Origin of the sequence: Curtobacterium sp. VKM Ac-2889 (assembly GCF_015350855.1) — a bacterium.
Lineage (GTDB): Bacteria > Actinomycetota > Actinomycetes > Actinomycetales > Microbacteriaceae > Curtobacterium > Curtobacterium poinsettiae.
The window spans coordinates 225670-338293 of record NZ_JADKSC010000001.1 but is presented as its reverse complement, the minus strand read 5'-3'; the positions used below and the strand labels follow the sequence as shown (position 1 = coordinate 338293).

General features: G+C 71.1%; 109 protein-coding genes, 5 tRNA genes, 1 other RNA gene and 1 riboswitch (2 of these 116 running past the window's edge). Of the genes, 81 read left to right on the top strand and 34 right to left on the bottom strand.

Going from position 1 to position 112624, the window contains the following annotated elements; all coding sequences use genetic code 11:
• From ITJ50_RS01690 to ribH, 4 genes are all read left to right on the top strand, one after another.
• Positions 1-429, top strand: partial view of a hypothetical protein gene (locus ITJ50_RS01690; RefSeq protein ID WP_194589787.1) — the final stretch only. 1110 nt of this gene lie to the left of the window's left edge; only the last 429 of its 1539 coding nucleotides appear in the window; its start codon lies beyond the left edge, outside the window; the stop codon is at positions 427-429.
• 253 nt (positions 430-682) lie between these two features.
• Positions 683-817: riboswitch (FMN riboswitch) on the top strand.
• A 94-nt stretch (positions 818-911) separates the two neighbouring features.
• Positions 912-1586 (top strand): riboflavin synthase, encoded by a 675-nt coding sequence (locus ITJ50_RS01685; RefSeq protein WP_042538091.1) that lies wholly within the window; start codon positions 912-914, stop codon positions 1584-1586.
• The gene (gene ribB / locus ITJ50_RS01680; protein WP_017888557.1) at positions 1586-2275 is read left to right on the top strand and encodes a 3,4-dihydroxy-2-butanone-4-phosphate synthase; all 690 of its coding nucleotides are present in this window, start codon (positions 1586-1588) and stop codon (positions 2273-2275) included. Before ITJ50_RS01685 ends, ribB begins: the two co-directional genes overlap by 1 nt.
• On the top strand, positions 2272-2751 hold the full coding sequence (gene ribH / locus ITJ50_RS01675) for a 6,7-dimethyl-8-ribityllumazine synthase (RefSeq protein WP_071252031.1): 480 nt from the start codon (positions 2272-2274) through the stop codon (positions 2749-2751). Before ribB ends, ribH begins: the two co-directional genes overlap by 4 nt.
• A gap of 91 nt (positions 2752-2842) precedes the next feature.
• On the opposite strand, the gene ITJ50_RS01670 is transcribed toward ribH, so the two are convergent.
• Both ITJ50_RS01670 and ITJ50_RS01665 read right to left on the bottom strand, forming a co-directional pair.
• Positions 2843-3013: a hypothetical protein gene (locus tag ITJ50_RS01670; protein ID WP_017888559.1), complete on the bottom strand. Its 171-nt coding sequence runs from the start codon at positions 3011-3013 to the stop codon at positions 2843-2845.
• A 66-nt stretch (positions 3014-3079) separates the two neighbouring features.
• Positions 3080-3628, bottom strand: coding sequence for a TetR/AcrR family transcriptional regulator (locus tag ITJ50_RS01665; RefSeq protein ID WP_017888560.1), 549 nt, complete (start codon positions 3626-3628; stop codon positions 3080-3082).
• A 155-nt stretch (positions 3629-3783) separates the two neighbouring features.
• On the opposite strand from ITJ50_RS01665, the gene ITJ50_RS01660 reads away from it, so the two are divergent.
• From ITJ50_RS01660 to ITJ50_RS01640, 5 genes are all read left to right on the top strand, one after another.
• A complete protein-coding gene (locus ITJ50_RS01660) occupies positions 3784-5820 on the top strand; it encodes an aldo/keto reductase (RefSeq protein ID WP_017888561.1) in 2037 nt (678 codons plus the stop codon).
• Positions 5799-6806: a LacI family DNA-binding transcriptional regulator gene (locus tag ITJ50_RS01655; RefSeq protein ID WP_042538087.1), complete on the top strand. Its 1008-nt coding sequence runs from the start codon at positions 5799-5801 to the stop codon at positions 6804-6806. Before ITJ50_RS01660 ends, ITJ50_RS01655 begins: the two co-directional genes overlap by 22 nt.
• Before the next feature lie 213 nt (positions 6807-7019).
• On the top strand, positions 7020-8543 hold the full coding sequence (locus tag ITJ50_RS01650; protein ID WP_017888563.1) for an MFS transporter: 1524 nt from the start codon (positions 7020-7022) through the stop codon (positions 8541-8543).
• A 141-nt stretch (positions 8544-8684) separates the two neighbouring features.
• Complete coding sequence (locus ITJ50_RS01645) at positions 8685-9194, top strand: flavin reductase family protein (RefSeq protein WP_042538085.1); 510 nt, start codon at positions 8685-8687, stop codon at positions 9192-9194.
• A gap of 44 nt (positions 9195-9238) precedes the next feature.
• Positions 9239-9853, top strand: a complete 615-nt coding sequence (locus ITJ50_RS01640) for a superoxide dismutase (RefSeq protein ID WP_017888565.1) — start codon at positions 9239-9241, stop codon at positions 9851-9853.
• A gap of 155 nt (positions 9854-10008) precedes the next feature.
• On the opposite strand, the gene ITJ50_RS01635 is transcribed toward ITJ50_RS01640, so the two are convergent.
• Positions 10009-10590: a TetR/AcrR family transcriptional regulator gene (locus ITJ50_RS01635; protein WP_056070615.1), complete on the bottom strand. Its 582-nt coding sequence runs from the start codon at positions 10588-10590 to the stop codon at positions 10009-10011.
• 159 nt (positions 10591-10749) lie between these two features.
• Here ITJ50_RS01635 and ITJ50_RS01630 point away from each other — a divergent pair, with 159 nt between their 5' ends.
• Positions 10750-11721, top strand: a complete 972-nt coding sequence (locus ITJ50_RS01630) for a carbohydrate kinase family protein (protein ID WP_194589786.1) — start codon at positions 10750-10752, stop codon at positions 11719-11721.
• Positions 11722-11789: 68 nt separating this feature from the next.
• On the opposite strand, the gene ITJ50_RS01625 is transcribed toward ITJ50_RS01630, so the two are convergent.
• From ITJ50_RS01625 to upp, 5 genes are all read right to left on the bottom strand, one after another.
• The gene (locus ITJ50_RS01625) at positions 11790-13259 is read right to left on the bottom strand and encodes a serine hydrolase domain-containing protein (RefSeq protein WP_194589785.1); all 1470 of its coding nucleotides are present in this window, start codon (positions 13257-13259) and stop codon (positions 11790-11792) included.
• A complete protein-coding gene (locus ITJ50_RS01620; protein ID WP_017888569.1) occupies positions 13256-14605 on the bottom strand; it encodes a cryptochrome/photolyase family protein in 1350 nt (449 codons plus the stop codon). The genes ITJ50_RS01625 and ITJ50_RS01620 overlap by 4 nt, the downstream gene beginning before the upstream one ends.
• Entirely contained in the window at positions 14602-15114 is a 513-nt protein-coding gene (locus ITJ50_RS01615; protein ID WP_235045702.1) for a MarR family winged helix-turn-helix transcriptional regulator, read from the bottom strand. The genes ITJ50_RS01620 and ITJ50_RS01615 overlap by 4 nt, the downstream gene beginning before the upstream one ends.
• 257 nt (positions 15115-15371) lie before the next feature.
• Positions 15372-16139 (bottom strand): winged helix-turn-helix domain-containing protein, encoded by a 768-nt coding sequence (locus ITJ50_RS01610; protein WP_017888571.1) that lies wholly within the window; start codon positions 16137-16139, stop codon positions 15372-15374.
• 491 nt (positions 16140-16630) lie between these two features.
• Positions 16631-17266 carry a uracil phosphoribosyltransferase gene (upp, locus tag ITJ50_RS01605; protein WP_017888572.1) on the bottom strand — a complete coding sequence of 212 codons (636 nt, stop codon included), beginning with the start codon at positions 17264-17266 and terminating at the stop codon, positions 16631-16633.
• A gap of 76 nt (positions 17267-17342) precedes the next feature.
• Here upp and ITJ50_RS01600 point away from each other — a divergent pair, with 76 nt between their 5' ends.
• Positions 17343-17777, top strand: coding sequence for a nucleoside deaminase (locus tag ITJ50_RS01600; RefSeq protein WP_042538238.1), 435 nt, complete (start codon positions 17343-17345; stop codon positions 17775-17777).
• On the opposite strand, the gene ITJ50_RS01595 is transcribed toward ITJ50_RS01600, so the two are convergent.
• Complete coding sequence (locus ITJ50_RS01595; RefSeq protein ID WP_017888574.1) at positions 17758-18714, bottom strand: cation diffusion facilitator family transporter; 957 nt, start codon at positions 18712-18714, stop codon at positions 17758-17760. The genes ITJ50_RS01600 and ITJ50_RS01595 overlap by 20 nt on opposite strands.
• Before the next feature lie 64 nt (positions 18715-18778).
• Here ITJ50_RS01595 and proC point away from each other — a divergent pair, with 64 nt between their 5' ends.
• Positions 18779-19609 carry a pyrroline-5-carboxylate reductase gene (gene proC / locus ITJ50_RS01590; RefSeq protein WP_194589784.1) on the top strand — a complete coding sequence of 277 codons (831 nt, stop codon included), beginning with the start codon at positions 18779-18781 and terminating at the stop codon, positions 19607-19609.
• Between the two features lie 97 nt (positions 19610-19706).
• Here the strand turns inward: proC and ITJ50_RS01585 are convergent, their stop codons facing one another.
• Positions 19707-20402: a potassium channel family protein gene (locus ITJ50_RS01585; RefSeq protein ID WP_017888576.1), complete on the bottom strand. Its 696-nt coding sequence runs from the start codon at positions 20400-20402 to the stop codon at positions 19707-19709.
• Positions 20395-21828 (bottom strand): TrkH family potassium uptake protein, encoded by a 1434-nt coding sequence (locus ITJ50_RS01580; RefSeq protein WP_017888577.1) that lies wholly within the window; start codon positions 21826-21828, stop codon positions 20395-20397. Before ITJ50_RS01580 ends, ITJ50_RS01585 begins: the two co-directional genes overlap by 8 nt.
• Before the next feature lie 75 nt (positions 21829-21903).
• Between ITJ50_RS01580 and ITJ50_RS01575 the strand changes: the two genes are divergently transcribed.
• From ITJ50_RS01575 to ITJ50_RS01555, 5 genes are all read left to right on the top strand, one after another.
• Positions 21904-22419 (top strand): ArsR/SmtB family transcription factor, encoded by a 516-nt coding sequence (locus ITJ50_RS01575; protein WP_017888578.1) that lies wholly within the window; start codon positions 21904-21906, stop codon positions 22417-22419.
• 156 nt (positions 22420-22575) lie between these two features.
• The gene (locus ITJ50_RS01570) at positions 22576-22770 is read left to right on the top strand and encodes a helix-turn-helix domain-containing protein (RefSeq protein WP_017888579.1); all 195 of its coding nucleotides are present in this window, start codon (positions 22576-22578) and stop codon (positions 22768-22770) included.
• Between the two features lie 109 nt (positions 22771-22879).
• A complete protein-coding gene (locus ITJ50_RS01565; protein ID WP_003792170.1) occupies positions 22880-22978 on the top strand; it encodes a 30S ribosomal protein bS22 in 99 nt (32 codons plus the stop codon).
• 88 nt (positions 22979-23066) lie between these two features.
• Complete coding sequence (locus ITJ50_RS01560) at positions 23067-23321, top strand: glutaredoxin family protein (RefSeq protein ID WP_042538082.1); 255 nt, start codon at positions 23067-23069, stop codon at positions 23319-23321.
• Positions 23318-23611, top strand: coding sequence for a Dabb family protein (locus tag ITJ50_RS01555; protein ID WP_017888581.1), 294 nt, complete (start codon positions 23318-23320; stop codon positions 23609-23611). The genes ITJ50_RS01560 and ITJ50_RS01555 overlap by 4 nt, the downstream gene beginning before the upstream one ends.
• Before the next feature lie 109 nt (positions 23612-23720).
• On the opposite strand, the gene aspS is transcribed toward ITJ50_RS01555, so the two are convergent.
• A complete protein-coding gene (aspS, locus tag ITJ50_RS01550; protein ID WP_017888582.1) occupies positions 23721-25061 on the bottom strand; it encodes an aspartate--tRNA(Asn) ligase in 1341 nt (446 codons plus the stop codon).
• A 171-nt stretch (positions 25062-25232) separates the two neighbouring features.
• Here aspS and ITJ50_RS01545 point away from each other — a divergent pair, with 171 nt between their 5' ends.
• Positions 25233-25571, top strand: a complete 339-nt coding sequence (locus ITJ50_RS01545) for a hypothetical protein (protein ID WP_017888583.1) — start codon at positions 25233-25235, stop codon at positions 25569-25571.
• Positions 25571-25816, top strand: coding sequence for a hypothetical protein (locus ITJ50_RS01540; RefSeq protein WP_152427343.1), 246 nt, complete (start codon positions 25571-25573; stop codon positions 25814-25816). The genes ITJ50_RS01545 and ITJ50_RS01540 overlap by 1 nt, the downstream gene beginning before the upstream one ends.
• Here the strand turns inward: ITJ50_RS01540 and ITJ50_RS01535 are convergent.
• A complete protein-coding gene (locus tag ITJ50_RS01535) occupies positions 25793-26194 on the bottom strand; it encodes a MerR family transcriptional regulator (protein WP_371830321.1) in 402 nt (133 codons plus the stop codon). The genes ITJ50_RS01540 and ITJ50_RS01535 overlap by 24 nt on opposite strands.
• Before the next feature lie 42 nt (positions 26195-26236).
• Here ITJ50_RS01535 and ITJ50_RS01530 point away from each other — a divergent pair, with 42 nt between their 5' ends.
• The 6 genes from ITJ50_RS01530 to ccsB all read left to right on the top strand — a co-directional run bounded on the left by ITJ50_RS01530 (position 26237) and on the right by ccsB (position 32554).
• On the top strand, positions 26237-27730 hold the full coding sequence (locus ITJ50_RS01530) for a SulP family inorganic anion transporter (protein ID WP_017888586.1): 1494 nt from the start codon (positions 26237-26239) through the stop codon (positions 27728-27730).
• Positions 27731-27797: 67 nt separating this feature from the next.
• Positions 27798-28454 (top strand): histidine phosphatase family protein, encoded by a 657-nt coding sequence (locus ITJ50_RS01525; RefSeq protein ID WP_194589783.1) that lies wholly within the window; start codon positions 27798-27800, stop codon positions 28452-28454.
• Positions 28451-29077, top strand: a complete 627-nt coding sequence (locus ITJ50_RS01520) for a TlpA family protein disulfide reductase (RefSeq protein WP_017888588.1) — start codon at positions 28451-28453, stop codon at positions 29075-29077. Before ITJ50_RS01525 ends, ITJ50_RS01520 begins: the two co-directional genes overlap by 4 nt.
• Before the next feature lie 45 nt (positions 29078-29122).
• The gene (locus tag ITJ50_RS01515; protein WP_042538234.1) at positions 29123-29821 is read left to right on the top strand and encodes a cytochrome c biogenesis CcdA family protein; all 699 of its coding nucleotides are present in this window, start codon (positions 29123-29125) and stop codon (positions 29819-29821) included.
• A complete protein-coding gene (resB, locus tag ITJ50_RS01510) occupies positions 29805-31529 on the top strand; it encodes a cytochrome c biogenesis protein ResB (protein WP_228499941.1) in 1725 nt (574 codons plus the stop codon). The genes ITJ50_RS01515 and resB overlap by 17 nt, the downstream gene beginning before the upstream one ends.
• Positions 31530-31534: 5 nt before the next feature.
• On the top strand, positions 31535-32554 hold the full coding sequence (ccsB, locus tag ITJ50_RS01505; protein ID WP_042538230.1) for a c-type cytochrome biogenesis protein CcsB: 1020 nt from the start codon (positions 31535-31537) through the stop codon (positions 32552-32554).
• Positions 32555-32854: 300 nt separating this feature from the next.
• Here ccsB and ITJ50_RS01500 read toward each other — a convergent pair whose 3' ends face one another.
• Complete coding sequence (locus ITJ50_RS01500; RefSeq protein ID WP_140449000.1) at positions 32855-33853, bottom strand: o-succinylbenzoate synthase; 999 nt, start codon at positions 33851-33853, stop codon at positions 32855-32857.
• Between the two features lie 119 nt (positions 33854-33972).
• Between ITJ50_RS01500 and ITJ50_RS01495 the strand changes: the two genes are divergently transcribed.
• From ITJ50_RS01495 to ITJ50_RS01480, 4 genes are read left to right on the top strand one after another with little or no spacing between them, the layout of a single operon-like run.
• Entirely contained in the window at positions 33973-34512 is a 540-nt protein-coding gene (locus ITJ50_RS01495; protein ID WP_140448999.1) for a hypothetical protein, read from the top strand.
• Between the two features lie 31 nt (positions 34513-34543).
• Entirely contained in the window at positions 34544-35473 is a 930-nt protein-coding gene (locus tag ITJ50_RS01490; protein ID WP_017888615.1) for a 1,4-dihydroxy-2-naphthoyl-CoA synthase, read from the top strand.
• Positions 35473-36612, top strand: coding sequence for an AMP-binding protein (locus ITJ50_RS01485; protein ID WP_194589782.1), 1140 nt, complete (start codon positions 35473-35475; stop codon positions 36610-36612). Before ITJ50_RS01490 ends, ITJ50_RS01485 begins: the two co-directional genes overlap by 1 nt.
• A gap of 37 nt (positions 36613-36649) precedes the next feature.
• Complete coding sequence (locus tag ITJ50_RS01480; RefSeq protein ID WP_194589781.1) at positions 36650-37651, top strand: 1,4-dihydroxy-2-naphthoate polyprenyltransferase; 1002 nt, start codon at positions 36650-36652, stop codon at positions 37649-37651.
• Positions 37652-37688: 37 nt separating this feature from the next.
• Here the strand turns inward: ITJ50_RS01480 and ITJ50_RS01475 are convergent, their stop codons facing one another.
• Positions 37689-38024, bottom strand: a complete 336-nt coding sequence (locus tag ITJ50_RS01475; RefSeq protein ID WP_017888618.1) for a DUF4229 domain-containing protein — start codon at positions 38022-38024, stop codon at positions 37689-37691.
• A 65-nt stretch (positions 38025-38089) separates the two neighbouring features.
• Between ITJ50_RS01475 and ITJ50_RS01470 the strand changes: the two genes are divergently transcribed.
• Positions 38090-38449 (top strand): PLDc N-terminal domain-containing protein, encoded by a 360-nt coding sequence (locus ITJ50_RS01470; RefSeq protein ID WP_017888619.1) that lies wholly within the window; start codon positions 38090-38092, stop codon positions 38447-38449.
• Entirely contained in the window at positions 38442-40190 is a 1749-nt protein-coding gene (gene menD / locus ITJ50_RS01465) for a 2-succinyl-5-enolpyruvyl-6-hydroxy-3-cyclohexene-1-carboxylic-acid synthase (RefSeq protein WP_194590081.1), read from the top strand. The genes ITJ50_RS01470 and menD overlap by 8 nt, the downstream gene beginning before the upstream one ends.
• 58 nt (positions 40191-40248) lie before the next feature.
• On the opposite strand, the gene ITJ50_RS01460 is transcribed toward menD, so the two are convergent.
• The gene (locus tag ITJ50_RS01460; RefSeq protein ID WP_194589780.1) at positions 40249-41508 is read right to left on the bottom strand and encodes an isochorismate synthase; all 1260 of its coding nucleotides are present in this window, start codon (positions 41506-41508) and stop codon (positions 40249-40251) included.
• Positions 41509-41594: 86 nt separating this feature from the next.
• Between ITJ50_RS01460 and ITJ50_RS01455 the strand changes: the two genes are divergently transcribed.
• The 4 genes from ITJ50_RS01455 to ITJ50_RS01440 all read left to right on the top strand — a co-directional run bounded on the left by ITJ50_RS01455 (position 41595) and on the right by ITJ50_RS01440 (position 46075).
• Positions 41595-42386 (top strand): demethylmenaquinone methyltransferase, encoded by a 792-nt coding sequence (locus ITJ50_RS01455; RefSeq protein ID WP_017888622.1) that lies wholly within the window; start codon positions 41595-41597, stop codon positions 42384-42386.
• Between the two features lie 31 nt (positions 42387-42417).
• Positions 42418-43494 carry a polyprenyl synthetase family protein gene (locus ITJ50_RS01450; protein WP_017888623.1) on the top strand — a complete coding sequence of 359 codons (1077 nt, stop codon included), beginning with the start codon at positions 42418-42420 and terminating at the stop codon, positions 43492-43494.
• 86 nt (positions 43495-43580) lie between these two features.
• Entirely contained in the window at positions 43581-44954 is a 1374-nt protein-coding gene (locus ITJ50_RS01445) for an FAD-dependent oxidoreductase (protein WP_159556751.1), read from the top strand.
• Positions 44955-44959: 5 nt separating this feature from the next.
• Positions 44960-46075 carry a heparan-alpha-glucosaminide N-acetyltransferase domain-containing protein gene (locus tag ITJ50_RS01440; RefSeq protein ID WP_194589779.1) on the top strand — a complete coding sequence of 372 codons (1116 nt, stop codon included), beginning with the start codon at positions 44960-44962 and terminating at the stop codon, positions 46073-46075.
• A 399-nt stretch (positions 46076-46474) separates the two neighbouring features.
• Here the strand turns inward: ITJ50_RS01440 and cls are convergent, their stop codons facing one another.
• Positions 46475-47935 (bottom strand): cardiolipin synthase, encoded by a 1461-nt coding sequence (gene cls, locus ITJ50_RS01435; RefSeq protein ID WP_017888626.1) that lies wholly within the window; start codon positions 47933-47935, stop codon positions 46475-46477.
• A 39-nt stretch (positions 47936-47974) separates the two neighbouring features.
• Complete coding sequence (locus tag ITJ50_RS01430; protein ID WP_017888627.1) at positions 47975-48463, bottom strand: YajQ family cyclic di-GMP-binding protein; 489 nt, start codon at positions 48461-48463, stop codon at positions 47975-47977.
• Between the two features lie 137 nt (positions 48464-48600).
• Between ITJ50_RS01430 and ITJ50_RS01425 the strand changes: the two genes are divergently transcribed.
• The 5 genes from ITJ50_RS01425 to ITJ50_RS01405 all read left to right on the top strand — a co-directional run bounded on the left by ITJ50_RS01425 (position 48601) and on the right by ITJ50_RS01405 (position 51154).
• Positions 48601-48685 (top strand) — tRNA-Tyr (locus ITJ50_RS01425).
• Between the two features lie 58 nt (positions 48686-48743).
• Positions 48744-49574: an inositol monophosphatase family protein gene (locus ITJ50_RS01420; protein WP_194589778.1), complete on the top strand. Its 831-nt coding sequence runs from the start codon at positions 48744-48746 to the stop codon at positions 49572-49574.
• A 148-nt stretch (positions 49575-49722) separates the two neighbouring features.
• Positions 49723-50883, top strand: coding sequence for a M23 family metallopeptidase (locus ITJ50_RS01415; protein ID WP_194589777.1), 1161 nt, complete (start codon positions 49723-49725; stop codon positions 50881-50883).
• Between the two features lie 93 nt (positions 50884-50976).
• Positions 50977-51048: transfer RNA gene (locus ITJ50_RS01410), tRNA-Thr, on the top strand.
• 32 nt (positions 51049-51080) lie between these two features.
• Positions 51081-51154, top strand: a tRNA-Met gene (locus ITJ50_RS01405).
• A gap of 101 nt (positions 51155-51255) precedes the next feature.
• On the opposite strand, the gene ITJ50_RS01400 is transcribed toward ITJ50_RS01405, so the two are convergent.
• A complete protein-coding gene (locus ITJ50_RS01400; RefSeq protein ID WP_194589776.1) occupies positions 51256-53154 on the bottom strand; it encodes an ABC transporter ATP-binding protein in 1899 nt (632 codons plus the stop codon).
• A 102-nt stretch (positions 53155-53256) separates the two neighbouring features.
• Entirely contained in the window at positions 53257-53655 is a 399-nt protein-coding gene (locus tag ITJ50_RS01395) for a hypothetical protein (protein WP_017888631.1), read from the bottom strand.
• Between the two features lie 169 nt (positions 53656-53824).
• Between ITJ50_RS01395 and ITJ50_RS01390 the strand changes: the two genes are divergently transcribed.
• The 3 genes from ITJ50_RS01390 to ITJ50_RS01380 are packed head-to-tail and all read left to right on the top strand — an operon-like array spanning position 53825 to position 55727.
• Positions 53825-54274 carry an FAS1-like dehydratase domain-containing protein gene (locus ITJ50_RS01390; RefSeq protein ID WP_082047026.1) on the top strand — a complete coding sequence of 150 codons (450 nt, stop codon included), beginning with the start codon at positions 53825-53827 and terminating at the stop codon, positions 54272-54274.
• Positions 54271-54696, top strand: coding sequence for a MaoC/PaaZ C-terminal domain-containing protein (locus tag ITJ50_RS01385; protein ID WP_042541105.1), 426 nt, complete (start codon positions 54271-54273; stop codon positions 54694-54696). The genes ITJ50_RS01390 and ITJ50_RS01385 overlap by 4 nt, the downstream gene beginning before the upstream one ends.
• Before the next feature lie 2 nt (positions 54697-54698).
• On the top strand, positions 54699-55727 hold the full coding sequence (locus tag ITJ50_RS01380) for a UDP-N-acetylmuramate dehydrogenase (RefSeq protein ID WP_194589775.1): 1029 nt from the start codon (positions 54699-54701) through the stop codon (positions 55725-55727).
• A 103-nt stretch (positions 55728-55830) separates the two neighbouring features.
• On the opposite strand, the gene ITJ50_RS01375 is transcribed toward ITJ50_RS01380, so the two are convergent.
• Positions 55831-57057, bottom strand: a complete 1227-nt coding sequence (locus tag ITJ50_RS01375; RefSeq protein ID WP_056070653.1) for a pyridoxal phosphate-dependent aminotransferase — start codon at positions 57055-57057, stop codon at positions 55831-55833.
• 152 nt (positions 57058-57209) lie between these two features.
• Here ITJ50_RS01375 and ITJ50_RS01370 point away from each other — a divergent pair.
• From ITJ50_RS01370 to ITJ50_RS01345, 6 genes are all read left to right on the top strand, one after another.
• Positions 57210-57282, top strand: a tRNA-Trp gene (locus ITJ50_RS01370).
• A gap of 35 nt (positions 57283-57317) precedes the next feature.
• Positions 57318-57581, top strand: coding sequence for a preprotein translocase subunit SecE (secE, locus tag ITJ50_RS01365; RefSeq protein ID WP_017888636.1), 264 nt, complete (start codon positions 57318-57320; stop codon positions 57579-57581).
• A gap of 134 nt (positions 57582-57715) precedes the next feature.
• A complete protein-coding gene (nusG, locus tag ITJ50_RS01360; protein WP_017888637.1) occupies positions 57716-58768 on the top strand; it encodes a transcription termination/antitermination protein NusG in 1053 nt (350 codons plus the stop codon).
• A 157-nt stretch (positions 58769-58925) separates the two neighbouring features.
• On the top strand, positions 58926-59357 hold the full coding sequence (gene rplK, locus ITJ50_RS01355; RefSeq protein WP_017888638.1) for a 50S ribosomal protein L11: 432 nt from the start codon (positions 58926-58928) through the stop codon (positions 59355-59357).
• A gap of 90 nt (positions 59358-59447) precedes the next feature.
• The gene (gene rplA, locus ITJ50_RS01350) at positions 59448-60137 is read left to right on the top strand and encodes a 50S ribosomal protein L1 (protein ID WP_017888639.1); all 690 of its coding nucleotides are present in this window, start codon (positions 59448-59450) and stop codon (positions 60135-60137) included.
• Positions 60138-60222: 85 nt separating this feature from the next.
• Positions 60223-60831: a Pr6Pr family membrane protein gene (locus tag ITJ50_RS01345; protein WP_194589774.1), complete on the top strand. Its 609-nt coding sequence runs from the start codon at positions 60223-60225 to the stop codon at positions 60829-60831.
• A gap of 35 nt (positions 60832-60866) precedes the next feature.
• Here the strand turns inward: ITJ50_RS01345 and ITJ50_RS01340 are convergent, their stop codons facing one another.
• Both ITJ50_RS01340 and ITJ50_RS01335 read right to left on the bottom strand, forming a co-directional pair.
• On the bottom strand, positions 60867-61550 hold the full coding sequence (locus ITJ50_RS01340; protein ID WP_017888641.1) for a YqaJ viral recombinase family protein: 684 nt from the start codon (positions 61548-61550) through the stop codon (positions 60867-60869).
• Between the two features lie 68 nt (positions 61551-61618).
• On the bottom strand, positions 61619-62830 hold the full coding sequence (locus ITJ50_RS01335) for an ROK family transcriptional regulator (RefSeq protein ID WP_017888642.1): 1212 nt from the start codon (positions 62828-62830) through the stop codon (positions 61619-61621).
• A gap of 143 nt (positions 62831-62973) precedes the next feature.
• Between ITJ50_RS01335 and ITJ50_RS01330 the strand changes: the two genes are divergently transcribed.
• From ITJ50_RS01330 to ITJ50_RS01305, 6 genes are all read left to right on the top strand, one after another.
• Complete coding sequence (locus tag ITJ50_RS01330; protein ID WP_194589773.1) at positions 62974-63720, top strand: sugar phosphate isomerase/epimerase family protein; 747 nt, start codon at positions 62974-62976, stop codon at positions 63718-63720.
• Positions 63717-64868, top strand: coding sequence for a Gfo/Idh/MocA family protein (locus ITJ50_RS01325; protein ID WP_194589772.1), 1152 nt, complete (start codon positions 63717-63719; stop codon positions 64866-64868). The genes ITJ50_RS01330 and ITJ50_RS01325 overlap by 4 nt, the downstream gene beginning before the upstream one ends.
• A 113-nt stretch (positions 64869-64981) precedes the next feature.
• The gene (locus ITJ50_RS01320; protein ID WP_194589771.1) at positions 64982-66283 is read left to right on the top strand and encodes an extracellular solute-binding protein; all 1302 of its coding nucleotides are present in this window, start codon (positions 64982-64984) and stop codon (positions 66281-66283) included.
• A gap of 178 nt (positions 66284-66461) precedes the next feature.
• Positions 66462-67457 carry a carbohydrate ABC transporter permease gene (locus ITJ50_RS01315; protein ID WP_017888646.1) on the top strand — a complete coding sequence of 332 codons (996 nt, stop codon included), beginning with the start codon at positions 66462-66464 and terminating at the stop codon, positions 67455-67457.
• The gene (locus ITJ50_RS01310; RefSeq protein ID WP_017888647.1) at positions 67450-68289 is read left to right on the top strand and encodes a carbohydrate ABC transporter permease; all 840 of its coding nucleotides are present in this window, start codon (positions 67450-67452) and stop codon (positions 68287-68289) included. The genes ITJ50_RS01315 and ITJ50_RS01310 overlap by 8 nt, the downstream gene beginning before the upstream one ends.
• 131 nt (positions 68290-68420) lie before the next feature.
• The gene (locus tag ITJ50_RS01305) at positions 68421-69365 is read left to right on the top strand and encodes a TolB family protein (protein ID WP_056070664.1); all 945 of its coding nucleotides are present in this window, start codon (positions 68421-68423) and stop codon (positions 69363-69365) included.
• A 133-nt stretch (positions 69366-69498) separates the two neighbouring features.
• Here the strand turns inward: ITJ50_RS01305 and ITJ50_RS01300 are convergent, their stop codons facing one another.
• Together ITJ50_RS01300 and ITJ50_RS01295 are read right to left on the bottom strand one after the other, a co-directional pair.
• Positions 69499-70176: an ABC transporter ATP-binding protein gene (locus ITJ50_RS01300; protein WP_031260507.1), complete on the bottom strand. Its 678-nt coding sequence runs from the start codon at positions 70174-70176 to the stop codon at positions 69499-69501.
• A 101-nt stretch (positions 70177-70277) separates the two neighbouring features.
• The gene (locus tag ITJ50_RS01295) at positions 70278-71813 is read right to left on the bottom strand and encodes an ABC transporter permease (RefSeq protein ID WP_194589770.1); all 1536 of its coding nucleotides are present in this window, start codon (positions 71811-71813) and stop codon (positions 70278-70280) included.
• A 162-nt stretch (positions 71814-71975) separates the two neighbouring features.
• On the opposite strand from ITJ50_RS01295, the gene ITJ50_RS17720 reads away from it, so the two are divergent.
• The 6 genes from ITJ50_RS17720 to ITJ50_RS01265 are packed head-to-tail and all read left to right on the top strand — an operon-like array spanning position 71976 to position 77312.
• Positions 71976-73430: an oligosaccharide flippase family protein gene (locus tag ITJ50_RS17720; RefSeq protein WP_056070671.1), complete on the top strand. Its 1455-nt coding sequence runs from the start codon at positions 71976-71978 to the stop codon at positions 73428-73430.
• 22 nt (positions 73431-73452) lie between these two features.
• Positions 73453-74199, top strand: coding sequence for a sugar phosphate nucleotidyltransferase (locus ITJ50_RS01285; RefSeq protein ID WP_194589769.1), 747 nt, complete (start codon positions 73453-73455; stop codon positions 74197-74199).
• A gap of 54 nt (positions 74200-74253) precedes the next feature.
• Positions 74254-74889 (top strand): D-sedoheptulose-7-phosphate isomerase, encoded by a 636-nt coding sequence (locus ITJ50_RS01280; protein ID WP_017888653.1) that lies wholly within the window; start codon positions 74254-74256, stop codon positions 74887-74889.
• Positions 74886-75860, top strand: a complete 975-nt coding sequence (locus ITJ50_RS01275) for a hypothetical protein (RefSeq protein WP_017888654.1) — start codon at positions 74886-74888, stop codon at positions 75858-75860. Before ITJ50_RS01280 ends, ITJ50_RS01275 begins: the two co-directional genes overlap by 4 nt.
• A complete protein-coding gene (locus ITJ50_RS01270) occupies positions 75844-76437 on the top strand; it encodes a D-glycero-alpha-D-manno-heptose-1,7-bisphosphate 7-phosphatase (protein WP_194589768.1) in 594 nt (197 codons plus the stop codon). Before ITJ50_RS01275 ends, ITJ50_RS01270 begins: the two co-directional genes overlap by 17 nt.
• Positions 76434-77312 (top strand): glycosyltransferase family 2 protein, encoded by an 879-nt coding sequence (locus ITJ50_RS01265; protein ID WP_194589767.1) that lies wholly within the window; start codon positions 76434-76436, stop codon positions 77310-77312. Before ITJ50_RS01270 ends, ITJ50_RS01265 begins: the two co-directional genes overlap by 4 nt.
• Positions 77313-77317: 5 nt before the next feature.
• Here the strand turns inward: ITJ50_RS01265 and ITJ50_RS01260 are convergent, their stop codons facing one another.
• Genes ITJ50_RS01260 through ITJ50_RS01250 form a run of 3 tightly spaced genes read right to left on the bottom strand, consistent with a single transcriptional unit; the run spans position 77318 to position 80411 of the window.
• Complete coding sequence (locus ITJ50_RS01260; protein WP_194589766.1) at positions 77318-78028, bottom strand: glycosyltransferase; 711 nt, start codon at positions 78026-78028, stop codon at positions 77318-77320.
• Positions 78025-79383, bottom strand: a complete 1359-nt coding sequence (locus ITJ50_RS01255) for a PIG-L family deacetylase (protein WP_194589765.1) — start codon at positions 79381-79383, stop codon at positions 78025-78027. The genes ITJ50_RS01260 and ITJ50_RS01255 overlap by 4 nt, the downstream gene beginning before the upstream one ends.
• Entirely contained in the window at positions 79377-80411 is a 1035-nt protein-coding gene (locus tag ITJ50_RS01250) for an acyl-CoA dehydrogenase family protein (RefSeq protein ID WP_056070689.1), read from the bottom strand. The genes ITJ50_RS01255 and ITJ50_RS01250 overlap by 7 nt, the downstream gene beginning before the upstream one ends.
• A gap of 104 nt (positions 80412-80515) precedes the next feature.
• Between ITJ50_RS01250 and ITJ50_RS01245 the strand changes: the two genes are divergently transcribed.
• From ITJ50_RS01245 to rplL, 4 genes are all read left to right on the top strand, one after another.
• Entirely contained in the window at positions 80516-81256 is a 741-nt protein-coding gene (locus ITJ50_RS01245) for a response regulator transcription factor (protein ID WP_017888661.1), read from the top strand.
• The gene (locus ITJ50_RS01240; protein ID WP_194589764.1) at positions 81253-82779 is read left to right on the top strand and encodes a sensor histidine kinase; all 1527 of its coding nucleotides are present in this window, start codon (positions 81253-81255) and stop codon (positions 82777-82779) included. The genes ITJ50_RS01245 and ITJ50_RS01240 overlap by 4 nt, the downstream gene beginning before the upstream one ends.
• 279 nt (positions 82780-83058) lie before the next feature.
• Entirely contained in the window at positions 83059-83574 is a 516-nt protein-coding gene (rplJ, locus tag ITJ50_RS01235; protein ID WP_017888663.1) for a 50S ribosomal protein L10, read from the top strand.
• 51 nt (positions 83575-83625) lie between these two features.
• Positions 83626-84006 (top strand): 50S ribosomal protein L7/L12, encoded by a 381-nt coding sequence (rplL, locus tag ITJ50_RS01230; RefSeq protein ID WP_194589763.1) that lies wholly within the window; start codon positions 83626-83628, stop codon positions 84004-84006.
• Positions 84007-84180: 174 nt separating this feature from the next.
• On the opposite strand, the gene ITJ50_RS01225 is transcribed toward rplL, so the two are convergent.
• Positions 84181-84939, bottom strand: a complete 759-nt coding sequence (locus ITJ50_RS01225; RefSeq protein ID WP_194589762.1) for a hypothetical protein — start codon at positions 84937-84939, stop codon at positions 84181-84183.
• A gap of 379 nt (positions 84940-85318) precedes the next feature.
• Positions 85319-86743 (bottom strand): amino acid permease, encoded by a 1425-nt coding sequence (locus ITJ50_RS01220; protein ID WP_056070694.1) that lies wholly within the window; start codon positions 86741-86743, stop codon positions 85319-85321.
• Positions 86744-86869: 126 nt separating this feature from the next.
• On the opposite strand from ITJ50_RS01220, the gene ITJ50_RS01215 reads away from it, so the two are divergent.
• From ITJ50_RS01215 to ITJ50_RS01195, 5 genes are all read left to right on the top strand, one after another.
• A complete protein-coding gene (locus tag ITJ50_RS01215) occupies positions 86870-88744 on the top strand; it encodes an ABC transporter ATP-binding protein (protein WP_056070697.1) in 1875 nt (624 codons plus the stop codon).
• A gap of 173 nt (positions 88745-88917) precedes the next feature.
• On the top strand, positions 88918-90282 hold the full coding sequence (locus ITJ50_RS01210; protein WP_194589761.1) for a cystathionine beta-synthase: 1365 nt from the start codon (positions 88918-88920) through the stop codon (positions 90280-90282).
• Between the two features lie 13 nt (positions 90283-90295).
• Positions 90296-91441, top strand: a complete 1146-nt coding sequence (locus ITJ50_RS01205; protein ID WP_017888669.1) for a cystathionine gamma-synthase — start codon at positions 90296-90298, stop codon at positions 91439-91441.
• Between the two features lie 141 nt (positions 91442-91582).
• Positions 91583-93013, top strand: a complete 1431-nt coding sequence (locus ITJ50_RS01200; protein ID WP_194589760.1) for an MFS transporter — start codon at positions 91583-91585, stop codon at positions 93011-93013.
• Between the two features lie 30 nt (positions 93014-93043).
• A complete protein-coding gene (locus ITJ50_RS01195; RefSeq protein WP_194589759.1) occupies positions 93044-93616 on the top strand; it encodes a substrate-binding domain-containing protein in 573 nt (190 codons plus the stop codon).
• An 11-nt stretch (positions 93617-93627) separates the two neighbouring features.
• Here ITJ50_RS01195 and ITJ50_RS01190 read toward each other — a convergent pair whose 3' ends face one another.
• Complete coding sequence (locus ITJ50_RS01190) at positions 93628-94209, bottom strand: TetR/AcrR family transcriptional regulator (RefSeq protein WP_152427349.1); 582 nt, start codon at positions 94207-94209, stop codon at positions 93628-93630.
• A gap of 227 nt (positions 94210-94436) precedes the next feature.
• Between ITJ50_RS01190 and ITJ50_RS01185 the strand changes: the two genes are divergently transcribed.
• Together ITJ50_RS01185 and ITJ50_RS01180 are read left to right on the top strand one after the other, a co-directional pair.
• Positions 94437-95693, top strand: coding sequence for a multidrug effflux MFS transporter (locus tag ITJ50_RS01185; RefSeq protein ID WP_194589758.1), 1257 nt, complete (start codon positions 94437-94439; stop codon positions 95691-95693).
• A gap of 39 nt (positions 95694-95732) precedes the next feature.
• The gene (locus ITJ50_RS01180) at positions 95733-97718 is read left to right on the top strand and encodes a helicase HerA-like domain-containing protein (protein ID WP_194589757.1); all 1986 of its coding nucleotides are present in this window, start codon (positions 95733-95735) and stop codon (positions 97716-97718) included.
• A gap of 19 nt (positions 97719-97737) precedes the next feature.
• Here ITJ50_RS01180 and ITJ50_RS01175 read toward each other — a convergent pair whose 3' ends face one another.
• Both ITJ50_RS01175 and ITJ50_RS01170 read right to left on the bottom strand, forming a co-directional pair.
• Positions 97738-98382, bottom strand: coding sequence for a hypothetical protein (locus ITJ50_RS01175; protein ID WP_194589756.1), 645 nt, complete (start codon positions 98380-98382; stop codon positions 97738-97740).
• A gap of 299 nt (positions 98383-98681) precedes the next feature.
• Positions 98682-98766: transfer RNA gene (locus ITJ50_RS01170), tRNA-Ser, on the bottom strand.
• Positions 98767-98887: 121 nt separating this feature from the next.
• On the opposite strand from ITJ50_RS01170, the gene pta reads away from it, so the two are divergent.
• Both pta and ITJ50_RS01160 read left to right on the top strand, forming a co-directional pair.
• A complete protein-coding gene (gene pta / locus ITJ50_RS01165; protein WP_042541121.1) occupies positions 98888-100996 on the top strand; it encodes a phosphate acetyltransferase in 2109 nt (702 codons plus the stop codon).
• Between the two features lie 49 nt (positions 100997-101045).
• Positions 101046-102242 (top strand): acetate/propionate family kinase, encoded by a 1197-nt coding sequence (locus ITJ50_RS01160; RefSeq protein ID WP_017888677.1) that lies wholly within the window; start codon positions 101046-101048, stop codon positions 102240-102242.
• A gap of 761 nt (positions 102243-103003) precedes the next feature.
• On the opposite strand, the gene ITJ50_RS01155 is transcribed toward ITJ50_RS01160, so the two are convergent.
• Positions 103004-103678 (bottom strand): SDR family oxidoreductase, encoded by a 675-nt coding sequence (locus tag ITJ50_RS01155; protein WP_159556719.1) that lies wholly within the window; start codon positions 103676-103678, stop codon positions 103004-103006.
• 37 nt (positions 103679-103715) lie between these two features.
• Here ITJ50_RS01155 and ffs point away from each other — a divergent pair.
• The 7 genes from ffs to ITJ50_RS01120 all read left to right on the top strand — a co-directional run.
• Positions 103716-103812: signal recognition particle sRNA small type (ffs, locus tag ITJ50_RS01150), an RNA gene on the top strand.
• Between the two features lie 185 nt (positions 103813-103997).
• Positions 103998-106835 (top strand): DNA polymerase III subunit gamma and tau, encoded by a 2838-nt coding sequence (locus tag ITJ50_RS01145; RefSeq protein ID WP_194589755.1) that lies wholly within the window; start codon positions 103998-104000, stop codon positions 106833-106835.
• Positions 106835-107434 (top strand): recombination mediator RecR, encoded by a 600-nt coding sequence (recR, locus tag ITJ50_RS01140; RefSeq protein ID WP_194589754.1) that lies wholly within the window; start codon positions 106835-106837, stop codon positions 107432-107434. Before ITJ50_RS01145 ends, recR begins: the two co-directional genes overlap by 1 nt.
• Before the next feature lie 116 nt (positions 107435-107550).
• Positions 107551-108816 (top strand): aspartate kinase, encoded by a 1266-nt coding sequence (locus ITJ50_RS01135; protein WP_017888681.1) that lies wholly within the window; start codon positions 107551-107553, stop codon positions 108814-108816.
• Positions 108817-108859: 43 nt separating this feature from the next.
• The gene (locus tag ITJ50_RS01130; protein WP_017888682.1) at positions 108860-109912 is read left to right on the top strand and encodes an aspartate-semialdehyde dehydrogenase; all 1053 of its coding nucleotides are present in this window, start codon (positions 108860-108862) and stop codon (positions 109910-109912) included.
• Between the two features lie 98 nt (positions 109913-110010).
• A complete protein-coding gene (locus ITJ50_RS01125) occupies positions 110011-111498 on the top strand; it encodes a malate:quinone oxidoreductase (RefSeq protein WP_017888683.1) in 1488 nt (495 codons plus the stop codon).
• 58 nt (positions 111499-111556) lie between these two features.
• On the top strand, positions 111557-112624 hold the 5' portion of the coding sequence (locus ITJ50_RS01120; protein WP_194589753.1) for an Rv2578c family radical SAM protein. The gene runs 63 nt beyond the window's last position; 1068 of the gene's 1131 nt are visible here — the first part of the coding sequence; it begins with the start codon at positions 111557-111559; its stop codon lies beyond the right edge, outside the window.

Below are 112624 nucleotides of genomic sequence, written 5' to 3'. Positions count from 1 at the left end.
CCGGGCACCGGCACCGGCACGGACCCCGGCACCGACCCGGGTACTGACCCCGGGACCGACCCGGGCACGGACCCCGGGACCGACCCCGGCACGGATCCCGGCATCGACCCCGGGACCGACCCGGGAACCGTCCCCACCGGGACGGACCCCGGAACCGGCACCGAGCCCGGCACCGTGACCACCCCCGTGGGTGTGGTCGACGTCGTCGAGCCGACCCGGGCCTCCACAGCGGGCGTGGCGACCACCACGACCGCCGCCACCAGCGGGGTCCGGACCAGCGCCGGGACCGTCGCGGCAGCCGCCGCGGCCGGTGACGGCCAGCCGGAGCTCGCGTACACGGGAGCCGGCTCGCCGGTCCTGCCGGCAGGGTTCGCGCTCCTGCTGCTCCTCGCCGGAGCCGGCACGCTCGTGCTCCGTCGCCGGCACTGACCGCCGGGTGATCGAGGGGCGTCACACCGTGGCGCCCCTCGTCACCCTGCCCGGGGAGACCTCCGGTCACGTCGGCGCATCGGATGCGTGTGCATGTTCCGACGGACCGCTCGTCGATCGACTCGTGGATCGTCGCGGTCTGGACGACGGACACCGCGGACGCCGGACCCGTCCGGGGGGGAGACGCCCGGTTACGACGGCGCTCACGAGCAGAGCGCGGCCGTCAGCGGCCTGGGGTATCGTTCCGACTACGCAAGCGCTCCGGGGTCGGTGGAAATCCGAGCCGGTGGTGACAGTCCACGAACTGACGACGGGTGCGAACCCGCCAGATGTTGACCCGGTGGAAATCCGGGACCGACGGTGAAAGTCCGGATGGGAGGCGCGCTGGGCGGACAGGACGACTCCACGACCCGTGGGGTGCGACCCGTCCGTCGATGCCGACGATCGTCGAACGCCCCCGGAGTCCCGTTGAGAGGACACCAGTGTTCACCGGCATCATCGAGGAACTCGGCACCGTCACCGCCGTCGAGCAGCAGGGCGACTCCGTCGCGCTCACCGTGCACGGCCCCGTCGTCGTGCAGGACGCCCGGCACGGCGACTCGATCGCCACGAGCGGTGTCTGCCTGACCGTCGTCGAGCAGACCCCCGAGACCTTCACCGCCTTCGTCATGAAGCAGACCCTCGACATGAGCGCCCACGGCACACTCCGGGTGGGGGACCGCCTGAACCTCGAGCGCGCTGCGTCGGTCGGCGACCGCCTGGGCGGACACATCGTGCAGGGCCACATCGACGGCACCGCCACGGTGCTCGAGACCTCCGACGGCGACGGCTGGCGGCGTGTGCGGTTCTCGCTCGCGCCGGCGCTCAGCCCGCTCGTGGTCGACAAGGGCTCCGTCGCGCTCGACGGGGTCTCGCTCACGGTCAGCGCCGTCTCCCCGGAGGACACCCACCCCGACGCCGCCTGGTTCGAGGTGAGCCTGATCCCCGAGACGCTCGAGGCCACGACGCTCGGGCTCCGTGTGCCGGGTGACCGGGTGAACGTCGAGACCGACGTGCTGGCCCGGCACGTCCGCCGCATGCTGCGGCTCGACGCCGCGGCGCAGTCCCTCGAGACCGCCGCGCAGCCGCTCGAGACCGCCGGATCGGAGGCCCGGTGATGGTCGCCGAGGCCGGCACCGTCCCGCAGGCGCTCGGCTCGTCGAGCATCGAGACCGCGATCGCGTCGATCGCGGCGGGCCGCCCCGTCATCGTCGTCGACGACGAGGACCGTGAGAACGAGGGCGACGTCATCCTGTCCGCCGAGCTCGCGTCGCCGGAGTGGATCGCCTGGACGGTCGCGCACTCGTCCGGGTTCATCTGCGCGCCGGTCAGCACCGAGATCGCCGATGCGCTCGACCTGCCGCCGATGGTGGCGCACAACGAGGACGTCCGCGGTACGGCCTACACGGTCACCGTCGATGCGGCCGTCGGTGTGACCACGGGCATCAGCGCCCACGACCGCGCCCGCACCCTGCGGGTCCTCGCCGACCCGGACTCGGTGCGCGACGACCTGCACCGACCCGGCCACGTGGTGCCCCTGCGCGCCCGACCGGGTGGGGTCCGCGAGCGCGCCGGGCACACCGAAGCAGCGATCGAGCTCGTCACCGCGGCCGGACTCCGTCCCGCTGCGGCGATCTGCGAGATCGTCGACGAGGACGGCAGCATGATGCGACTGCCGGCGCTCGTCGCACTCGGGGCGCGCGAAGGCGTGCCCGTCATCACCATCGCTGCGCTCGCCGAGTGGCTGGACGCGGCAGACCGGGCGGCGGCAGCGACTGCCGCGCCCACGGAAGGAACGAAACGATGAGCGGAGCAGGCGCGGCGGACCGCGACCAGGTCGACGGCACCGGGATCCGGGTGGCCATCATCGCCGGACAGTGGCACGACACGATCGCTGCGGGACTGCTGGCCGGGGCGCAGCGCGAGGTCGAGCGGCTCGGGGCGACGGCCGACGTCATCCCCGTCCCCGGCAGCTTCGAGCTGCCCGTGGTCGCGAAGACCGCGCTCGGCGCCGGTTTCGACGCCGCGGTCGCGCTCGGCGTCATCATCCGCGGTGGCACCCCGCACTTCGAGTACGTCTCGGGCGCCGCGACGACCGGGCTGACGCAGGTCGCGATCGACACCGGCAAGCCCGTCGGGTTCGGTGTGCTCACCCTGGACGACGAGCAGCAGGGCCTCGACCGTGCGGGGCTGCCCGGCTCCAAGGAGGACAAGGGTGCCGAGGCCGCACACGCCGCTATCAGCACCGCGGTGACGTTGCGGTCGCTGCGCGTCCTGGTCTGAGCCGCTCTCGGCCTGACGCTCCATGCAGAACGGCCCCGCACCGGTGAGGTGCGGGGCCGTTCTGTCTGCGCTCGTCGAGCGGCTGCGCCCGCTAGCGCTTGCCGAACACGTGGATCGGCAGGAAGAAGGAGAGGCTCATCAGGAGCACACCCGCCATGAAGACGAAGGCCTGGCCCGACTCGACCTGGAAGGCGAACCCGAACAGGTACATCGACACCAGCAGCAGCAGGATCGAGAAAACAGCGGCGATGACGCGGCCCACGGGATACCTCCGGGTGTCGACGAGTGGATCGTTCCCCAGTCTATCCCCAGCAGGGGGTGTGCCGGTTCACGCGCCGGGTCGGGTCGCGATCAGACGGTCGACGACGGCGAGCAGGGTCTCCATGTCGACGCTGCCGCGCTTCGGTCGGACCTCGCTCGCGGCCCCGAGTGAGGCCTGGTGGTACAGCCCGTCGCCGAGGAGCTTGACGGCCTGCGCGGTCGGCTCGTCACCCAGGGCGTCGACGAGTGTCGTGAGCCAGGCGTTCTCGGTGTCGTCGAGGGTGCGACCCGCCTCTTCGTAGCCGGCCTGCTGCAGGCGGCTCGCGGCGAGCAGGGCGAGGTCGAGCTCGCTGCCGACGAACAGGCAGTTGCGGACGAAGTAGCGCGCGGCGCCGTCCTCGGCGTCCTGCATGCGCTCGACGTCGATCGCGGACAGGTCCGACAGCCGTTCGCAGAGCCCCTCGACCAGGGCGGCCTTCGAGCCGAAGTGGTAGAGCAGCCCACCCTTCGAGACACCGGCGCGCGCGGCGACGGCGTCGAGGGTGGCGGGGCGCTCGCCCTCTTCGCACACGATGGCGACGAAGCTGTCGAGGACACGGTCGCGGGCACTGGCCATGCCGAGAGTCTAGGAGCAGTTCCCGGGGGCGCGGACGCCAGCACGGCCGCAGTCGCCGTGAACGCTCACGAAGTGCCGTGTGCCCGTTGCTGATCGCGCCCGCAGGGGCTACGGTCAGAGCGACCGTGAAGGTTCACGAGACGACAAGGATCCGCATGTCAGCGCAGACGGCGAACACCGCCACCACTCCGACCCCGACCACCACGGACCGCCCCGGGTGGGCCGTCCTCGGCCCCGGCGGCATCGCCCGACGCTTCCTCTCGCAGCTGCCCGCCAGCGGGGGCGTCCTGGTGGCGGCCGGCAGTTCCTCGACCGAACGCGCACAGGTCTTCGCCGACGAGGCTGCCGGGTACGGGTTCGCCGACGTGACCGCCGGCACCTACGACGAGGTCCTCGCCGACCCGCGCGTCGACGCCGTCTACGTGTCGACCGTGCACACCGGGCACGCCCGGCTCGTGCTCGCCGCACTCCAGGCCGGCAAGGCCGTGCTGTGCGAGAAGCCCCTCGCCGTGAACCACGGCACCGCGATGGCGCTGACCGATGCCGCTCGCCAGGCCGGCCTGCCGCTCGTCGAGGCGTTCATGTACCGCTTCCACCCGCAGACCGCGGCGCTGGTCGACCTGGTCCGCGACGGCGTGATCGGCGACGTGACCCACATCGACGCCTCGTTCGCGTTCCGGACGGGGGAGCGCACGGGGCGGCTGTTCGACGTCGACACCGCCGGCGGCGGGATCCTCGACGTCGGCGGCTACCCGGTGACGATGGCCGCGGCGATCGTGCAGGCCGCCACCGGGGTCGCGGTCGCCGAGCCCGTGGACCTCACCGCCACCGGCACGCTCGGACCGACCGGCGTCGACGAGTGGACGGTGGCGCAGCTCACCTACAAGGGCGGGGTCACGGCCTCGGTCCGCACCGGCGTCTCCGTGCAGGACGACAACGCGGTGTCGGTGTACGGCACGCGCGGCCGCATCGTCCTCACCGACCCCTGGACGCTCGGCGACGACCCCACGATCGAGATCCGCACGGTCGACGAACCCCCTCGTTCGCTTTCTTTCGCGGGAGAGCACCCCTACGCCCGAGAGGCCGACGCCACCACCGACGCCCTGCGTGCCGGTGCGGTCGAGGCAGCGCAGATGACCATCGACGAGACCCTCGCCACCGCGCGCACGCTCGACCGGTGGCGCGCGGCGATCGGCCTGCGCTACCCGTTCGAGGCCGAGTCCGCCGACATCCCGACGGTGTCCGGCCGACCGCTCGCCGTGCAGGACGGCAACCCGATGCGGTACGGCGAGGTGCCGGGGGTCGGCAAGCGGATGTCCCGCCTGGTGATGGGCGTCGACAACCAGCCCGACCTGGCCCACGCCAGCGCGATCTTCGACCTGTTCGTCGAGCAGGGCGGCAACGTCTTCGACACCGGGTACATCTACGGCGGCGGGGTGCTCGAGGGTCGGCTCGGGAAGTGGATCCAGAACCGGGGGATCCGCGAGGACGTGGTCGTCATCACGAAGGGGGCCCACACCCCGCACTGCGACCCGGAGTCGATCACCCGGCAGCTGCTCGAGAGCCTGGACCGACAGGGCACCGACTACGCGGACATCTACATGATGCACCGGGACAACCCGGACATCCCGGTGGGGGAGTTCGTCGACGTGCTCGACGAGCACCGTCGTGCCGGCCGCATCCGCGTCTACGGCGGCTCGAACTGGACCCCCGCACGCTTCGACGAGGCGAACGCCTACGCCCGGGCCAACGGGAAGCACGGGTTCGAGGTCCTGAGCAACCACTTCGGTCTCGCCGAGGCGTACGACGTGCCGTGGGACGGCTGCGAGCACGCGACCGACGCCGCGTCGAAGGCCTGGCTCGAGGAGCGCCAGGTCCCGCTGCTGCCGTGGTCGTCGCAGGCCCGCGGCTTCTTCACCGGCCGCGCGACGCCCGAGGACACCAGTGACGCCGAGCTCGTCCGCTGCTACTACTCGGACGACAACTTCGAGCGGCTCCGGCGTGCACGCGAACTCGGGGAGCAGTTCGGCGTCCCGGCGACGGCGATCGCCCTGGCGTACGTGCTCCACCAGCCGTTCCCGACGTTCCCGCTCTTCGGACCCCGTACGATCGCGGAGGCCCGGTCGTCCATGACCGGCCTCTCCGTCGACCTCACCCCGGAACAGGTGGCATGGCTGGACCTCCGCGCCTGACCCCGGGCGGCCGCGCGACGATCATCGACGTCGCCGCGGCCGCCGGGGTGTCCCGGCAGACCGTCACCCGCGCGATGAACGGCATGTCCGGCATCAGCGCGGCGACCAAGGACCGCGTGCTCCAGGCCGCGGCGGCGCTCGACTACCGGCCGTCGCGGTTCGGCCGCGGGCTCGTCACCGGCGGCGACCACCAGCTCGGACTCGTCGTCAACGACCTGCGGAACCCCTACGCCCCCGCGCTCGCGTCGGCGGTGCTCGGCCTGGCCGCCGCTCGCGGGTGGAACGTCATGCTCGCGGACGTCGGGCTCGCGAGCGACTCGGACCGGATGGTGGAGTCCCTCGGCGCGCAGACCGACGTCGTGATCGGCTACCTCGGGTCCCGGGCGCCGGAGTGGATCGAACGGCTCGGCTCGGTCCCCGTCGTCGAGCTCGACCCCTCGGGCCCGGTGACCCGCGCCGCGGTCCGGATCGACCCGACCGCCGCGATCGAGGACCTCGCCGACCACCTCGTCGACACCGGGGTGAAGCACCCCGTCGTGCTCGACGCCGCCGCCGACGGTGTGCCGAGCCAGCGGGGGGAGCGCATGGTCGCGGCGCTGCGGCACCGCGGGTACCTGCCCGACCTCGTCATCGCGTCCGTGCCCACCGCCGAGGCCGGTGCCGAGCAGACCGAGCGGATCCTCGCCGAGCACCGCCGTGTGGACGCGGTCCTGGCGTTCAACGACGTGCTGGCCCTCGGCGTGCTGTCGGCGTGCCGTCGTGCCGGCGTCGACGTCCCCGGTGACGTCCGTGTGGTCGGTGTCGACGGCCTGCCGCTCGGGACGCTCGTCGCGCCGACACTCACCACGCTGGCCGTCGACCTGGACGAGGTCGCCGGCCAGGCCCTCGACCTCGCGCTCGGCATGCTCGCGGGCGAGCTGCCGCGCTCCGGCGCAGCCGTGGAGCGCACGGTGCGACACCGGTTGCTGCTCCGCGAATCGGCGTAGGTCCGAGAACGCGACCAGAGGACGGCCCGACGGCAGACGGCACGACCGCCACGGGCCTCCCGGCCGTCGTCAGTTGCACTTGCAACCAAAACCGTCCGGACGGTACACTAACGGAGTCCTGACGGGGCGCGTGTCCATCCCGCGTCCCGTCTCGTCTGCCCCACGTACCACCCGCCGTCGACCTGGTCCGGCTCGAAGTCCCAGGAGTCCGCCGTGTCCGCACTGCTCACCAGCCCCGTCGCCACCCGCGTCACCGGGAGCCGCGCCCGACGGTTCCTGGCGCTCGCCGTGCTCATGCTGCCGGTGCTGCTCATCTCGGTGGACAACACCATCCTGAGCTTCGCGCTGCCGTCGATCAGCCGCGCGCTGAACCCGGACGCCACCACGCAGCTCTGGATCGTGGACGCGTACCCGCTCGTGCTCGCCGGACTGCTCGTCGTCATGGGCAGCATCGGCGACCGGATCGGCCGCAGACGGATCCTGGTGATCGGCGCGACCGGCTTCGCCCTGTTCTCGGTGGCCGCGGCCTTCGCGACCGACGCCTGGATGCTCGTCGCGGCACGGATCGCGATGGGGGTCTTCGGCGCGATGCTCATGCCCGCCACGCTGTCGATCATCCGCAACGTGTTCGTCGACGCGGGGGAGCGGCGGATGGCGCTCGCCGTCTGGTCGACGATGTTCGCCGCCGGCAACGCGCTCGGCCCGCTCGTCGGTGGCGCCCTGCTCGCGCACTTCCACTGGGGCAGCGTGTTCCTGGTCGCGGTGCCGATCCTCGTGCTCATGCTCGTCGGTGTGCCGTTCTGCGTGCCGGAGTCCCGCGACCCGCTGCCCGGACCGGTCGACCTGCCGAGCATGTTCCTGTCCCTCGGAGCCCTCGCACCGATCGCCTGGGCCATCAAGTCCGTCGTGCACCCCGAGGAGCGGGGGCTCGCGATCGCCATGCTCGCCGTCGGTGTCGTCTGCGGCATCGCGTTCGTCCGCCGGCAGCTGCGGTCCCGCACGCCGATGCTCGACCTGCGGCTGTTCCGCAGCACGGCCTTCACCGGCAGCGTGCTGATGAACCTGGCGGCGATGTTCTCGCTCACCGGGTTCCTGTTCTTCATCGCCCAGCACCTGCAGCTCGTGGCCGGGCTCGATCCGTTCGCGTCCGGCGTCGTGCTCATCCCGGGGTCGGTGCTGACCATCGTCGCCGGGCTCGCGGTCGTGCCGGTCGTCGCCCGGGTCGCACCGCGGTGGGTCGTGTCGGTGGCGCTGCTGTTCTCGGCGGCGGCGTACGCCCTCGTCGCGGTCCTCGGACACCACGCGTCCATCGCGGCCCTGGCGTTCGCGTTCGTGCTGCTCGGCATCGGCATCGGGGCGTCCGAGACGGTGACGAACGACCTCATCATCTCGACGGCCCCGGCGGACAAGGCCGGTGCGGCATCGGCGATGTCCGAGACGGCGTACGAGATCGGCGCCGTGCTCGGCACCGCGGTCCTCGGCACGATCCTGGCGACGACCTACCGGGCGCACGTCGTGGTGCCCGACGGGTTGTCCTCGTCGGCACACGTCGCGGCACAGGAGACCCTCGGTGGCGCGGTCGCCGCGGCCGGTCAGCTCGGTGGTGGCGCCGGGCAGGCACTGCTCGAGTCGGCACGGGCGGCGTTCGACTCCGGCGTGACGATCACCGCGGGCGTCGCGGCGGTGCTCATGGTCGTGGCGGCAGCGGGTGCGCTCGTCATGCTCAAGCGCCGCTGAGCGGGCGCGGAGTCGTCGCCACGGCGCGCCCGGCCGTCCCCGAACCTGTGAATCGTTGACCTCAACCAGGGTTCAGGTCATACGTTGGGTGACAGCCGCCGAGTGACGGCAGCCCCTCCCGAAGGAACGACCACGATCACCATGCCCGACGAAGCACCGGCCACCATCGCCGACGCGTACAAGTCCGCGTTCCGCGGGCACCCTGCCGGCGTCGCCGTCATCACGGCCGAAGGCCCGGACGGACCGACCGGCCTCACCGCCTCGAGCGTCGCGAGCGTCGCCGTCGACCCACCCGTCCTCGTCTTCTCGCTCTCCACCAACTCCGGCTCGGCCGGGGTCGTGCTCGGTGCGCCGATCTTCGTCGTGCACCTGGTCGACTCCCTCGGGGTCGCACTGGCCAAGCGCTTCGCCTCGACGGGCAGCCCGGCGGCCGACGACCCGATCTGGGGCACCCTGCCGTCCGGCGACCGCTACCTGCCGAGTGCGGCGAGTGCCCTCCGCTGCCGACCGCTGTCGACGACCCCGATCGGCAGCTCGACCGTCGTCGTCGCCGAGGTGCTCGACATCATCGTCGGCGCCGACCGTGGCGAGCCGCTGGTCTACCACAACCGGGAATTCCACTCTCTCACCGATCGTTCCCGGCTCTCGTGAGCCGCGGAGCCGCGTCCACAACCCACTGATCGAAAGGACCTCACATGGCTGAGTACACCCTGCCGGAACTGCCGTACGACTACGCCGCGCTCGAGCCGCACATCAGCGGCAAGATCATGCAGCTGCACCACGACAAGCACCACCAGGCCTACGTCACCGGTGCCAACACCGCGCTGCAGCAGCTCGGTGAAGCCCGTGAGTCGGGCAACTTCGGTGCGATCAACAAGCTCGAGAAGGACCTCGCGTTCCACCTCGGTGGTCACGTGAACCACTCGATCTTCTGGACCAACCTCGGTCCGGACACGAAGGTCCCCGAGGGCGAGCTCGCCGCGGCGATCGACGAGTTCTTCGGTTCGTTCGAGCAGTTCCAGGCGCAGTTCGCCGCCGTCGCGAACGGCATCCAGGGCTCCGGCTGGTCCGTGCTGGCCTGGGACACCGTGGGCCAGAAGCTCACCACGTTCCAGCTCTTCGACCAGCAGGGCAACATCCCGTTCGGTCTCGTCCCGATCTTCATGCTCGACATGTGGGAGCACGCCTTCTACCTCGACTACCTCAACGTCAAGGCGGACTACGTCAAGGCCGTCTGGAACATCGTCGACTGGGAGAACGTCGCCGCTCGTTTCGAGAACGCGAAGTCGCAGCGGTTCGTCACGCTCTGATCCGCGTCGGCGGGTCACCACGGTGACGACCTGACGAACGGGAGGCACGGTGCCAGCTGGCAGCGTGCCTCCCGTTCGTGGTCCCGGGGCGCTCCGGGCCGGGCGCGACTGCCGGGGACGCGATCGGTTGGTCGTGGGGACGCCGCCACGCGGGCTCAGCGCACGGCGTCGCGGCCGGGCGCACTGGTGGCGAGGTCGTGGGCGATGCGACGCAGTGCGGCGTCGACGTCGGTCTGTGCACGGTCGACCAGCGCGCTCCACTGGGCTCCGCGTGCGGCCATCACCGTGCGTTGGGCAGCTCGTTCGGCGAGGACGGGGTCGGCACCGTGTTCGCGGCACCACGCCCGGATGGCCGCGACGTGGCAGCGGTGCGCACGGCGCTGTCGGTCGCGCCCGTCGAGGGACTCGACCGATCCGAGTTCGAAGGTGAGTCGTGCGGCCAACGCGCGGTGCGGGTCGTCGAGTCCGCCGAAGGTCGCGACCAGGTGATCGGCGAGGGCATCCACATCGGATGCCGGATCGAGCGCCGTCGCCGGGCGGTTGGCCGCGAGGTGCTCGACGACGGAGTCGATCAGGGCGTCCCGCGAGCCGAAGTGGTACACGACGGGGTAGGCGCTCGTCCCGAGCACACGGCCGAGGCCCCGGACCGTGACGTCCTCGATCTTGGTCTCGACGAAGTGGTCGACTACCTTCTCGAGGATCGCGGGTTTGCGGGTCGGGTCGGGCTTCCTGGGCATGGCATCTCCGTCGTCGTGGCGGTGGTCGCGCGACCGTTCACATACTAGCATCGGTATATCAGTTTCGGGAGCGGACCTGACAGGGGCATATCCTTGATGCACCCTCCGTTTCCACCGATAGAAACGGAGAAATACTCGTTTCCAAGTACACTGTTGCGGATGTCCATGCCGTTCGAGCGCGCTCTGCCGCCGTCACAGCCCGAGGGGACCCCCGCTGGACGGGTGGTCGCGGGCCGTCGCCGTGGCGCCGGAAAACGCTTCCTGGTCGTCGGCGACGTCCTGGACGGCGTCCTCGTGCACACCACCGCGCACCGGATCGGGGTGCACGACCCGGCAGCGCAGATCCGCCACCGTCCGACCGGAGCCGGCGGCAACACGGCCACCTGGCTCGGCTGGCTCGGGGCCGAGGTCGACGTCGTCGCCCGGGTCGGGGTCGACGACGTCTACCGGCACGAGCGTGCGCTCGAGGACGCCGGGGTCCGAGCCCACCTGCGCTACGACGCGATGACGTCCACCGGCGTCGTCGTCTCCGTCCGCAACGACCACGGCCGCACCGCGATGTCCGATCCGGCGGCGAGCGGGAAGATCAGCGCGGCCGACGTCCCGCCCTCGTTGGTCGCACGTGCTGACATCGTGCACCTGACGGGTGCCGCCATGCTCGGCGGCGGGGTCGACCGGCTCGCCGCACTCGTCGCGTGTGCCCGGACAGGGCCGGCGCGCGTCGCGGTGGACCCCTCGTCGGTCGCGGTGATCGAGACCGTCGGCGCGGACCGGTTCCTCCAGGCGCTGCGGGGCGTCGACGTGCTCTTCCCCGACCAGCAGGAGGCGCTCGCCCTCGGCGGAGGGGACGACCTCGACGCCGCGGTGCGCCGGCTGACCGAGCACGTCCCGCTGGTCGTCGTCACGGCGGGGGCGGACGGCGCACTGATCGGGCGCCGGGGGCGGAGCGTCCAACGGGTCCCTGCGACGCCCGCGACCGTCGTCGACACCATCGGCGCCGGGGACGCCTTCGTCGCCGGGTTCGTCCGCGCCTGGGCGACCGACCCGGTGCGGGTCGGTGCGGCGGCACGCGAGGGCACCCGGGTCGCCGCTCGGGCACTCGGTTTCGTGGGCGGTCGGCCGCCGGTCTGAGCGACCTGAGCGACCTGGGTGATCTGCGTGATCTGCGTGATCTGACCGGCGGTGCTGCTGCCTGCGGGTCAGCGCTCCGACGGCTCGGCGACCACGTTCAGGGTCTGGACGAGTCCGGCACCCACTGGTGCGAGCCGGATCTCGACGCGCAGCCGCCCGCACGCGCCGGGCATCCACCAGCGCAGGTGCGACGGTGCGGAAGAGGACTCGGCCACCGGTGTCGCAGCGAGGTCGGCGCCGACCTCGGACACGGCCTGGGCGACCGCGCGCCGTCGACGGTCGTAGGGCACGTCCATCGCCACGTTGGGCGTGCAGATCGCGTCCGCCAGGTCGTCGCGCCAGTCGGCCAGGAGGCGCATCACCGCGGCCTGCGCGGCTCGCGTCGCGCGGCTGGTCACCCCCACCCCGGTGCTCGGTCCGGTCGCCGCGGGTGCGTCCGTCGTCAGCGCCGCCTCGAGCACGAGATCGTGCGCCTGCTGCGCGGCGGCGGAGACCTTGGCCTGGGTGGCGTTCTCGAACGCGACGACCCCGAGGCCGTCGCGCACGGACCACCGCATGTGGGCGGAGAAGCCCGGGTAGCCGCCGGAGTGGGACACGAGTTCGCCGAAGCGGTCGTCCTGCTCGACGAACAGCCCGAAGCCGTACGCGGTTGCGCGGGGCGAACCCGGGACGACCGACGGGGGGACGACCCGCATCGCCTGCTGCATGAGCCGGCGGTCGGCGGGGGAGACCGGACCGGGTTCGGGCGCGCCGGAGAAGCCAGAGCCGAGGTGGGTCGCCCAGCGAGCCAGGTCGCGCACGGTCGAGAACAGTCCACCGATCGACGAGAACGCGCCGGGCCCGGTCATCGGCAGGGGTTCCCAGTCGCCCTCGTGCCCGCGGACACCGGTGACCACGAACCCGCTGGACTCGTCGGCGCGGAACACCGTGTCGGCCAGTCCGAGGGGACGCAACACGATCTCGCTGGCGGCCTGGGTGAAGGGCTGCCTCGTCACGACGGCGACGACCCGGCCGAGCAGTGCGTACCCCAGGTTCGAGTACGCGAAGCGGGTGCCGGGCAGGGAGTCGAACAGCAGGCCAGCACGCAGGACCTGGTCGAGCTCGGCGTCCGAGATGGACTCCTGGCGGTCGGCCCAGGGATCGTCGGTGGGGAACCCGGCCGACATCGTCAGCAGCATCCGCACCGTGGGGACGGGAGAGTCCGGGGCCGGCAGGGCGACGGCGTCGAAGGCCGGCACGAAGTCGGTGATCGGGGCGTCGAGGTCGAGCAAGCCCCGGGCGACGAGCGTCAGCAGGGTCGCGGCCGTGACGCTCTTGGTGCACGAGGCGATGCGGTACACGGTGTCCGCGTCCGGCCGCTGACCGTCACCGCGGTCGCCGTGCCCGCCGGAGGCGACGAGCCCGGAACGGTCGAACACGCCCCACACACTGCTCGGCGCGATGCCCTGTTCGACACGAGCGCGGAACAGCTCGTCGACCTGGTCGACGACCGCAGCCACCGCGGGGTGCGCATCGTTCGCGAGCGGCGCATCCTTCACGAGCGGCGCATCCGCTCGTAGGCGTCCAACGCCCGCTGGCGTGACGCCTTCAGGTCGACCATCGGCTCGGGGCGCAGCTCGTCGGCGGGGACCCAGCGGTGGACGTACTCGCGGTGCGGGTCGAACCGCTCGAGCTGCCGATCGGGGTTGAAGACACGGAAGTACGGTGCGGCGTCGAAGCCGGAACCCGCGACCCACTGCCAGTTCGCCGCGTTGTTCGCGGGGTCGGCGTCGACCAGCGTGTCCCAGAACCACTGCTCCCCGACGCGCCAGTCGACGAGCAGGTTCTTCACCAGGAAGCTCCCGGCGGCCAGCCGCACCCGGTTGTGCATCGCACCGCTGTGCCAGAGCTCGCGCATGCCGGCGTCGACCAGGTCGAAGCCGGTCAGGCCCTGTCGCCAGCGCTCGAGCTCGGCTTCCTCGGGGTCACGCCAGGGGAACGCGTCGAAGTTCCGACGGACGTTGACGGTGGCGATGTCGTCGCAGTGGAAGTACTCGTTCCAGTTGAACTCACGCCATGCCAGCTGCCGGAGGAACGCCGAGGCGTTCTGGCGCTGCGCGGGCTCGAGCCGCTCGTGCAGGCGGTGCCACACCTGGTACGGGCTGATCTCGCCCCACCGCAGGAACGGGGAGAGGCTGCTCGTGGCCTCCATCGCGGGCTCGTCCCGCTGGTCGTAGTCCTCGAGCGCGTGCTCGACGAAGTGCTCGAGCTGCTGCCGGGCGCCGTGCTCGCCCGGGGTCCAGGCGTCGCGGAGCCCACCGGCCCAGTCGGGCTCCGTCGGCAGCAGCGCCCAGTCGGACAGTGCGTCACCGGTGACGTCGGCCGCAGCGGGCAGGTCGTCCGGATCCGGCAGGGGGTGCCGTGGCTCGGGCAGTGCCTGGACGGCGTTCCAGAACGGCGTGAATACCTTGTACGGCTCGCCCTGGCCGGTGAGCACCGTCCACGGTTCCCAGAGCAGGTTCGCGGCGAAGCTGTGCGCCTCGATGCCGCGATCGTGCAGTGCGCCCTTGATCCCGGCGTCGATGTCGCGCTCGACGGCGCCGTACCGACGGTTCCAGTACACGGCGTCCGCGCCCGTCTCGGCGACGAGCTGGTCGATAGTCTGCGCCGCGGCACCGCGTCGCAGGACCAGCCGGGAACCCCGCTCGCACAGGTCGGCGTCGAGCGCGGTCAGGGAGTGGTGCAGCCACCAGCGGCTCGCCGCACCGATCGGACGGAGTCCGGGGGACTGCTCGTCGAGGACGACCACCACGGTGACGTCGCCGCCGTGGTCGATCGCCGCACGGAGCGCCGGGTTGTCGGACAGCCGCAGGTCGTCACGGAGCCAGACGATCGCGCCGGTCACACCGTCGCCGAATCCAGCGTGGTGACCGCTCGGGGCGTCGACCGCCGGCCCGGTGCCGTGCCGACTGCCAGCCGGAGCTTGGTGCAGAGTTCGGTGAGGGTGCGGAGCTCGGGGTCGGACAGGCCGGCGCCCACCTGCTGGGCGATGCTCGCCGCGTGCTGCACGGCGACCTGCCGGTAGACGTCGAAGCCGTGCGGGGTCAGCGCCACGATCACGCCGCGGGCATCGGTGGGGTCCGGCTGCTTCTCGACGATGCCGCGGGCGAGCAGTCGGTCGACCAGGCGGCTGACGCTCGGCTGGGTGAGCAGCAGGTGCCCGGTGAGGTCGCGCATCCGGCAGCGTCGACCGGGCTGGGTCGACAGGTTGAAGCACACGTCGTACTCGTTGAACGAGATCTCGTCGCCGGGGAAGTCCGCGTTGAGACTCCGCATCACGGCGACCTGGGCGCGGAACAGCGCTTCCCAGGCGGCCACGGCGGTCGCCTTCTCACTGCGGCGTGTCTCGCTCACGTTCGCGTTCCCTCCGGTCGTCGGACTGACCACACTACCGACGGGCTCCGACAGGAGCCGGGCGACATGCACGAGGGCCGGCCACCTGTCGGCGACCGGCCCTCTCCCTTGCACCAAGAGTTTCCTGCAATCACATTCCGCAGGCGGTGCCACAGCAAACACCGTCTGCACCACCGACTGTATAACGAAGCGGTAACGGGGCGCCAGCCTCTCCGGGCCCGGTTCGCTGCGAGTTCACCAAGAGCAGTCGGAGCGTTTCAGAAGAGGTCGGGTGACGGGGTCGACGCGTACCGCACTGCGACGTCCGCGTGCCGGTCGAAGCGGTAGCCGACGCCGCGCACGGTCCGGACGATCTCCTCGAAGGCGCCGAGCTTGGAGCGGAGGCGACGGACGTGCACGTCGATGGTGCGCTCGTTCGGGGTCTCGTCCTCGCCGTCGGACCACAGGCCCTCGATGATCGCTGAGCGGTCGACGGTCTGGCCCTCGCGGAGGACCAGGAACTGCAGGAGCTCGAACTCCTTGTAGGTCAGGGGCGCGGCTTCACCGTCGAGGGTCACGCGCTTCCGGGAGATGTCGATGACGACGCCCGTCTCCTCGGGTTCGGGCTTCTCGGCCTGCTTGCGGGCGGCCACCGCGGAGCGGTCCTGCAGCGCGAGGCGGACGACGTCGACGTCGCGGCCACCGGAGTGCTCGGCGGCGACGGCGACGGCCGCGTAGGTCTCGGACGACGGGACGAGCTGGGCGGTGAGTGCCTTGAGCTGCTCGACGACCGCGGCCAGGGTCGTGCCGGCGGCCGCGGCCTTGGCTTCGTCGATGCCGACGTACAGGGCGAAGCCGCGAGCCTCGGTGCCCTCCGGCAGGGCGCGGTTCCGCTGCGGCGCGACCACCGGGCTCGTCGGCGCGGTGGCCGGTCCGCTCGCCGCCGGGGAGACGGGTCGCGGGCGGATCGGCGTCACGGTGCCGAGGTCGGTCGGGGTCGGTACTGAGCGGAGCGCGGTGCGGGGCTGGGCGATGGTGAGCGACATGGTGGTTCTCCGGGCGGTGTGGCCGGTGCGCGGGTGGGCGGCGGCCGGTGTCGAATGCGTCATCCCGGGTACGGCGGTACGCCGATGTGCCCTGCGGTCCTGCTGCGGACCGGGGCCGACCCGGGGGAACGGGAGACAGACCTCGTGACGTGGTGCGCGTCGCCGACGGTGTCCGTCACCCGGGGATCACGCTCGCGCGACGGGGGTGGTGTCGCGGGGGATCCGGCTGGAACGGGTGCCGATCAGGCACACATTCGACAACGCATGACCGACATGGTCGGCATCATCGTGCCGACGGTCCCCACTGCCCCTGCGGAGGAGCACGCCTCGGAGAGGACGCGGGTGGACACGGTTGCAGTCATGTGACGAGTATCTGCGGTATACCAACGCGGTGTCAACCGTCCGCACGGACGGTGCGGTGAGCGCGACCGCACGGACGACAGGAGGCGCGGTGCCGACCGGCACCGCGCCTCCTGTCCGTGGGGTGGTCGCTACTCGGCCAGGCCGTAGAGCCGGTCGCCGGCGTCGCCGAGACCCGGGACGATGTAGCCGTTCTCGTCGAGCTTCTCGTCCAGCGCGCCGAGGACGATCGAGACGTTGCGGTCGCCGACGGCCTGCTCGACCATCGCGAGGCCCTCTGGCGCGCCGAGGATGCACACGCACGTGACCTCCTGCGCACCGCGGGCGAAGAGGAAGTCGATCGCAGCAGCCAGGGTGCCACCGGTGGCGAGCATCGGGTCGAGCACGAAGCACTGGCGCCCGGTCAGGTCGTCGGGCAGGCGCTCGGCGTAGGTCTGCGGCTCGAGGGTCTCCTCGTTGCGGGCCATGCCGAGGAAGCCGACCTCGGCCGTCGGGACGAGCTTGACCATGCCCTCGAGCATGCCGAGTCCGGCACGGAGGATCGGGACGACGAGCGGGCGCGGCTTGGCGATCGCGACGCCCATGGTGTGCGCGACCGGTGTGTCGATCGGCGTCGCCGTGACCCGGACGCCCCGCGTGGCCTCGTACGCGAGGAGCGTGACGAGTTCCTCGGTCAGGGCGCGGAACGTGGGGGAGGGCGTCGTACGGTCGCGGAGCACCGAGAGCTTGTGGGTGATGAGCGGGTGGTCGGCGACGTGGACTCGCATAGGGTCGAGCCTAGCGTGCCGTCGACCGTCAGGAGGTCCCGTGGAGGAGCCCGCAGCCCGCCCGTTCGTCCCGGCGATGGAGCGCGCGCTCGACGAGGCTCGACGGTGCCTGGAGACCGACGACGTGCCGGTCGGCGCCGTGGTGCTCGACCGCGACGGGGCCGTGGTCGCCACCGGCCGGAACGAGCGCGAGGCGCGGCAGGACCCGACCGCCCATGCCGAGGTCCTCGCACTGCGTGCCGCCGCGGCGGTGACGGGGGACTGGCACCTCGAGCAGCACACGCTCGTGGTGACGCTCGAACCGTGCCCGATGTGCGCCGGCGCGGTCATGGCCGCGCGGGTGCCCCGGGTCGTGTTCGGCGCGTGGGACCCGAAGGCCGGTGCCAGCGGCAGCGTCTACGACATCGCCAGGGACCGCCGGCTGCCGCACCGCTCCGAGGTCATCGGCGGGGTGCTCGAGGCGGCGTGCGCCGAGTTGCTCGACGCCTTCTTCAGTCCGCGGCGAGGATGACGATCGCCTCGGTCGGCGGCTGCGGACCGGTGCGCAGGACGTCCGGCTCGACGTAGATCACCCGGGCGATCGGCACGGCGCTCCGGACCCGCTGCTCGACGGTGTCGATCCCCGCGGCGACGTCACCGAGCCGGCGGTCCCCGTCGACGGCGACCTTCACGCCGACCATGAGCTCGTCCGGCCCGAGGTACAGGGTCTTCAGGTGGATGATCGCGTCGACCTCGGGGCCGTCGAGCACCGCCTGCTTGATGCGCTCGACGTCGGCGGCGGTCGCGCCCTCGCCGACGAGCAGGCTCTTCGTCTCGATGCCGAGCACCACTGCGACGGCGATGAGCAGCGCCGCGATGAGCATGGTGCCGATCGCGTCGAACACCCCGTTGCCGGTGATCGCGGTCAGGCCGACGCCGAACAGGGCGAACACCAGGCCGAACAGGGCAGCGGTGTCCTCGAGCATCACGACGGGCAGCTCCGGGGCCTTCGCGCGGCGGACGAACTGCACCCAGCTCTGCGAGCCCTTCTGCGGCCGGGCTTCCTTCAGGGCCGTGCGGAGCGAGAAGCCCTCGAGCCCGATGGCGATGACGAGCACGACGAGGGGCAGCCACCAGTTCTCGAGCGGGTGCGGGTGGGCGAGCTTCTCGATGCCCTCGTAGAGCGAGAACACACCGCCGACCGAGAACAGGATGATCGAGACGACGAACGCGTACACGTAGCGTTCACGGCCGTAGCCGAAGGGGTGCTCTTGATCCGCGGCGCGTCGGGCCTTGCGGCCACCGAGCAGCAGCAGGAGCTGGTTCGCCGAGTCGGCCAGGGAGTGCACACCCTCGGCCAGCATCGACGCGGAGCCGCTGATCGCCGCCGCGATGAACTTCACGATCGCGATGCCGATGTTGGCACCGAGTGCGGCGAAGATCGCCTTCGTGCCTCCGGAAGCGCTCACAGCTGTCCCCTTCTCGTGGTCTGCGACACGATCCTAGGCGGGTGGCGTCGGTAGGGTCGGGAGCATGACGATCGACCTGCCCCGCACCGCCCTGCTCGGGGTCGGTTCCATGTCCGGCGCGGTCCTCGACGGCCTGCTCGCCGCGGGACTCGACCCGGCCACTGTGACCCTGACCACCAAGTCCGAGGCATCCGCAGCGGCCCACCGTGAGCGCGGTCTCGACGCCACGGCGAGCGACACCGACCCGGACGCCAACCGGGCGGCGGTCCGTGGAGCCGCCCTCGTCGTGGTCGGCGTGAAGCCGTACATGATCGCGGACCTGCTCGACGAGGTCGCCGGCGCCCTGGAGCCCGGCGCCGTCCTGGTCAGCGTCGCCGTCGGTACCACCACCGCGAGCATGGAGGCACGGGTGCCCGCCGGTGTCCGGGTCGTCCGCGCCCTGCCGAACACCCCGATCGGCGTCGGCCACGGCGTCACCGGCATCAGTGCGGGTACCTCGGCCGATGCCGAGGCCGTCGCGCTGGCGTCGTCGGTGTTCACCGCCTCGGGCGAGGTCATCGAGGTGCCCGAGTCGCAGCTCGACGCGCTGTCCGCGGTGTCCGGCTCCGGTCCCGCCTACGTCTTCCTGCTGGTCGAACAGTGGCAGCGTGCCGCCGAGGAGCTCGGGTTCAGCCACGAACAGGCGGCGACGATGGTGCAGGGCACGGTCCGGGGTGCCGTCGAGTTGCTCGGGCGCTCCGGCCGCGAGCCCGCCGACCTGCGCCGTGCGGTCACCAGCCCGAAGGGCACGACGGAGCGTGCCGTCGCGGTGCTGCAGGACGCCGACCTGGCGGACACGCTGCTGCGCGCGTCGCGCGCCGCGATCGCACGTGCCGAGGAGATCGCCGCGTCGTAGCGCAGCGCCGGGGTGCGGTGCGGACGCTGCCCCTCCCTCGCAGGCTCGGTCGGCGCGGCCCGCGTGCCGCTGGCGCGGCACCGCTGAGCGGGCCGCGCTATTCGTACGCGGCGAAGCGCTCCAGGTCGCTCTCCGAACCCGAGACGATGATGACGTCGTCCTCGCCGATGACGCTGTCCGGCGTCGCCGGCACGAACGGGCTGCCGGGCGGCTTGATGCCGAGCACCGTCAGCCCGAAGCGGGTCCGGATGACCGTGGTGGCGAGGTCCTTGCCGCGGACCGCGCGCGGCGGGAACATCTTGACCACGGCGAAGTCGTCGTCGAACTCGATGAAGTCGAGCATCCGGCCGGAGACCAGGTGCGCCGTGCGCTCGCCGGCCTCGCGCTCCGGGTAGACGACGTGGTTCGCGCCGATGCGGGACAGGATCGTGCCGTGCGACCGGCTGATGGCCTTCGCCCAGATCTGCGGGACGCCGAGGTCGACCAGGTTCGCCGTGATCAGGACGCTCGACTCCAGGTCACTGCCGGTGCCGACGACGGCGATGGCGAAGTCCTGTGCGCCGATCTGGCGGAGCGCGTCGATGTCGGTGGCGTCCGCCTGCACCGCGTGGGTGACCCGGTCGGACCACTTCTGCACCAGCCCGGCGTCGGTGTCGACGACCAGCACCTCGCGGTCCTGGCGTTCGAGCTGGCCGGCGGTGGCGGCACCGAAGCGACCGAGCCCGATGACCAGGACGGGAGCGTCGTGACTGATGGCACCGTGCTGGTGCGACGAACGGGTGCGGTCAGCCAACGATCGGCCTCTCCTCGGGACGGCGGAACAGTTGCCGGCTCTGGCTGGCGGCCAGGGCAGCGGCGATGGTCACTGTACCGACCCGGCCGAGGAACATGGTGGCGGCGAGGACGTACTTGCCCGGTTCGGGCAGGTCCGCGGACACACCGGAGGACAGGCCACTGGTCGAGAACGCCGAGATCACCTCGAAGAGCACGCGGTCGAGCGAGTCGTCGGTGATCTGCAGGAGCACCACCGTCGCGACCGCCACGATCGTCGCGCCCCAGAGCACGATGGCCACCGCGACCCGCAGGACGTCGCTCGGGATCCGGCGGCCGAAGGCCTCCATGCTCTGACGACCGCGGGCCTCGGCGACGGCGGCCAGGAACAGCACCGCGAGGGTCGTGACCTTGATGCCACCGGCGGTCGAGGCGGACCCGCCGCCGATGAACATGAGCATGTCGGTGACGAGCAGGCTCGAGCCGTTGAGCTGGTCGAAGTCGACGAGCGAGAAGCCACCCGACCGGGTCATGGTCGACAGGAAGAGTGCCTGGAACGCGGTGCGCCCGGCGCCTTCCTCGCCGAAGGTCGTCGGGTTCGACGCCTCGAGCGCGATGTAGACGGCCGCGCCGCCGAGGAGCAGGACCGCGCTCGTCGCCAGGGTGAGCTTGACGTGGATCGGCCAGCGGCGCGGGGTGCGCAACTGCTTCGTCAGGGCACGGATCACCGGGAACCCGATGGACCCCGCCACGACCCCCACCATCAGGAGCGACAGGAACCAGTAGTCGTGGGCGAACGGGTCCAGGCCGTCGGCGTTGGGCGAGAACCCGGTGTTCGTGAAGGCCATGGCCGCGTAGTAGAAGGAGTCGCCGACCGCGGTCCAGAACGGGATGCCGGCGATGAGCACCGACGGCAGGAGCAGCAGCCCGAGGACGATCTCGATCGACAGCGTGCTCACCGCCACGGTCGCGAGCAGGGTGCCGACCTCGCCGAGCCGGACGGCCTGGCCCTCGGGCACGGCGCCGTGGTGGGTGCGGAGCGGGTTCGAGTCGCCGGCTGCCATCAGCTTGGCGCGCAGGCCGAGCTTGCGGGTGACGAACAAACCGAGGATCGACGCGAAGGTCAGCACGCCGACGGCGCCGATCTGGGTGCCGATGACCACCAGGACCTTGCCGAACACCGACCAGTGCGTCGCCATGTCGACCGTGGACAACCCCGTGACGCAGACCACCGACGCGGCGGTGAACAGGGCGTCCGCGAAGTGGGTGCTGCTGCGGTCCGCCGTGGCCCACGGCGTCATGAAGAGCACCGTGAACAGGAAGATCAGCGCGATGAACACGACGATCGCCAGCCGGGACGGTGACGAGCGGAGCACCGTCGCGATCCGGCTCGCCCGTCGTCGGCCGACACCCACGTGGTGCGGGATCGGCTCGGTTCGGTCGAGCATGCGTATGCCTCCGAGGACATGGGCCGGGACGGTTCGTCATGGTACATCCGTGGTGCCCCGGCTAGCCTTGCCACCATGGCCGACATCTTCTCCGTCGTGGCGGACCCGACCCGGCGCGAGCTGCTCGGCACCCTGCTGTCCGCCTACGGTTCAGACGTCACCGGCGGGGAGCTCAGCGTCGGCCAGCTCGTCGAACGCCTCGGGGTCAGCCAGCCCACGGTGTCGAAGCACCTGCGTGTCCTGCGTGACATCGGTCTCGTCACCAGCCGTGAAGAAGGGCAGCACCGCTACTACCGACTCGACCCGGAGCCGCTCGTGCGCTTGGAGGAGTGGGTCCTGCCGTTCACGGGGGCGGTCGACGCCGACGGCACCCCGGCCACCACGGCGTGGACGCCGGACGGCCAGCCCGTGTCGATCCGCCGGAACGGTGCGGCCGGCAAGGCGACGGTGGAGGTCGGCACCGAACTCGGTCGCGTCATGGCGGAGGCGTCGTACCGGGCGACCGCCGCGATCTCCGGCGCGCAGCAGGGCTGGGAGCGCGTCGTCGACCGCAGCCGCAAGCGCTTCACCCGTCGGGGCGACGAGGACTGAGTCCCGTCACACCCGCCGGCGAGCACCTGGCGAGGGTCGGTGCGCGCTGCTCGGACTGATCCTGGACACCGGGTCGCACGCGCCTCTACAGTTGCCACTGACCACACAGGTCACACCACTGGCGTGCGCAGCGCGTGCGAGCCCCGAAGGCGGACCATGACCGGCAGTTTCGACGATGTGCGCTTCCTCACCGTCGCTGAGGTCGCCGAGATGATGCGCGTCTCGAAGATGACCGTCTACCGGATGGTGCACGCCGGGGAGCTCCCCGCGATCCGCTTCGGCCGCTCCTTCCGCGTCCCCGAGTCAGCCGTCGCCGACGTGCTGCGCGGTGGTGTGGCGGACGTCGGCTGAGCGCGCGTTCGACATCACAGCGGGCAGCCGGTAGACTCGGGCAGGTTGATTTTCCGCGGTCTCTTCGGCCCGGTGTCCGTACATCAGCATCAGTCCGAGCGAGGTCCACATGGGTTCTGTCATCAAGAAGCGTCGTAAGCGCATGGCGAAGAAGAAGCACCGCAAGCTCCTTCGCAAGACGCGTCACCAGCGACGCAACAAGAAGTAGATCCTCAACAGGTCTGCGCAGGTCGAAGGACCTGCACGAGAAGCCCCGGTTCGCCGGGGCTTTTGCGTTCCCGGGCTACGCTGGGACCATGCCCGCAGTGACGTTCCTGACGAAGCCCGGATGCCACCTGTGCGACGACGCCCGGCCCGTGGTCGAACGCGTCGTCGCCGACCACCCGGGGGTCACCCTGCAGGAACGCTCGATCCTCGACGACGACGCCCTCCGCCAGGAGTACGCGGAGGACATCCCCGTGGTGCTCATCGACGGGCGCGTCCACAGCAACTGGCACGTCGACGCCGACCGGCTCGCACGTGCCCTCGAGAAGGCCGGTTCCCCCGCATGATCTCCCACGTCGTCGCCTGGACCCTGCGCGAGGACCTCGACCGCGCCGCGTCCATCGCCCGGATCCGTGAGCTCCTGACCGGCCTCACCGGCACCATCGGGTCGATCCGTTCGCTCGAGGTCGTCGAGAACGTCGCCTACCCGGAGAAGAACAGCGACGTCGCGGTCGTCGCCACCTTCGACGACCTCGCCGGACTCGACGAGTACCAGGTGCATCCGGCGCACCAGGCCGCGGCAGCCGAGATCCGCGACCTGGTCACCGCGCGGGCCGCCATCGACTGGCAGAGCTGAGCCGGGCCTCCCGTCCCGCCCCGGCGCTGCGTGCGTTGCGTGCGTCCAGTGAGCAGAAGAGGTCGCCTCCGATTTCCGGAGGCGACCTCTTCTGCTCACTCGCTGGTGACTACGGGGTCAGGCGCGTCGGGCCACGGAACAGGTACGTGACCTCGCGGATCGACGGCTCACCGAGCATGAGCATCAGCACGCGCGCGAGGCCCATGCCGAAGCCGCCGTGCGGCGGGACGCCGTAGCGGAAGAAGTCGAGGTACCAGCCGAGCTCCTCCGGGTCGAGACCCTTCTCGACGGCCTGCGCCTCGAGCACGTCGACACGGTGCTCGCGCTGGGCACCTGTGGAGATCTCGGCGCCGTTGAAGATGAGGTCGTAGCTGTTGGTGACCGACGGGTCGCCGGGCTTCCGCATGTGGTAGTACGGCCGGATCGAGGCGTCGTACTCCGTGACGAAGACGAACTCGGAGCCGTGGTGCTCCTTCGCCCAGGCGGCGACGCGGCGCTCGCCCTCGGGGTCCAGGTCGCCGTCGGCGCGGACGACGTCGTAGCCGCTGTCGGCGACGATCTTGCGCGCGTCGGCCAGGGTCACGCGGGGGAACGGCGTCGCGGGGACCTGCAGCTCGAAGCCGAAGACCTCTTCGATGTCCTTGCCGTACTTCTCCTTGACGGCGGTGATGCCGGCGACCAGGACCGCTTCGTGCATCGCCATGACGTCCTCGTGGGACTCGATCCACGAGAACTCGGCGTCGACGCTGGTGAACTCGGTGGCGTGACGGCTCGTGAACGAGGGGTCGGCGCGGAAGGCGTCGGCGATCTCGAACACGGCACCGAAGCCGGCCGGCTGCGCCATCTGCTTGAAGTTCTGCGGCGACTGGGCCAGGTAGGCGGTGGTCTCGAAGTACTCGAGCTGGAACAGTTCGGCGCGCGACTCGGACGCCGACGCCATCAGCTTCGGGGTGTGGATCTCGATGTAGTCGCGGTCGACCCAGTACGTGCGGAACGCGTGCTCGAGCGTCGTCTGGATGCGGAAGATCAGGTTCTGCTTGCGGTTGCGCAGGTCGAGGAAGCGCCAGTCGAGACGCTTGTCGAGCGACGAGTCGTCGGCGATCGGGGTCTCCGGGATCGCGGCGCTCACCACCTGCAGCGCACCGATCTTGACCTCGAGCCCGCCGAGCTTCACGCGCTCGTCGTGCTTCAGCGTGCCGGTGACGTGCACGAAGGTGCCGTGCGCCAGGCCGGAGATCTCGTTGGTGGTCGCGAGCGCGGACTGTGCGGCGTCGTCGCCGTCCTCGGCCTCGCGCGTCGCCGGGTTCACGAGCTGGACGGCGCCGGTCTCGTCGCGCAGCACGACGAACTGCACCTTCTTCTGGTCTCGGACGGTCTCGACCCATCCGGCCACGGAGACGGGACCGTCGGGGAGGGCTGCCAGGTCGGCGATGCGGGTGCGTTCGATCACGGTGGTCGAGTCTAACCGCCTGCGTCCGGGGGCGTGGGCGGCAGCGCTCCTCCCTCAACAGGGCCGCCCGCGTCCGGCGTTCTCCACCGATGGCCGGGAGGCCCGTGGCGGCGTGCGAGGACTCCCTAGCGTTGTCGACGTGGCCGGGTCGCGGGACGAGAGGGGGACCGAGTGGGGACGGGGACGGGGGAGCTCGCGACCTGGCCGCCTGCGGCGGTCGCGGTGGTGGTGGCGGCGCTGTGCACTGCGGCGTTCACACTGCTCGCGGCGTTCGTCGGTGGGCTGTGGGCGGTCATCCGGTGGCGGCGGGACGTCGGGCGGGAGCAACGGGACCGCTACTGGGCGCGGTTGACCGTGGTGTTCGACCTGATCACCGCGGCCGAGGTCGGGCGTCGCGAGATCGGCCGGAATCTGGCGCAGGCGATGTACGACATGCAGAAAGTCCCCGCCGGAGAAGAACCCGCTGCAAGGGTGTTGGCGGAACTGTTCATCGAGAAGAGGAGACAGTGATGACGACTCGTCTGCGCCGTGCCTGGCGAGAGCTGGTGCGGAAGGAGGACACGGTTCCCGTGGAGCGGCCGTACATCGGTCCTGCGCCGGGCGAGAGCCCGTGGGACTGGGCGCAACGCGGGGCGATCGACTGGCAGCTCCATGTCGAAGAAGGGGAGCTGAAGCTCGAACTCGAGCGGCAGCGCATGCGTGCCAGGGTGCTCGCCGAAGACGGCGCGACGTCAGGGGAGCGACGCGCGGAGTGACCCGAGGGTGCCGATGAACTCCTCGGCCATGCCGGCGCGCTCGACGAGCTTCGCGTGGCGGGTGCGGGCGTCGTCCAGGTACGCATCGAGACGTGCAGCCAGCGCGGGTTCGTCCTCGGGGTCCTTCGCCGCGAGGGCGTCGACCACACGGAGCAGCTCGGCCATCTCGTCGAGCGTGAACCCGAGCGGCTTCATCCGGCGGATCACGAGCAGTCGTTCCAGGTCCTGCGCGGTGTACACCCGGAACCCGCCGGTGGTGCGGCCGCTCGGCACGAGCAGCCCGACCTCGTCGTAGTGCCGGATCGTGCGCAGGGACATGCCGGCGCGGTCGGCGAGTTCGCCGATGTGCATCGTGTCGGGGACGTCGCTGGTGCTCACGGAGCGCGACTCTACCCTCACGTGAAGGTAGAGTTCCGAACGATGTCCGTGATCACACACGCGCCGACGGCCCCGAGCGTCCTCGCCGCCCTCCGCTCGCCCCGCATGCTCACCCGGGAGGTCCTGGCCGGCATCGTCACCGCGCTGGCCCTCATCCCCGAGGCGATCTCGTTCTCCGTCGTCGCCGGCGTCGATCCCGCGGTCGGCCTCTTCTCGAGCGTCATCATCGCGATCGTGATCTCGATCGTGGGCGGTCGACCCGCCATGGTGTCCGCCGCCGCCGGTTCGGTGGCGCTCGTCATCGCGCCGCTCGTCCGACAGCACGGGATCGAGTACCTGGTGCCCGCGATCGTCCTGGGCGGGGTGTTCCAGCTCCTGCTCGGGTTCCTCGGGGTGGCGCGGCTGATGCGCTTCATCCCGCGCAGCGTCAACGTCGCGTTCGTGAACGCCCTGGCCATCCTCATCTTCACCGCCCAGCTGCCGAACCTGCTCGGCGACGACGTCCCGTTCATCGTCTGGCCGCTGACGGCACTCGGCATCGCGATCATCGTCGGGTTCCCGTTCCTGACGAAGGCGATCCCCGCGCCGCTCATCGCGGTGGTCGTCATCACCGGCATCACGATGGTGTTCAGCGTGGCCGTGCCGACGGTCGGCGACGAGGGGGCACTGCCGACGGCACTCCCCGGCTTCAACGGCATCGTGACGCCGTTCAGCTTCGAGACCCTGCAGATCATCGCGCCCTACGCGTTCGGCGTCGCGATCGTCGGCCTGATCGAGACGCTGCTCACCGCGCAGCTCGTCGACTCCATCACCGAGACCGGGTCGAGCAAGTGGCGCGAGTCGTGGGGCCAGGGCGTCGCGAACATCGCGTCGGCGTTCTTCGGGGGGACCGGTGGGTGCGCGATGATCGGCCAGACGGTGATCAACGTGAAGACCGCGGGCGCCCGGACGCGCATCTCGACCTTCACTGCCGGCGTCTCGGTGCTCGTCCTGACGATCGTGCTCCACGACCTCGTCGCCCAGATCCCGATGGCGGCCCTGACGGCGGTCATGCTCATGGTCTGCGTCGCGACCTTCGACTGGCACAGCATCCGGCCGCGCACCCTGCGGCGGATGCCGCTCGGTGAGACCGCGGTCATGCTCATCACCGTCGTGGTGGTCGTCGTGACCGAGAACCTCGCCACCGGGGTGCTCGTCGGTGTGGTCGTGGCGGCCCTGGTCTTCGCCCGACGGGTGGCGCACGTGGTGACCGTGGTGCGCGAGCCGGTCGACGACCGCACCGTGCGGTACCGGGTCCGCGGGGCGCTGTTCTTCGCCTCGTCGAACGACCTCGTCACGCGGTTCTCCTACGCAGAGGACCCGGAGCACATCATCATCGACATGGCCGACGCCCACGTGTTCGACGCGTCCACGGTCGCGGCGCTCGACGGTGTCGAACAGCGGTTCGCCAAGCACGGCTCGACGGTCGAGGTGGTGAACCTCAACACGGGGTCGATCGCGCTGCACGGACGGCTGTCCGGAGAGCTCGGCGGCTGAGTGCTTCCGCATCCGGTGAATCTCCTGAGGGGGCGGTGGGAACCGCGGGCGACCTACACTGGAACCCATGCCCGCGACCCGTCTCCACCTCGTCCGGCACGGAGAGGTGCACAACCCGGGCCGCGTCCTCTACGGCCGGCTCCCGGGCTTCGGGCTGAGTGAGCTCGGCGCGCAGATGGCCGAGGCTTCCGCGACCGCCTGGAAGGACGCCGGCATCGACGTCCGTCGGGTCGTCGCGTCCCCGCTGCAGCGCACGCAGGAGTCCGCCGCGCCCTGGTCGGCGGCCTACGGGCTCGACGTGACGCTCGACGAGCGGCTGATCGAGCCGACCAACCGCTACGAGGGGCAGCCCCCCGGGTTCACGAAGCGCTCGCTCGGCCGTCCGGCGGAGTGGCCGTGGATCGCGAACCCCCTGCGCCCCAGCTGGGGCGAGGCGTACGAGTCGATCGCGAACCGCATGCTCGCGGCGATGACCACGGCGTGGGAGAGCGTCGACGAGGGCGACGTCGTCCTGGTCAGCCACCAGCTGCCGATCTGGATGGTCCACCGGAAGCTCGCGGGGGAGCCCCTGTGGCACGACCCGCGCAAGCGTCGCTGCGACCTGTCGAGCATCACCACCGTCGAGCGTGTGCCCGCCACGTCGAGCGGTCGGTTCACCGAGGTCGGGTACGCGGACCCCGCGCAGGAACTGCGCGCGACCGCCGTCGACGAAGGAGCAGTGTGAAGACCACGACCAGCAGGAAGCGCATCGCGACGATCGCGGCGACGGTCGTCGTGGCCGCCCTCGCCCTGGCGGGGTGCTCGACGGACAACAGCGACCTCGCGAAGCAGTACGGCAACGGCACGACCCAGAACTACATCTCCGGCGACGGCGCGGTGACGGAGGTCTCCGCGAAGGACCGCACCGACCCGGTGACCTTCCGGGCCGAGGACTCGAACGGCGACACCGTCTCGTCGAAGGACCTCCGGGGCAAGGTCGTCGTCCTGAACTTCTGGTACGCCAGCTGCCCGCCCTGCCGTGCCGAGGCGAAGTACCTCAACGAGGTGCACGACGAGTACGCCGACTCGGACGACGTCGCGTTCATCGGCGTCAACGTCCGCGACGAAGCAGCGACCGCGGCCGCCTTCGAGCGCACCTTCGACGTGCAGTACCCGACCGTCCTCGACCAGCGCACGGGCACGATGCAGCTCGCGATGTCCGGGCAGATCGCGCCGAACGCGGTGCCTGCGACGATCGTCCTCGACACCAAGGGGCGCGTCGCTGCCCGCGTCCTCGGTGCGGTCGACGGCACGGGCATCCTGAAGACCCTGGTCAGCGACGAGCTCGACGCCGGCAAGGCCTCCTGACCCGTGGCCTCCAACCCCTTCGCCGACGCGATCCTGAGCGGCCAGATGGCCGTGGCGCTGCCCGTGGCGGCGCTCGCCGGGCTCGTGTCGTTCCTGTCCCCGTGCGTGCTGCCGCTCGTGCCTGGGTACCTCGGGTACGTCGGCGGTGTCGCCGAGGGCGGGCAGCGTCGGGGTCGTGTGGTGCTCGGTGTGCTGCTGTTCATCGTCGGGTTCACCGCGGTGTTCGTGGCGTACACGACGGTGTTCGGGGCACTCGGCTTCTGGCTCGTCCGCTGGCGTGACCTCATCACGCAGGTCCTCGGGGTCGTCGTCATCGCGATGGGCCTGGTGTTCGTCGGACGGTTCACGTTCCTGCAGCGCACCATCAAGCCCAGCTGGACCCCCGCGACGGGGCTGCTGGGCGCACCGCTGCTCGGCATCGTGTTCGGCCTCGGCTGGACGCCGTGCCTCGGCCCGACCCTCGCGGCCATCAACCTGCTCAGCGTGCAGTCGGGCAGTGCCTGGCAGGGCATGTGGCTCGGTGTGGCGTACTGCCTCGGGCTCGGCATCCCGTTCGTCCTCGTCGCGCTCGGCGCCGGCTGGGCCACGGGAGCCATCTCGGCGGTGAAGCGTCACATGCGCACCGTCAACATCATCGGAGGAGCGATCCTGATCGTCATCGGTCTGCTCATGGTCACCGGAATCTGGTCGGCCGTCATGTCGAGCGTCGGGGCGGTGATCCAGAGCTTTGTCCCCGCGGTCTGACCCGAACGAGCACATCCCGACGGGTGCAGGCGACGGAGCCGACACCGCTTCGGACCCGCAGCGACCGTCCGACCACGTCGACGGCTCCGGCCCCACCGACGGCGGCGTCAACCAGCCGAAGCTCGGCTTCGTCGGGTACCTCCGGTTCTTCTGGCGGCAGCTGACGAGCATGCGCACGGCGCTGTTCCTGCTCATGCTGCTGGCCCTCGCGGCGATCCCGGGTTCGCTCGTGCCGCAGCGCACCGCCGACCCGAACGGCGTCGTGCAGTACAAGGCGGACCACCCGCAGCTCTTCCCGGTCCTCGACAAGCTCCAGGTCTTCGACACCTACACCTCGGTGTGGTTCTCGGCGATCTACCTGCTGCTCTTCGTCTCGCTCATCGGCTGCATCGTGCCCCGCACGAAGCACCACTGGCAGGCCCTGCGCACCCGTCCGCCGAAGACGCCCGCGCGTCTGACGCGACTGGCGGGATTCCGCACCGTAGTGGTGCAACCGGACGCGATGATCGACGGCACCACCGGGATCGACCCGGCCACGGGCCTCCCGTCCGCCGAGCACGCGGTGACGCGCGCGATGGCGATCCTGAAGCGCTCCGGGTACCGCGTCGAACGGTTCGGCGACTCGGTGAGCGCGGAGCGCGGCTACCTGCGCGAGACCGGCAACCTGGTGTTCCACTCGGCCCTCGTCGGGGTGCTCCTGGCGGTCGGTGTCGGCGGTGGCTTCGGCTTCACCGGTCAGCGTCTGCTGGTGGAGGGCCAGACGTTCTCCAACGTGCTCGGCTCGTACGACTCGTTCAACCCCGGGCGCTGGTTCCAGCAGACCGACCTCAAGGGCTACAACCTGACCCTCGACAAGTTCGTGACGAAGTACGAGGAGCGGAACCTCGACGCCCTCGGCCAGGCGCTCGACTACTCGGCCACCGTCACGAGCACCGAGAAGGGCGGCGAGCCGAAGACCAGCCGTCTCGGCGTGAACGACCCGCTGCACGTGGGCGGCACCAACGTCTACCTGCTCGGCAACGGCTACGCGATGCAGGTCACGGTGCGCGACGGCGACGGCAACGTGGCGTTCAAGGACGTCGTGCCGTTCCTGCCGCAGGACGCGAACTACACCTCGCTCGGCGTGATCAAGGCCCCGGACGCCAAGCCGGACCAGCTCGGGATCCGCGGGTTCTTCTACCCCACGGCGGTGAAGAACGCGAGCGGCGCCTACACGTCCTCGTACCCGGACACCGAGAACCCGCTCCTGACGCTGCAGGTCTACACCGGCGACCTCGGCCTCGACGACGGCGTGCCGCAGAGCGTGTACACGCTCAACACCGGCGGCCTGAAGCAGATCGCCGGCACCGACGCATCGACGGCGAGCCTCGCGCTGAAGCCGGGGCAGACGAAGAAGCTCCCGGACGGTGCCGGGTCGATCACGTTCGACGGCGTCAAGCGGTACGTCTCCCTCGACGTGCACCACGACCCGTCGCAGCTGTGGGTGGGCGGGTTCGCCCTGCTCTCCACCCTCGGTCTGCTCACCTCGCTGTTCGTCCCGCGCCGTCGCGTCTGGGTGAAGGTCGTCCCGCGCAAGGACACGCAGGGCGGCGAGTACGACCTCGAGTACGCCGGCCTCGCACGCGGCGAGGACCCGAACCTCGAACGGGCCGTCGCGGACATCGCACAGCGCCACACGTCGGACCTCGGAGTTAGGATGCCCCAGTGAACGACATGACCACGAACCTCGCGACCTACTCGGTCGTGCTCACGTACTCCGCGATGGCGGTGTACGTGGTCGCGTTCATCTCGTTCGCCCTCGACATGGCCAAACGCTCCGGCGAGGTCACGGCCGCCGCGAAGAACGCGGGCGCCGACGACAGCTCGGCGGGTGCGGCGAGCGCTTCTTCCGCACGCGCGGCGAAGACCGTCGCGACCGTCCGGGGCGGCACCGTCGTGCTCGAGCAGGTCGCCGCGCCGCCAGTGGGCGGTTCGTCCGGCCGCAGCACGAAGTTCGAACGTGTCGGCATGGCGATGACGATCCTCGCGCTCGTCCTGCACGTCGCCTCGGTCGTCCTCCGCGGCATCGCGGCCGACCGTGTCCCGTGGGGCAACATGTTCGAGTTCTCGCTGACGGGCACGGCGCTGATCACGCTGATCTTCCTGCTCGTGCAGTTCTGGCAGAACCTGAAGTTCCTCGGCGTCTTCATCACGGGCCTGACGATCATCCTGCTCGGCATCGCGACGGTGAACTACTGGGTCCCCGTCGTCCCGCTGCAGCCGGCCCTGCAGTCGTACTGGCTCGTCATCCACGTCTTCGTGGCGATCTCCGGCACCGGGTTCTTCGCGCTCGGGGCGGGGCTCGCGGTGGCGCAGCTCGTGCAGACGTACCGCCAGGGCCGCACCGCCTCCGGCAAGCTCCGCTTCATGGCGACCCTGCCCGACGCCGACCGGCTCGAGGTCCTGACCTACCGCGTCCTGCTCGTCGGCTTCGTCCTCTGGACCTTCACCCTGATCGCCGGTGCGATCTGGGCCGAGCGTGCCTGGGGTCGGTACTGGGGCTGGGACACGAAAGAGGTCTGGACCTTCATCATCTGGGTCGTCTACGCGGGCTACATCCACGCCCGTGCGACCCGCGGCTGGCGCGGTGCGCGGTCGTCCTGGCTGGCCTTGATCGGCTTCGCCGCGGTGATGTTCAACTTCTCGGTCGTGAACGTCTTCTTCAAGGGCCTGCACAGCTACTCGGGTCTGTGAACCACACCGGTCGCTGAGGCGGCCCTGGTCGTGACCACGGCCGGACGGGAGGCACGGTGCCAGCTGGCACCGCGCCTCCCGTCCGTCGTTCGGTCGCGTCCACGGACAGGAAGACGCCGTCGTGTCGGCTGGACGCCGCGTCCTCGGCGAGACGCCGCCGTTCCCAGCGGCGTCTCGCCGACTCGGCGGCGCCGAACGGAGACGACGGCGTTCTGCGGAGACGACGGCGTCTTGCGGAGACGGCGGCGTCTTGCGGAGACGACGGCGTTCTGCGGAGACGACGGCGTCCCGCGCCCGGAGCTACTCGGCAGCAGCTGCGGCCAGCACGGTGTGCACACGTGCCACCCGCTCGCGCCACCACGCGGTGCGTTCCGGCGACGCGGCGTACCGCTCGACCAGTTCCGCCGCGACGTCCACCCGACGCACGGGCACGCGGCCGTCCACCGGCAGCAGGGGCTCCGCCGTCACGTCCCCGGCGAACATCGCCGCCGTCCCGAGGCCCGCGGCGTACCCCGGGGTCATCGCCGCGGCGGCCAGGAACGCCCCCATCCCGAGTCCGACCGACGTGTCGAGCGCACTCGAGACGACGCACGGCAGCCCGGCGTCGGCGATGACCGCGCCCGCCGCGGTGATGCCCCCGAGCGGCTGGGCCTTGACGACCAGGACGTCGGCGGCACCGGCCCGGGCGACCGCGAGGGGGTCGCTCGCCTTCCGCACGCTCTCGTCCGCGGCGATCCGTACCCCGAGGCCGGCGATCCGCGTCCGGAGCTCGGCGAGCTCGGGCACCGTGGCGCAGGGCTGCTCGGCGTACTGCAGGTCGAACGGTGCGAGCCGCTCGAGTGCCGCGGCTGCCTGCTCGACGCTCCACAGCCCGTTCGCGTCGACGCGGACGGAAGCATCGGACCCCATCGCCCGGCGGACGGCCGCGACACGGGCGACGTCGTCGTCGACGGTGGTGCCGGGTTCCGCGACCTTGACCTTCGCGGTGGCGCAGCCGGGGTAGCGGGCGAGCAGGTCGGCGACGTCGTCGGCGGCGATCGCCGGGACGGTGGCGTTGACCGGCACGGAGTCGGCGGCCGGCTCGTGGTCGGTCCACCCGAAGTCGACGGTGGCGCGCAGCCACGCCGCTGCCTCGGCGTCGTCGTACTCGACGAACGGCGAGAACTCCGTCCAGCCTGCGGGGCCACGCAGCACGACCGCCTCGCGCGTGGTGATGCCGCGGAACCGCACCCGCATGGGCAGGGCCACCACGTGCGCGTCGGCGAGGAGTTCGGCGAGGTCGGGGAGCACGTCCGCCATCCTCCCACCGCACCCAGGTCGCCCGCCGGTTCCTCGGAGGGGACCGCCAGGGCAGGGCACTAGCATGCATCGGTCGGCTCCGGTCGGCGAGGGGAACGACCCGGAACGAGGGAGGCTCGGTGGCGGTGGATCCGCGGCAGCGCGCAGCACAGCAGCGGGCAGCACAGCGCCAGGCCGACCCGTCGAGCGCCGGCGCTCGTCCGGCAGCCCGTTCGGCGTCTGCAGCCCGTCCGAGCGCGGATGCCCGACCCGCGGCGAACCCGTCCCGAGCGACGGCGCGTCCGACAGCCGGGTCCGACGACTTCGCCCGGCTCATGCAGCGCAACACCGTCGACGTGCGGCAGGCGGCCTCCAAGAAGCGCCGCAACCCCGTCGTCGGCAAGATCGCCCTGGGCCTCGCCGTGGTCTCCGCTGCGGTCGACGCCAGCGCGTTCGCCGTGTTCATGGGCGGTGACACGAACTTCGCGTTCGGCATCTGCTTCGTCGTCGTGTTCCTGACGCTCATCGCCGCCGTGCTCGGGTTCGTCGCCGCCGTCGGATCCTTCGGCCGCTGGTACGGCGCCATCGGGGTCGTCCTGGCGTTCTTCGCGAACCCCGTGATCCTCATCGTGATCATGGTGTTCGTCGCGCCGGAGCTCCTGACCGACATGGGCGCCTGACCCGGCAGACGCCCGGCGGTACGTTGGGGGCATGGCTGCTCCCGTCTCCGACCTGTTCGACCCCGACGTCTGGACCACCGCTCCGATCGCGGAGCAGTTCACCGACATCACGTACCACAAGCACGTCTCCAAGGGGATCGTCCGTGTCGCCTTCGACCGTCCGGAGGTCCGGAACGCCTTCCGCCCGCGCACGGTCGACGAGCTCTACCGCGCCCTCGACGACGCACGGCAGGACCCCCGTGTCGGTGTCGTCCTGCTCACGGGCAACGGCCCGAGCCCGAAGGACGGCGGGTGGGCGTTCTGCTCCGGCGGCGACCAGCGCATCCGTGGACGGAGCGGCTACCAGTACGTCGGTGACGAGGGTGCACCGCCCGAGGGCGTCGACCCCGCGGCCGCGCAGGCGTCGATGGGGCGGCTCCACATCCTCGAGGTCCAGCGCCTCATCCGGATGATGCCCAAGGTCGTCATCGCGGTCGTCCCCGGCTGGGCCGCCGGCGGTGGGCACTCCCTGCACGCCATCTGCGACCTCACCATCGCGAGTGCCGAGCACGGCAGGTTCAAGCAGACCGACGCCGACGTCGGCTCGTTCGACGGCGGGTACGGCAGCGCCTACTACGCCAAGCAGATCGGGCAGAAGTTCGCCCGCGAGGTCTTCTTCCTCGCGCAGGAGTACTCCGCCCAGCGCGCCTACGAGATGGGTGCGGTGAACGCCGTGGTCCCCCACGAGGACCTCGAGCGTGAGGCGATCCGCTGGGGCGAGATCGTGCTCGGCAAGTCCCCGACGGCGATCCGGATGCTCAAGTACGCGTTCAACGCCGTCGACGACGGCATGGTCGGTCAGCAGGTCTTCGCGGGCGAGGCGACGCGGTTGGCGTACGGCACCGACGAGGCGGTCGAGGGTCGCGACTCGTTCCTCGAGAAGCGCGCTCCCGAGTGGACCGCGTTCCCCTGGCACTACTGATGCCCCGTCCGCTGGTCGCGACCGGTACGTCGGACCCGTCGGCCGTGCTGCGCGCCCTGGAGGCAGCGCTCGCCGGCGGCCCCGCGCTGCTCCCCGTCGCCGAGGGGGCTCCGGCGCTGCCGAAGGCACCTCCGGCCGAGGTCCGGCAGGCGGTCGCCCTGGTGGTCGAGACGAGCGGGTCCACCGGGACCGGCAAGCGCGTGGCGCTGTCGTCCGAGGCGCTCCTCGCCGGTGCGGCGGCGGCCGACGCGGCGCTCGGTGGTCCGGGACGCTGGGTGCTCGCGCTGCCGACGCACTACATCGCCGGCCTCAACGTCCTGACCCGCTCGATCACCGCCGGCACCGAGCCCGTCGTCGTGGCACCCGGGCACTTCGCGGCCGCCGCGTTCACCGAGGCGGCCGAACGGCTCGTCACCGGTCCGGCCGCGCCCCGTCGGTACACCTCGCTGGTGCCGGTCCAGCTCGCCCGGGTGCTCGACGACCCGGACGCCACCCGCGCCCTCGCCGGGTTCGACGCGGTCCTGGTCGGCGGACAGGCGACCCCCGCGCCGCTCCGGCAGCGCGCGCACGACGCCGGGGTCCGGATCGTGACGACGTACGGCGCGAGCGAGACGAGCGGTGGGTGCGTGTACGACGGCGTCCCGTTCGGCACCGTGCGCACCGCACTGGTCGACGACGAGCTGCACCTGGCCGGGCCGATGCTCGCCGAGGGGTACCTCGACGACGACGACCGCACGGCATCGGCCTTCGTCGAGCGGGACGGGCTGCGGTGGTACCGGACCGGGGACACCGCGACCCTGTCCGGCGGGGTCGTCCGCGTGCTCGGACGCCTCGACGACGTGGTGATCTCCGGTGGCGAGAAGGTCCAGCTCGGGGCGGTCGAACGGCTCGTCCGGGGGCTGCCCGGGCAGCAGAGTGCCGTCGTCGTGCGGCGCTCGGCGGGGGAGTGGGGCGAGGTCCCCGTCGTCGTCACCGAGCAACCGCTCGACCCGGACACCGTGCGTGCCCACGTCGGAGCAGCCCTCGGCCGTGCCGCCCGGCCGGCCGACGTGGTCCTGGTGGACCGGATCCCGATGCTGGCGTCCGGCAAACCCGACCGGCGGGCCGTGCAGGCGCTCGTCGACCCGGCAGGGCCGTAGGGGCGAGCCAGCGGGCGCCGCATCGGCAATAAGATCGGTGCTCGTGGCACGAACGAAGAACTCGACGCAGAAGCAGGGCCGGTCCGGCAACCCGGCGAAGGCCGCTGCCCCCGCCCGCACCAAGCGGAAGGCGACCGCACGCGACTGGATCGGCGGCGCGCGTCTGCGCACCCTGACCCTCGGCGTCGTCCCGGTCGTGCTGGGCACCGCCGTCGCGTTCGTCGACAGCGGTGAGCCCGGGGACTTCGGCGACTACCTGGCGAAGGGCAGCCACCTCGCCGTCGCGCTGCTCGCCCTGGCCGTGGCGCTGTTCCTGCAGATCGGCGTGAACTACAGCAACGACTACTCCGACGGGGTCCGCGGCACCGACGAGTACCGCGTCGGACCCGCACGGCTCACGGGTGCCGGGCTGGCCAAGCCCCGGACGGTGCTCACGGTCGCCCTGACGTTCTTCGGCCTGGCAGCCGTCGCCGGCCTGGTCATCGTGCTGCTCACCCAGCTGTGGTGGCTGCTGCTCGTCGGGGCCGCCGCCATCGTCGCCGCCTGGTTCTACACGGGCGGCAAGAAGCCGTACGGGTACAACGCCCTCGGCGAGGTGTTCGTGTTCGTGTTCTTCGGACTCGTCGCCGTGCTCGGTACGCAGTTCGTGCAGATCCGCGAGGTCACGCTGAGTGGCTGGGCCGCCGCGGTGGCCGCCGGGTTCTTCGCCTGCGCGGTCCTGATGGTGAACAACATCCGCGACATCGACGAGGACCAGCTGGCGGGCAAGCGGACGCTCGCCGTGGTCGTCGGTCGTCCGGTCGCCCGCGTGCTCTTCGGCCTGTTCCTGATGCTGCCGTACGTCGTGCTGCTCTGGTTCGTGCTGCTGTACTTCCGCACGGGCTTCACGTACTTCTCGCTGCTGCTGGCGCTGCCGGCCCTGGCGATCGGGGTGTCGTCGCGGAAGCCCCGCGAGCTCATCACGGCGCTGCAGCTGTCGTCGTTCGGGTCGCTCGCCTTCGGCGTGGTGCTCGGGATCACCCTGGCCGTGCAGCCGTAACCGTTCCGGCTCCGACCTGACGACCCCGTGCCCGGGGTCAGTCGGCGTCGGCGTCCCGGCGTGCTTCGTGCCGGTCCGCGTCGGACACCGGACGGACGACGGGAGCGGCTGCGGCATCCGAGTCGGCGGCGTCGACGAAGTCGTCCTCGAAGTCCGAGTCGGCGTCGCGCTCGGGGACGCCGCGGCGGTTCGCCAGGCTCAGGGCGACCTGCGTGCGGAGTCCGGACAGTGCGATGTACGAGATGAGCAGACCCACCAGGGCGGCGATGATCGTCGCCCAGTACCACTTCAGCGGCGTCAGGAGCAGGAGGAGCACGAGCGCCACCACGAAGATGCCGAGCCGAGCCAGGGTGTACAGGAGCCACGCTTTCACACGGTGAGTCTACGGAAGCGCCGACCGGCAGGGGCATCACAGGGTCGCGACCTAGACTTCACCGCATGGTCCGCTTGTGGTTGATCGTCGTCGTGGCCGCCGTTGCCTTCACGGTGTACGCGGCCATCGACTGCGGCACGATGCCCCGTCAGCGCATCCGTTCCCTGCGTCGCGGTGTGTGGCTGCTGCTCGTGATCATCCTGCCCGTGCTGGGCGGCGTCCTGTGGTTCCTGCTCGGTCGCACCCCCGCGACGGACCCCGGTGCATCCGCCCGGTACCGTGGACCCGAAGACGACCCGGACTTCCTCGGCACCACGCCGGAGCCGGGCGACACCCTCACGGACAAGGACCAGGACGACGCGACCCTCCGAGACCTCGAAGACCAGTTCCACGAGCGCGACGACGACGGCCGCACCGATCGCTGACGGCCCCGCCGGCTCGGGCAGCCCGGCGACCGACACCGCGCTCGCGCTCCTGCAGGAACTCGTCCGCGCCGGCGTCACCGACGTCGTGGTCAGCCCCGGTTCCCGGTCCCAGGCGCTCGCGCTCGCCGCGGTCGCCCTCGAGCGTGCCGGCGGACTGACCGTGCATGTCCGGTTGGACGAACGGACCGCCGGGTTCTTCGCGCTCGGGCTCGCGGTCGAGACGCACCGACCCGCCGCGGTCGTGACCACGTCGGGCACCGCGGTGGCGAACCTGCACCCCGCCGTGCTCGAGGCGCACCACTCGGGCGTGCCGATGATCGTGCTGAGTGCGGACCGCCCCGACGAGCTCCGCGGCATCGGGAGCAACCAGACCACGGTGCAGCCGGGGATCTTCGGCGAGGCCGTCGCCTTCGTCCGCGACGTCGCGGCCCCGTCGGCGCACGGCGTCGATGCCTCGGTCCGCGACACCCTGCGCGCCCTCGCCCGACAGGCGGTCGCCGCCGCAGCCGGGCACACCGGGCAGCCGGGGCCCGCACAGCTCAACGTCGCGTTCCGTGAGCCGCTCTCCGCCGGGCTCACCCCGGAGCACGTCACCGCCGTCCCCGACGACGAGATCGACCTCGCCTTCGCCACCCGCCGCGCCCACACCGGTCTGCCGGTCGCCGAACTCACCCCGGACGACGAGCCGGCCACCGTCGTCATCGCCGGGCACGACGCCGGCGAGGAAGCTGAGCGGATCGCCTGGGAACTCGGGGCGCCGCTCCTCGCCGAGGTCTCCAGCGGCGCGCGCTTCGGCCGCAACCTGGTCGTGGCCTACCGTGAACTCCTGCGCGACGCGGACCACGGTGGCGCCGTCCGCCGCGCCGTCGTGCTCGGCCACCCGACCCTCAGCAGAGAGGTCCCCGCGCTCCTGCAGCGCGACGGGGTCGAGACGATCGTCGTCCGCGGACCGGCGGCCGACCCCTTCGACCCGGCCCGTGCCTCCCGACCGGACGCCGCGACCACCTTCGTGTCCGACGTCCGCGTGACGGGCCGCACCCGCCCGGAGCACCGTGCGTGGGTCGGCCGCTGGGTGGGTGCCAGCCGACGGATCCTGGGGGACGGCGACGCCGGCCCGGACCTCGACGCCAAGCGTTCCGCCGACCGCGCCGAGCGGAACAAGTTCCTGCGTGACGAGGTCGCACTCCGTCGCCGACCCGTCGACCGGGCCATGCTCGCCGAGGCCGTCTGGGGCGCGACCTGGCCGCACGACCGCCTGGTCCTCGGCGCCTCGCAGCTCATCCGCGAAGCCGACGCCCGGGTGCTCGGCAAGAAGATCCGGGTGCACGCGAACCGCGGACTGGCCGGCATCGACGGCACCGTCTCGACCGCGCTCGGCATCGCCGCGGCACTCGAGCAGTCCTCCGCCTCGGTGGGCACCACGCGCGTGCTCCTCGGCGACCTGACGCTGCTGCACGACCTCGGCGCGTTCGTCACCGGCACCGAGGAACGCACCCACCGGGTGCAGGTCGTCGTCGGCAACGACCACGGTGGCGCCATCTTCCGCGGGCTCGAGGTCGCGAAGACCACGCCGGACGCCGACATGCGCCGGATGATGTCGACCCCGCAGCACGTCGACGTCGAACGGGTCGTCACGGGTCTCGGGTGGGAGTACCGCCGGGCGGCCACGTGGGGCGACCTCGAACGCGTGCTGACGGACCCCGCCGAGCGCGTCGTGATCGAAGTACCGCTGGCCGACTGACCGGCCACGGGTGCCCCGGCCACGCTGCGACCCGGTCTCCGCGCGGCCCCGGGGTGCTTCAGGCCAGGGCGTCGGTGATCGGTCGGAACTTCAGGGCCGTCTCGGCGACCTCGCGCTCGGGCTCCGAGCCGGCGACGATCCCGGCGCCCGCCCAGGCGCGGACGGTGCCGTCGTCGTCGATCCGTGCGCTGCGCAGCGCGAGCATCCACTCACCGTCGCCCGTCGCGCTCATCCAGCCGACCGGCCCGGCGTAGCGACCGCGGTCGACGCCCTCGAGCTCGGCGACGAGCCGCACCGCGACGTCGGTCGGGGTGCCCGCGACCGCAGCCGTCGGGTGCAGCGCGTCGGCGACGTCGAGCGAGGTCGTGTCGGGCGGCAGCGTCGCCTGCACGTCCGTCGCCAGGTGCCACAGGTTCGGCAGCTGCAGCCGGAACGGTTCGGCGTCGGCGCGCAGGTCCGTGGCGAGCGGTGCGAGGGCCGCGAGCAGGCTGTCGATCGCGAAGGCGTGCTCCTCGACGTCCTTGGCGCTGCTGGCCAGGGCCTCGGCGGCGGCACGGTCGGAGACCTCGTCGGTGCCCCGTGCGGCGCTGCCGGCGAGCACCCGCGCGGTCAGCCGCGTGCCGTCGGTGCGGGCGAGGGTCTCCGGCGTGGCACCGACCAGCCCGTCCACTGCGAAGGTCACGCACTGCGGGTAGGCGGCGGCGAGGTCGAGCAGGACGGCTCGTCGATCGGCCCCCGACGGCAGCGTGCCGACCAGGTCGCGGGCGAGCACCACCTTCTGGGCGCTCCCGGCCACGATGCGGCGGACGGCCTCGGACACGTTGGCGGCGTAGGTGGCTTCGTCGATCTGCCCGGGACGCAGCTCGACGGAGACGTGCGGTCCGACCCGGGGGACCGGGACCGAGGTCCGGGTGAAGGCCAGGGGCTCCGCGCCGGCCGTGGTGTCGATGGCCGTCAGCCACGCCTTGCCCCGACGGCGGCCGAGGACCACCCGGGGCACGATGAGCACGCTCTCGTCGGCGGAGTCGTCGGCGAACGCGAACGACCCGAAGGCGACGAGCCCCGAGCCGCGCAGCTGGACGGGGTCGTCGACGACGGCGGTCGCGACGACACTGCGCCAGAACGCGGCCGCGTCACGCATCCGGTCGGGGCCGGTGAAGGTGAACCGCAGCGCCTCACCGATGCCGACGATGCCGTCGCCGTTCCGGACGAAGGCGAGGGGTCGATCGCGGAGCGTGTGGCGGAGGACGGTGCCCGGGTCGTCGAGGATCCGGGTCGAGACCGTCAGCGGGGGCGCCGCCGTGGTGGTTCGGGTCACGGCTCCGATGCTACGCGCCGATCCCGCACCGCCCGGGTGGCTGCGAGTCCGGTGAACGCTCGGTCGGGACCTCTAGGATTGACCACGTGAGCAGAGCGGACCTGAACAAGCGCCCGGACGAGGTGGCGGCGATGTTCGACGACGTCGCGGCCAAGTACGACCTCACGAACGACATCCTGTCGGCGGGCAACGCCCCGCTGTGGCGTGTCGCCACCGTCCGCGCGGTCGACCCCCAGCCCGGCGAGAAGGTCCTCGACATCGCCGCGGGCACGGGCACCAGCGCGGCGGCCTTCGCCAAGAAGGGCGCCGAGGTCACCGCGCTCGACCTGTCCGCGGGCATGATCGCCGTCGGCCGTGAGCGTCACCCCGAGATCACCTTCGTCGAGGGCGACGCCGAGCAGCTGCCCTTCGACGACGACACGTTCGACGCCGTCACGATCTCGTTCGGACTGCGCAACGTCAACGACCCGAAGCAGGCGCTCGCCGAGATGCTCCGCGTCCTGAAGCCCGGTGGCCGCGTCGTCATCTGTGAGTTCTCGACGCCGCCGCGTGCGCTGCTGCGCTTCGGCTACGGCACCTACCTGAAGCGCGTGCTCCCGGGCATCGCGCGGCTCTCGAGCAGCAACCCGGCTGCCTACCGGTACCTCGCCGAGTCCATCGACGCGTGGCCCGACCAGCAGGTGCTGACCCAGTGGCTCCGCGGTGTCGGCTTCTCGGTGGTCGCCTACCGCAACCTGACGGCCGGTATCGTCGCACTGCACCGTGGCCGCAAGCCCGTCGCCGACACGGTGCGCGAGTCCGCGGCACGGCGTGCGAAGGCCCGCCGTGACCACCAGAACACCGGCGAGCAGCCGCGCGTCGACCCGGCCGCCGACTGACCGGTCACCACCCCCGAAGACGGAGCAGCACTTGAATCCGAGCGTCCCGGTCGCACGTCGCGCGCCGAGCCTGCGCGCGTCGCTGGGCATCGGCGAGCGGTTGTTCGCCACGCCCGCCGACCGTCGCTTCATCTCCGCGGTCGACGACGGGCTCGAGCTCGTCGAGCAGGGGCTCGAGGACGCCATGCGCTCCACTGACACCCTCGCCGACACCACCAGCCGGTACCTGCTCTCCGCCGGGGGCAAGCGCATCCGTCCGACGCTGACGCTCCTCATCGCGCAGCTCGGCGACGGCGTGACCGACGCCGTGGTCAAGGCCGCGGTGAGCATCGAGACCACCCACTTGGCGTCGCTCTACCACGACGACGTCATGGACGAGGCGCCGGTGCGCCGCGGGGTCCCCGCCGCGCAGATCACCTACGGCAACAACGTGGCGATCCTGACCGGCGACCTGCTCTTCGCCCGCGCCAGCCTGATCACCGCGGACCTCGGCACCGAGGGCATCCGGATGCAGGCCGAGACGTTCCAGCGCCTCTGCATGGGCCAGCTGCACGAGACCACCGGTCCGCAGTCGCACGACGACCCGCTGGAGCACTACATCCAGGTGCTCAGCGACAAGACCGGTTCGCTCATCGCCACCGCTGCCCGCGCCGGTGTGATGTTCTCCGGTGCCGACCGTGCCTACCTCGACGCCGTCGGCACGTTCGGCGAGAAGGTCGGTGTGGCCTTCCAGCTCGTCGACGACGTCATCGACCTCGCCCCCGCGACGGACAAGACCGGCAAGATCGCCGGCAACGACCTGCGCGCAGGCGTCGACACCCTGCCGATGCTGCAACTGCGGCGGATGGCCGTGACGGACCCCTCGGCACAGCACCTGGTCGAGCGCATCGAGCGCGACGTCAACGGCGCCCCCGACGACGTGGTCGACTCCGCTCCGTACCAGTCGGCCGTCTCCGCCCTCCGTGAGCACGAGGCCACCGCAGCGACCCGTGCGGTCGCCGTCGCCTGGGCCCGCGAAGCCGTCGACGCCCTCGCTCCGCTGCCCGACGGCATCGTGAAACGGGCGCTCACCCGCTTCGCGGACTCCGTCGTCGACCGAAGCCGCTGAACACCCCTCCCGACACGGCACGCCCACCGCGGCACGGTCGGGAGGCACCCCCGGGAACCCCCACCCGAACGAACTGGAGACGATCAGTGCCCACCCTCCGACTCGCCATCGTCGGCGCCGGCCCGGCCGGCATCTACGCCGCGGACATCCTGCTGCGCGAGGCCCGCGGTTACGACGTGTCGATCGACCTGTTCGAGCAGCTCCCGGCGCCCTACGGCCTGGTCCGGTACGGCGTCGCCCCCGACCACCCGCGGATCAAGGGCATCATCAACGCCCTGCGCGACGTCCTCGACCGCGGGGTCGTCCGGCTGTTCGGCAACGTCCGCTACGGCGAGGACATCACCCTCGACGACCTCAAGAAGCACTACAACGCCGTCGTCTTCTCGACGGGGGCGATCAAGGACGCCGACCTCGACATCCCCGGCGTCGACCTCGACGGCTCGTACGGTGCAGCCGAGTTCGTGAGCTGGTTCGACGGCCACCCCGACGTCCCGCGCACCTGGCCGCTCGAGGCCGAGAGCGTCGCGGTCATCGGCGTCGGCAACGTGGCCCTCGACGTGTCGCGCATCCTGGCGAAGCACGCCGACGACCTGCTGCCGACCGAGATCCCAGAGAACGTGTACCAGGGACTCAAGGCCTCGCCAGTCACGGACGTGCACGTCTTCGGCCGCCGTGGCCCGGCGCAGGTGAAGTTCACACCCCTCGAGCTCCGTGAGCTCGGCGAGGTCCGCGACGTCGACATGGTCGTCTACGACGAGGACTTCGACCACGACGAGGCATCGAAGACCGCGATCGCGACGAACAAGCAGGTCATGGTCATCAACCGTGTCCTCGAGCAGTGGCGCACGCGCGAGGTCGGCCAGGCCAGCCGTCGGCTCCACCTGCACTTCTACGCGAAGCCGATCGAGTTCGTCGGCGACGAGCAGGGCAAGCTGACCGCCATCCGTTACGAGCGCACCCGTCCGAACGGCGAGGGCGGCGTCGAGGGCACCGGCGAGATCCGCGAGATCCCGATCCAGGCCGCCTACCGCGCCGTCGGGTACTTCGGTTCCCCGCTGCCCGGTGTCCCGTTCGACGAGCGGCACGGCGTCATCCCGAACCACGAGGGCCAGGTCCTCGACGACGACAACCAGCAGATCCCCGGTGTGTACGCCACCGGCTGGATCAAGCGTGGTCCGGTCGGGCTCATCGGGCACACCAAGTCCGACGCCATGGAGACCGTGCAGCACATCGTCAACGACCAGGCGAGCTGGTGGACGCCGGAGGACCCCTCGGACGAGGCGATCCCGGCCCTGCTCCGCGAGCGCGGTGTCGAGTACACCGACCTCGAGGGCTGGCACCACCTCGACACCCACGAGCAGGCCCTCGGGTCGATCGACGGCCGTGAGCGCATCAAGGTCGTCCCGCGCGACGAGATGATCGACGTCTCGCTCGGCCGCGTCGACGCACCGACGAGCTGACTGCCGTGACCGACACGCGCCCCGTCCCGCCCACCGCGGTGCGGGGCGCGTCTGCGCCGGGGGTCCGGTTGCAGGGCGTCGACGTGGCGCGCGCGATCGCGCTGCTCGGCATGGTGGCCGCCCACGTCGGCGGCATCGCGGAGCAGCTCGAGTGGACCGACCCGGCGACCTGGACCGCCGTCGCCCACGGCCGCCCGTCGACCCTGTTCGCAGTCCTGGCCGGTGTCTCGATCGGCTTGACGAGCGGCCGCACGGACCCGCCCGGCCCGCCGACGATCGGACGGATCCGCGCCCGGCTCGCGATCCGTGCGGTGGTGGTGGTCGTCATCGGCTTCGCGCTGATGGCGCTCGACACCCCGGTCTACGTGATCCTGCCGACGTACGGGGTGCTGTTCCTGCTCGTGGTCCCGGTGCTCCGCCTCCGGCCGGCGGCGCTGCTCGGCATCGCCGCCGTCTGCGCGCTGCTGTCGCCCGTCGCCGCGCTGGCGATCGCCCCCGCCTACGCGGATGCGGGCATGGTCGGTGTCCAGCTCGGCCTGGTCTACCCCGTGGTCACCTTCCTGGCGTACGTCCTGGTGGGGCTCGCGGTCGCCCGGGTCGGCCTGGAGGACCGTGGCCGGCAGGTCGCGCTCCTCGTGTCCGGCGCACTGGTCGCCGCCACCGCGTACGTCGCGGGCTCGTTCCTCGCCCCGCTGCCGGACGACGCGGCCCTGGCGTTCCCCGGCGTGCCGTACGCGGGCGAGGGCTCGACCCCCGGCCAGGCGCTCGCCCAGCTGTTCCTGTCCCCGCGTGACCACTCGTCGTCGGTCGTCGACGTGCTCGGGACGGCCGGCGTCGCGGTCACGCTCATCGCGCTCTGCGTGCTCGTGTTCGACGGCCGCGGGCGGGTCGCCGAGCGGATCGCGTTCCCGCTCGCCGCTGTCGGGTCGATGCCCCTGACGGTGTACTCGGGGCACCTCGTGGTCCTCGCGACGCTGCCGACGTACCCCGAATCGGCCGAGGCCTGGGGCTGGTTCGCCCTCGGCTCGGTGGTCTTCGCGATGCTGTGGCGGCGGTTCCTCGGCCGCGGCCCGCTCGAGCGGGTGGTGGGAGCCCTGGCGTCCCTGGTCCCGCTGCGCTGAGCGCTCCTGGCGGACCCGCGCCGGCCACGGAACGCTTACCGCACCGTGCAGGGTTGTCCGTCCGCCGCGGGCTTGCTCGCCGGGTGCCCCGCTGTCGCGACGCACGGTGCGGCCAAGGTCGCACCGGGTGGAGGGCGACGCACGGTGCGCGACGGAGGCGACCCGGGCCTCCCGTCCGCACCGTGCGTGGTTGGTTGTGCGACGCGGGGCGCACGGCATCCTGAACCGGCCCCGAACGCCACGCACGGTGCAGGGTTGTCCGTTCGCCGCGGGCTTGCTCGCCGGGTGCCCCGCTGTCGCGACGCACGGTGCGGCCAAGGTCGCACCGGGTGGAGGACGACGCACGGTGCGACGGTGCGCGCCGCCACGGTGCGCGCTGCGACGCTGCGACAGCGTCGGCTACTGCAGCGCCGCCGTGAGCCGCGCGACGTTGTCGAGCACCTTGGAACGGCGCGGACGGTCGACCCACTCGTCGAGCGTGAGTTCGAAGCTGTGCTCCTTGTACGCTTCCTGCACCTCGCGCAGGGCGTCGACGAAGCGGTGACCGCGCACCATCACGGAGACCTCGAGGTTCAGGCTGAACGAGCGCATGTCCATGTTGCTCGAGCCGATCACCGACACCTCGTCGTCGATCGTGAAGTGCTTGGCGTGCAGGATCGTCGGCGCGCGGTAGAGCCAGATCTTCACGCCGGCCCGCAGGAGTCCCTCGTAGTAGGAGCGCTGCGCGTGCCAGGTCATCGTGTGGTCGCCCATCTCGCCGACGAACAGTTCGACCTCGACCCCACGCTGCGCCGTCGTGGTGATGGCGTAGAGCATCGAGTCGTCGGGCACGAAGTACGGCGAGGTGATCGACACCTTCTGCTGTGCGGAGTAGAGCAGCGCGTTGAACAGGCGCAGGTTGTTCTCGCCGTCGAACCCCGGTCCGGACGGCACCACCTGGCAGTCGAGCGCGTCGCCGCGGTCGGCCCGCTGGACGGGGTCGCTCTCACGCAGCAGCAGCTCGTCGGTCTCGCTGTACCAGTCGGTGACGAACAGGGCGTTGAGCCCGGCGACGACCGGCCCCTCGAACCGGGCGAACAGGTCCTTGTAGACCATGCCCTTCTCGACGTGGGACCTGATGTCGTAGGAGGCGTCGATCAGGTTCTGCGAGCCGGTGAACGCGACCGAGCCGTCGAGCACCATGATCTTCCGGTGGTTGCGGAGGTCGGGACGCTGGAACTTGCCCTGCAGCGGCAGGAGCGGGAGCATCAGGTGCCACTCGATGCCCGCCTGGTCCATGAACGCCAGGGTGTCCTTGTACCCCGGGTACCCGCGGCTGGCCCAGTGGTCGAGCAGGAACCGCACGGTCACACCGCGGGACTGCGCCCGCGCGAGCGCCTCGAAGAAGGGCCGGGTGGTGTCGTCGAGCGTCGCGATGTAGAACTCGACGTGGACGAAGCGGCGGGACTGGTCGATCGCCCGGGTCATCTCGGCGATGGACTCCTCGGAGTCGGGGTAGAGCTCCGCCGAGTTGCCCCCGACCAACGGCATCGCTCCGAGCTCGCGGTTCAGCCGTGTGACGCTCTCCAGCCACGCCGGCCACGGGTGGTCACGGCGGACCCGCTCGATGCCCTCGGTCTGCTCGAGGATGTACGCGTTGATCTCGGTCTGCTTCTCGCGTCGGGCGCGCGGGAGCTTCGTCGACCCGATGACCAGGAAGACGATGAAGCCGATGTAGGGGATGAGGAAGATCGCGAGCAGCCACGCCGTCGCGGTCTGCGGCTTCCGGTTGATCGGGACGTAGATGATCGAGAAGACGCGGATCGCCAGGTCCAGCAGGACGAGCAGGACGGTGATGACGACGGTGAGCCAGTGCTCCACGGGGTGCCGGTGTCGGGTGTCGTTCGCAGGGGCCGCGGGTCAGCGGAAGTTGATGAACTGCAACGGGACGTCGAACTCTTCACCCTTGAGGAGCTGGATCGTGTTCTGCAGGTCGTCACGGCTCTTCGACGAGACGCGGAGCTCGTCACCCTGGATCTGGCTCTTCACGGTCTTCGGGGCGTTGGCACGCAGGAACGCACCGATCTTCTTCGCCACGTCCTGCTCGATGCCGTTCTTGAACTTGACCTCGATGCGGTACTCCTTGCCCGAGGGGTACGGGTCGCCGGCGTCCAGGCTCTTCAGGCTGATGTTGCGCTTGATCGCCTTGCTCTGCAGCACGTCGAGGACCGCCTTGGCGCGCTCTTCCGAGTTCGCCTTGATCAGGACGTCCTCACCGCTGAACGCCACCGAGGCGTCGGCACCCTTGAAGTCGTACCGCTGCTCGATCTCCTTGGCCGCCTGGTTGAGGGCGTTCTCCGCCTCCATCTTGTCGACCTTGCTGACCACGTCGAAGGAACTGTCTGCCATGCGGAACAGCCTAACGGCGGACAGGAGGCCCGGTTCCGGTCGCGCGGATCGGCTGACGGTGGTCACGACCACCGTCAGCGATCCGCTATGCTTTTGTGCGCGCCTTCGGTTGGTGATCACACCGGCTGGGTGCGCATGGCAAGTTACCCAAGCGGCCAAAGGGATCTGACTGTAAATCAGCCGGCGTAGCCTTCGGGGGTTCGAATCCCTCACTTGCCACCATCTGATCGGCCCCGTCCACTGCGGACGGGGCCGATGGTGTTTCCGGGAGGATGGGTGCATGGCCTCCGACCTCACCCCCGCCCAGTTCGCCGACCTCGCCGAGTCGATCGCCCGTGACGCCGCGGCGCTGGCCGCACGGCGCCGCGCCGAGGGGGTCGAGGTCGCGGACCGGAAGTCGAGCATCGTCGACGTGGTCACGGCCGCTGACCGCGAGGTCGAGGCGCTGATCCGTGCCCGCATCGCCGAGGCCCGTCCCGACGACGCTTTCCACGGCGAGGAGTCCGGATCCGCCTCGGGGGCCTCGGGCATCACGTGGGTGGTGGACCCGATCGACGGCACGGTCAACTACCTGTACGGCAGCGACGAGTACGGCGTGAGCATCGGTGTCGTCCGCGGCGGGGCCGATCCGATGACCTGGGAGCCGATCGCGGGCGTCGTCGTGGCACCGGCGACGGGCACCGTCTTCCGCGCGGCCGCCGGACAGGGCGCGACGCGTGACGGGGAGCCGTTGTCCGTCGCCGCGCCCGGGTCGCTGGCGGAGACGCTCGTCGCCACCGGGTTCGGGTACACGGCAGACCGTCGTCGCGAGCAGGTGGCGGTGCTCGCCGGTCTCATCGGCGAGGTGCGGGACATCCGCCGTGGGGGAGCGGCGTCGCTCGACTGCTGCGCGGTCGGGGCGGGGACGGTGGACGCCTACTACGAACGCGGGATCAACCCGTGGGACATGGCGGGCGGGGCCCTCGTGGCACAGGAGGCCGGCGCGACCATCCGCATCTGGGAGGCCGGGGGGACCCGCTCCTTCCTGTTCGCGAGCCCCGCCGTCGCCGACGAACTCGAGGCGCTGGTGCGTCGGCTCGAGGCCGGTGCGCTCGGATCCGTGCCGGCCTGACGACCCGCCGGGCACCACCTCCGGGGGTCCTGGGTGGACATGACCACGACTGGCGACCTGGGACGTCGCCTGCTAGCGTGCTCAGGTCCCGTTATCTGCTCGTTACCAACGAGTGGGCCCTTCTCCGATCAGGATCGCCACCGCACGCATGCCCCGTACTCCTCTGTCGTCCGCTCCCACCGACGGTTCCGTCGACGCCGCCACCCCGGTCGTCCACCAGACCCGACGCGCTCGGATCGAGGCAGAACGAGCAGCGGCCAAGGGCTCGACCACGGCGCAGGACTCGACGGGTCCGAGCTTCGACGACGTCATCGGAGCGGCCACGCCGGGGACCCCTGCGGCCCCCGTGTCGCCGATCGACTTCGCGCCGGCGTCGCCCGCGCGCCCGGCCTCGCGCATCCAGACGCCGCCGGCACCCACCTCGCCCGACGTGCAGGCGCAGTCCGTCGCCCCCGTCGCTCCCACATCTGCGCCCCGCCGCGTGGCCGGTCAGGTCCCCGCCTCGCGCCGCCGCAACGGCCGGACAGCCACGACGGCCCCGGCCCCGGTCGACCGCGCAGCGCGCCACATCCCCTCCACCAGCACGCCCGTCGCAGCGCCGACCCGGAAGCGGGGCGCGTCGTTCCGCCGGTCGGCCTCGCGCGTGACCGCCGTCGGCGCCCTGCTCTTCGCGGCCGGCCTGGTCGTCTCGACCTCCCTGCCGGCGCAGGCCCTCTGGGTGCCCGAGTCCGGGTCGACCGCGGCTCGTGCCACCTCCGGTGGTGCCACCCAGTCGATGCAGGTCGGGGCTGCCGCCGACGGTTCCACCGCCCGAGACCAGTTCACGGTGTCCGATGCCACGCAGTACGCGAACGTCGACTCCTCGAGCTTCACGAACGACCCGACGGGCACGATCCAGTGGCCGTTCCTGACCGGCGTCCCGATCACCTCGGGCTTCGGGGGCCGCCAGGTCGCCGGGTGCTCGTTCTGCTCGACGAACCACATGGGCGTCGACTTCGCACCGGGTGAGGGCACCCCGATCGGTGTCATCGCCGCCGGCACCGTGATCAAGGTGCAGGCGAACGACGGCGGCTTCGGCAACGACGTCTGGGTGGAGCACGACGTCGACGGCAAGCAGTTCGTCAGCGTCTACGGCCACATGGAGGACAACTCCTTCAAGGTGGTCACCGGCCAGCACGTCGAGGTCGGCGACATCCTCGGTCTCGTCGGCAGCACGGGCAACTCCACGGGCCCGCACCTGCACCTCGAGGTCCACGTCGACGGAGTCCCGGTGGACCCGCTGGCGTGGCTCAAGGCCAACGCGAACTAGCGGCCCACGACGCGGCACGCCCGGGCGTCTCGTCCGGTTCCGGAGCAGCGTCGGAGGTCTGCTATCCTCGTGTGGTGCCGTTCGCGGCACATCGCCCCGATAGCTCAGTGGTAGAGCACCTCCATGGTAAGGAGGGGGTCGTCAGTTCAATCCTGACTCGGGGCTCCGACCCGGTGCGCACGCCGCTCCGGATCTCTGGCGGGGTAGCTCAGTTGGTTAGAGCACACGACTCATAATCGTGGGGTCGCGGGTTCAAGTCCCGCCCTCGCTACGCGCAAGGCCCTCTCGTCCAGGATCCCCTGGGTCAGGGGGCCTTCTCTGTTGGTGGCGGCGCAGACCCCTGCTGCGCCGCCCGACTGCCCGACTGCCCGCTCAGTCCACCGCTGCTTCCGCGTCGGTATCGACGTTCTCCTGCGCGGCGAACTGGGTCCGGTACAGCTCCTCGTACCGCCCACCGGTGGCCAGCAGCTCGTCGTGCGTACCGCGCTCCACGATCGAGCCGTCCTCGACCACCAGGATCAGGTCCGCGCTGCGGATGGTGGAGAGTCGGTGGGCGATCACCATCGCGGTCCGTCCCTCGAGCGCCTCGCCGAGTGCGGCCTGCACGGCGGCCTCGGACGTCGAGTCCAGCGCTGCCGTCGCCTCGTCGAGGATGACGACGCGCGGCTGGGCGAGCAGGAGCCGCGCGATGGTCATGCGCTGCCGCTCACCGCCGGACAGCCGGTAGCCGCGTTCTCCCACCATCGTGTCCAGCTGGTCGGGCAGGGACCGGATGAGCGGTTCGAGACGAGCGCGACGGACGGCGTCCCACACCTCGTCCTCGGTCGCCTCGGGCCGCGCGAACCGCAGGTTGGAGCGGATGGTCTCGTGGAACAGGTGGCCGTCCTGCGTCACCATGCCGAGGGTGTGCCGCATCGAGGCGAAGGTGACGTCGCGGACGTCCGTGCCCGCCAGGCGGACGGTGCCGCTGTCGACGTCGTACAGGCGCGAGAGCAACTGCGCGACCGTGGACTTGCCCGCACCCGACGTCCCGACGAGGGCGACGGTCTGGCCCGGCTCGATCCGGAAGGACAGCCCGTGCAGGACCTCCTCGCCGCCGCGGGTGTCGAGCGTCGCGACCTCCTCGAGCGAGGCGAGGGACACCTTGTCGGCGGACGGGTAGGCGAACCGGACGTCGTCGAACTCGACGGACACCGGCCCGTCGGGGATGGTGACCGCGTCCGGCTGCTCCTGGATGAGCGGTTCGAGGTCCAGGACCTCGAAGACGCGCTCGAAGCTGACCACGGCGCTCATGATCTCCACCCGGGCGTTCGCCAGACTGGTCAGCGGCGCGTACAGGCGGGTGAGCAGGAGCGCCAGGGTGACGACCTCGCCGGTGTCCAGCCGCCCGGCGAGCGCGAGGAAGCCGCCGAGCCCGTACACGAGCGCCAGGGCGAGTGCGGAGACGAGCATCAGTGCGGTGAAGAAGACGAACTGCAGCATCGCGGTCCGGACCCCGATGTCGCGGACGCGGGCAGCGCGGACGCGGAACTCCTCGGCCTCCTCGTCGGGCCGGCCGAACAGCTTGACGAGGGTGGCGCCGGGTGCCGAGAAGCGCTCGGTCATCTGGGTGCTCATCGCGGAGTTGTGGTCGGCGGCCTCGCGGCGCAGCGCGGCCAGGCGGCTGCCCATCCGGCGCGCGGGGACCAGGAAGAGCGGCAGCATCACCACGGCGAGGACCGTCACGAGCCACGAGGTGCTGAGCATGACGATCAGGGTGAGGACCAGCGCCACCAGGTTCGTGACGACGCCGGACAGGGTGCCGCTGAAGGCCTGCTGCGCACCGATCACGTCGTTGTTCAGGCGGCTCACGAGCGCGCCGGTCCGGGTGCGGGTGAAGAACGCGATCGGCATCTTCTGCACGTGGTCGAAGACGGCGGTGCGGAGGTCCAGGATCACGCCCTCGCCGATCCGTGCCGAGTACCAGCGTGTCGTCAGCGACACGGCGGCGTCGGCGACGGCGACCAGGGCGATGACCAAGGCCAGCCGGACGATGGTGGCGACCTCGCCCCGGGCGACGATGACGTCGACCACCTGTCCCGCGAGCACCGGCGTCGCGACGGCGAGGAAGGCACCGACGACGGAGAGGGCGATGAACACCAGCAGCTTCGCCCGGTACGGCACCGCGAACGTCAGGATCCGTCTAACGGTCGCGCGGGAGAACCCGTGCTTGCCGCCCTGCGCGGACGAGATCTTGTACAGCGAGCTCCAGGCAGCGCTCTCCATGCTCATGGCGGTTCCTTTCCCGGGCCCCGCGCCCAACCTAGATGGCCGACGGGGTCATCGGTGACCGATCCGGGCACGGTGCGCCGGGCGGCCACGTGCTGCAGCCCGCTACCGGGTGCGGTGGGAGCCGGTGTCGGTCCGCGTCGCGAGCACCCCGGCGGTGCGGAACGCGTCCTCGACGGCGGCGGTGACCTCGTGCCAGGCGGCCCGACGCCGGTTCGCTCCGATGCTGCCGCCGGACACGGCCGTGCCGTGCCCGGCCCGGCGCAGCGAGATCGTCGTGGTGGCACCGTCCACGACGGTGGACAGCTCGTACCGGCGGTACTCCCGGGCCGGCTGCACGAGCGCGCCGAGCAGGATGGTGAGCGCCCGGCTGCCTGCCGTCGCGGTCATCGTGCCACCGGTCGACTCGACGTGGTGACCGGTGCGGCGCAGCGCGGCGGCGGCGACCTCCATGGCGGTGCACCGGTCGCCCGTGTGCACGGCGAACTCCGTCGTGGTGTCCATCGGCCCTCCCCGTCCCGAACGAACGCGTGCCGAACGGCACGCACCGATTCCCCCGAATCGGTCTCAGACAGTCTAACTGATGCGTTCTCATGGACGACAGTGCGGCCCGAGCGCCAGACGGACCCGCCCGGACGGACCCGCCCGCACGGGCCTTCAGTAGACTGCCGTGGTGTCAGTGAACCCCGAGCTCGTCGGCAGGACGTTCCCGCCGGCCCAGCCCTACCTGGTCGGCCGCGAGAAGGTGCGCGAGTTCTCTCGTGCGGTGTTCGCGACCAACCCCGTCCACCACGATCCGGACGCCGCCCGCGCCGCCGGGTACGCCGACGTGGTCGCACCCCCGACGTTCGCCGTCGTCGTGCAGGAAGCCACGCTCGCGCAGCTCCTGAACGAGCCCGACGCCGGCATCGACTTCTCCCGCGTGGTCCACGGCGAGCAGTCCTTCACCTACGACCGTCCGATCGTCGCCGGTGACGAGCTCACCGCGACCCTGACGGTGACCAGCGTGAAGACCCTCGGCGGCAACGCGATGGTCACGGCCCAGAGCACCATGAACGACGCCGAGGGGGAGCACGTCGTCACGGCGACCTCCACCCTCGTGGTCCGAGGAGACGACGCATGACCGCCGCACCCGCCACCGCGCTCGAGGTCGGCACCGTCGTCGCCGAACGTGCCGTGCACCTCACCCGTGATTCGCTCGTCCGGTACGCCGGCGCCTCGGGCGACTTCAACCCGATCCACTACCGCGACGACGTCGCCGCCTCGGTCGGTCTGCCCGGCGTCCTCGCCCACGGCATGCTCACCATGGGGATCGCCGTGCAGCCGGTGGCCGAGTGGCTCGGCGACCGCGGCTGGGTCGCGGGCTACGGCGTCCGTTTCACGCGCCCCGTCGTCGTCGACCCGGAGCAGGGTGCCACGGTCGGCATCGTCGCGAAGGTCGGCACCGTCGACGAGGACGGCCGTCCGAAGCGCATCGACCTCACCGTGACCGCCGCCGGGCAGACCGTGCTCGGCAAGGCGCAGGTCACGGTGGTGTTCCACTGACCGTGTCCGAGCCGGTGCTGGCCGACCTGACGACGCTCCGCGTCGGCGGGCCCGCCACCCGGCTGCTGACGGCGACGACGACCGACGAGCTCGTCGCCCACGCGACCGACGCCTTCGACGACCACGAGTGGCTCGTCCTCGGCGGCGGCAGCAACCTGCTGGTCGCCGACCAGGGCTTCGACGGCACCGTCGTGCTGGTCCGCACGACGGGCGTCGACGCGGACCGCGACGCCGACGGCGTCACCGTCCGCGTCGCCGCCGGTGAACCGTGGGACCCGTTCGTCGCCACGACGGTCGCGAACGGCTGGACCGGCCTGGAGGCCCTCAGCGGCATCCCGGGCACGGTCGGTGCATCCCCCGTGCAGAACATCGGCGCCTACGGGGTCGAACTCGCCGACGTGCTCACCCGCGTCGAGTTCCTGGATGCGGCCACGGGGGAGCGCGCGTGGGTCCCGGCAGCCGAGCTGGCGCTCGGCTACCGCACGTCGACCCTCAAGCACGGTCGGCGCGGTGTCGTGCTGACGGTCGAGTTCCGGCTCGGACTCGCGGGGGAGCACGGCGTGCCCGTGCAGTACGCGCAGCTCGCCGGTTCGCTCGGGGTCGACCTCGGCGCGCTCGTGCCGCCCACGACCGTCCGCGACGAGGTCCTGCGGCTGCGCGGTTCCAAGGGCATGGTGCTCGACGGGGACGACCACGACACCTGGAGCGCCGGATCGTTCTTCACGAACCCGATCGTCTCGCCCGCGTTCGCCGAGACCCTGCCAGCTGATGCTCCGCGCTGGCCCGCGGGCGACGACGTCAAGCTCAGTGCGGCCTGGCTCATCGAGCACGCCGGCGTCCACCGGGGGTACGCGGTGCCGGGTTCGCGCGCGGCGATCTCGTCGAAGCACACCCTCGCACTGACGAACCGCGGCGGGGCGACGGCCGCGCAGGTGGCCGAGCTCGCCCGGTACGTGCAGGTGAGCGTCCTGAACCGCTTCGGTGTCTCGCTCGTCCCGGAACCCGTGGTGGTGGGGGACCTGCCCGGCTGAGCGTCCGCGCGACGGGACCGACGAGCACGACGCTCCACGGGCCTCCCGGAACGGGAAGAACGGCCCACCTCGACGAGGTGGCCCGTTCCGTGTCCGGCAGTGTCTACGCGAAGAACTCCGCCAGTCGGGCGACGCCCTCGGCGATGTCCTCGTCGCCCAGCGCGTACGACAGACGCAGGTAGCCGGACGGACCGAAGGCCTCACCGGGGACGACCGCGACCTCGGCGTGCTCGAGGATCAGGTCCGCCAGCTCGAGCGTGGTGGTCGGGGTTGCGCCGGCCCATTCGCGGCCGAGCAGTTCGGTGACGTCCGGGTAGACGTAGAAGGCACCCTGCGGGGTCGGCGTCCGGAACCCCGGGATCGCGTTGAGGCCGTCCACGATCGACCGACGTCGACGATCGAAGGCCTCGCGCATCGCGGCGACGGGTTCCTGGGGACCGGTCAGCGCGGCGATGGCGGCGCGCTGCGACACGTTCGAGACGTTGGACGACAGGTGCGACTGCAGGTTGGAAGCGGCCTTGACGGCGTCGGTCGGGCCGATGAACCACCCGACGCGCCAGCCCGTCATGGCGTAGGTCTTCGCGACGCCGTTCACCAGGATCGTGGTGTCGGCGAGGGCGGGGACCTCGGCCAGGATGCCGGCGAAGCGGACGCCGTCGTACACCAGGTCCTGGTAGATCTCGTCGCTGATGACCCAGATGCCGTGCTCGAGCGCCCACTCGCCGATCGCCCGGGTCTGCTCGGCCGAGTACACCGCGCCGGTGGGGTTCGACGGCGAGCAGAACAGCAGTGCCTTGGTCTTCGGGGTGCGCGCTGCCTCGAGCTGCTCGACGGTCACCAGGTAGTCCTGGTCGCTGCCGGCGAAGACCTCGACCGGCTCGCCACCGGCCAGGCGGATGGCCTCGGGGTAGGTGGTCCAGTACGGCGCGGGCAGCAGGACCTCGTCACCGGCGTCGACGATGGTCTGGAACGCCTGGTACACCGCCTGCTTGCCGCCGTTCGTCACGATGACCTGCGACGGCTCGACCGTGACGCCGGACACCCGGGCGGTCTTGTCCGCGATGGCCTGCTTCAGTTCGGGCAGGCCGGTCGCGGGGGTGTAGCGGTGGTTCTTCGGGTCCCGCGCCGCGGCGACGGCGGCATCGACGACGTGCTGCGGGGTCGCGAAGTCGGGCTCGCCGGCGGCGAACGAGATCACCGGGCGCCCGGCGGCCTTGAGCGCCTTGGCCTTGGCATCGACCTTGAGCGTCGCGGACTCGGCGATGGCGGCGATGCGGGACGCGATGCGCGGGCGATCGGCCGACGCGGTGGCGAGGGTGTCGGGGGACACGTGGGCGGTGGACTCGGGGCCTGGGGCTGAGGTGCTCACGGGGCTCAGCCTACCGGCGCGGCACGCCGTGCAAGGGGTCAAGTGGACACCGTGTGACGGACTCCCGTAGACTCGTCCACCGGAACGCGGATCGGTGACGAACCGTGTTGCGAAGGGCGGTGGCTCAATTGGTAGAGCAGCGGTCTCCAAAACCGCAGGTTGCAGGTTCGAGTCCTGTCCGCCCTGCAACTCTGGAAGGGTAGAAGTTGGCGAGCAAAGACATGGAGACGACGGCGGACGACGTCGTCGCCCAGGCGAAGCAGGACCGGGCCGAGCGCCGCGGGCCCATCGCTGCCATCGTGCTCTTCATCCGTCAGGTGATCGGCGAGCTGCGCAAGGTCGTGACGCCGACCCGCAAGGAACTCTTCAGCTACACGGGTGTCGTGCTCGTGTTCGTCGTCGTCATGATGATCCTGGTGTCGATCCTCGACTTCGTGTTCGGTCTCGGCGTCGGGTACGTCTTCGGCAACGGGCCCACGGCCTGACCCCGACGTCGGTTGCCGTGCGCAGCCGTTCCGAGGAGTACGGTCGCCCGAGACGGCGTCGATCGTGACGGCGTCGATCGTGACCATGACCGACCGCCAACCCGACCCGAACCACCGAACGGAAAGAATCGACTGTGTCTGACAACTCCCGCGATGACATCGACCTCGCGACGGCTGCCGAGCAGTCCTCCGAGGTCGAGGAGAACCAGGAAGGCGACGTCGAGACCGGCGAAGGACGCTCCGTCGAGTCCGCTGAAGAGCGTGCGATCTCGATCGAGGGCGACGACGACGAGTCGCTCGGCCTCAGCTCCGAGCCCGACGACGGCACCGTCGACGCCGGCCTCGACGAAGCGCTGACGGCTCTGCAGGAGTCCCGCGACCCCGAAGCCGACGCCGTCGTGGACGACGCCCTCGAGATCGACTCCGCCGACGAGGCCGAGGCCGCCGTCGAGGCCGTCGAGGACGAGGAAGAAGTCGAGCTCGAATCCGAGACCGCCGCCGAGGCCAACGAGACGCTCGCTGCCGACGAGGCACTCGACGCCGAGGACGAGGACGACGAACCCGCCGAGGTCGACCCGTACGAGGCCTTCAAGGCCGAGCTGCGGATGAAGCCGGGCAAGTGGTATGTCATCCACTCCTACGCGGGCTTCGAGCGCCGCGTGAAGTCGAACATCGAGAACCGCATGGTCTCGATGTCGATGGAGGACTACATCTACCAGGTCGAGGTCCCGATGGAGGACGTCGTCGAGATCAAGAACGGGCAGCGCAAGCTGGTCACCCGCGTCCGGATCCCCTCGTACGTGCTCGTCCGCATGGACCTCAACGAGGACTCGTGGTCGGTCGTCCGCCACACCCCGGGTGTCACCGGCTTCGTCGGCAACGCCCACAACCCGACCCCGCTCCGCTTCGACGAGGCGTTCGGGATGCTCAAGTCCCTGGTGCAGGTGGCCGAGGCCGCCCCGACCAAGGGCGGCGCGAAGGGCAGCGGCTCGCTGCAGGCACAGCCCGCAGCCGAGGTCGACTTCGAGATCGGCGAGACGATCACCATCAAGGAAGGCTCGTTCGCGGGTCTTCCGGGTTCGATCTCCGAGATCAAGCCGGAGAGCGGCAAGCTCACCGTCCTCGTCTCGCTGTTCGAGCGCGAAACCCCGGTCGAGCTCAGCTTCGACCAGGTCACCAAGCTCTAACGACCACCACGCTGTAGCGATCACCGAGATCGACTACACTGAACGGGTTTGGGCCCGCGCGCCTCGTGCGAGCGGGCCTTACCGCTGTCCGGAACGGCCGGACCAGCGGGAGAGTGCACGGATCCCCGTGTGTTCGATTCCAGGAGGAAGACAAGTCATGGCACCGAAGAAGAAGGTCACGGGCCTGATCAAGCTGCAGATCAACGCGGGAGCCGCCAACCCGGCACCCCCGATCGGTCCGGCGCTCGGTCAGCACGGCGTCAACATCATGGAGTTCTGCAAGGCGTACAACGCGGCGACCGAGTCGCAGCGTGGCAACGTCGTGCCGGTCGAGATCACCGTCTACGAGGACCGTTCGTTCACGTTCGTCCTGAAGACCCCGCCGGCCGCCGAGCTCATCAAGAAGGCTGCTGGTGTGCAGAAGGGGTCCTCGACCCCGCACACGGTCAAGGTCGCGAAGATCTCGATGGACCAGGTCCGTCAGATCGCCGAGACCAAGCAGGCCGACCTGAACGCCAACGACATCGAGCAGGCCGCGAAGATCATCGCCGGCACCGCACGCTCGATGGGCATCACGGTCGAGGCCTAAGCACCGATCGGGCTCCGGCCCACCACCAGACACCTTTCCGTGGGAGAGCCTCGCCGGCTCGCCAACCACGTATCTCGCAAGGAGACCACCATGGCGAAGAAGTCCAAGGCCTACCAGGCCGCGGCCGCGAAGATCGAGGCCGACAAGTTCTACACCCCGACCGAGGCCGTCGCCCTGGCCAAGGAGACCGGTTCCTCGAAGACCGACTCCACGGTCGAGGTCGCGCTCAAGCTCGGCGTCGACCCCCGCAAGGCCGACCAGATGGTCCGCGGCACGGTCATCCTGCCGCACGGCACGGGCAAGACCGCCCGCGTCATCGTCTTCGCGACGGGCGCGGCTGCTGAGGCCGCCATCGCCGCCGGCGCCGACGAGGTCGGTGGCGACGAGCTCATCGCGAAGGTCGCCGAGGGCTACACCTCGTTCGACTCCGCCGTCTCGACCCCGGAGCTCATGGGCAAGGTCGGTCGTCTCGGCAAGGTGCTCGGCCCGCGTGGCCTCATGCCCAACCCGAAGACCGGCACCGTGACCCCGAACGTCGCGCAGGCAGTCAACGACATCAAGGGCGGCAAGATCGAGTTCCGCGTCGACAAGCACGCCAACGTGCACTTCGTCGTCGGCAAGGCCTCGTTCACGCCGGAGCAGCTCGACGAGAACATCTCGACCGCGCTCGAGGAGATCAACCGCCTCAAGCCGTCGTCCTCGAAGGGCCGTTACGTCATGAAGGGCGCCGTCTCGACGACCTTCGGTCCCGGCATCCCGCTGGACGTCAACAGCATCTGAGTCCACTGACTCGTGGAAGGACCCGCACCGGCAACGGTGCGGGTCCTTTCCGCATGTGGGGCGCGTGTCCCGATAACGTGGTGTGGTGCGCACCCTCGTGAACTCGCTCCGGCTGATCGCCGTCATCGCCATCGTCGTCGCGGTCGTCGCGCAGTGGCTCGAGAGCGCGAAGTCCCCGACCTACTCGTTCTGGAACTTCTTCGGCTACTTCACGATCCAGTCGAACCTGATCATCGCCGTGGCCCTCGCGATGACGCTCGTCGCCGCGGCACGTCGCAAGCGGGCGGACCTCGCCGTCTCGGTGCTCCGCGGTGCCGCCACGGTGTACATCGCGACGACGGGCATCGTCTACAACACGCTGCTCACGGGCGCGAACGTGTCGGCCTCGGTGCCGTGGTCGAACGACATCGTGCACAAGATCATCCCGGTGTACGCGGTGCTCGACTGGCTGCTGTTCTCGGACCGAGCACGGCTGCTGCTCCGGCACGTGTGGTGGTTCCTGCTCTACCCGGCGGTCTGGACCACCGTGGTGCTCGTCCGCGGTGCGACCGACGGGTGGGTGCCGTACCCGTTCCTCGACCCCGCGCAGGGCTACGGTGTCGTCGCGATCTACGTCGTCGGGATCGCGGTGTCGATCACCTTGCTCGGGATCCTGGTCGTGGGGATGAGCCGGTTGCGGCTGGTGAAGGTCTAGCTGGTGACGGTCCAGCAGACGGTCCAGCTGACGGTCTAGGAGCGGAAGCCGCGCAGTTTGTCGAGCACCAGGTCGGCGAGCTGCACCAGCCCCCGGATCTGGTCGTCGTCGCGGTCGACCCAGCGGCACTCGGGTTCGTCGGCCACCGGGACGAACCCGTCGTGGCGTTCCCAGACGAACAGGGTGCGGTCGGCGCCGAGCACGTACTGCTGCCACCAGATCTGCCGCAGGTAGTGCCGGGGGATGCTCCGCCAGCCCTTGCCGGTGGTCTTGATCTCGGCGAGCACCACACGGGACGACTCGTCGACCCCGACGCCGTCCGGGGTGGCGAGGTGCGCGCGGTTCGCGGCGGCGTGGAACAGGTGCGCCGAGGGCTGGATGCCGTGGGTGGCGGCCACCCAGGCGGCGATGACCGGTTCGCGGTCCTTCCCGTGCTCGGTGAACGCGTTGCCGGAGAACCGGGAGCCGTAGCGCTTCTCGGTGACGACGGCCTCGACGGCGCGCAGGGAGGCGAGCCGGGCGACGTCGGTGGCGGTGATGCCCATGGCGCGGGCGCGGAGCCACGCGACGCGGTCCGAGGAGTGCGCGACGATGCGCTCGGTGTGGCCGCGCAGGGCGGTGAACGCGTCACGCGCGGCCGGGACCGGCGTACCGGGGGCGGGATACGCCTCCAGGCCGGGGTCCAGGTCGCCCCACAGGGTGGGCTGCACGATCGTCACCCCATGATTGTCCCCCCGACCACCGGCAGGACCGAAACCGACGCGCTCACGCGGCGGGCGGGTGTGCGTCAGGAGGCCAGTTCGCGGCCCTCGGCGAAGGCGACGAGCTCGTCGACCCCGGCGGGGGAGAGGGCGTAGCCGATGGCGAGGGCCGCGGCACCCTGCAGCGCTGCGAGGGAGCCCGCACGGGACTGCACGATGACGAGGTGCTCGCTGGCGAGGGGCATCGAGCGGGAGTAGACGACCTCACGGACGCCGGCGAGCAGGTGCTCACCCGCCTGCGTGATCGATCCGCCGAGCGCGATGACGGACGGGTTGATGAGCGAGATGCACGTCGCCAGCACTTCGCCGATGTCACGGCCCGCCTGCCGGACGGCGTAGATCGCGTCGAGGTCCGATCGGTTCACCAGGTCGATGACGTCGGCTCCGGTGTGCACGTCGTGCCCCTTCGCGCGGAGGGCCCGGGCGATGGCCGGACCGGAGGCGACGGCCTCGAGGCAGCCGGTGTTGCCGCAGTGGCACGGGACGTCGCCGGCGCGCGAGACGCGCACGTGCCCGATGTCCCCGGCGGTGCCCTGGGCGCCGCGCTGCAGTCGGCCTTCGGACACGATGCCGGAACCGATGCCGGTGGCGACCTTCACGAACAGCAGGTGGTCGATGTCCGGCCAGCCGTGCTCCCGTTCGCCGAGCGCGGCGATGTTCACGTCGTTGTCGAGCAGGACGTGGGCGGCGATGTGCTGGCGGAGCCACGAGGGCACGTCGAAGCCGTCCCAGCCGGGCATGATCGGCGGGTTGGCCGGTCGTCCGGTGGAGAACTCGACGGGTCCGGGGACGCCGATGCCGATCGCGATGACGTCCTGTCGGTTGCGCCCGACCTCGGCGAGCAGGTCGTCGATCGTCTCGACGAGCCACGACAGCGTCGGCACCGGGCCGGCCGCGATGTCGATCCGGGCATCACGGGTGGCGAGGGGTGCCGCGACCAGGTCGGTGACGGCGACGCGGCCGTGCGACGCACCGAGGTCGGCGGCGATGACGAGCCGGGCGCGGGGCTTCAGCGCCACCTGGGCGGGCGGACGGCCGCCGGTGGAGACGGCGGTGTCGACGGCACCGACGAGTCCGATGTCGATCAGGGAGTCGAGGCGCACGCCGATGGTGGAGCGTGCGAGTCCTGTCAGTGCGGCGAGCTCGGCCCTGGTGCGCGGCACGCCGTCGCGGAGGATCTGGAAGAGCTCGCTCGTCCCGACCGGAGGCGACGCTGCCGTCCGGTTCAAGTCGACCATGTGGGGAGTGAAGCACACATCGTTCGCGCCACGCAATGAAGTCCGTCGACATTCCTTCGACTTCTGCTTGACCGCCGACAAAAGTGCTCGTAGTGTGACGATCGGTCACTGACGACCGCACCATCTCGACGAGGAGAACCCTGGTGACCCAACCGCTCTCGGTCCAGCTCTACACGGTCCGCGATGCCCTCAGCGCCGATCTGCCCGGCACCCTGCAGCGCATCGCCGACATCGGCTACACGAACGTCGAGGCCTTCGGCTTCGTCGACGACGCCGACGAACTCGCCGCCGCCCTGCGGAGCGCAGGCCTCGCCGCCCCGAGCGGCCACGCCCGGCTGCTCGACGCCGGCGAGCAGGACCTCGAGCGCATCTTCCACGCGTCCACCACCCTGGGGTTCGGGACGCTCATCGACCCGCACATCGACGAGGCCCGCTGGACCACCCGCGAGGACGTCGAGGCGATCGCCCGCGAACTCAGCGCGCTCGCCCCGCGGGCGGCCGACCACGGTCTGGTGCTCGGCTACCACAACCACGCGTTCGAGTTCTCGAACCGCATCGACGGCGTCAGCGCCTACGAGGTCTTCGCCGACGCCCTGTCCGACGACGTCGTGCTCGAGCTCGACACCTACTGGGTGCAGGTCGGCGGGGACGACCCGGTCGCGGTCATCGGCAAGTACGGCGACAAGGTCCGGTTCCTGCACGTCAAGGACGGCGACGGCTCGCACGACGACAAGCAGCAGGTCGCCGTCGGCAACGGCATCATGCCGATCCGCGACATCATCGCCGCCGCACCCGAGGCCCTGCACGTCGTCGAGCTCGACGACCACGACGGTGACGTCTTCCAGGCCGTCGCCGACTCCTACACGTTCCTCGAGGGGGCCCGCGCATGACCGACACCACGACCGCCGCTGCGACGGCGACCGACAGCACGCTGCGCACCGGCCCGGTCGGCGTCGGCGTCATCGGCGCCGGGGTCATCTCGGACCAGTACCTGTCGAATCTCACGGTCTTCCCCGACGTGACGGTCCGCTTCATCGCCGACATCGACCTGCCGCGCGCTGCCGCCCAGGCTGCGAAGTGGGGCGTCCCCGGCTCGGGCACCGTCGAGGAGCTCCTGGCCGACGACGACATCGAGATCGTCGTGAACCTGACGATCCCGGCTGCCCACGTCGAGGTCGCGCTGCAGGCCCTGGCCGCAGGCAAGCACGTCTGGGGCGAGAAGCCCTACGCCCTCGACCGTGCCAGCGCCGCGGAGCTCCGTGACGCCGCGGCCGCCGCGGGCAAGACGGTCAGTGTCGCCCCGGACACGTTCCTCGGCGCCGGCCTGCAGACCGCGCTCCGCACCATCCGCGAGGGCCGCATCGGCACGCCGCTCAACGGCCTGACGCTGTTCCAGAGCCCCGGCCCGGAGTCGTGGCACCCGAGCCCCGAGTTCCTCTTCGCGTACGGCGCCGGTCCGCTGTTCGACATCGGCCCGTACTACATCACCACTCTCGTCCAGGCGTTCGGACCGGTCAAGAAGGTCACGGCGACGGCGTCGAAGTCCCGCGCCACCCGCACCATCGGCTCCGGACCGAAGGCCGGCACCGAGTTCCCGGTGGACGTCCCGACGAACCACTCGGCGCTCATCGAGTTCGAGAACGGCGGGAGCGCGCAGAGTGTCTTCTCGTTCGAGTCCGACCGCGGCCGGACCGGTTTCGTCGAGATCGCGGGGGAGACCGGCACCGTCGTGTTCCCCGACCCGAACAACTTCGACGGCGACACCGAGCTGTACCTGCTCGGTGCCGAGGAGCCCGAGACGATCCCCGCGGTCGGCTCCACCTCCTCGCGCGGCACCGGCGTGGTCGACCTGGCCCGCTCGCTGCGGGCCGGCGAGACGAACCGCGTCCCCGGTGCGCTCGCCTTCCACGTCCTCGACGTGATGGTCTCCATCGCCGAGGCAGCAGAACGTGGCGAGGCGGTGCTCGTCGAGAGCACCGTGTCGCCCTCCCCGACCCTCCCCGAGGGCTGGGACCCCGCGGAACGCACCCTGGCCTGACCGCCGGGGCGCTGCCCGCAACCCACAGCAGCACCCGACCAGCACCATCCGCAGCACCAGCTCCACCTCTGCACCATCCCTGCACCATCTCAACGACGAGAAAGTAGAGAGTCATGCGCACTGCCATCCGCGCACTGGCCATCACCGCGGCCGCCGCACTCACCGTGACCGGCCTCGCAGCCTGCTCCTCCGGATCGTCCGGCGACGCCGGCGACTCCAAGACGCTCACCTACTGGGCGTCCAACCAGGGCACGTCCCTGCAGAACGACAAGGAGGTGCTGACCCCCGTCCTCGAGAAGTTCACCAAGGAGACCGGGATCAAGGTCGACCTCCAGGTCATCGGCTGGAACGACCTGCAGAACAAGATCCAGACCGCCGTCACCTCGGGCCAGGGCCCGGACGTCGTCAACATCGGCAACACCTGGGCGACCTCGCTCCAGGCCACCGGCGCCTTCCAGGAGTTCGGTGACGCCGAGATGAAGGCGATCGGCGGCGCGGACAAGTTCGGCAAGGTCGCCCTGTCCACCGGTGGCGCGCCCGACAAGACGGTCACGAGCGTCCCGCTCTACGGCCTCGCCTACGGCCTGTACTACAACAAGAAGATGCTGTCCGACGCCGGCATCACCCCGCCCACCACGTGGGAGGAGATGGTCTCGGACGCCGAGAAGCTGACCAAGGGTGACACCTACGGCTTCAGCCTCGCAGGCGGTTCGTACACCGAGAACTCGCACTTCGCGTTCATCAACTCGGCGCAGAACGGTGGCGAGTGGTTCGACAAGGACGGCAAGCCGACCTTCACCTCGAAGGCCAACGTCGACGGCATCAAGCGGTACCTCGACCTCATGCAGGACTCGAAGGTCGCCAACCCGTCGAACGCGCAGTACGACAACGCCACGCAGTCCACCACGGACTTCGCGAAGAAGAAGGCCGCGTTCATCCTCAACCAGAACAACGCGAACGCGACCATCGAGTCGCTCGGCATGAAGTCGTCCGAGTACGGCGTCGTGGCCCTGCCCGCCCCGAGCGGTGGCGAGCAGATCGCCTCGTTCCCCGCTGGCATCAACCTGTCGGTCTTCAAGAACACGAAGAACAAGGACGGCGCGCTCGAGTTCGTCAAGTACATGACGAGCATGGACACGCAGACGACGCTGGACAAGCCGTACTCGGCCCTGCCGGTGCTCGCCAAGGCTGCCGACTCCGTCACGGACGAGCAGACGAAGACGTTCCTCGACATCTACAACAACAAGGCGAAGCCGCTCCCGCTGGTGCCCGCCGAGGACCAGTTCGAGTCCACGGTCGGCAAGGCGATGAACGACATGTTCGCCAAGATCGCGACCGGATCCAAGGTCTCCGAGGCCGACATCAAGTCGGCTCTGCAGACCGCCCAGGACCAGGTGTCCCAGGCCGCCGGTTGATCCACCCTGGAGGCCCGGGTCGCGTCCGCAGGACGCGCCCGGGCCTCCAGCCCCTGACGCTCCAGAGCCGACCACCCGTCGGCCGTGAGGCACACGCCCCACGCACCCCGCGCCTCCCGGCTGCCACGGCACGCGCGGACCGCACCTGCACGCCCCTCCTGCCGAAAGGCCCCACCAGATGTCCACGACGGTCCTGCCCGACTCGGAGCGCATCGACCTGACGCACACGAAGGCCCCGACGATGTCGGGCCGTCCGCCAGGTCGCAAGCGCAAGACCCACTGGCTGCCCTACGCGCTCGTCGCGCCGGCCATCCTGTTCGAGCTGCTCATCCACATCGTCCCGATGCTCACCGGCATCTGGATCTCGTTCATCCAGCTCACCAAGTACTTCATCGCGAACTGGGGCGCCGCGCCCTTCGCCGGGTTCCGGAACTACCAGGTCGTGGTCGACTTCGACCAGGCGATCGGCCGCGGGGTCCTCAACTCGTTCCTCATCACGTGTGCCTTCACGGTCCTCGTGGTCGGGCTCTCCTGGACGTTCGGCATGGCCGCAGCCGTCGCGCTGCAGAAGCCGTTCGCCGGACGCGGGCTGTTCCGCACCCTGTTCCTCGTGCCGTACGCGCTGCCGATGTACGCCGGCGTCATCACCTGGAAGTTCATGTTCCAGCGGGACTCGGGGGCACTGAACCACCTGCTGGTCGACCAGCTCGGACTGTTCGGTGGCAACGCCCCGTTCTGGCTCATCGGCAACAACGCCTTCGTCGCGGTCGTCGTCGTGGCCATCTGGAAGACCTGGCCGTTCGCGTTCCTGATGCTGATGGCCGGCCTGCAGTCCGTGCCGAACGACGTGTACGAGGCCGCCTCGGTCGACGGCGCGAAGCCGTTCCGGCAGTGGCGCTCGATCACGCTGCCGATGGTCCGTCCGGTCAACGTGACGCTCGTGCTCGTGATGTTCCTGTGGACGTTCAACGACTTCAACACCCCGTTCGTGCTGTTCGGCTCGACCGCGCAGCCACCGGCCGCGGACCTGCTGAGCTTCCACATCTACAACGCGTCGTTCATCACCTGGAACTTCGGTTCCGGCGCCGCGATGAGCGTCCTGCTCCTGCTCTTCCTGCTCGTCGTCACCGGCATCTACCTCGCCGTGACCAACCGGAGGTCCGTCCGTGCGTGAGACAACTGGCGCCAAGTCCTTCAAGATCATCACCCTGGTCGTCCTGACGCTGTTCACGGTCGTGCCGCTCTACGTGATGATCACCACGGCCATCAAGCCCCTCGGCGACGTGCAGGACAACTTCACGTGGATCCCGTCACGGATCACCTTCCAGCCGTTCATCGACATGTGGTCGACGGTGCCGCTCGGCCGGTACTTCATCAACTCGCTCGTCGTGTGCACGGTGGCGACGGTGTTCTCGCTGATCATCGCGACGTTCGCCGCCTACGGTGTCTCGCGCTGGAACTTCAAGGGCAAGAGCACCTTCACCACCGCGGTGCTCTCCACCCAGATGTTCCCCGGCGTGCTGTTCCTGCTGCCGCTGTTCCTGATCTTCACGAACCTCGGCAACACCCTGGGGATCCAGCTCGTCGGGTCGTGGCTCGGGCTGATCATCACGTACCTGACGTTCACGCTCCCGTTCTCGATCTGGATGCTCGCCGGGTACTTCGAGACCATCCCGCGCGAGCTCGACGAGGCCGCGATGGTCGACGGTTCGGGTCCGATGGGTGCCCTGTTCCGGGTCATCCTGCCGTCGGCCCGTCCGGGTCTGGTGGCGGTCGGGATCTACTCGTTCATGACGGCCTGGGGTGAGGTCCTCTTCGCCTCGGTCATGACGAACGGGCTCGGTTCGACCCTGGCGGTCGGTCTGCAGCAGTACTCGACGCAGACGAACGTGTACTGGAACCAGGTCATGGCGGCGTCGCTCGTCGTGTCGATCCCGGTCGTGGCCGCGTTCCTCGTGGTCCAGCGCCAGTTCGTGGCCGGCCTGACCGCGGGCGCCGTGAAGTAGGCGGAGCCCCTTTCCGCAAGACACCGGTGTTCACGCTCGACACCCCCGCATCACGCGGTGCGCAGCGTGAACACCGGTGTTCTGCCGTTCCCCACCGACCCCGACCACCCGACGACCGACAGGATGGAAGCATGAGCGACGAGACCCGGGGGCGGCAGCTGCTGCCCGGACAGACCAGCCGCGTGCACGTGTACGACGTCGGGTCACGGACCGCGCGGCTCGTGTTCGAGTCGGCAACGGTGCTCGTCGAGGCGCCGAACGTCCTGGACGCCGACACCCTGGTGCTGAACGGCGACGGCGACCTCTGGCTGCTGCGGTTGCCGTCGGCCGACAGCGGCACCGTGCTCGACGAGACCGCGCTCGTGCCGGTGCCGATGGACGGCGTCGACGAGATCAACAACGACCACGTGCTCGACCCGTCCGGCACCTCGATCGTGGTGAGCGCCCGCGACGGCGAGCTGTACCGGGTCCCGTTGCCGGACGGCGGCCCCGCGACCCGGATCACCGACGTCGCTGCGGCCCTGCCGACCAAGCGGAAGTTCTACCTGCACGGCATCGCCCCGGACGGCAGCGCGCTCGCCGCGATCGTGGGGGAGCTGTCCGAGGACGGCGTCTGGACGACCGACGTCGCGATGGTCGACCCCGCGACCGGTGAGCCGACGTTCGTCACGCGGGACGAGCACCCCGACGACGGCTGCACGATCACCGCCGACGGCACGCTGCTCTGGAACACCGAGCGCTTCACACCGGGGACCGCGCAGCTCGCGTCACTCCGGCCCGGCGCCGACGACCCCGTCCGGATCACGAACGACGAGCGGGTGAACTGGTTCCCGCACCTGTCGCCCGACGGCGCACACCTGCTGTCCCTGTCGTACGAGCCCGGCGTGCAGGGCCACCCGGCCGACCACCGCGTCGAGCTCCGGCTGCTGCCCGGCTCGCTCGTCCGCGGCGCCCGGATCGCCGTGCAGCCGGAGACCCTGGTGGCGCTCGACGGCGGGCAGGGGACGGTCAACGTGCCGCCGTGGGCGCCGGACTCGACGTGGTTCGCGTACTGCGACTACCCGGTGGCGCGGTAGCGGGAGCGCCGGGGGGATCGGCGGCGTCCTCACGCGCTGAGCGACAGTCCACGCGCTCCTGGAGGCGTGGACTGTCGCTCAGCGCGGAACGCGGACGGACGCCCCGCGCCTGCCCGCGCACCCGCCTGCCCCGCTAGACCTCGCACACCTGCCCCTGCTTGATGTGCAGGCGCCGCTCGGCCCGCTTCGCAACCCACGAGTCGTGCGTGACGATGACGACGGTCAGCCCGCGCTCCCGCCACTGCTTCTCGATGAGCGCCATGATCTCGTCGCGGGTCGACTCGTCGAGCGCACCCGTCGGCTCGTCGGCGAGCAGCACGCTCGGGTTCTTCACCAGCGCCCGGGCGATCGCCACCCGCTGCTGCTGTCCGCCGGAGAGCTCGGCCGGCAGGTGCTCCATCCGCTCACCCAGCCCGACCTCGCGGAGGGCAGCCACCGCACGCTCGCGGACCTCGGTCCGGGACCGGTTCGCGAGCGACCCCGCGAACGCCGTCTCGACGTTCTCGAGCGCCGTCAGCGTCGGGATCAGGTTGAAGCTCTGGAACACGAAGCCGATCTCGGTCGCGCGCAGGTCGGTCAGCGCGCCGTCGCCGAGCTTCGCCACGTCGCGGTCGCCACCGAGGTGGATCGACCCGGCACTCGGCCGGTCGAGCGCTCCGAGCATCTGCAGCAGCGTCGACTTCCCGCCGCCGGTCGGCCCCTGGACGGCCACGAGCTGCCCCTGCGGGATCGTCAGGTGGACGTTCGTCAGGGCGGTGACGGTCCGGTTCTTCTGCTGGTAGGTCTTGCTGACGTTCGTCAGCCGGTACATCGGACTGGAGGCACGGCGCGCCTCCGCCTCGCCGGTCGCGGTGTCGGTGCTGGTCACGGGTGCTCCTGTCGTCGGTTCGGTCGTGTCGGTGCGGCCGGGCATCAGGCCACGCTCCGGAGCGCTTCGGCCGGACGGAGCCGGCTCGCACGCCAGCCGCCGAGCGCGCCGGCGATGAGCCCGCCGAGGATCGCCAGGCCGATCGCCAGCAGGACGATCTCGACGGTCACCGGGGCGTGCAGCACCACGTCGGTCGTCGACGCGGTGCTCGCGCCGCCGCCGAAGCCACCGGCCGGTGCACCGCCCGTCGTGCCGCTGCCCGCGGCCGCGGTCGCTGCGCCGCCGGGCATGCCACCGCCGCCACCGGCACCCCCGCCGGTCGTGCTCGAGGCGCTCGCCGAGATCGTCGGGCTGATGACGTTCACCACGAGGATGCCGATCAGGCCGGCCGCAGCGCCGAGCACGCCGCCGATCAGGCCCTGCACCAGGGACTCGCCCGCCACCTGTCGGGTGATGCGGCCGTTCGACCAGCCGATCGCCTTGAGGGTCCCGAACTCGCGGGTGCGGCGGGTCACGCCGGAGATCGTGAAGAGGATCGCGATGAGGAACGCCGCGGCGAGCACGACGATCGACAGCCACGTGCCGAGGTTCGCGACCAGGCTCGACGCGGTGCTGAGCGACCCGGACACGCTCGAGGCCAGGTCGGCCTCGGTGGAGACGGTGGCGCTCGTCAGCTTCGCCTGCAGTGCGGACTTGATCGTGCTGACGTCGGACGAGGACTCGGCCGACACGTAGATGGAGGTGACCTTGCCGTCGAGGTCGGCCAGCGCCTGCGCGGTGTCGAGCGGGATGTAGGTGTTCGAGCCCGTGGTCGAGGCCGAGCCGGTGGAGCTGACGATGCCGATGACGGTGAAGTCCGTGCCGCCGATGTCGACCGTGTCGCCGACCGCCTTCGACTCGCTCTTCGCGTACGACGCATCGAGCACGACGACGTCCTTGCCCGCGTCCTCCGCGGCGAAGGTGCGCCCCTTCGTGAGCTCGGTGCTCGTGAGCGGACCGACCGTCTCGCCGGACACCGGGATGCCGGTCACCGTGAACGAGTCGACGCTGAACGACCCACCGCCGAACCCGCCGCCACCGCCGGTGTCCCCACTCGGCGGGCCCTGCTGGGTCGTGCTGTCGCTGCTGCTGTCCGTGCTGCTGTCGTCGGTCGACTGCTGCTGGACCTGGCCGGAGAACGTGCTGTTCTCGAGGGTCAGGACACCCGTTGCGGCCTTGACGCCGTCGGTGCTCGTGATCGTGGACAGGTTCGCGGCGTCCAGGGTGCTCGTGCCGCGGGCGACCGCCAGTCGCGACTGGGACAGGTCGGTCGAACCGCTGTCGTCGTCGCTGTCGCCCTGGCTGCCGAAGTCGAAGCTCGGACGCCCGCCGTTCGTCGACGCCGTCGCGGTCTTGGTGACGGTGATGTCGGTGCCGACGCCGTAGACGGACTGCAGGACGCTCGACTGCGCTGCCTGCACGCCACCCGAGATCGACGACACGATCACCACGAGGGCGATGGCCAGGGCCATCCCGGTCGCGATGATGACCGTCTGCTTCTTGCGGTTCGTGAGTTCGCGCCTGAGGTAGGTCAGGAACATGGTTCTCCTCGGTGGTGGCCGGCTGGGGTCACCGGCCGCGCAGTGCACGCGGCGGGGCCGACGGAAGAGAACCTAGGCAGCGTGGTTGTGGCGGTCACTGCTGCTTCCGATGAACCGCGTAAGCGACCCCCGGCAAAGGATGACACGTGATATTCTGGATGCGTGGCGATCGTGCGGAGTGGGGTGTTCAGCATCGCCGCGACCGCTTTCCGGGCCTCCGTGCAGATCGTCTCGAACGTCGTCGTGGCACGCGTCTTGGGGCCGGACGCCTACGGGGTCGCCGCGGCGGTGCTCGCGCTCGGTGTCGTCCTCGAGCTGGTCCGCAACAGCGGGTTCGCTGCGGTCGTCCTGCGTTCGGGTGCGCTCCCGGCGGACGTCCACGTCGCGCTCCACCGGGCGAGCTCCCTGACTGGGATCCTGCTGGGGGCCCTCGTCGCCGCCGCCGGTCTCCTCGTCCTCCGGGCGCTGCCGTCGTCGCCGTCCGGCGGGCTGCTCCTGGCGATCGCAGTGGCCTTCCCGCTCGCCGGCCTCGTCGCCGTCCCGATCGCCTCGATGGTGCGCCAGCACGAGATGGGACGGGTCGCACTCGTCGAGTCGATCGCCGTGGTGCTCGGTTCCACCCTGTCGATCGGTCTCGCGCTCGTCGGCGCCGGATCCGTCGCGATGGTGGCGCAGGTGGTGGCCCTGTGGATCGTGATCACGGTCGGCGTCGTCGTCCTGCGCCGCGTGCCCCGCGGCACGGCAGCACCGTGGCGTTCGGTCCGCACCATGGCCGCGCTCGCGCGGGACGTGTCCTTGGTCCAGCTGGTCTCGCTCGTCGCCAGGGCAGGGGACCGCGTGCTGGTGGCGGCGCTCTTCGGCCCGGCGGCGTCCGGCTTGTGGGTCCAGGCCGTGCAGCTGATGACCCTGCCGCTGGACCAGATCGGGGCGGCTGTCCAACGGATCGCGGTCCCGGCGATGGCGGGCGTCGACGCCGTGGTGCTCCGTGAGCGGTTCCGGCGACTCGTCGGCACGGTGACGCTCCTGGCGTGGCCGGTCCTCGCCGTGCTCGGGGTGCTCGCCGGCCCGATCGTCCACCTGCTGTTCGGTGACGACTGGCTCGGCTCCGCGGCACTCCTGCCGTTCCTCGTCGTCGCGGGCGGGGCGCAGGCGCTCGGGTTCGCGGCCGTCTGGTACTTCATCGCCAGTGGCCGCGCCGGGCGACAGGTCCGTTGGGCGCTGGTCACCCAGCCGGTCCTCGTCGGCGCCCTCGTCGTCGGCACCGTCTGGGGGCCGCAGGGCATGGCTGCCGCGTACGCGGTGGCCTGCTCCGGGCTCGTGGTGCCGGCCTTCCTGGTGGCGACGAAGGGATCCGGTCTGCGGTTGCGCGACCTCGGACTCCCGGTCCTCCCCGCGGCCGCGGCCACGAGCGCCGCGGTCCTCGTGTCGGCCGTGGTCCGAAGCGGGTTCGGTGCTGATCCGATCGGCTCCGTGCTCGTGCCGGGCATCCTGGCAGCACTGGCGGCACTGCTCGTCGCCCTCGTGTTCCCCGACGTCCGATCGGCCCTGCCCCGTCGGCGCCGACGACCTCCCCGTCCCCGTCCCAGGAAGGCGCTCGCCCGTGGCCCGGTTCCCTGATCCCGTCCCCCCGGTCCCACCCGTGCGGACGGCTGTCATCCCCGCCGCCGGTCGCGGCACCCGACTCGGTCGCCTGACGCAAGCGATCCCGAAGGAGCTGCTGCCACTCGGCGACCGGCCGACGCTGGACATCGTGGTCGACGAACTGATCGGCGCCGGGATCGAGCGCATCGTCCTCGTCACCCGGCCGGACAAGACGGCCTTGAACGACTACGTCACGGACGTCCTCCGGCCGGACGCCCGAGCCCGGGGTGTCGAGTTGGAGACCTGTCTCCAGACTGCCGGGCCGGGCAACGGGGGAGCGATCCTGTCGGCTGCGACCCGCGTGCGCGATGAGTCCTTCCTCGTGCTCTGGGGTGACGAGGTCGTCTTCGGTGAGAACCGCAGCGCCGTCGTGCTCGACCGTCACCGCAGGACCGGACTGCCCGTCATCGCTGTCGTGCGTGCTCCGCGTGCGGCGCTCCGACGCTGCGGTGTCGCTCGTGTGGACGCCAGCGGGAGGGTCGTCGAACTCGTCGAGAAGCCGGTCGACCCGCCCGTCGACGGGCTCGCTTCGGTCGGTGGGTACGTGGTCACGCCAGCGGTGCTCGGAGCGCTGCGCGCCGTGGCCCCCGCGGCCGACGGGGAGTTCTACCTCAGTGCTGCGCTCGGCGCGCTCGCACTCGACGGGGGCGTGCAGGCCGCACGGATCCACGGCGACTGGCACGAGACCGGGTCGATCGACGGCTACACGACCGCGTTCGCCGCAGCGGTTGCCTTTCGCCGTTGATATTTCGCATGTGTAATGGGTATGCTGGTCGTCGACACCGAACGAAGGACAGCCATGCTCACCACCACAGCCCCTGACCTGCGGGCCGCCGCGCAGATCGTCGAGGCGTACTCCGTCCAGGTCGACCGGTTCGCCCGTCGGTTCCCCGTCGACGAGATCGCGCGCATCGCGGCCGTGCTCGTCGACGCCCACCGCGACGGACGCTCGGTCTTCGTCTTCGGCAACGGGGCCTGCGCGGCGTTGGCGAGCCACATGGCGGCCGACCTCGCGAAGAGCCTGGCTCCGTCCCGTCAGGCCGACCCGCTCGCTCCGGTCGCCGAGCGGCTGCGGATCCTCGCCCTGACCGACAACGCCGCAATGATGACCGCCGTCGGCAACGACTTCGACTACGACGACGTGTTCCTCGAGCAGCTGCGGGTCCTCATGCGCACCGGGGACGTCGTGTTCGGGCTCAGTGCCTCCGGGGGATCCGCCAACGTGCTGCGCGCGCTCGACTTCGCCCGCGACCGCGGCGCCGTCACGCTCGCCTTCACCGGGGCGATGCAGGGACTCCCGCCGATCCTCGACCTCGTCGACGTCGCCGCCGTGGTGCCGTCGTGTGACATCGACGTCATCGAGGACTTCCACGTCGCGTACCACCACGCGCTCACCCGTGCCTTCGTCGCCGGCGTCCAGGTCGCCCGCTCGTGATCATCGCCCGCTCCCCGCTCCGCGTCTCCTTCTTCGGTGGGGGCAGCGACCTCCCCGCGTACTTCTCCGAGCAGCCCGGGTGCGTGGTCAGCACCACGATCGACCTGGCCGTCGAGACCGTCGTCCGCCCCCGTGCACGTGGTGGGATCCGCGTCGTGACCGACGGCGTGCAGACGGCGGACTCCCCGGCAGCCATCGAGCACGACTTCGTGCGCGAAGCCCTGCTGCACGACACCCCGGCGGTCCCGGTCGACGTCTCGATCCACTCCGACGTCCGGAGCTCCGGGACCGGCCTCGGCACCTCCGGCGCGGTCGTCACCAGCCTGGTCGCGGCGTTGGCGGCACTCCGCGGTGCCGACCTCGAGCCGAGCGCGCTCGCCGCCACGGCCAGTGAGATCGAGATGATCCGCTGCGCGCGTCCGGTGGGCCTGCAGGACCAGACCGCGTCCGCCCACGGGGGACTCCGTCGCTACGACTTCGGCACCGACGGCTCGACGGTCGCGACGCCCATCGACATGCCGGAGCGTGCCAGGCAGGACCTCGAATCGTCGCTCGTGCTGGTCGACACCCTGATCGGGCGGGACGCCGGACAGCAACTCGGCCGCCAGTCCCGCACGATGTCGCGGCCGGGCGGAGCGCGGGACCGCGTGACACGGATGGTGGAGCTCGCCCGGGTGATGGGCGACGAGCTCGCCGCCGGTCGCACCGACTCGTTCGGCCCGGCCCTGCACGAGGCATGGACGCTCAAGGCCGCGGTGCTCGGAACGACGGCGAGCCCCGTCGTCGAGCTGTACGAGCACGGGCGCACGCTCGGGGCCACCGGCGGGAAACTGCTCGGTGCCGGCGGTGGCGGGCACATGCTGTTCGTCGTGCCCCCCTCCGAGCGTGCTGCGTTCGTCCGGGCCCTCGGCCCCGAACGCGTCGTCCCGTTCGCCTTCTCGGAGACCGGGACCCGTGTCCGCGTCGCGTGACCGCCACCGGTCGTTGGAACGGCTCTCCGAACGGCCGCTCGACGGCGTCGATGCACTGTTCCTCGACCGGGACGGTGTGCTCATCGTCGACCACGGATACGTCGGGTCGCTCGACCGCACCGAGCTCGTCCCCGACGCCATCGAATCGGCTGCTGCGGCCTGGCACGACGGCGTCCCGGTGGTCGTCGTGACGAACCAGAGCGGCATCGCCCGGGGCTGGTACGACTGGTCCGGCTTCGACACCGTGAACGGGCGCATCCGCCGAGCCATGCAGTCCCACGGCGCGGACGTCGACGTGATCGTCGGGAGTGCTCGACTGCCCGGTGACCCGGACCCGTGGCGGAAGCCCGGACCCGGCATGGTCCTCGCGGCGGCAGCGACGTTCGGCATCCGGCTCGCCGGGTCCTGGATCGTCGGTGACCGTCCGTCCGACCTCGCCTGTGGTCGGACCGCCGGGCTCGCCGGCGGTGTCCTCGTCGGCGACCTCCACGCCACGGGGGTGACCCCCGCCGCCGGGATCACCACGGCGGCCACGATGATCGGCGCGACGGCCGGACGACGGGAACCCGCACGATGAGCGGCGTCGCACCCCAGCCCACGGTCGGCGTGGTCATCCCGGTCGGACAGCGCACCACTGTCGAGCTCGGCCCCCAGTTCGCAGCGCTCGCCCGGCAGACGTGGACCGGACCCGTCGAGATCGTGGTCAGTTGCAACGGTGAACCCCGTCACCTGGTCGATGCGCGGATCGCTGCAGAGGAGTGGCCGCGCGGCTGGACGGTCCGCTCCATCGACTCGTCCGCGATCCGAGGCGCTGCCCCGGCGCGGAACGCCGGTTGGCGGGCACTCCGCTCCGACATCGTGCTGTTCTGCGACGCTGACGACGTCGTGGCGGACACCTGGATCGCGGGGATGGTCCGCGGGCTGGCCGATGCCGGTGTCTGCACGGGGCCGCTGCTGCACGACGCGCTCAACGAGCCGTGGATGTGGGAAGCGCCCGAGCAGGCGTGGCCGATCGTGCGGTTCGGGCACCTCCCGCACACGTCCGCTGCCAACCTCGGCATGCGGCGCACCGTCCTCGAGGCCACCGGGGGCTTCGACACGTCGCTCGGTGCCGCCGAGGACATCGACCTGGCATGGCGTGCGACCTACCTCGGGTTCCCGACCCACTTCGAACCGTCCGCATCGGTCCAGTACCGACTCCGCCGAGGCACCCGGGAGCTGTTCCGGAACAACCGGCACTACGCGCGCTGGGACCGTGTCCTCGTCGACAAGCACCGAGCGGACGGCGCCGCCTGGCGTCCCCGCGAGGTCCTCCGTCACCTCCTGGCGACCGGATGGGCGCTCGTGGGCGCACCGTTCGGCCGGCGGCGACGACGTGCTGCGGCGATCCGCCTCGGGACGGTCGCCGGCTGGGTGGAGCGGTTCACCGGCCGACGCCCCACCTCCACCTAGGACGGTCAGCCGACGTCGCCGTACTGCTGGCGCAGGTGTTCGGCGTACCCGCCCGGGGTCCTGCCCGCGAAGCGCCCGCTCGTCACCACCGGCAGCTCGACGGTCGCGTCCACGCGGAACCCGAGTGCTCGGGCCCGGGTGACCAGGCGGGCGTCCTCGTGTTCGGGGACGGGGTCGAACCCGCCGAGCGTGACGTACGCCGCGGCGAGCACGCCGAGGTTGGCGCCGTGCACGTGACCGAGCGCGGCGCCCGGCGGGTGCGCCCGCGTCCACCGGTCGAACACCGCGGGCGCCAGGTCGTCCGGGTCCGGGACGACGGCGCCGACGAGCACCTGCGCGCCGGATGCCAGTGCGTCGGACTGCTGGACGAGCCACCGCTCGTGCACGCGCGAATCGGCGTCGGTGTGCGCGAGCCACCGAGCCACCGGGTCGCCGTCGTGCGCTCGCAGCGCGTGCGTCGCCCCGATGGACCGTGCCCGACCGACCCCGACACGGTCCGTGGTCAGGACGTCGACCGGGTACCGATCGACCACGGCAGCGGTGTCGTCCGTGCAACCGTCCAGCACCACCGTGATCGCCGCGTCGACCCCGGGCCGCTCCGTGGCGAGCCGGTCGACCGCCACCAGGAGCGATCCGAGGCACGCGGCGATCCGGTCGGCCTCGTCGTGCGCCGGGACGACCACGTCGATGCGCGGTCGGTGGTGGGGCACGGTCACCGGACGATCCCCTCGGCCCGGGCCACCGAGGTGACCGCCGGGCCGGGCAGCACACTCAGCACGAAGTCCGCTTCCACGTGCCGGAGCAGGGCGGGACGCGGCCAGCGTTCGGTCAGCCGCGCGTCCACCGCGTCGCCGCTCGACACGGCCTCGTCGTCGGGGTGCCGCCAGTGACAGGCGACGAGCACGCCGTCGTCGTCGAGCGAGGTGAGCACGCGGTCGATCGTGGCGTCGAGGTCGGCCGGGGACAGGTAGTACCCGACCTCGGACATCACCACCAGGTCCCAGCGGCCCTCCGGCCACTCGGACGGCAGGGCCGCCTGCAGGAACCGCGCGGTCGGGGCACGGCGGGCGGCACGCTCGAGCGGTGCCGCCGAGATGTCGGTGCCGAGCACGTCGTCCGTGCGTTCGGCCAGGGCGGCGGTCAGGACGCCGGTCGCACAACCGAGCTCGAGCGCCGAGCGGAAACGCGGGCGGGGGAGCGCCGCCAGTGTCACGGCCCGCTTGCGCTGCTCGTACCAGGACCCGTCGAAGTCCCACCCCTCGGGCTTCCGGTCGTAGTGCGCGTCGAACGACTCGCGAGACCGCGACGCGGCGGACTCCGGCACGAAGAACCACTCGGTCGTCCGCAGGTGGTGTGCGGCGTGCCGGTCGTCGACGATCGCCTCGTCGCCGACCGCGGGCGAGAGCGGCCGGGTCTGCGACGGGTAGGCATCGAGGGCGGCGCGCTTCCGGGCGACGAGGTCCTCGGTCAGCGGCAGCGCTCGAGCGCGGTCCCACGGGGCGACGGTGTGCTCCGGCTCGTCCCAGTGCCACGCCCAGATCGGGTACGCGAGCAGGTCGACGTCGGGGGCGCTCGCCGCGGCGGCCTCGGTGACCTCGCCGGCGATGCGGTGGTCACGGTGCCCGTCTCCAGGCCACGGTGCGACGAGGAGCACCGGGTGCGCGGCCGCGGCCAGCGCCTGGTCGACGGCCTCCGTCACGCGGTCGCGGTGTTCGCGGGTCGTGCCGTCCGGGATCCCGACCGAGGTCGACGTGACGTCGGGGTGCAGGACGCGCACGGCCGCAACGAACTCCGCGTCGCGTGCGGCGGCGAGCGCCTCCGCGGTCGTCGTGGGGGAGTCCGGGTGGGAGCGCTCGCCGCGGGTGAGGAGCAGCACGTGCACGGGGGTGCCAGCCTGCGCAGCCGCCGCGATCAGGCCACCGGCACCGAGGGTCTCGTCGTCGGGGTGCGGTGCGACGACGAGCACGGACCCGGTGTCGGCCAGGTCGATCGCCGGTGCGTCCACGCCGTCGAGGAACCGTGTCCACGCCGCCGGGTCGGTCCCCGGTTCGCGGTGGTCGAAGTTCACCACGCGACACCGCCGCGCTCGAGCACCATCCGGCCGATGCGGGCGAGGTCGCGTGCACCGTGGTCCTGCAGGACGTAGAGCTCGAGGTCGGCGACCCGCGCGGCGACGGCGGCATCGGCGGTCAGCGGTGCCGGGCCGATCGTCGCGACCACCCGTTCGCGCACCGCGTCGACCGACCGGCGCACCCGCGATCGCACCGTCTGGGCGAGCAGCCGCCAGTCGGTGTCGTCGGAGGCCGGGTCGGAGCCGTCGATCCGGGCAGCGGCGTCGGCGAGGGCGTCCTCGGCGTCGGCGAGGTCGGCGACGGTGGCACCGAGGGCCGCCTGCAGCAGCTCGGACTCCGGGTGCGCGGCCGCGGCGTCGCGGAGCACCCGTGCGAGCCCGACCGCACCGCCCCACCAGCAGGCCGCGACGCCGATGCCGCCCCACGCGAAGCCCGGACGCTCCAGGTACCAGCCGGGGGCGCCGACGGGTCGTGCCCGGACACCGTCGAAGTCGACCGGTCCGCTCGGCACGTCGGGCATGCCGCGTGCGACCCAGGCCTCGTCGTGCACGGTGACGCCCGGCTGTCGCAGGTCCACGGCGACCAGGACGCGTTCGTCACCCAGGTGCGCGGTGACCAGGGCGTGCGAGAGCGTCGAGGCGAGCGAGCACCACGGCTTCCTGCCGTGGAGCAGGACCGTGCCGTCGTCCTGTGGTGCGGCGTCGAGCCGCAGCCCCAGGCCCTCGGCGGCGAAGACGCCCCAGGTGGAACCGTCCGGGGCGTCGACCCCGGCTTGCGCCAGGATCCCGAGGGCGTCCAGGTGCGGTTCGACGGTGCGGGCAGTGGCGACGTCCGCTGCGGCGACCGCGGCGAGCGTGCCGAAGAAGCCGCCGGCCGTGCCGGCGGACAGGGGCGGGGTGGCGGCGGCGACCGCCTGCGCGACCGCCAGGCGGTCCGTCGGTGTCGAGCCGGGCCTCCCGGTCGTCCGTTCGATCCGCGCGGTTTCCAGGTGCCGGGCCGACGACGGCCAGGCTGCAGATCGCAACATGCTCCCAACGTACGGAGCGTCGGGCCGTGGACGTGTCCTCGATCCACAGAACGCACTGGGCTGGGCCACAGACGACTCATAGGAACTTCTCGATACTCGAAGACGTGACCATCTCCCAGCCCGCAGCAGCCCCGCGCCTCACACGTGCCGACGGAACCCCGTTGCGCATCCTGGTCGTCGACGACGAAGCCAGCCTCACCGACCTGTTGTCCATGGCGCTGCGGTACGAGGGCTGGGACGTGAAGAGCGCGAACGGCGGGCAGGACGCCCTGACGACCGCGCGGGAGTTCAAGCCCGACGCGATGGTGCTCGACGTGATGATGCCCGACCTCGACGGGCTGCAGGTGCTGAGCCGGCTGCGGCAGAACAACGACGACACCCCGGTGCTGTTCCTCACCGCCAAGGACTCCGTCGAGGACCGTGTCACCGGACTCACCGCCGGTGGTGACGACTACGTCACGAAGCCGTTCTCCCTGGAAGAGGTCGTGGCGCGTCTGCGCGGGCTCATCCGCCGCTCGCAGATCTCGATCTCCGAGGCCGGAGACTCGCGCATCGTCGTCGGCGACCTGGTGCTCGACGAGGAGTCGTACGAGGTGCACCGCGCCGGCCGGCCGATCGAACTGACGGCCACCGAGTTCGAACTCCTTCGCTTCCTGATGCGGAACCCCCGTCGCGTGCTCTCGAAGGCGCAGATCCTGGACCGCGTGTGGTCGTACGACTTCGGCGGCAAGTCCTCGGTCGTCGAGATCTACATCTCCTACCTGCGCAAGAAGATCGACGCCGGCGAGACGCCGATGATCCACACGGTGCGCGGCGTCGGGTACGTCATCAAGCCGACCTCGTGACCCTGCGGCGTCGGCTCGTCCTGAGCATCGTCGCCCTCGTCGTCGCCGTGAGTGCGGTGATCGGGGCGGGGAGCATAATCGCGTTGTTCTCGATCCAGCGCTCCGCGATCGACGAGCAGCTGCAGTTCGCCACGAACCGTGCGCAGCGATCCGTCGAGCAGCAGGGCGGGAGCGGCCCGGGTCTGGACATCGGCCGCCCGTCCGGACAAGCGTCCGGGACCCTGACGGTCTACTTCCTCAACGGGGACGTCATCGTCGGGAGCGTGCTGGACAACGCCGGGGGGATCGAGCGTCTCTCGGCGCCGGTGGTCGCGCCGCTCGGCGGGGTGCACGTCGACGGCCGTCCACACACCATCGACCTCGGCGGTGACCTCGGTCGCTACCGGGTGACCGCGGCGACCGTCGGGCCTGCCGTGCTCGTGGTCGGCCTGCCGATGGCACCCGTCTACGAGAGCGTCTGGAAGCTCCTGGGCGTCGTGCTGGTCGTCACCGGACTCGCACTCCTCGCCGCCTCACTGGTCGCCGCCCTCGTGGTCCGGCGCTCCCTGCGGCCGCTCGACCGCGTCGCCGAGACCGCCTCGACCGTCGCGCGCATGCCGCTCGACCGCAGTGACGCCCTCGACGGTGTCCGTGTGCCGGACACCGACCCCCGCACCGAGGTCGGCCGGGTCGGCAGCGCCTTCAACCGGATGCTCGGGCACATCGGCAGTGCGATGCAGGCGCGGGAACGCTCGGAGCAGAAGGTGCGCCAGTTCGTCGCCGACGCCTCGCACGAGCTCCGGACCCCGCTCGCCTCGGTGCGCGGGTACGCCGAGCTCACCCGGCGCATGGGCGGCGACCTGCCGAGGGACGTCGTCTACGCGATGAGCCGCATCGAGTCCGAGTCCATCCGGATGACCTCGATGGTGGAGGACCTGCTGCTCCTCGCCCGACTCGACGAGGGCCGCGAGATCCAGTTCGCCGAGGTCGACCTGACCGGCCTGGTGCTCGACGCCGTGAACGACGCCCACGCTGCCTCACCCGAACACCCCATCGAGGTCGACGTCCCACCGGAGCCGGTCACCATCACGGGGGACGCCGCACGCCTGCACCAGGTCATCGTCAACCTCGTCACGAACGCCCGGACCCACACGCCCGAGGGCACCCGCATCACGGTCGGGCTCGCCCCGGTCGACGGCGGCGTGGACCTGACCGTGCGCGACACCGGCCAGGGCATCGACCCGGAGTTCCTGCCGAAGCTGTTCGAGCGGTTCGCCCGTGCCGACAGCTCGCGCTCCCGCACGGTCGGGTCGACCGGGCTCGGGCTCGCCATCGTCGCCGCGGTCGTGCAGGCGCACGGCGGGCGGGTCGAGGTCACGAGCGAGCCCGGGGACACGGTGTTCACGGTGCACCTGCCGCGCGACCCCGCTGCGGCTGCTGCCGCGGCGGGGTCGGTCGCGTCGTCGTCGTCGGCCGAGCCGGCCGAGGGGGCCGGGTCCGCCGACTGGTCGGCGACGCCCGCTGCGGTGGACCGCACCCACTGACGGAGGGGAGGCGCGGGGCGGGCCCGCACCGCGCCTCCCGACCGCTGTTTGGTCTCGTCCACGGCATCTGCTACTGTTCTCGAAGCCAAAGACCGCCGGATGTCGTGCTGCTTGCAACGTGTTTGTGAACATCGTGACCGAAGGTCCTCACTCGTGAGGCATCCCGCGCAGGTGTTCCGAACCACTCCCACCATCTGGTGAGAGCAGCTCCGAGCCTCTGCGCCGGAGCTTTTTTCGTTCGTGGACCTGGGGCTGCCGGCAAGACCCCCAAGGAGAACCATGGCGAACAAGGAAGCTGCGGTCGCCGAGCTCACGGAGTCCTTCCGTAGCTCGAACGCCGTTCTGCTCACCGAGTACCGCGGTCTCACGGTCGCGCAGCTCAAGGAGCTCCGCAACTCGATCCGTGAGCACGCCACGTACGCCGTGGTGAAGAACACGCTGACCAAGATCGCGGCGAACAACGCCGGCATCTCGTCGTTCGACGACGAACTCGCCGGTCCGTCCGCTCTCGCCTTCGTCCACGGTGACACCGTCGCCGTCGCGAAGTCGCTGCGTGCATTCGCCAAGGCGAACCCCGAGCTCGTGGTGAAGGGCGGTTACTTCGACGGTAACCCGCTCACCGCGACCGAGGTGGACAAGCTCGCCGACCTCGAGTCCCGTGAAGTGCTGCTCGGCAAGCTCGCCGGCGCACTCAAGGCCTCGCTGTTCGGTGCTGCGTACCTGTTCCAGGCACCCCTCTCGCAGGCCGTCCGCACCGTGGACGCCCTTCGCGAGAAGCAGGAGTCCGCGGCCTGATCAGGCTCGCGTTCATCAACCACACGTACTAGCTAGTAGTAGGAGAAAATCATGGCGAAGCTTTCGCAGGACGAGCTCATCGAGGCCTTCAAGGAGCTCACGCTCATCGAGCTCTCGGACTTCGTGAAGAAGTTCGAAGAGGTCTTCGAGGTCACCGCTGCTGCCCCGGCCGCTGCTGCCGCTCCGGCCGTCGCTGCCCCGGCCGAGGCCGCTGAGGAGAAGACCGAGTTCGACGTCATCCTCAAGTCCGCTGGTGACAAGAAGATCCAGGTCATCAAGGAGGTCCGTGGCCTGACGTCGCTCGGCCTCGGTGAGGCCAAGGCGCTCGTCGAGACCGCCGACGCCAAGATCCTCGAGGGTGCGAACAAGGAGACCGCCGACAAGGCGAAGGCGACCCTCGAGGCCGCTGGCGCCACGATCGAGCTCGCGTAGTCTCGACCGTTCCGGTCACGAAGGCCGCTGCCCCTCGGGGTGGCGGCCTTCGTCGTGTGCGGGGTGGGGGCTGTGTGCGGCACCTTCGCCGAGACTCGGCTGAGCGGACACTTTGCCGGCCGCTGGAGCGGGAAGTTGTCCGTTGAGCCGAGACTCGATTGTCGCCGATGCTGCTCACGGAGTGATCAACACCCCGTGCGAACGGAGCAGCGCACGGAACCGGTCGAGGCTCTCGAGGTGCCACCAGGTCACTCGGATGACGGACCGAACTTCTCGGTGGGTACGGATGCGGTCCTCCCGGCGCTTCTCCTGCCAGAGGACCTCGCTGGGATCGCGACCTGCGAGCATCTCGCGGTCGACGTACTTCTGCTTGCCATCGAACTCGACGACGACTCCGGCGTCGGGCAACCAGAAGTCGACTCGGTCACGGAACCCGTTCGTGATGAACTCATGCTGCGGGTGGATGTTGGTCACTCCCAGTTGCACGAGTCGGATCGAAGAGTAGGACTCACCGGGTGACTCGTGTGCCGGATCGAGCGCGGTGGCGACGAGCCGAGCCCTCCGGCCACCGCGCGATGCGGGCGGCGGCAGGTGCTCCTCGAACACTTTCCTGTCGATCGCCTTCATGCGCACTGCATGGTCGATGGCCACGGCGGCGACCGCCGGGTCGCACGTTCGCGCGACGGCCACCGCCGTTCCGAGCGCATCGACCACAGGGACGCCGTCGAATCGACTGGGGCCGAGGCACAGGCCAGCGGGGTCGATGCCGTGTCGAATGAGCCCGACCCGGTGTTCGACACCGACCAGCGTCCAGTCGACGACGTGGATCCGCTCCGGAGCCGGTCCGATCAACGGCCAGCCATGGATGAGTGCAGCCGTGACGTGCGAGAACGCGCTGGTCGGACTCAGGTCAGGAGCGAGAGCCCAAGCCATGGCGAGGTGCTTGTCCGACGTGTCGAGTGCATCCCACACCCGCTTGTCGAGGTAGACACCCGCACGGAGCCGGATGACTCGCCCAGCGGCATGGAGCCGTCGGAGTTGTCGTGCTCGCGATGGATCCGACCGCTCGGCGCGGAGGAGATCGGGGCGTGTGCGGTGAAGCTGCATGATGCGAGTGTGCGGACTCGGATGTGCGCTGTGTGCCCTCCGGCGGGATCTGTGGAGAGCGCAGGTGCACGACTGTCCCGAGGGATGTGCCGAGTCTCGTCTGGGCAGACACTCTCGCGCTCTCGTGAGCCGTAGAGAGTCCGCTTGGCCGAGACTCGCGGGCGGGCGGGCGGGGCGCGGCCGCGGCGGCGTTGCGCGGGGCGCGTCAGCGCAGCGTGCTGTGGCGGCGGCCGTAGGCCAGGTAGAGCAGGGCGCCGGCGACCATCCAGATGCCGAACGCGATCCAGGTGGTGGCGCCGAGGAACACCGCGAGCAGCACGCAGCTCAGGGCGCCGAGGATCGGGACGACGGGGAACAGCGGCACCCGGTACGAGCGCTCCAGGTCGGGCTGCGAGCGACGGAGCACGATGACGGAGACGTTCACCAGGGCGAAGGCGACCAGGGTCCCGATGCTCGTGGCGTCGGCGAGCTCCCCGAGGGGCACGAGCGCGGCGACGATCGTCACGGCGATGCCGATGATCAGCGTGTTCGCGATCGGGGTGCCGGTGCGGCGGGAGACCCGGCCGAAGACCTTCGGAACCAGGCCGTCGCGGGACATCGTGAGCAGGATGCGGGTCTGGCCGTACAGGACGGTGAGCACGACACTGGCGATGGCGACGACCGCCCCGATCGAGAACACGAGGGCGACGAGCGGCTGCCCCGTGACGTCGACCACGATGCGGACGAGCGACGCCTCGGACGACGAGAACGCCGTCCACGAGCGGGCCCCGATGGCGGCGATCGCGACCAGGATGTACAGCGCCGTGATGAGCGCGATGGAGCCGATGATCGCCCGTGGCAGGTCACGGCGGGGGTTCTTCGCCTCTTCACCTGCGGTCGAGGCCGCGTCGAAGCCGATGTACGAGAAGAACAGCCGTGACGCCGCTGCGGTGACCCCGGCGGCGCCCATCGGTGCGAGCGGCTCGAAGTTCTGCGCCCGGAACGCCGTGAACGCCACGACGACGAAGAAGACCAGCAGGGCGATCTTCACGACCACCATGACCGTGTTCACCCAGGCGCTCTCGCGGGCTCCTGGCAGCAGCACGACGGTGGCGAGCAGGACCAGGACCGCGGCGGGCAGGTTGACCACGCCGCCGTCGACCGGGGGAGCGGCGAGCGCGGTGGGCAGGTGCAGCCCGAACACGCGGAGGGTCTCGTCGACGTACTCGCTGGCACCCACGGCGACCGCGGCCACCGAGACGGCGTACTCGAGCACCAGGCACCAGCCGCAGATCCAGGCGATGCCCTCGCCCATCGTGGCGTAGGTGTACGAGTAGCTGGATCCCGAGGTCGGGACGGCACCGGCCATCTCGGCGTACGACAGCGCCGAGAGCAGCGCGGCGATCCCCGCGACGACGAACGAGATCCAGACCGCGGGACCGGCGAGCGGGACCGCGGTACCGAGGACGACCAGGATGCCGGTGCCGAGCGTGGCCCCGACGCTGATCATCGTCAGCTGCCAGACCCCGAGCGACCGACGGAGCGGTTCACCGTTCACCCCGCGGGAGGCTTCGGCCTGCAGCTGCTCGATCGGCTTGCGGCGGGCGAGCTGCGCCCCCAGGGACGTGGGACGTGACGGCGCGGACGACATGGGACCTCGGTGGTGCGGGGACGGGGACGGCACATGCTCGCACGCCCCCTGAACGGGGTCAAATACTGCGGTGCTGTGGAGAGGACGGTCGATGTCCGAGCGCGGGGCTACGGTGGCTCCATGAGCATGGGACACAGCGGGCGGGGTGGTGGTCCGCGCGGGAGCGGACGCATCTCGAGCGGTGACTTCCGCGCGCAGAAGGCCGCCAACGCCGAGGCGCCGAAGATCCCGCACCTGGTCCGTCGCATCGCCGCGCTCTTCGAGCCGCACCGCCGGGCGATCGGGCTCACGATCGTCCTCGTGCTGGTCGGCGCGGCCATCTCGGTCGTGCCGCCGCTGCTCACCCAGCAGGCGTTCGACCGCGGGCTGTTCCCGCCGTCCGGCCGCCCCGACGTCCCGGTGCTGGTCGAGCTCGTGTCCGCCATGGTCCTGCTCTGGATCGCGAGCGCCGGGGTCGGCGTGTGGCAGACGTACCTGACCGCGACCGTCGGCAACAAGGTCATGGGTGCGATGCGGATGCGCCTGTTCGCGCACCTGCAGCGGATGGAACTCGCGTTCTTCACCCGCACCAAGACCGGCGTCATCCAGTCGCGCCTGCAGAACGACGTCGGCGGTGTGGCGAGCGTGCTGAACAACACGATCTCGTCGGTGCTCGGCAACACCGTGACCGTGATCGCCGCCGTGGTCGCGATGCTGCTGCTGAGCTGGCAGATGACGCTCGTCGCCGTGGTCTTGCTCCCGCTGCTCGTCATCGCGCAGCGGCGGGTCGGGCAGGTGCGGGCGCGGATCGCCGGGCAGACGCAGGAATCGCTGTCCGACATGACGGCCATCACGCAAGAGGCCCTGAGCGTCTCCGGCATCCTGCTCGCGAAGAGCTTCAACCAGCAGGCCAGCGAGACCCGCCGCTACGGGGACGAGAACCGCAACCAGATCACCCTGCAGGTGCGGCAGCAGATGTCCGGGCAGTGGTTCTTCGCCATCGTGCAGATCTTCCTGTCGATCATCCCGGCGATCATCTACGTCGTCGCCGCGTACCTGATCCTCGGCGACGTCCCGATCACGGCCGGCACGATCGTCGCGTTCACGACGGTGCAGTCCCGCCTGCTGTTCCCGACGGTCGGGCTGTTGCGCGTGGTCCTCGACCTGCAGACCTCCGGTGCGCTCTTCGCCCGCATCTTCGAGTACTTCGACCTCGAGCCGGCCATCACGGACTCGCCGACCGCGCAGCCCGTGGACGAGTCGAAGGTCGGCCACGTCGCCTTCGAGGACGTCGTCTTCACCTACCCCGACGGTGAAGCCGACAAGCCGACCCTGCGCGGGGTGTCGTTCGAGCTCCACCCCGGGCAGTTCGCCGCCTTCGTCGGGCCCTCCGGCGCCGGCAAGACGACGGTGTCCTACCTGGTGCCCCGGCTGTACGAGGCCACCGAGGGGTCCGTGCGGTTCGCCGGCCAGGACGTCCGCGACCTGGTGCACGAGGACCTCATGCGGCACGTCGGCATCGTCAGCCAGGAGACGTACCTGTTCCACGCCACGATCGGCGAGAACCTGCGGTACGCCAAGCCCGACGCCACCGACGACGAGCTCGAGCGAGCGGCCCGCGCGGCGAACATCCACGACACGATCGCGTCGTTCCCGGACGGCTACGACACCGTCGTGGGGGAGCGCGGCTACCGGCTGTCCGGTGGCGAGAAGCAGCGCATCGCCATCGCCCGGGTCATGCTCAAGGACCCGCCGGTGCTCGTCCTCGACGAGGCCACCAGTGCGCTCGACTCCATCTCCGAACACGTCGTGCAGACGGCCCTCGACACCGCGGCGGCCGGTCGGACCACCATCTCGATCGCGCACCGGCTCTCCACGATCCGCGACGCCGACGTCATCTTCGTCCTCGACCACGGCCGGATCGTCGAGCAGGGCACACACGACGAACTCCTGGCCCTCGACGGCACGTACGCGCAGCTGCACCGGCAGCAGAACACGACGGCGGACGTCGTCCGCCCCTGACGGCGGTGGTCCGGACCGGGTGCCGGACAGGAGGCCCGGGGCGGCGTCCGCACGGGCCTCCCGTCCGCCGCGCAGCGCGACCAGGCCGGGCGACCGGCGAGGCGATCAGGATGCGTTGTCCGCGCACGACACATCCCAGCGCGACGCAGGGACCGCGTCCTAGACTCCATGCCGTGCGTTACGCGAACTCCGTCGTCGACCTGGTCGGCGACACCCCGCTCGTCAAGCTCAACCGGGTGACCGAGGGGGTGCGGGCGACCATCCTGGTGAAGGTCGAGTACCTGAACCCCGGTGGGTCGTCGAAGGACCGCATCGCCACCCGGATCATCGACGCGGCCGAGGCCTCCGGCGACCTGCGTCCCGGCGGCACCATCGTCGAACCGACCTCCGGCAACACCGGCGTCGGCCTGGCCCTGGTCGCACAGCAGCGCGGCTACCGGTGCGTGTTCGTGCTGCCCGACAAGGTCGGCGAGGACAAGCGCAACGTCCTGACGGCGTACGGCGCCGAGATCGTCGTCACCCCGACCGCGGTCGCGCCCGAGGACCCCGAGTCCTACTACTCGGTGTCGGACCGGCTCGTGCAGGAGATCCCGGGCGCCTACAAGCCGAACCAGTACGCCAACCCGAACGGCCCCCGCAGCCACTACGAGACCACCGGTCCGGAGATCTGGCGCGACACCGAGGGGCAGATCACCCACTTCGTCGCGGGCGTCGGCACCGGCGGCACGATCTCGGGCACCGGACGGTACCTGAAGGAGGCGTCCGGCGGCGGCGTCCGCATCGTCGGGGCCGACCCCGAGGGCTCCGTGTACTCCGGCGGTACCGGTCGTCCGTACCTGGTCGAGGGCGTCGGCGAGGACTTCTGGCCGAGCGCCTACGACGCCGGCGTGCCGGACGAGATCATCGCCGTGTCGGACGCCGACTCCTTCGCGATGACCCGTCGTCTGGCGCGCGAAGAAGGACTGCTCGTCGGCGGGTCGAGCGGCATGGCCGTCGTCGCGGCACTCCGCGCCGCCCGTGACCTGACCGAGGACGACGTCGTGGTGGTGCTGCTGCCGGACGGCGGACGTGGGTACCTCGGCAAGATCTTCAACGACCGGTGGATGCGCTCGTACGGGTTCGCCGAGACCGACGACGAGCGCACCGTCGGCTCGCTCATCGCCGGCAAGGACGGCCGCCTGCCCGACCTGGTGCACGCGCACCCGACGGACACCGTGCGCGACGTCGTCGACATCATGACCACGTACGGCGTCTCGCAGATGCCCGTGCTCAACGCGGAGCCGCCCGTCGTCATCGGCGAGGTCGTCGGTGCCGTCGAGGAGAAGGCACTGCTCGAGCAGGTCTTCACCGGTACCGCGAAGATGTCGGACGCCCTGTCGGACTTCGTCGGCGACCCACTGCCGCTCATCGGCGTCGGCGAGTCGGTGTCAGCGGCTCGCCGTGCGCTCGAGTCGGCCGACGCGTTCCTCGTCGTCGCGGACGGCAAACCCGTCACCGTGCTGACCCGGCACGACCTCCTCACCTACCTCTCCGAGTAAGGAACCACCGAGCATGACCGAGTTCAGCACCCGGGCCGTCCACGCCGGCCAGGAGCCCGACGAGACCACCGGCGCCGTCATCCCGCCGATCCACCTGACGTCGACCTACGTGCAGGACGGCGTCGGTGGCATGCGCAACGGCTACGAGTACTCCCGCGCCGGCAACCCGACGCGTGACTCGCTGCAGGTGCTCCTGGCCGATCTGGACGGTGGCGTCGCAGCGTCGTCGTTCGCGTCCGGACTCGCCGCCGAGGACGCCCTGCTCCGCGCCGCGCTGGTCCCCGGTGGCCGCGTCGTGATGGGCAACGACGTGTACGGCGGCACCCACCGCCTGGTGAGCCGGCTGCACGTGCCGTGGGGCGTCGAACTCGTCGTCGTCGACATGAGCGACCTCGACCAGGTCCGGGCAGCGCTGCAGGGCGCACCGGCCACCACCGTGCTCTGGGTCGAGACGCCGACGAACCCGCTCATGAAGATCGCCGACATCGCCGCGCTCGCGACCCTCGGGCACGAGTCGGGCGCGCTGGTGGTCGTCGACAACACCTTCGCGTCGCCGTACCTGCAGCAGCCGCTGTCGCTCGGCGCCGACGTCGTCGTGTACTCGACCACGAAGTACCTCGGCGGACACTCCGACGTCGTCGGCGGCGCCGTCGTGCTGGCGGACGAGGAGCTCGCGGCGAAGGTGCAGTTCCTGCAGTTCGGCGCCGGTGCGATCTCGTCGCCGTTCGACGCCTACCTGACCACCCGTGGCATCAAGACGCTCGCCGTGCGGATGGAGCGGCACTCGCGGAACGCGCAGGCCGTCGCCGAGGCCCTCGTCGTCGCGCCGGGTGTCGAGCGCGTCTACTACCCGGGCCTGCCCGACCACCCGGGGCACGACGTCGCCGCCCGTCAGATGCGCGGGTTCGGCGGGATGCTCTCGGTCGCCCTGTCCGGTGGTGCCGAGGCCGCCAAGCGGTTCGCGGAGTCGACGGAGCTGTTCGCCCTGGCCGAGTCGCTCGGCGGTGTGGAGTCGCTCATCGGGTACCCGAGCGAGATGACCCACGCGTCGGTGAAGGGCACCGAACTGGCCGTGCCGGAGAACGTCGTGCGGCTGTCGGTGGGCATCGAGGACGCCGGCGACCTGGTGGCGGACCTGGAGCAGGCGCTGACGCGCTGACGCGGGACCTGCTGCCGCGCTGACGCGCGCCCGCGGGACCTGCTGCCGGGCTGACGTGCGCCCGCGGGACCTGCTGCCGCGCTGACGCGCGCCCGCGGGACACGCTGACGCGTCGTCGGCGGCCGCCCCTACGATGATCGGGTGAGCACGACGGCGTCGCGGACCAGCCTGTTGAGCGGGCCGTACGCCCTGGCGACGATCGGCATGGTCGCGATCGTCGGCGTCGCGGCGTTCCAGAACCTGGCGATGACGACGATCATGCCGGTGATCAGCCGCGACCTGGACGGCGAGACCCTGTACGCGCTCGCCTTCGCCGCCCCGCTCGCCGCCGGGGTGCCCGGCATGGTGCTCGCCGGCAACTGGAGCGACCGCGCGGGCGGCCGGATCGTGGCCTGGGTGTCGGCGGTGTTCTTCGCGGTGGGGACCGCCGTGGTGATGCTCGCGCCGACCATGGAGGTGTTCCTGGCCGGGCGGCTCATCGAGGGCTTCGGCGCCGGGGCCATCGACGTGGTGCTGTACGTGCTGGTCGCCCGGATCTTCCCCGCGGAGCTGCACGGACCGGTGTTCGCCGGGTTCGCCGCCGCCTGGGTGGTGCCGGCACTGATCGGCCCTGCCCTGGCCGGCATCGTCACCGACACCTGGAACTGGCACTGGGTGTTCGCCGGGGCCCTGGTGATCGCGCTCGCCGCGTTCGTCCTGCTCGTGCCGACGCTCGGCCGGCTGCACCCTCCGGCGGCGGCGCTCCGCCCACCGTGGCAGCGGGTCCGGATCGGCTGGTCGGTGGCCGCGGCCGTGTCGATCCTGCTGCTCAACGTCGCGCCCGACCTGACCCCGTGGGGCATGGTCGCAGCCGTCGTCGTCGGGCTGGTCGGCACCTGGTTCGCCCTGCGGCCGCTGCTGCCGACCGGCACGTTCCGGGCCGCGGCCGGGTTGCCGTCGGTCGTGCTGCTGCGGGGGCTCGTCGCCGCGTCCTTCTTCGGGAGCGAGGCGTACGTGCCGTTCCTGCTGCAGGCCGAACACGGGCTGTCACCGTCGGCTGCCGGACTCGCCCTGACGGTGGCGGCGATCAGCTGGGCCGCGTCGAGCTGGGCGCACGGCCGCCTGGGGGAGCAGCGGCTCACCGCCCGTCGGACCTTCGGGGCCGGACTCGCACTCGTGCTCGTGAGCCTGGTCGCAGCGCTCGCGGTGGCCACGTTCGACCTGTCGTGGTGGGTGCTGGTCGCCGGCTGGTTCGTCGGCGGCGCGGGCATGGGAGCGATCTACCCCCGCGCGTCGATGCTGACCCTGCGCTTCTCGGGTGAGGGCGACGACGGGTTCGCGAGCTCGGCCCTGACGATCGCGGACGCCGCGGGCAGCGTGATCGGCCTCGCGGTGACCGGCCTGCTCTTCACCGCGACCGGCGGAGCCGACGGGACGGTGTCGTTCCCGCTGGTGTTCGCGGCGATGATCGGCTTCGCAGGCGTCGCGATCGCGGCCGTCCGACGGCTCGGCCCGGTGCCGGCACCGGCGACGACGGCCTCGGCGGGCCCGGGCGGAGCCGTGTCGTCGTCGCAGGGCCCGGCCGCCGGGTAGCGTGGCACACCGGACCGAAGAGGAGACACCGTGCTGCGCATCGTCGCCGTGACCGTCGCCCTGGCGGCGGCCCTGACCCTGGCCGGGTGCCAGGGGACGACGTCGGCTGCCCCCACGCCGGTGCAGAGCACCGACCTGACGAGCTCCGACGGGGGCTTCGACCAGCAGGCAGTGATCGGTGTCGTCCTGGTCCACGGCGACGCGGCCCTGGCCGACCGGCTCCGCACCGACCTGGCCGACGCCGGGTTCCGGCCCGACGTCCGCGTCGCTCCGGCATCGGGTGCCGCTGCATCCCAGCGGACCGCGGTCGCCCAGCTCGTCCGCAAGGGCGCCAAGGCCCTGCTCGTGCACCCCGCCCGGGCCTCTGCACTGACCGGCGTGGTCCAGACCGCCCACGACGCCGGGGTCGTGGTGGTGTCCCTCGGGGAACCGCTGCCCGCGACCGGCACCGGTGGCGACGGGGTGTCCGCCGACTACCGCGTGCCGTCAGAGGGCGACGACGCGGCCACCGCGGCGGCGGCGGTCCAGGTCGTGCAGTCCCTGCAGCGTGGTGAGAAGCCGGAGAGCGAGCCCACCGACGGCGAGACGGCCGACGCCGAGTAGGAGCAGTCCGCTCAGCTCCACCACGCCGGGAACGACAGCGTGATCGTCTCCACCAGCGCCTTCCGCGACCGTCGGGGCCCGGCGAGCCAGGCCTCGATCGCCCCGACGAACCCCTGCGCCACGAACCCCGCGGCGACGTCGTCGAGCAGGTCAGGCCGACGGGCGGGGTCGAGCTCGCGGATGTGCAGGGCGCTCGACACCGTGAAGTGCTCGACGAGCAGCCGGTGCAGCGAGGCGTCGTTCGGGTCGGGGAGGGCCTTGCCGTAGATGTCGCGGTGCGTCATCACGTGCTCGACGACGGCGTTGATGCCGCGCCGGGTGATGGTCGCGAGTTCGTCGGCTCCGGCGCCCCGGTCGGCGGCGGCCCGGCGGTCGTCGGCGTCCTCCTGCCGGATGCGGTCGAGCTCCGGTGTCAGGACGTCGGCGAGCAACGACCCGGGGGAGACCGCGTGCGAGTAGAACGTGGCGCGGTTGATCCCTGCGGCACGTGTGACGTCGGCGACGGTGATCTCCGAGACCGGTCGGTCTGCGGCGAGACGCAGGATCGCCTCGCGCAGTGCTGCTGTGGTGTGCAGGATCCGGGCATCCACCATGACGCCCACCCCCTTCTGATCCGCTTCACCCGGAAGGCCCCCGAGCAGTCCGACGCTACCGCATGGTCCGCGCGCGGCAGCGGGACAGCACGAGCCGCTTCACGCGGGCGGCCGGCACCGGCGGCGCCGAGCACACACGGGCGACCGTAGGATGGTTCCGCGGACGAATCGATTCGATCGGCCCGCGATCACCCTCCGCCCCCTCATCGTCGAAGGACTCCTGTCTCGTGACCGCGCCCGCCACCACCGGTTCGCTCCGGGTCGTCCTGCACCCGGGAGACTCGCTCTCCCGCAGGCAGCGACTCGTCTACGTCTTCGTCCTGGGCGCCCTGACGGCGCTCGGCCCGTTCACGATCGACCTCTACCTGCCGGCGTTCCCGGCGATCAAGGACCAGTTCGGCGTCACCGACGGCGCGGTCCAGCTGACGCTCACCGCGACGACGCTCGGCTTCGCCATCGGGCAGCTCCTGGTCGGCCCGTGGAGCGACAAGGTGGGCCGCCGCCTGCCGCTGATCATCGCGACGACGGTGCACATCGCCGCCTCGATCGGTGCGGCGACCGCACCGGACATCGAACTGCTCGCGGTGTTCCGCGTGCTGCAGGGCATGGGTGCCGCGGCCGGTGGTGTGGTGGCGATGGCGACGGTGCGCGACCTGTTCGGCGGCAAGCCGCTGGTGCGCATGTTGTCCCGACTGGCGATGGTGAACGGCCTCGCGCCGATCCTCGCACCGCTCATCGGTTCGCAGATGCTGCAGTTCACCAGCTGGCGCGGCATCTTCGTCTTCCTCGCCTGCTACGGCCTCGCCGTGGTGATCGCCTCGGTCCTGCTCATCGTCGAGACCCTGCCGCCGGCCCGCCGGCACGAGGCCGGGCACTCCACCATCGGCCAGCGCTACAAGGCGCTGTTCTCCGACCGGATCTTCGTCGGCGTCGCGCTCATCGGCGCGATGGTGTTCAGCGGCCTGTTCTCGTACCTCAGCGCGTCGCCGTTCCTGTTCCAGCAGGTCTACGGTCTCGACGCGCAACAGTACGGACTGCTCTTCGCGGTCAACTCGGTCGGGGTCGTCCTCGGTGTGCAGATCTCGTCGCGGCTCGCCCAGCGTGTCGGTCCGCAGTGGATCCTGACGTGCTCGACCGCGACCCTGCTGCTGGCGTCGCTCGCGATCATCGTCCTCGACCAGCTCGGTGCCGGTCTGGTCGGCGTGCTCGTGCCGCTCTGGTTCTTCATCGCCGCGTGCGGGTTCTCGTTCCCGCTCGTCCAGGTCATCGGTCTCGCCGCCCACGGGAAAGAGGCGGGGACCGCCGCCTCGGTACTCGGCGCCCTGAACTTCGGCGTCGCCGGGCTCATCTCGCCGGTGGTCGGCTGGCTCGGCATCACGACGGCCAGCCCGATGGCGATCGTGATGGCGTCGACCGCCGCCGTCGCGATCCTCGTGCTCTGGTTCGTGGTCCGCCCCAGGACGGTCCCCGCGCTCACGCACTGACCCCGAACCGCCGCGGGTCAGACTCCCTAGGCTGTGCCCATGAGCGACGCGACGGAGCGGGCACGGGCGGCTGCCGAGGCAGCGAGGCAGGCTGCCGACGAGGCACGTCGGCTCGCCGACGAAGCGGTGCTGCGCGCCGAGGAGCTCGCCGCCGCCCTGACGGCGGAGGAGCAGGCGAGCCTGACCCCCGACGCGGAACCCGCGGTCGTCGGGTCCCCGCCACCCACCGGCCAGGAGGCGCGGCTCGCCCCCGACGCGGAGCCCACCGCTCCGGTCGCACCGGTTCCGAGCACCCCTGGCGTGGCGGTCGACGCGACCGCCCCGGATCCGGTGGCGACGACGGCGACCGGCACCGTGCCTCCCGTCCGTGCCGAAGCCGGCCCGCTCGGACCGGACGCGGTCGCCGCGGTCCGCGACGGCTACGCCGTCGACGGCGGCGCGATCGAACTCGGCGCCCTGGTCAACGGCGTAGCTGTGCCCGACGTGCAGGTCCGGATCCCGCTCGCGATGCTGAACCGGCACGGGCTGGTGGCGGGGGCGACCGGCACCGGCAAGACCCGGACGCTGCAAGTGCTCGCCGAGCAGATCGCGGCGAACGGGGTGCCCGTGTTCGCCGCCGACGTCAAGGGCGATCTGTCGGGTCTGGCCGTCGCGGGGCAGGCGAACGACAAGCTCCTCGACCGCACCGCGGGCATCGGTCAGCAGTGGCAGGGCGTCGCGAGCCAGGCCGAACTGTTCTCGCTGGGCGGGCAGGGCACCGGCGTGCCGATCCGTGCCACCGTGTCGGGCTTCGGACCGCTGCTGCTGTCGAAGGTGCTCGGGCTGAACGACACGCAGGAGTCCTCGCTCGGCCTGGTGTTCCACTACGCCGCGCAGCAGGGCCTCGCGCTGTTGGACCTCGACGACCTGCGGAGCGTGCTGACGTTCCTGGTGAGCAACCAGGGCAAGGGGGAACTCGCCGAGCTCGGGGGCCTGTCGAAGCAGACCGCCGGGGTGATCCTGCGCGAGCTCGTCACCTTCGCCGACCAGGGTGCCGACCAGTTCTTCGGCGAGCCCGAGATCGACACACAGGTGTTCCTGCGGACGGCGGCGGACGGGCGGGGGATCGTCAGCCTGCTCGAGGTGCCCGGTGTGCAGGACCGGCCGGAGGTCTTCTCGACGTTCCTGATGTGGTTGCTGGCCGACCTGTTCAACGAGCTGCCCGAGGTCGGCGACCAGGAGAAGCCGAAGCTCGTGTTCTTCCTGGACGAGGCGCACCTGTTGTTCAGCGGTGCGTCGAAGGACTTCACCGAGCAGATCGTGCGGACCGTTCGGCTCATCCGGTCGAAGGGCGTCGGGGTCTTCTTCGTGACGCAGACCCCGAAGGACGTGCCGAACGACGTGCTCGCGCAGCTCGGATCGCGCATCCAGCACCAGCTCCGCGCGCACACGCCGGACGACGCGAAGGCGCTCCGGGCGACGGTGTCGACGTACCCGACGAGCGACTACGACCTGGGGGAGGTGCTCACGTCGCTCGCGACCGGTGAGGCGATCGTCACGGTGATGAACGAACGTGGTGCTCCGACCCCGGTCGCGTGGACCCGGCTGCGCGCACCGCAGGGGTCGATGGACCCGATGCCGGCCGACGAGATGGCCGCCCGGGTGCAGGCCTCACCGCTCCTGGCGACCTACGGCACCCGCGTCGACCCGGACTCGGCCCGCGAGGTGCTCGCGCGTCGTATGGAGGCCGCGGCCGCCGAGGCCGCTGCTGCTGCCGAAGCGGCCGCTGCGGACACCGCCGCGGACGCGTCGGCGGTCGAGGCCCAGCGGGAGTTCGAACGGCAACAGCGGGAGTTCGAGCGTGCCGAGCGGGCGTCGGAGTCGCGGCGTTCCGGTCGGACCGGTGGTTCCGGTCGGACGACCCGGCCCGGGACGCGGCGCTCCGCGGACGACCCGCTGACCGATCTGCTCGGCGCAGGGCTCGGCGGGACCATCGCGAAGGAAGTGGTCCGGGGGATCTTCTCGACGCTGCGGCGGCGACGCTGACCGTTGCCGTGCGGCTGGTTCAGCGGGCGTCGAGGCCGGCGAACTCGACGGCGAGCAGCCCGCCGACGACCAGCACGACGAGGCCGCCGACGAGCAGGAACGCCGCACGCTGCTCGTACCAGGCGCGGCTCGTCGGGTACCGCTTCGCGAAGGTGCGGACCGAGACCGGCCGAGCGTCCTCGACGACCTGCACGCCGAGCGCGTCGACCACCCGGTCGAGTCCGTCGTCGCCCCAGACGTCGGCCCGGAGCCGGAACAGGTGGGTGCCGATCCGGTCGAACGCGACGAGTTCTCGCACGGTCCGGTCCACCGACGAGCCGAACGTCGTGGCGAGGACCAGGCTGTGCACGCGGTCACGGGGGATCCGGCGGTGCGCGGTGAGCACCCCGCGGATCGTCACGCCGTCGTCGTCGATCCCGATGAACGCGGTGTGCAGCCGGACGAACACGACGCCGACGGCCGCGGCCATCGCGACGACGATGCCGGCGAAGACAGCCCAGGTGCGGAACGGGAACGAGACCCAGACCAGGGCGACGGCGAGCGGCACGGCCGAGAAGGCGATGCTCAGCGCCGTGGAGCGGACGAGCGAGCGGCGCGGGCGGAGGACCGTGTCGAAGACGGACAGGCGAACGGACACGGCCGCCGGCACGGTGGTTTCCCCCATGGCGCGTCTCCTCGTCCCCTCGGGTGTTCCGGGCACGCTGACCAGCACGCCTTCCGAGCGACGCCCCTGCCGCCCGATGCACCGCGGTCGGCTCGTCCCGGAGCCGTTCGCTCGGCCAGCATAGGCGACCGACGGGTATCGGGGACAGCCCGTTCCACCCCTGATCAGCGTTTCCCGGCCAACGCAGGGGCACCAGGGCACGTGCTGGTCCGCCGGGTGGGGGACCACTGCGCCTGCGGAACGACCAAGGACCCACACCGAGCCGGTGCGGGTCCTTCGTTCGTGCTGCTCGTTCGCTGCGGAGAATGGGGGATTCGAACCCCCGAGGGCTTGCACCCAACACGCTTTCCAAGCGTGCGCCATAGGCCACTAGGCGAATTCTCCTGACACCGTCTCGCGACGGCGACACCCAATGGTACAGGTTCTGCGCGGTGCTCACGACCGCGTGTCGTCGGTGCCGGTGCTCCCAGATGTCGTGACACGTCCGGCGACTACCCTGGGCGTCGTGTCGACCCGCATCTACATCACGTCAGCAGAAGGGCACACGGGCAAGAGCACCGTCGCCCTCGGTGTCCTCGAGACCCTCGCCCGGTCCGTCGGCCGCGTCGGCGTGTTCCGTCCCGTCGCCCGCTCGGTCGTCGAACCCGACTACGTCCTCGAACTGCTGCTGCAGCACACGGCCGTCGGCATCTCCTACGACGACGCCGTCGGGGTCACCTACGACGACGTGCACGCCGACCCCGAGGCGGCGCTCGGCACCATCGTCACCCGGTTCGCCCAGGTGGAGCGGCAGTGCGACGCCGTCGTGGTGCTCGGGTCCGACTACACCGACGTGGGCAGCCCCACCGAGCTGTCCTTCAACGCGAAGGTCGCCGCGAACCTCGGCGCCCCGGTGCTCCTCGTGCTGGGTGGCCGCGACGCCGCCGAGCGTGCGGCCCGCACCCCTGAGGGCATGGCGCAGGTCGCGGACGTCACGACGAGCGAGCTGCGGGCGGCACACGCGCAGCTGTTCGGCGTCGTGGTGAACCGCGCCGACCCGGACGCCCTCGCCGCCATCGTGACGAGCGTCGAGCAGGCCGTGCACGACGACCACCCCGACGTCCCGGTGTGGGCGATCCCCGAGGACCGCGTGCTCGTCGCCCCGACCGTCCGCGCTCTGCTGCAGGCCACCGGTGCCACCCTGGTGCGCGGTGACGACGCCCTGCTCGACCGCGAGGCACTCGGCACCGTGGTCGCGGGCATGAGCATGGAGAACGTCCTGCCCCGGCTGATCGAGGGCGGCATCGTCGTGGTCCCCGGTGACCGGAGCGACGTCCTCATCGCCACGCTGCTCGCCAACCAGTCCGAGACGTTCCCGAGCCTGGCCGGCGTCATCCTGAACGGCGGGTTCGAGATCGCCCCGCAGGTGTCCCGGCTGCTCGAGGGCCTGTCGAGCTCGCTGCCGATCGCGCAGAACGACCTCGGGACGTACGACACCGCCCTGCGCATCACCCAAACCCGTGGCCGTCTGGCCGCGGACTCGCCCCGGAAGGCCGACCTGGCGCTCGCGCTGTTCGAGCAGCACGTCGACGCCGAGGCCCTGCGCGACCGCCTGCAGCTCGCCCCCTCCGGCGTCGTCACCCCGCTGATGTTCGAGCACGGCCTGCTCGACCGGGCCCGCAGCTACGGCAAGCGCATCGTCCTGCCCGAGGGCGAGGACGACCGCATCCTCCGCGCCGCCTCCACCCTGCTGCAGCGCCAGGTCTGCGACCTCACGATCCTCGGCGACCCCGCCGCCATCCGCACCCGGGCGACCGAGCTCGGCCTCGACCTCGAGGCCGCGCAGCTCGTCTCGCCGTTCGACCCCGAGCTGCGCGAACGCTTCGCCGAGGAGTACACCCGGCTCCGCGCCCACAAGGGGATGTCGATCGAGCTCGCCCGCGACACCGTCACCGACGTCTCGTACTTCGGCACGATGATGGTGCAGCTCGGGCTCGCCGACGGCATGGTCTCCGGCGCGAAGCACACCACGGCGCACACCATCCGACCGTCGTTCGAGATCATCAAGACCCGTCCGGACACCTCGATCGTGTCGAGCGTGTTCCTGATGGCGCTCGCCGACCGCGTGCTGGTCTACGGCGACTGCGCGGTGATCCCGGACCCGACGAGCGAGCAGCTCGCCGACATCGCGATCTCCTCCGCCGAGACCGCGACCCAGTTCGGCATCGACCCGCGCGTCGCCATGCTCAGCTACTCCACCGGCGACAGCGGCTCCGGCGCCGACGTCGACAAGGTGCGCGCCGGCACCGCGTTCGTGCGGGAACGCCGCCCCGACCTGCTGGTGGAGGGCCCGATCCAGTACGACGCCGCGGCCGACCCCACGGTCGCGTCGACCAAGATGCCGGACTCCCCGGTGGCCGGCCGGGCGACGGTGTTCATCTTCCCGGACCTCAACACCGGCAACAACACGTACAAGGCCGTGCAGCGCTCGGCCGGTGCCGTGGCGATCGGCCCGGTCCTGCAGGGTCTGCGCAAGCCGATCAACGACCTGTCGCGCGGCGCCCTGGTGGGCGACATCGTGAACACCGTCGCGATCACCGCGATCCAGGCCGGCACCGCGACCGACGCGGCCTGACCGCCCGACCCGCACCGCGCCTCCAGGCCCGACAGAAAGTGACCACCCCGTGACCGCAGCCCTCGTCGTCAACTCCGGCTCGAGTTCGTTCAAGTACCAGCTCATCGAGCTCGAGGACGAGCGCACGCTCGCCTCCGGCCTCGTCGAGCGCATCGGCGAATCCGCCGGGGCCTGGAAGCACACCAACGCGCTGACGGGGGAGTCGTCGTCCAACGACGCCGCGTCGGTGCCCGACCACGCGGCCGGGTTCCAGGCGATGATCGACGCGTTCGCGAAGGTCGGCCCGTCGTTCGACGAGCACCCGCCCGCAGTCGTCGGCCACCGCGTCGTCCACGGCGGCACCACCTTCGACCGCGCGACGGTCGTCACCGACCAGGTCGAGCAGCAGATCGAGGACCTCAACAGCCTCGCGCCGCTGCACAACCCCGCCAACCTCGAGGGGATCCGGGCCGCGAAGCAGGTGTTCTCGGACGTCCCGCACGTCGCCGTGTTCGACACCGCGTTCCACCAGACGATGCCGCCGCACGCCTACACGTACGCGATCCCCGCCGACCTGGCCGCCGAGTACGGGATCCGCCGCTACGGTATGCACGGCACCAGCCACAAGTACGTCTCGGAGCAGGCCGCGGAGTTCCTCGACCGGCCGCTCGCCGAGCTCAAGACGATCGTGCTGCACCTGGGCAACGGCGCCTCGGTCGCGGCGATCGACGGCGGGAAGTCCATCGAGACCTCGATGGGGCTCACCCCGCTCGAGGGGCTCGTCATGGGCACCCGCTCCGGCGACCTGGACCCTGCGGTCCTCATCCACCTGCACCGCGAGGCCGGGATGACCTTCGACGAGCTCGACACCATGCTCAACAAGCGGTCCGGCCTGCTCGGCCTGACGGGCAGCGGCGACATGCGCGACGTGCAGGACGCCGCCACCAAGGGCGACGAGCAGGCGGAGGCGGCGCTCGCCGTGTACCGCCACCGCATCCGTCGCTACGTGGGCGCCTACACGGCACAGCTCGGCGGGCTCGACGCGGTCGTGTTCACCGCGGGGGTCGGCGAGAACAACGCGCTGCTGCGGCGCCGCGTGCTCGCGGGGCTCGAGCACCTGGGCATCGAGGTCGACCCGGACCGGAACGAGCTGGCGTCGCGGGACGCCCGCCGCATCTCGACGGACGGCTCGCGGGTCGCGGTGCTCGTGATCCCGACGAACGAGGAACTCGAGATCGCTCGGCAGTCGGCTGCGGTCGCGCTCTGAGGGGTGCCGTCGCGGCGTGCCGCCGAGGCGTCGCACGTCGCACGTCGCGGTGTCGCGGCGGCACGGTGCGGTGTTCGTGGGTGGGTGCGGGGTTGCCTGCTGGGTGCGCGTTTGCGGCGCGGCACGGGGCGCGGAAGTCCGCACGGGGTGAGTAGGTGCGCACGGTGCGGACGGGAGGCGCGGGGCGGGTTGGCTGCGTGCCTCCCGTCCGTCGGTGGGTCGCGTCGCGGCGGCACGGTGCGGTGTTCGTGGGTGGGTGCGGGGTTGGCTGCTGGGTGCGCGCTTGCAGCGCGGCACGGGGCGCGCAAGTCCGCACGGGGTGAGCAAGTGCGCACGGTGCGGACGGGAGGCGCGGGGCGGGCTGGCTGCGTGCCTCCCGTCCGTCGGTGGGTTGCGTCGCGGCGGCACGGCACGGTGCGGTGTTCGTGGGCTGGTGCGGTGTTGGCTGCTGGGTGCGCGTTTGCGGCGCGGCACGCGGCGCGGAAGTCCGCACGGGGTGAGTAGGTGCGCACGGTGCGGACGGGAGGCGCGGGGTGGGTTGGCTGCGTGCCTCCTGTCCGTCGGTGGGTTGCGTCGCGGCGGCACGGTGCGGTGTTCGTGGGCTGGTGCGGAGTTGCCTGCTGGGTGCGCCTTTGCGGCGCGGCACGGGGCGCGCAAGTCCGCACGGGGTGAGGAGGTGCGCACGGTGCGCGGCCCGGCACCTTCGGCGAGGAGCTCGCACGGGGTGACGAAGCGCGCACGGTGCCGGCTGCACCGACGGGTCAGGTGAGGGCGTTCAGCGCCGCCGGGATCGGGGTGTCGCCACTGGTGACCTCGAACTGCACGCCGACCGCGGCATCGTCGAGCAGTGCGTGCAGGACGACGGTCGCGACGTCCGCACGGGGGATTGAGCCCCGTGGCACCGTCCGGCCGACGTCGACGGTTCCCTGCGGGGGAGTGTCCAGCAGCCCGCCGGGACGCACGATCGTCCAGCGGAGGCGTCGAGCCCGCAGGTTCGCGTCGGCCTCGGCCTTCGCCCGCAGGTAGACCTGGAACACCGCGGCGTCATCCTGGGCGGGCACGACCGCGAGCTGGGGGTCGTAGGTGTCGGCCGCCATCGCCGAGATCATCACGTAGCGCTCGATGCCGGCACGCTCGGCGGCGTCGGCGAGCAGGATCGCGCCGTCGCGGTCGACCGTGAGCTTCCGTTCGGCGCCGCTGTTCGGTCCGGCACCGGCGGCGAAGACCACGGCATCCACCCCACGCAAGCGCAGCGCCAGGTCGTCGTCGCCGAGCTGCTCCAGGTCCGCGACGATCGCACGGGCCCCCTGTTGCTCGACATCGGCCACGTGCGCGGGGTTGCGGACGATGGCGACGGCGTCGTGGCCGGCGTCGGTGATCTGGCGGGCGAGGAGCAGGGCGATCTGGCCGTGTCCTCCGGCGATGGCGATCTTCATGTGTTCGAGTCTGCCCGTCGCGTCCGGTAGACTTCTCGGCGGCTCCTCACGTGACGCCATCCAGGCCAACTCCCCCAGGGCGGAAACGCAGCAAGGGTAACCAGGCTCTGGCGGGTGCGTGAGGAGTCTTCTTCGTTCCCGGAGGGTAACCAGGGCTGCGCTGATCTCGTGTGCGGGTGCGTGAGGAGTCTTCTTCGTTCCCGGAGGGTAACCAGGGCTGCGCTGATCTCGTGTGCGGGTGCGTGAGGAGTCTTCTTCGTTCCCGCCGGGCCTGTGGACGGGCACGCGGGTTGTCGGTCGTGACGGCTACCCTTGTCGCGTGGTCACCGCCCTGTATCGCCGTTACCGGCCCGAGAACTTCGCCGAGCTGATCGGGCAGTCGCAGGTCACCGACCCGCTCCGCACGGCGCTCCGCACGAACCGCGTCAACCACGCCTACCTGTTCAGCGGGCCCCGTGGCTGCGGCAAGACGACCTCGGCCCGCATCCTCGCGCGCTGCCTGAACTGTGCCGAAGGTCCGACGGACACCCCGTGCGGTGTCTGCCCGAGCTGCGTCGAACTCGCCCGCGACGGCAGCGGATCGCTCGACGTCATCGAGATCGACGCGGCGAGCCACAACGGTGTCGACGACGCACGTGACCTGCGCGACCGTGCCGTGTTCGCCCCGGCTCGCGACCGCTACAAGATCTTCATCCTCGACGAAGCGCACATGGTGACGCCGCAGGGCTTCAACGCGCTGCTCAAGCTGGTCGAGGAACCCCCGGAGCACGTCAAGTTCATCTTCGCGACGACCGAGCCCGAGAAGGTCATCGGCACCATCCGGTCGCGCACCCACCACTACCCGTTCCGGCTCGTCCCGCCCGCGGTGATGCTCGAGTACATCGAGCAGCTCTGCACGCAGGAGTCCGTCTCCGTGGCACCCGGCGTCCTGCCCCTGGTGGTGCGCGCGGGTGGCGGGTCGGTCCGTGACACCCTGTCGCTGCTCGACCAGCTGATGGCCGGCAGCGAAGACGGTGCGATCGCCTACGAGCGTGCCGTCGCCCTGCTCGGCTACACCGACGCAGCCCTGCTCGACGACGTCGTCGACGCCCTGGCCGTCGCCGACCCGGCTTCCGCCTTCGCCGCGATCGACCGCGTCGTGCAGACCGGGCAGGATCCCCGCCGCTTCGTCGAGGACCTGCTCGAGCGCCTGCGCGACCTGATCGTCGTGGCGGCGACGAACGAGAGCGCCGCCGCCGTCCTGCGCGGCGTCTCGCCGGAAGAGCTCGACACCATGAGCCGCCAGGCCGGGGTCTTCGGTGCGACGGGGCTCTCCCGCTCCGCCGACATCGCGAACCGTGCCCTCACCGACATGACCGGTGCGACCTCGCCCCGGTTGCACCTCGAACTCATGACGGCCCGGATGCTCGTGCCCGAGGCCGACGACACCCAGCGCGGAGCCCTCGCCCGGGTGGAGCGCCTGGAACGTCGTGTCGGTGTCGGTGACGTCGGTGGACACGACGCCGGTGGGCACCAGGTCGGCGCCGGTGAGCAGTCCGCTCCGGCCGTCGCCGCTGCACCGCGTCGTGAGCAGCCGGCGGCCGCGGCTCCCGCAGCTCCTGCTCCCTCCCTCGCGCCGACGCCCGTTCCGGCACCGGGTGCGGCTCGCACGACGGCCCCCGAGCGTCCGGCTGCACAGCAGAGCGCGCCCCAGGCCGATTCCGGGGCCGTCGCTCGTGACGCCGCGGCGTCCTGGGCCGCGGTCGCTCCGAGCGCTCCGGAAGCGCCCGCACAGACGCCGACCTCGACCGGGGCCTCGAAGCCCCAGGACGCGAAGTCCGGGGCTGAGCCGGTCAGTCCGTCGTCCACCGGTCAGGGCACGACGATCGGCGACGAGCCCGCCGTCCGGACCGTCGGTGCCGTCGGCTTCCAGCAGATGCGTGACTCCTGGCCGCAGATCGTCGAGCACGTGCAGCACGCCAAGCGTTCGGCGTGGTCGGTGGTCGTCACGGCGCAGGTCACCGCGCTCCGCGACGACGTCCTGACGCTGACGTTCCCGAGTCAGCAGGACGTTGCTTCGTTCAAGGAGATGTCCGATCCCTCGGCCAGCGTCAGCGAACTGCTGCGCGCCGCCATCGTCGACGTGCTCGGGCTCCGCGTGAAGTTCGTCGCCCGCGGGCCGGGTCAGCAGCAGCGTCAGCAGCAGCAGTCGGCTCCGGCCCAGCAACCTGCTCCGGCGCAGCAGGCTGCACCGGCCCAGCAACCTGCTCCGGCGCAGCAGGCTGCACCGGCCCAGCGTCCGGCTCCCGTTGCCCAGGCCCCCGCCACCGCGGCACCGGAGTCCCCGGCGCCGAAGTCTGCTGACGCGCCCGCGCCCGCGACAACGGCTGCTCCGGCGCCGGAGTCGCAGGCAGTGCCCGCTGCAGCCGCGGAGCCGGAAGCAGCCCCTGCGGCAGCAGCGGTACCCGAGGCCGTGTCGGAACAGCAGGCCGCGAAGGCCGCGCCGGCACCGGAGGCCGCGCCGGCCCCCGCAGCACCGACCTCGCCCGCGCCGCAGCGTGACGCGGCACCCGCCGATCCCACCCCTGCTCCCTCGGGCGCACCGGTGACCGACTGGGCGGTCGCGACGATCCCCGCAAACGACCCCACCGCTGACGCCGTCCCGGAGTCCGTCGAGCCGAGCTGGGCAGCACCGTTCGGCACCGCACCGGCGTCCGCACCGGTCGCCCCCGCCGAGACCACCACGACGGAGCCGACGCAGCCAGCAGCACTCGCGCGACCTGCTGGTGCCACGGGTGGGCAGCCCGACCAGCCGACCACCCCGGGGCAGCAGGCGGCGTCCGGAGCGGCAGCCGTGCCCCCCGGCGGTCCCGTCGTGCCGGGCGTCCCCGTCGACGACTACCCGCTCGACGACGAACCGTACGACGACGGCGCACCGTTCCCCGACCCGGGGATCGGTCGTGGCGCGGCGACCGCATCCGCGGCGCCGGCGGCCCCGGCGCAGCAGGCCGCACCGCAGCGCGCGTCCCAGCCGTCGGCACCTGCCGCCGCTGCTCCGCGCACCGCGCCGCCCGCGCGCCGCGCGCCGGTCGCGGGTCGGTACGGCGAGGCGGTCGTGCGTGAGATCCTCAACGCTCAGTTCATCGAGGAGACCGCCCTCCACCAGGACGGTGCCTGATGTACGACGGGATCGTCCAGGACCTCATCGACGAGTTCGGCCGCCTGCCCGGCATCGGCCCGAAGTCGGCGCAGCGCATCGCCTTCCACATCCTGCAGACCGAGTCGTTCGACCCGAGCCGACTGTCCGAGCTGCTCGCCGACGTCAAGGAGCGGGTCCGCTTCTGCGAGATCTGCGGCAACGTCACCGAGAACGTGCAGTGCAGCATCTGCCGTGACCCGCGTCGTTCGCCCGCCACCATCTGCGTGGTGGAAGAGGCGAAGGACGTCGCGGCGATCGAGCGGACCCGCGAGTTCCGCGGGCTGTACCACGTGCTCGGCGGGGCGATCAGCCCGATCGACGGCATCGGCCCGGACGACCTGCGCATCCAGCAGCTCCTGACGCGCCTGGCCGACGGCACCGTGGCCGAGGTCATCATCGCGACCGACCCCAACCTCGAGGGCGAGGCGACGGCGACGTACCTCAGCCGGCTGCTCGTCCCGATGGGCATCCGCACCACGCGGCTCGCGTCGGGGCTGCCGGTCGGCGGCGACCTGGAGTACGCCGACGAGGTCACGCTCGGTCGTGCCTTCGAAGGCCGCCGCGTCGTCGGCGGCTGACCGCCACGCAGGATCCTTGCGTCGGGGCCCGCTCGCACGCAACATCCCCGAAACACCCTCTACCATTGTGAGACCGCGTGACCTCGCGGTGTCGCCGTCTCCGGGAGTACCAGCCAGTGGCCTTGATCGTGCAGAAGTTCGGTGGTTCATCCGTCGCGGACGCCGAGAGCATCAAGCGCGTGGCGAAGCGGATCGTCGAGACGAAGAAGGCCGGCAACGACGTGGTCGTGGCGGTGTCGGCGATGGGCGACACCACCGACGAACTCGTCGACTTGGCGCACTCCGTCACGCCGATCCCCGCCGGCCGTGAACTCGACATGCTCCTGACCGCGGGGGAGCGCATCTCGATGGCGCTGCTCGCGATGGCGATCAAGAGCCTCGGGGTCGAAGCGTCGTCGTACACCGGCAGCCAGGCCGGCATGCTCACCGACGCCCAGCACGGCAAGGCCCGCATCGTCGACGTCACCCCGAAGCGCGTGCGTGAGGCGCTCGACTCCGGCCACGTCGCGATCGTCGCCGGGTTCCAGGGCTTCAACCGCACCACGGGCGAGATCACCACGCTCGGTCGTGGCGGCTCCGACACCACGGCCGTCGCCCTCGCCGCAGCGCTCGACGCCGACGTCTGCGAGATCTACACCGACGTCGACGGCATCTTCACCGCCGACCCCCGTGTCGTGCCGAAGGCCCGCAAGGTCGACCGCGTCACCAGCGAAGAGATGCTCGAGCTCGCAGCCTCGGGTGCCAAGGTCCTGTACATCCGCGCCGTCGAGTACGCCCGTCGGCACGGGGTCACGCTGCACGTCCGGTCCTCGTTCAACAACAACGAGGGCACCATCGTCTACAACCCTGCCGAGGGGGAAACCGTGGAAGAACCGATCATCACCGGGATCGCCGGAGACCTCTCCGAGGGGAAGATCACCGTCGTGGGGGTCCCGGACCAGCCGGGCAAGGCCGCTGAGATCTTCACCAACGTCGCGCGCGCCGGGGCGAACATCGACATGATCGTCCAGAACGTGTCGGCTGCGTCGACCGGGCGGACGGACATCTCGTTCACCCTGCCGAAGGACCAGGGCCAGACGGTGCTGACGGCACTCGAGGTCGCGAAGGCCGACATCGGCTACGAGAGCATCCAGTACGACGACCAGATCGGCAAGCTCGCCCTGGTCGGCGCTGGGATGCGCACGAACGCCGGTGTCTCGGCGCAGCTCTTCCGCGCCCTGCACGACGCGTCGATCAACATCGAGATGATCTCCACGTCCGAGATCCGCATCTCGGTCGTGACCCGCGCCGACACCCTGAACGAGGCGATGCGGGTCGTGCACAGCGCGTTCGGCCTCGACGCCGACGCCGAGGCCGTCGTCTACGCCGGCACCGGCCGCTGACGCCCGCCGGCTCGTTGATCCGCTGAACCACCAGGAGCACCGCATGACCACCCTCACCGTCGCCGTCGTCGGCGCCACCGGCCAGGTCGGCGCCGTGATGCGCCGCCTGCTCGAGGAGCGCGCGTTCCCGGCCGACCGGGTCCGCTTCTTCGCGAGCGCTCGTTCCGCCGGCACGACGCTGCCGTTCCGCGGCGAGCAGATCGTGGTCGAGGACTCCGAGCTCGCCGACCCGTCCGGCATCGACATCGCGCTGTTCTCCGCCGGGGCCACCGCCTCGCGGGCCCTGGCGCCGAAGTTCGCCGCTGCCGGGGCGCTCGTCGTCGACAACTCGAGCGCCTGGCGCATGGACCCCGACGTCCCGCTCGTCGTGAGCGAGGTGAACCCGCACGCCATCGACCAGGCGCCCAAGGGCATCATCGCGAACCCGAACTGCACGACCATGGCGATCATGCCGGTGCTCAAGGTGCTCGACACCGAGTCCGGGCTCCGTCGCCTCGTCGCCACGACCTACCAGGCGGTCTCCGGCTCCGGGCTCGCCGGCGTCGAGGAACTCCTGGGCCAGGCGAAGGCCGCCCTCGAGCAGGACACCGCTGCGCTGACGCACGACGGATCCGCCGTGACGTTCCCCGAGCCGGTCAAGTACGTCCGCCCGATCGCGTTCGACGTCGTGCCGCTCGCCGGCAGCATCGTCGAGGACGGTCTGGGCGAGACCGACGAGGAGAAGAAGCTCCGCAACGAGAGCCGGAAGATCCTCGAGCTCCCCGACCTGCTCGTCGCGGGCACGTGCGTGCGCGTCCCCGTGTTCACCGGTCACTCCATCTCGGTGCACGCCGAGTTCGAGCGTCCGCTGTCGCCCGAGCGCGCGACCGAGATCCTGTCGAGCGCGCCCGGCGTCGAGCTGTCCGACGTCCCGACCCCGCTGCAGGCCGCGGGCCAGGACCCGGCGTTCGTCGGCCGCATCCGCGCCGACCAGTCCGCGCCCGAGGGCCGCGGCCTGGTGCTGTTCGTCAGCAACGACAACCTGCGGAAGGGCGCCGCGCTCAACGCGGTGCAGATCGCCGAGACCATCGTCGCGCGTCGCTCCGTCGACGCGTAGCGCGCGCCGAGCGCGACCAGCAGACGGACGGGAGGCCCGTGGCGACACCGCCACGGGCCTCCCGTCCGTCTGTCGGGGGACGCCGGTAGGATCGACGGGTGGCAGAGAAGCAGGTGGACCCCATCGACGTCGTCCTGATCGGCGGAGGCATCATGAGTGCCACGCTCGGGGCCATCATCCACAAGCTCGAACCGAGCTGGAAGATCCGCGTGTACGAGCGGCTCGGCACGGTCGCGCAGGAGTCCTCGAACCCGTGGAACAACGCGGGGACCGGGCACTCGGCGCTGTGCGAGCTGAACTACACGCCCGAACTGCCGGACGGCCGCGTCGACATCGCGAAGGCGGTCACGGTCAACGAACAGTTCCAGGTCTCGCGACAGTTCTGGGCGCACCTGGTCGAGACCGGCGTGCTGCCGGAACCGACGAACTTCATCAACCCGACGCCGCACATCTCCTTCGTCTGGGGCGAGGCCAACGTCGCCTACATGCGTGCGCGGTACGAAGCGATGCGCGACCACCCGCTCTTCGCCGGCATCGAGTTCTCCGACGACCCCGCACAGATCCGGCAGTGGGCACCGGCGCTCATCCCCGGTCGCAAGAAGGACCAGCCGATCGCTGCGACGTACTCGGCGGCCGGCTCGGACGTCGACTTCGGGTCGCTCACCCACCAGCTCTTCGACCAGCTCGAGCTCGACGGCGTCGAGATGGAGCCCTCGCACCAGGTCACCAACCTGACCCGCTCGAAGGTGTCCGAGGGCTGGGTGCTCAACGTCCGCAACGAGATCGGTCGGTCGACGCAGCGGATCGCCGCGAAGTTCGTCTTCGTCGGCGCCGGTGGTGGCGCCCTGCACCTGCTGCAGAAGTCCGGCATCCCCGAGATCCGCGGCTACGGCGGTTTCCCGGTGTCGGGGGAGTTCCTGCGGACCGACGACCCCGAGGTGGTGCAGAAGCACTCGGCCAAGGTCTACGGCAAGGCGAGCGTCGGTGCTCCGCCGATGTCGGTGCCGCACCTCGACACCCGCATCGTCGACGGTGGTTCGTCGCTGATGTTCGGCCCGTACGCCGGGTTCAGCCCGAAGTTCCTGAAGCAGGGATCGGTGCTCGACCTGTTCCGCTCGATCCGACCGCACAACCTCCGCCCGATGCTGAGCGTGGCGTTCTCGAACTTCGACCTGGTCCGCTACCTGGTCGGTCAGCTCCTCGCCTCGAAGCGCACCAAGTTCGAGGCGCTCCGTGACTTCATGCCGAGCGCCGAGCCCGAGAACTGGCACCGCATCACGGCTGGACAGCGCGTCCAGGTGATCAAGCCCGACAAGGACAAGGGCGGCGTGCTCCAGTTCGGCACCGAGGTCATCACCGCCGCCGACGGCTCCATCGCGGGGCTGCTCGGGGCGTCACCGGGTGCGTCGACGGCCGTGCCGATCATGCTCACGATGCTGCACCGGTGCTTCCCCGACCGGTGGGACGGCTGGCAGGACGACGTCCGCGCCATGGTGCCGACGTACGGGCAGGACCTCGGTGACGACCCGGAGCTGGCCGACGCCACGCTCGAGCGCACGGCGAAGGTGCTCGGCCTGCACCACTGAGGCCTGCAGCGATCCGCTCCGGCTTGCAGTCCGTTCGAACGTGTGTTCGAATGACGACATGCGGTGGAGTGGACAGGCGATCGACGCGGAGCAGAGCGACGCGCTGCCCGGGATGGAATCGAACAGCGGGTTCGTCCGGAGCGTGACGACGCCCGAGTTCGCCGGGGTGACCTTCCACGAGGTCCTGGCGAAGAGCGCCCTGAACCGGGTGCCGAGCGCAGACGGGTCCGGCACGTACGGCTGGACGATCAACCCCTACCGCGGGTGCAGCCACGCCTGCGTGTACTGCTTCGCCCGCCCGACGCACACGTACCTGGAGTTCGACGGCGGCGCCGACTTCGACCAGCAGATCGTGGTGAAGACGAACGTCGCCGACGTGCTGCGTCGTGAGCTCGGCAAGCCCACGTGGGACCGCCACCCGGTGGCCCTCGGCACGAACACCGACCCGTACCAGCGGGCCGAGGGACGCTACCGGCTGATGCCCGGGGTGATCGAAGCGCTGGCGGAGTCACGCACCCCGTTCAGCATCCTGACGAAGGGCACGCTGCTGCGGCGCGACCTGCCGCTCCTGGCCGAGGCGGCGAAGGTCGTGCCGGTGGACCTCGCGATGTCGATCGCCGTGTACGACGACTCGTTGCAGCAGTCGGTCGAGGCGGGCACCCCGACGACGTCGGCGCGGCTCGCGACCGTGCGTGCCATCCGTGACGCGGGACTCGACTGCTCCGTGTTCCTGATGCCCGTGCTGCCGTACATCACCGACACCCGGGCGCACCTCGACGACGCCGTCGGTCGGGCGGTCGCGGCCGGAGCGACGAGCATCACGTACTCGGCGCTGCACCTGCGGCCGGGTGTGAAGCCGTGGTGGTTCGAGTGGCTCGGCCGTGAACGGCCCGACCTGGTGCAGCGGTACCGCGCGATGTACCTCGACAACACCTACGCACCCAAGGACTACCGGCGGTGGTTGTCGGAGCGCATCCGGCCGATCCTGGCGGCGCACGGGGTGGGGCTCGGGCGGGTGGACCCGGCCACGGGGTCGATGGGGTTCTCGGGGCCGCGTGCGCTGCCGCCGGGTGTGCCGGACGGCCCGCCGCAGGAGCAGTCGGTGCCGACGGTCTCGCCGCTGAAG

Excerpts from the sequence above, each read along its gene's own strand:
- ITJ50_RS01470 (WP_017888619.1), top strand. The coding sequence starts at position 38,090 with ATGGTCCGCTTGTGGTTGATCGTCGTCGTGGCCGCCGTTGCCTTCACG.
- ITJ50_RS01660 (WP_017888561.1), top strand. The coding sequence starts at position 3,784 with ATGTCAGCGCAGACGGCGAACACCGCCACCACTCCGACCCCGACCACC.
- ITJ50_RS01190 (WP_152427349.1), bottom strand. The coding sequence starts at position 94,209 with ATGGTGGATGCCCGGATCCTGCACACCACAGCAGCACTGCGCGAGGCG.
- ITJ50_RS01575 (WP_017888578.1), top strand. The coding sequence starts at position 21,904 with ATGGCCGACATCTTCTCCGTCGTGGCGGACCCGACCCGGCGCGAGCTG.
- ITJ50_RS01180 (WP_194589757.1), top strand. The coding sequence starts at position 95,733 with ATGAGCGACGCGACGGAGCGGGCACGGGCGGCTGCCGAGGCAGCGAGG.
- ITJ50_RS01250 (WP_056070689.1), bottom strand. The coding sequence starts at position 80,411 with ATGTTGCGATCTGCAGCCTGGCCGTCGTCGGCCCGGCACCTGGAAACC.
- ITJ50_RS01530 (WP_017888586.1), top strand. The coding sequence starts at position 26,237 with ATGTCCGTGATCACACACGCGCCGACGGCCCCGAGCGTCCTCGCCGCC.
- ITJ50_RS01635 (WP_056070615.1), bottom strand. The coding sequence starts at position 10,590 with ATGCCCAGGAAGCCCGACCCGACCCGCAAACCCGCGATCCTCGAGAAG.
- ITJ50_RS01305 (WP_056070664.1), top strand. The coding sequence starts at position 68,421 with ATGAGCGACGAGACCCGGGGGCGGCAGCTGCTGCCCGGACAGACCAGC.
- ITJ50_RS01320 (WP_194589771.1), top strand. The coding sequence starts at position 64,982 with ATGCGCACTGCCATCCGCGCACTGGCCATCACCGCGGCCGCCGCACTC.
- rplJ (WP_017888663.1), top strand. The coding sequence starts at position 83,059 with ATGGCGAACAAGGAAGCTGCGGTCGCCGAGCTCACGGAGTCCTTCCGT.
- ITJ50_RS01500 (WP_140449000.1), bottom strand. The coding sequence starts at position 33,853 with ATGGCGGACGTGCTCCCCGACCTCGCCGAACTCCTCGCCGACGCGCAC.
- rplK (WP_017888638.1), top strand. The coding sequence starts at position 58,926 with ATGGCACCGAAGAAGAAGGTCACGGGCCTGATCAAGCTGCAGATCAAC.
- ITJ50_RS01665 (WP_017888560.1), bottom strand. The coding sequence starts at position 3,628 with ATGGCCAGTGCCCGCGACCGTGTCCTCGACAGCTTCGTCGCCATCGTG.
- ITJ50_RS01215 (WP_056070697.1), top strand. The coding sequence starts at position 86,870 with ATGGGACACAGCGGGCGGGGTGGTGGTCCGCGCGGGAGCGGACGCATC.
- ITJ50_RS01175 (WP_194589756.1), bottom strand. The coding sequence starts at position 98,382 with ATGGGGGAAACCACCGTGCCGGCGGCCGTGTCCGTTCGCCTGTCCGTC.
- ITJ50_RS01130 (WP_017888682.1), top strand. The coding sequence starts at position 108,860 with ATGACCACCCTCACCGTCGCCGTCGTCGGCGCCACCGGCCAGGTCGGC.
- ITJ50_RS01325 (WP_194589772.1), top strand. The coding sequence starts at position 63,717 with ATGACCGACACCACGACCGCCGCTGCGACGGCGACCGACAGCACGCTG.
- ITJ50_RS01630 (WP_194589786.1), top strand. The coding sequence starts at position 10,750 with ATGTCCATGCCGTTCGAGCGCGCTCTGCCGCCGTCACAGCCCGAGGGG.
- ITJ50_RS01540 (WP_152427343.1), top strand. The coding sequence starts at position 25,571 with ATGACGACTCGTCTGCGCCGTGCCTGGCGAGAGCTGGTGCGGAAGGAG.
- ITJ50_RS01335 (WP_017888642.1), bottom strand. The coding sequence starts at position 62,830 with ATGGTCGACTTGAACCGGACGGCAGCGTCGCCTCCGGTCGGGACGAGC.
- ITJ50_RS01395 (WP_017888631.1), bottom strand. The coding sequence starts at position 53,655 with ATGGACACCACGACGGAGTTCGCCGTGCACACGGGCGACCGGTGCACC.
- ITJ50_RS01385 (WP_042541105.1), top strand. The coding sequence starts at position 54,271 with ATGACCGCCGCACCCGCCACCGCGCTCGAGGTCGGCACCGTCGTCGCC.
- ITJ50_RS01610 (WP_017888571.1), bottom strand. The coding sequence starts at position 16,139 with ATGTCGCTCACCATCGCCCAGCCCCGCACCGCGCTCCGCTCAGTACCG.
- ITJ50_RS01315 (WP_017888646.1), top strand. The coding sequence starts at position 66,462 with ATGTCCACGACGGTCCTGCCCGACTCGGAGCGCATCGACCTGACGCAC.
- ITJ50_RS01295 (WP_194589770.1), bottom strand. The coding sequence starts at position 71,813 with ATGTTCCTGACCTACCTCAGGCGCGAACTCACGAACCGCAAGAAGCAG.
- ITJ50_RS01225 (WP_194589762.1), bottom strand. The coding sequence starts at position 84,939 with ATGGCTTGGGCTCTCGCTCCTGACCTGAGTCCGACCAGCGCGTTCTCG.
- proC (WP_194589784.1), top strand. The coding sequence starts at position 18,779 with ATGACGATCGACCTGCCCCGCACCGCCCTGCTCGGGGTCGGTTCCATG.
- ITJ50_RS01515 (WP_042538234.1), top strand. The coding sequence starts at position 29,123 with ATGGCCGTGGCGCTGCCCGTGGCGGCGCTCGCCGGGCTCGTGTCGTTC.
- ribH (WP_071252031.1), top strand. The coding sequence starts at position 2,272 with ATGAGCGGAGCAGGCGCGGCGGACCGCGACCAGGTCGACGGCACCGGG.
- rplA (WP_017888639.1), top strand. The coding sequence starts at position 59,448 with ATGGCGAAGAAGTCCAAGGCCTACCAGGCCGCGGCCGCGAAGATCGAG.
- ITJ50_RS01645 (WP_042538085.1), top strand. The coding sequence starts at position 8,685 with ATGCCCGACGAAGCACCGGCCACCATCGCCGACGCGTACAAGTCCGCG.
- ITJ50_RS01300 (WP_031260507.1), bottom strand. The coding sequence starts at position 70,176 with ATGTACCGGCTGACGAACGTCAGCAAGACCTACCAGCAGAAGAACCGG.
- ITJ50_RS01570 (WP_017888579.1), top strand. The coding sequence starts at position 22,576 with ATGACCGGCAGTTTCGACGATGTGCGCTTCCTCACCGTCGCTGAGGTC.
- ITJ50_RS01490 (WP_017888615.1), top strand. The coding sequence starts at position 34,544 with ATGGCTGCTCCCGTCTCCGACCTGTTCGACCCCGACGTCTGGACCACC.
- ITJ50_RS01220 (WP_056070694.1), bottom strand. The coding sequence starts at position 86,743 with ATGTCGTCCGCGCCGTCACGTCCCACGTCCCTGGGGGCGCAGCTCGCC.
- recR (WP_194589754.1), top strand. The coding sequence starts at position 106,835 with ATGTACGACGGGATCGTCCAGGACCTCATCGACGAGTTCGGCCGCCTG.
- ITJ50_RS01525 (WP_194589783.1), top strand. The coding sequence starts at position 27,798 with ATGCCCGCGACCCGTCTCCACCTCGTCCGGCACGGAGAGGTGCACAAC.
- ITJ50_RS01420 (WP_194589778.1), top strand. The coding sequence starts at position 48,744 with ATGGCCTCCGACCTCACCCCCGCCCAGTTCGCCGACCTCGCCGAGTCG.
- ITJ50_RS01430 (WP_017888627.1), bottom strand. The coding sequence starts at position 48,463 with ATGGCAGACAGTTCCTTCGACGTGGTCAGCAAGGTCGACAAGATGGAG.
- ITJ50_RS01155 (WP_159556719.1), bottom strand. The coding sequence starts at position 103,678 with ATGAAGATCGCCATCGCCGGAGGACACGGCCAGATCGCCCTGCTCCTC.
- ITJ50_RS01560 (WP_042538082.1), top strand. The coding sequence starts at position 23,067 with ATGCCCGCAGTGACGTTCCTGACGAAGCCCGGATGCCACCTGTGCGAC.
- ccsB (WP_042538230.1), top strand. The coding sequence starts at position 31,535 with ATGACCACGAACCTCGCGACCTACTCGGTCGTGCTCACGTACTCCGCG.
- ITJ50_RS01640 (WP_017888565.1), top strand. The coding sequence starts at position 9,239 with ATGGCTGAGTACACCCTGCCGGAACTGCCGTACGACTACGCCGCGCTC.
- upp (WP_017888572.1), bottom strand. The coding sequence starts at position 17,266 with ATGCGAGTCCACGTCGCCGACCACCCGCTCATCACCCACAAGCTCTCG.
- ribB (WP_017888557.1), top strand. The coding sequence starts at position 1,586 with ATGGTCGCCGAGGCCGGCACCGTCCCGCAGGCGCTCGGCTCGTCGAGC.
- rplL (WP_194589763.1), top strand. The coding sequence starts at position 83,626 with ATGGCGAAGCTTTCGCAGGACGAGCTCATCGAGGCCTTCAAGGAGCTC.
- ITJ50_RS01400 (WP_194589776.1), bottom strand. The coding sequence starts at position 53,154 with ATGAGCATGGAGAGCGCTGCCTGGAGCTCGCTGTACAAGATCTCGTCC.
- ITJ50_RS01600 (WP_042538238.1), top strand. The coding sequence starts at position 17,343 with ATGGAGCGCGCGCTCGACGAGGCTCGACGGTGCCTGGAGACCGACGAC.
- ITJ50_RS01565 (WP_003792170.1), top strand. The coding sequence starts at position 22,880 with ATGGGTTCTGTCATCAAGAAGCGTCGTAAGCGCATGGCGAAGAAGAAG.
- ITJ50_RS01555 (WP_017888581.1), top strand. The coding sequence starts at position 23,318 with ATGATCTCCCACGTCGTCGCCTGGACCCTGCGCGAGGACCTCGACCGC.
- ITJ50_RS01485 (WP_194589782.1), top strand. The coding sequence starts at position 35,473 with ATGCCCCGTCCGCTGGTCGCGACCGGTACGTCGGACCCGTCGGCCGTG.
- ITJ50_RS01415 (WP_194589777.1), top strand. The coding sequence starts at position 49,723 with ATGCCCCGTACTCCTCTGTCGTCCGCTCCCACCGACGGTTCCGTCGAC.
- ITJ50_RS01580 (WP_017888577.1), bottom strand. The coding sequence starts at position 21,828 with ATGCTCGACCGAACCGAGCCGATCCCGCACCACGTGGGTGTCGGCCGA.
- ITJ50_RS01205 (WP_017888669.1), top strand. The coding sequence starts at position 90,296 with ATGACCGAGTTCAGCACCCGGGCCGTCCACGCCGGCCAGGAGCCCGAC.
- ITJ50_RS01265 (WP_194589767.1), top strand. The coding sequence starts at position 76,434 with ATGAGCGGCGTCGCACCCCAGCCCACGGTCGGCGTGGTCATCCCGGTC.
- secE (WP_017888636.1), top strand. The coding sequence starts at position 57,318 with ATGGAGACGACGGCGGACGACGTCGTCGCCCAGGCGAAGCAGGACCGG.
- ITJ50_RS01280 (WP_017888653.1), top strand. The coding sequence starts at position 74,254 with ATGCTCACCACCACAGCCCCTGACCTGCGGGCCGCCGCGCAGATCGTC.
- ITJ50_RS01655 (WP_042538087.1), top strand. The coding sequence starts at position 5,799 with ATGGCTGGACCTCCGCGCCTGACCCCGGGCGGCCGCGCGACGATCATC.